This window comes from Acinetobacter sp. ABJ-A23_2 (assembly GCF_044538765.1).
Taxonomy (GTDB): domain Bacteria; phylum Pseudomonadota; class Gammaproteobacteria; order Pseudomonadales; family Moraxellaceae; genus Acinetobacter; species Acinetobacter nosocomialis_A.
Genome location: NZ_JBIUCP010000006.1, coordinates 1 through 113,774 on the forward strand (window position 1 = coordinate 1; position 113,774 = coordinate 113,774).

At 39.0% G+C, this 113,774-nt stretch carries 99 protein-coding genes and 1 riboswitch; of the genes, 45 read left to right on the forward strand and 54 right to left on the reverse strand.

Annotated elements, in window-relative coordinates:
- Positions 1-71: 71 nt before the first annotated feature.
- The 6 genes from ACH63V_RS03455 to pilG form a co-directional block, all read right to left on the reverse strand.
- Positions 72-539 carry a hypothetical protein gene (locus tag ACH63V_RS03455; RefSeq protein ID WP_396462756.1) on the reverse strand — a complete coding sequence of 156 codons (468 nt, stop codon included), beginning with the start codon at positions 537-539 and terminating at the stop codon, positions 72-74.
- On the reverse strand, positions 536-5,059 hold the full coding sequence (locus ACH63V_RS03460) for an Hpt domain-containing protein (protein ID WP_396462757.1): 4,524 nt from the start codon (positions 5,057-5,059) through the stop codon (positions 536-538). The genes ACH63V_RS03455 and ACH63V_RS03460 overlap by 4 nt, the downstream gene beginning before the upstream one ends.
- A gap of 147 nt (positions 5,060-5,206) precedes the next feature.
- Entirely contained in the window at positions 5,207-7,288 is a 2,082-nt protein-coding gene (locus ACH63V_RS03465) for a methyl-accepting chemotaxis protein (protein ID WP_263614515.1), read from the reverse strand.
- Between the two features lie 46 nt (positions 7,289-7,334).
- Complete coding sequence (locus ACH63V_RS03470; protein WP_263614516.1) at positions 7,335-7,871, reverse strand: chemotaxis protein CheW; 537 nt, start codon at positions 7,869-7,871, stop codon at positions 7,335-7,337.
- 58 nt (positions 7,872-7,929) lie between these two features.
- Positions 7,930-8,292 (reverse strand): PleD family two-component system response regulator, encoded by a 363-nt coding sequence (locus tag ACH63V_RS03475; protein ID WP_004705774.1) that lies wholly within the window; start codon positions 8,290-8,292, stop codon positions 7,930-7,932.
- A gap of 23 nt (positions 8,293-8,315) precedes the next feature.
- A complete protein-coding gene (gene pilG / locus ACH63V_RS03480) occupies positions 8,316-8,699 on the reverse strand; it encodes a twitching motility response regulator PilG (RefSeq protein ID WP_263614517.1) in 384 nt (127 codons plus the stop codon).
- Positions 8,700-8,981: 282 nt separating this feature from the next.
- Here pilG and ACH63V_RS03485 point away from each other — a divergent pair, with 282 nt between their 5' ends.
- Genes ACH63V_RS03485 through ACH63V_RS03500 form a run of 4 tightly spaced genes read left to right on the forward strand, consistent with a single transcriptional unit; the run spans position 8,982 to position 15,688 of the window.
- A complete protein-coding gene (locus ACH63V_RS03485; protein ID WP_396462758.1) occupies positions 8,982-9,620 on the forward strand; it encodes a hypothetical protein in 639 nt (212 codons plus the stop codon).
- 59 nt (positions 9,621-9,679) lie between these two features.
- Positions 9,680-10,798, forward strand: a complete 1,119-nt coding sequence (locus ACH63V_RS03490; protein WP_396462759.1) for an efflux RND transporter periplasmic adaptor subunit — start codon at positions 9,680-9,682, stop codon at positions 10,796-10,798.
- Positions 10,799-10,813: 15 nt separating this feature from the next.
- Positions 10,814-13,912 carry an efflux RND transporter permease subunit gene (locus tag ACH63V_RS03495; RefSeq protein ID WP_396462760.1) on the forward strand — a complete coding sequence of 1,033 codons (3,099 nt, stop codon included), beginning with the start codon at positions 10,814-10,816 and terminating at the stop codon, positions 13,910-13,912.
- Positions 13,913-13,972: 60 nt separating this feature from the next.
- Complete coding sequence (locus ACH63V_RS03500) at positions 13,973-15,688, forward strand: proline--tRNA ligase (protein ID WP_396462761.1); 1,716 nt, start codon at positions 13,973-13,975, stop codon at positions 15,686-15,688.
- A gap of 55 nt (positions 15,689-15,743) precedes the next feature.
- On the opposite strand, the gene ACH63V_RS03505 is transcribed toward ACH63V_RS03500, so the two are convergent.
- The 4 genes from ACH63V_RS03505 to ACH63V_RS03520 form a co-directional block, all read right to left on the reverse strand.
- A complete protein-coding gene (locus ACH63V_RS03505) occupies positions 15,744-16,085 on the reverse strand; it encodes a YegP family protein (RefSeq protein WP_019457547.1) in 342 nt (113 codons plus the stop codon).
- Between the two features lie 211 nt (positions 16,086-16,296).
- The gene (locus ACH63V_RS03510; RefSeq protein ID WP_019457546.1) at positions 16,297-16,641 is read right to left on the reverse strand and encodes a zinc ribbon domain-containing protein YjdM; all 345 of its coding nucleotides are present in this window, start codon (positions 16,639-16,641) and stop codon (positions 16,297-16,299) included.
- 90 nt (positions 16,642-16,731) lie between these two features.
- Positions 16,732-17,088, reverse strand: a complete 357-nt coding sequence (locus tag ACH63V_RS03515; protein WP_396462762.1) for a DUF488 domain-containing protein — start codon at positions 17,086-17,088, stop codon at positions 16,732-16,734.
- A 144-nt stretch (positions 17,089-17,232) separates the two neighbouring features.
- Positions 17,233-17,685 carry an SRPBCC family protein gene (locus ACH63V_RS03520; RefSeq protein ID WP_396462807.1) on the reverse strand — a complete coding sequence of 151 codons (453 nt, stop codon included), beginning with the start codon at positions 17,683-17,685 and terminating at the stop codon, positions 17,233-17,235.
- A gap of 212 nt (positions 17,686-17,897) precedes the next feature.
- On the opposite strand from ACH63V_RS03520, the gene ACH63V_RS03525 reads away from it, so the two are divergent.
- The 3 genes from ACH63V_RS03525 to ACH63V_RS03535 all read left to right on the forward strand — a co-directional run bounded on the left by ACH63V_RS03525 (position 17,898) and on the right by ACH63V_RS03535 (position 20,483).
- Positions 17,898-18,620, forward strand: a complete 723-nt coding sequence (locus ACH63V_RS03525; protein WP_304393743.1) for a folate-binding protein YgfZ — start codon at positions 17,898-17,900, stop codon at positions 18,618-18,620.
- 145 nt (positions 18,621-18,765) lie between these two features.
- A complete protein-coding gene (locus tag ACH63V_RS03530; RefSeq protein ID WP_031981656.1) occupies positions 18,766-19,476 on the forward strand; it encodes a DsbC family protein in 711 nt (236 codons plus the stop codon).
- 182 nt (positions 19,477-19,658) lie between these two features.
- Positions 19,659-20,483, forward strand: coding sequence for a tetratricopeptide repeat protein (locus ACH63V_RS03535; protein ID WP_304393745.1), 825 nt, complete (start codon positions 19,659-19,661; stop codon positions 20,481-20,483).
- A gap of 34 nt (positions 20,484-20,517) precedes the next feature.
- Here ACH63V_RS03535 and ACH63V_RS03540 read toward each other — a convergent pair whose 3' ends face one another.
- From ACH63V_RS03540 to ACH63V_RS03555, 4 genes are all read right to left on the reverse strand, one after another.
- Positions 20,518-21,447 carry an AEC family transporter gene (locus tag ACH63V_RS03540; protein ID WP_396462763.1) on the reverse strand — a complete coding sequence of 310 codons (930 nt, stop codon included), beginning with the start codon at positions 21,445-21,447 and terminating at the stop codon, positions 20,518-20,520.
- Positions 21,448-21,511: 64 nt separating this feature from the next.
- Positions 21,512-22,621, reverse strand: a complete 1,110-nt coding sequence (locus ACH63V_RS03545; RefSeq protein WP_396462764.1) for an NADH:flavin oxidoreductase/NADH oxidase — start codon at positions 22,619-22,621, stop codon at positions 21,512-21,514.
- Positions 22,622-22,630: 9 nt separating this feature from the next.
- The gene (locus ACH63V_RS03550; RefSeq protein WP_396462765.1) at positions 22,631-24,763 is read right to left on the reverse strand and encodes a TonB-dependent receptor family protein; all 2,133 of its coding nucleotides are present in this window, start codon (positions 24,761-24,763) and stop codon (positions 22,631-22,633) included.
- 133 nt (positions 24,764-24,896) lie between these two features.
- On the reverse strand, positions 24,897-25,463 hold the full coding sequence (locus tag ACH63V_RS03555; protein WP_396462766.1) for a DNA-3-methyladenine glycosylase: 567 nt from the start codon (positions 25,461-25,463) through the stop codon (positions 24,897-24,899).
- Between the two features lie 75 nt (positions 25,464-25,538).
- Here ACH63V_RS03555 and mutM point away from each other — a divergent pair, with 75 nt between their 5' ends.
- Both mutM and ACH63V_RS03565 read left to right on the forward strand, forming a co-directional pair.
- Positions 25,539-26,363 (forward strand): bifunctional DNA-formamidopyrimidine glycosylase/DNA-(apurinic or apyrimidinic site) lyase, encoded by an 825-nt coding sequence (mutM, locus tag ACH63V_RS03560; protein WP_004705747.1) that lies wholly within the window; start codon positions 25,539-25,541, stop codon positions 26,361-26,363.
- 19 nt (positions 26,364-26,382) lie between these two features.
- Positions 26,383-26,673, forward strand: coding sequence for a peptidylprolyl isomerase (locus ACH63V_RS03565; protein WP_002051379.1), 291 nt, complete (start codon positions 26,383-26,385; stop codon positions 26,671-26,673).
- Between the two features lie 14 nt (positions 26,674-26,687).
- On the opposite strand, the gene ACH63V_RS03570 is transcribed toward ACH63V_RS03565, so the two are convergent.
- The 3 genes from ACH63V_RS03570 to typA form a co-directional block, all read right to left on the reverse strand.
- Positions 26,688-27,038 carry a gamma-glutamylcyclotransferase family protein gene (locus ACH63V_RS03570; RefSeq protein WP_304393751.1) on the reverse strand — a complete coding sequence of 117 codons (351 nt, stop codon included), beginning with the start codon at positions 27,036-27,038 and terminating at the stop codon, positions 26,688-26,690.
- Positions 27,039-27,178: 140 nt separating this feature from the next.
- Positions 27,179-27,610, reverse strand: coding sequence for a large conductance mechanosensitive channel protein MscL (mscL, locus tag ACH63V_RS03575; protein ID WP_032055316.1), 432 nt, complete (start codon positions 27,608-27,610; stop codon positions 27,179-27,181).
- A gap of 255 nt (positions 27,611-27,865) precedes the next feature.
- Positions 27,866-29,701 carry a translational GTPase TypA gene (typA, locus tag ACH63V_RS03580; protein WP_004705742.1) on the reverse strand — a complete coding sequence of 612 codons (1,836 nt, stop codon included), beginning with the start codon at positions 29,699-29,701 and terminating at the stop codon, positions 27,866-27,868.
- A 178-nt stretch (positions 29,702-29,879) separates the two neighbouring features.
- On the opposite strand from typA, the gene ACH63V_RS03585 reads away from it, so the two are divergent.
- The 5 genes from ACH63V_RS03585 (at position 29,880) to ACH63V_RS03605 (ending at position 35,444) form a co-directional block, all read left to right on the forward strand.
- On the forward strand, positions 29,880-31,238 hold the full coding sequence (locus tag ACH63V_RS03585) for a uracil-xanthine permease family protein (protein WP_396462768.1): 1,359 nt from the start codon (positions 29,880-29,882) through the stop codon (positions 31,236-31,238).
- A gap of 65 nt (positions 31,239-31,303) precedes the next feature.
- On the forward strand, positions 31,304-32,317 hold the full coding sequence (locus ACH63V_RS03590; protein ID WP_396462769.1) for a methyltransferase: 1,014 nt from the start codon (positions 31,304-31,306) through the stop codon (positions 32,315-32,317).
- Between the two features lie 21 nt (positions 32,318-32,338).
- Complete coding sequence (locus ACH63V_RS03595) at positions 32,339-33,799, forward strand: amino acid permease (RefSeq protein ID WP_343569672.1); 1,461 nt, start codon at positions 32,339-32,341, stop codon at positions 33,797-33,799.
- A 277-nt stretch (positions 33,800-34,076) separates the two neighbouring features.
- On the forward strand, positions 34,077-35,282 hold the full coding sequence (locus ACH63V_RS03600; RefSeq protein WP_396462770.1) for an RtcB family protein: 1,206 nt from the start codon (positions 34,077-34,079) through the stop codon (positions 35,280-35,282).
- Between the two features lie 18 nt (positions 35,283-35,300).
- Positions 35,301-35,444 (forward strand): hypothetical protein, encoded by a 144-nt coding sequence (locus tag ACH63V_RS03605; protein WP_171070748.1) that lies wholly within the window; start codon positions 35,301-35,303, stop codon positions 35,442-35,444.
- A gap of 128 nt (positions 35,445-35,572) precedes the next feature.
- Here the strand turns inward: ACH63V_RS03605 and omp38 are convergent, their stop codons facing one another.
- A complete protein-coding gene (omp38, locus tag ACH63V_RS03610) occupies positions 35,573-36,601 on the reverse strand; it encodes an outer membrane protein Omp38 (RefSeq protein ID WP_263614536.1) in 1,029 nt (342 codons plus the stop codon).
- A 379-nt stretch (positions 36,602-36,980) separates the two neighbouring features.
- Here omp38 and ACH63V_RS03615 point away from each other — a divergent pair, with 379 nt between their 5' ends.
- From ACH63V_RS03615 to ACH63V_RS03625, 3 genes are all read left to right on the forward strand, one after another.
- Positions 36,981-37,496, forward strand: coding sequence for a GspH/FimT family pseudopilin (locus ACH63V_RS03615; RefSeq protein WP_311086589.1), 516 nt, complete (start codon positions 36,981-36,983; stop codon positions 37,494-37,496).
- A gap of 108 nt (positions 37,497-37,604) precedes the next feature.
- Positions 37,605-38,780, forward strand: a complete 1,176-nt coding sequence (locus ACH63V_RS03620; protein WP_396462771.1) for a thiolase family protein — start codon at positions 37,605-37,607, stop codon at positions 38,778-38,780.
- 134 nt (positions 38,781-38,914) lie between these two features.
- Positions 38,915-39,358: a VOC family protein gene (locus tag ACH63V_RS03625; RefSeq protein ID WP_240288015.1), complete on the forward strand. Its 444-nt coding sequence runs from the start codon at positions 38,915-38,917 to the stop codon at positions 39,356-39,358.
- Positions 39,359-39,409: 51 nt separating this feature from the next.
- Here the strand turns inward: ACH63V_RS03625 and ACH63V_RS03630 are convergent, their stop codons facing one another.
- From ACH63V_RS03630 to ACH63V_RS03655, 6 genes are all read right to left on the reverse strand, one after another.
- Positions 39,410-39,763, reverse strand: coding sequence for a DMT family transporter (locus ACH63V_RS03630; RefSeq protein WP_396462772.1), 354 nt, complete (start codon positions 39,761-39,763; stop codon positions 39,410-39,412).
- Positions 39,764-39,844: 81 nt separating this feature from the next.
- Positions 39,845-40,330, reverse strand: a complete 486-nt coding sequence (locus ACH63V_RS03635) for a DUF934 domain-containing protein (RefSeq protein WP_311069871.1) — start codon at positions 40,328-40,330, stop codon at positions 39,845-39,847.
- A complete protein-coding gene (locus ACH63V_RS03640; protein ID WP_100191803.1) occupies positions 40,323-41,966 on the reverse strand; it encodes a nitrite/sulfite reductase in 1,644 nt (547 codons plus the stop codon). Before ACH63V_RS03640 ends, ACH63V_RS03635 begins: the two co-directional genes overlap by 8 nt.
- Before the next feature lie 164 nt (positions 41,967-42,130).
- Positions 42,131-44,536 carry a glucose/quinate/shikimate family membrane-bound PQQ-dependent dehydrogenase gene (locus tag ACH63V_RS03645; RefSeq protein ID WP_107972450.1) on the reverse strand — a complete coding sequence of 802 codons (2,406 nt, stop codon included), beginning with the start codon at positions 44,534-44,536 and terminating at the stop codon, positions 42,131-42,133.
- A 174-nt stretch (positions 44,537-44,710) separates the two neighbouring features.
- The gene (locus ACH63V_RS03650) at positions 44,711-45,943 is read right to left on the reverse strand and encodes a carbohydrate porin (RefSeq protein WP_396462808.1); all 1,233 of its coding nucleotides are present in this window, start codon (positions 45,941-45,943) and stop codon (positions 44,711-44,713) included.
- A gap of 155 nt (positions 45,944-46,098) precedes the next feature.
- The gene (locus tag ACH63V_RS03655) at positions 46,099-47,217 is read right to left on the reverse strand and encodes a CaiB/BaiF CoA transferase family protein (RefSeq protein ID WP_396462773.1); all 1,119 of its coding nucleotides are present in this window, start codon (positions 47,215-47,217) and stop codon (positions 46,099-46,101) included.
- Between the two features lie 210 nt (positions 47,218-47,427).
- Here ACH63V_RS03655 and ACH63V_RS03660 point away from each other — a divergent pair, with 210 nt between their 5' ends.
- From ACH63V_RS03660 to ACH63V_RS03680, 5 genes are all read left to right on the forward strand, one after another.
- On the forward strand, positions 47,428-48,438 hold the full coding sequence (locus tag ACH63V_RS03660; protein WP_002051267.1) for an AraC family transcriptional regulator: 1,011 nt from the start codon (positions 47,428-47,430) through the stop codon (positions 48,436-48,438).
- Positions 48,439-48,608: 170 nt separating this feature from the next.
- Positions 48,609-49,814 (forward strand): acetyl-CoA C-acetyltransferase, encoded by a 1,206-nt coding sequence (locus ACH63V_RS03665; protein ID WP_396462774.1) that lies wholly within the window; start codon positions 48,609-48,611, stop codon positions 49,812-49,814.
- Positions 49,815-49,833: 19 nt separating this feature from the next.
- A complete protein-coding gene (locus ACH63V_RS03670; RefSeq protein ID WP_396462775.1) occupies positions 49,834-51,969 on the forward strand; it encodes a 3-hydroxyacyl-CoA dehydrogenase NAD-binding domain-containing protein in 2,136 nt (711 codons plus the stop codon).
- A 173-nt stretch (positions 51,970-52,142) separates the two neighbouring features.
- The gene (locus ACH63V_RS03675; protein WP_019457519.1) at positions 52,143-52,397 is read left to right on the forward strand and encodes a hypothetical protein; all 255 of its coding nucleotides are present in this window, start codon (positions 52,143-52,145) and stop codon (positions 52,395-52,397) included.
- Positions 52,398-52,412: 15 nt separating this feature from the next.
- Complete coding sequence (locus ACH63V_RS03680; RefSeq protein WP_396462776.1) at positions 52,413-53,273, forward strand: patatin family protein; 861 nt, start codon at positions 52,413-52,415, stop codon at positions 53,271-53,273.
- A 29-nt stretch (positions 53,274-53,302) separates the two neighbouring features.
- Here the strand turns inward: ACH63V_RS03680 and ACH63V_RS03685 are convergent, their stop codons facing one another.
- The gene (locus ACH63V_RS03685; RefSeq protein WP_396462777.1) at positions 53,303-53,722 is read right to left on the reverse strand and encodes a GNAT family N-acetyltransferase; all 420 of its coding nucleotides are present in this window, start codon (positions 53,720-53,722) and stop codon (positions 53,303-53,305) included.
- A 12-nt stretch (positions 53,723-53,734) separates the two neighbouring features.
- The gene (locus ACH63V_RS03690; protein ID WP_396462778.1) at positions 53,735-54,946 is read right to left on the reverse strand and encodes a class I SAM-dependent methyltransferase; all 1,212 of its coding nucleotides are present in this window, start codon (positions 54,944-54,946) and stop codon (positions 53,735-53,737) included.
- A gap of 126 nt (positions 54,947-55,072) precedes the next feature.
- On the opposite strand from ACH63V_RS03690, the gene ACH63V_RS03695 reads away from it, so the two are divergent.
- Both ACH63V_RS03695 and ACH63V_RS03700 read left to right on the forward strand, forming a co-directional pair.
- Complete coding sequence (locus ACH63V_RS03695; RefSeq protein WP_396462779.1) at positions 55,073-55,714, forward strand: hemolysin III family protein; 642 nt, start codon at positions 55,073-55,075, stop codon at positions 55,712-55,714.
- Between the two features lie 134 nt (positions 55,715-55,848).
- Positions 55,849-57,159 (forward strand): MFS transporter, encoded by a 1,311-nt coding sequence (locus ACH63V_RS03700; protein ID WP_263614549.1) that lies wholly within the window; start codon positions 55,849-55,851, stop codon positions 57,157-57,159.
- Between the two features lie 68 nt (positions 57,160-57,227).
- On the opposite strand, the gene ACH63V_RS03705 is transcribed toward ACH63V_RS03700, so the two are convergent.
- On the reverse strand, positions 57,228-57,671 hold the full coding sequence (locus tag ACH63V_RS03705) for a hypothetical protein (protein WP_039246416.1): 444 nt from the start codon (positions 57,669-57,671) through the stop codon (positions 57,228-57,230).
- Positions 57,672-57,800: 129 nt separating this feature from the next.
- Complete coding sequence (secA, locus tag ACH63V_RS03710) at positions 57,801-60,524, reverse strand: preprotein translocase subunit SecA (RefSeq protein ID WP_396462780.1); 2,724 nt, start codon at positions 60,522-60,524, stop codon at positions 57,801-57,803.
- A gap of 406 nt (positions 60,525-60,930) precedes the next feature.
- Here secA and ACH63V_RS03715 point away from each other — a divergent pair, with 406 nt between their 5' ends.
- The 3 genes from ACH63V_RS03715 to ACH63V_RS03725 all read left to right on the forward strand — a co-directional run bounded on the left by ACH63V_RS03715 (position 60,931) and on the right by ACH63V_RS03725 (position 63,212).
- Entirely contained in the window at positions 60,931-61,581 is a 651-nt protein-coding gene (locus tag ACH63V_RS03715) for a peroxiredoxin (protein ID WP_032047687.1), read from the forward strand.
- A 243-nt stretch (positions 61,582-61,824) separates the two neighbouring features.
- Entirely contained in the window at positions 61,825-62,637 is an 813-nt protein-coding gene (locus ACH63V_RS03720; protein WP_396462809.1) for an MBL fold metallo-hydrolase, read from the forward strand.
- Entirely contained in the window at positions 62,634-63,212 is a 579-nt protein-coding gene (locus ACH63V_RS03725; protein ID WP_396462781.1) for a dual specificity protein phosphatase family protein, read from the forward strand. The genes ACH63V_RS03720 and ACH63V_RS03725 overlap by 4 nt, the downstream gene beginning before the upstream one ends.
- Before the next feature lie 28 nt (positions 63,213-63,240).
- On the opposite strand, the gene ACH63V_RS03730 is transcribed toward ACH63V_RS03725, so the two are convergent.
- The 5 genes from ACH63V_RS03730 to ACH63V_RS03750 form a co-directional block, all read right to left on the reverse strand.
- Positions 63,241-64,299, reverse strand: coding sequence for an SPOR domain-containing protein (locus tag ACH63V_RS03730; RefSeq protein WP_396462782.1), 1,059 nt, complete (start codon positions 64,297-64,299; stop codon positions 63,241-63,243).
- On the reverse strand, positions 64,290-65,576 hold the full coding sequence (gene folC, locus ACH63V_RS03735; RefSeq protein WP_396462783.1) for a bifunctional tetrahydrofolate synthase/dihydrofolate synthase: 1,287 nt from the start codon (positions 65,574-65,576) through the stop codon (positions 64,290-64,292). The genes ACH63V_RS03730 and folC overlap by 10 nt, the downstream gene beginning before the upstream one ends.
- Entirely contained in the window at positions 65,573-66,469 is an 897-nt protein-coding gene (accD, locus tag ACH63V_RS03740) for an acetyl-CoA carboxylase, carboxyltransferase subunit beta (protein ID WP_004705709.1), read from the reverse strand. The genes folC and accD overlap by 4 nt, the downstream gene beginning before the upstream one ends.
- Entirely contained in the window at positions 66,466-67,269 is an 804-nt protein-coding gene (trpA, locus tag ACH63V_RS03745; RefSeq protein WP_016804527.1) for a tryptophan synthase subunit alpha, read from the reverse strand. Before trpA ends, accD begins: the two co-directional genes overlap by 4 nt.
- Positions 67,270-67,514: 245 nt before the next feature.
- Positions 67,515-68,564, reverse strand: coding sequence for an AraC family transcriptional regulator ligand-binding domain-containing protein (locus tag ACH63V_RS03750; RefSeq protein ID WP_396462784.1), 1,050 nt, complete (start codon positions 68,562-68,564; stop codon positions 67,515-67,517).
- 121 nt (positions 68,565-68,685) lie between these two features.
- Here ACH63V_RS03750 and ACH63V_RS03755 point away from each other — a divergent pair, with 121 nt between their 5' ends.
- Positions 68,686-69,561 carry a metal-dependent hydrolase gene (locus ACH63V_RS03755; RefSeq protein WP_396462785.1) on the forward strand — a complete coding sequence of 292 codons (876 nt, stop codon included), beginning with the start codon at positions 68,686-68,688 and terminating at the stop codon, positions 69,559-69,561.
- 8 nt (positions 69,562-69,569) lie between these two features.
- On the opposite strand, the gene ACH63V_RS03760 is transcribed toward ACH63V_RS03755, so the two are convergent.
- The 5 genes from ACH63V_RS03760 to ACH63V_RS03780 all read right to left on the reverse strand — a co-directional run bounded on the left by ACH63V_RS03760 (position 69,570) and on the right by ACH63V_RS03780 (position 73,591).
- Entirely contained in the window at positions 69,570-70,565 is a 996-nt protein-coding gene (locus ACH63V_RS03760) for a DUF2804 domain-containing protein (RefSeq protein ID WP_263614556.1), read from the reverse strand.
- A 268-nt stretch (positions 70,566-70,833) separates the two neighbouring features.
- The gene (locus tag ACH63V_RS03765; RefSeq protein WP_002051387.1) at positions 70,834-71,046 is read right to left on the reverse strand and encodes a hypothetical protein; all 213 of its coding nucleotides are present in this window, start codon (positions 71,044-71,046) and stop codon (positions 70,834-70,836) included.
- 152 nt (positions 71,047-71,198) lie between these two features.
- Positions 71,199-71,708: a DUF1543 domain-containing protein gene (locus tag ACH63V_RS03770; RefSeq protein WP_396462786.1), complete on the reverse strand. Its 510-nt coding sequence runs from the start codon at positions 71,706-71,708 to the stop codon at positions 71,199-71,201.
- Positions 71,709-71,718: 10 nt separating this feature from the next.
- Positions 71,719-72,948 (reverse strand): tryptophan synthase subunit beta, encoded by a 1,230-nt coding sequence (gene trpB, locus ACH63V_RS03775; RefSeq protein WP_049065708.1) that lies wholly within the window; start codon positions 72,946-72,948, stop codon positions 71,719-71,721.
- Entirely contained in the window at positions 72,932-73,591 is a 660-nt protein-coding gene (locus ACH63V_RS03780) for a phosphoribosylanthranilate isomerase (protein WP_396462787.1), read from the reverse strand. The genes trpB and ACH63V_RS03780 overlap by 17 nt, the downstream gene beginning before the upstream one ends.
- Before the next feature lie 126 nt (positions 73,592-73,717).
- Positions 73,718-73,925: riboswitch (cobalamin riboswitch) on the forward strand.
- Between the two features lie 23 nt (positions 73,926-73,948).
- On the opposite strand from ACH63V_RS03780, the gene ACH63V_RS03785 reads away from it, so the two are divergent.
- The 3 genes from ACH63V_RS03785 to ACH63V_RS03795 all read left to right on the forward strand — a co-directional run bounded on the left by ACH63V_RS03785 (position 73,949) and on the right by ACH63V_RS03795 (position 77,261).
- Positions 73,949-75,799, forward strand: coding sequence for a TonB-dependent receptor plug domain-containing protein (locus ACH63V_RS03785; protein ID WP_396462788.1), 1,851 nt, complete (start codon positions 73,949-73,951; stop codon positions 75,797-75,799).
- 96 nt (positions 75,800-75,895) lie between these two features.
- Positions 75,896-76,474: a cob(I)yrinic acid a,c-diamide adenosyltransferase gene (locus ACH63V_RS03790; RefSeq protein ID WP_068564952.1), complete on the forward strand. Its 579-nt coding sequence runs from the start codon at positions 75,896-75,898 to the stop codon at positions 76,472-76,474.
- A gap of 73 nt (positions 76,475-76,547) precedes the next feature.
- Positions 76,548-77,261, forward strand: coding sequence for a glycerophosphodiester phosphodiesterase (locus tag ACH63V_RS03795; protein ID WP_396462789.1), 714 nt, complete (start codon positions 76,548-76,550; stop codon positions 77,259-77,261).
- A 28-nt stretch (positions 77,262-77,289) separates the two neighbouring features.
- Here ACH63V_RS03795 and ACH63V_RS03800 read toward each other — a convergent pair whose 3' ends face one another.
- Complete coding sequence (locus ACH63V_RS03800; protein WP_263614560.1) at positions 77,290-77,820, reverse strand: META domain-containing protein; 531 nt, start codon at positions 77,818-77,820, stop codon at positions 77,290-77,292.
- A gap of 208 nt (positions 77,821-78,028) precedes the next feature.
- On the opposite strand from ACH63V_RS03800, the gene ACH63V_RS03805 reads away from it, so the two are divergent.
- Together ACH63V_RS03805 and ACH63V_RS03810 are read left to right on the forward strand one after the other, a co-directional pair.
- Complete coding sequence (locus tag ACH63V_RS03805) at positions 78,029-79,201, forward strand: acyl-CoA desaturase (RefSeq protein WP_304456688.1); 1,173 nt, start codon at positions 78,029-78,031, stop codon at positions 79,199-79,201.
- Between the two features lie 113 nt (positions 79,202-79,314).
- A complete protein-coding gene (locus ACH63V_RS03810; RefSeq protein WP_284084386.1) occupies positions 79,315-80,757 on the forward strand; it encodes a YdiU family protein in 1,443 nt (480 codons plus the stop codon).
- Positions 80,758-80,898: 141 nt separating this feature from the next.
- Here the strand turns inward: ACH63V_RS03810 and ACH63V_RS03815 are convergent, their stop codons facing one another.
- The 4 genes from ACH63V_RS03815 to baeS form a co-directional block, all read right to left on the reverse strand.
- Positions 80,899-81,207: a hypothetical protein gene (locus ACH63V_RS03815; RefSeq protein ID WP_032062584.1), complete on the reverse strand. Its 309-nt coding sequence runs from the start codon at positions 81,205-81,207 to the stop codon at positions 80,899-80,901.
- A gap of 1,019 nt (positions 81,208-82,226) precedes the next feature.
- Positions 82,227-82,616 (reverse strand): hypothetical protein, encoded by a 390-nt coding sequence (locus tag ACH63V_RS03820; protein WP_284084388.1) that lies wholly within the window; start codon positions 82,614-82,616, stop codon positions 82,227-82,229.
- Between the two features lie 356 nt (positions 82,617-82,972).
- Positions 82,973-83,659 (reverse strand): response regulator, encoded by a 687-nt coding sequence (locus ACH63V_RS03825; RefSeq protein WP_263614564.1) that lies wholly within the window; start codon positions 83,657-83,659, stop codon positions 82,973-82,975.
- 19 nt (positions 83,660-83,678) lie between these two features.
- Entirely contained in the window at positions 83,679-85,340 is a 1,662-nt protein-coding gene (gene baeS, locus ACH63V_RS03830; RefSeq protein ID WP_396462790.1) for a sensor histidine kinase efflux regulator BaeS, read from the reverse strand.
- Between the two features lie 131 nt (positions 85,341-85,471).
- On the opposite strand from baeS, the gene ACH63V_RS03835 reads away from it, so the two are divergent.
- From ACH63V_RS03835 to ACH63V_RS03850, 4 genes are all read left to right on the forward strand, one after another.
- Positions 85,472-85,849: a hypothetical protein gene (locus tag ACH63V_RS03835; RefSeq protein ID WP_263614566.1), complete on the forward strand. Its 378-nt coding sequence runs from the start codon at positions 85,472-85,474 to the stop codon at positions 85,847-85,849.
- A gap of 292 nt (positions 85,850-86,141) precedes the next feature.
- Positions 86,142-87,944: an acyl-CoA dehydrogenase C-terminal domain-containing protein gene (locus ACH63V_RS03840; protein WP_019457492.1), complete on the forward strand. Its 1,803-nt coding sequence runs from the start codon at positions 86,142-86,144 to the stop codon at positions 87,942-87,944.
- Positions 87,945-88,111: 167 nt separating this feature from the next.
- Positions 88,112-89,893 carry an acyl-CoA dehydrogenase C-terminal domain-containing protein gene (locus ACH63V_RS03845; RefSeq protein WP_396462791.1) on the forward strand — a complete coding sequence of 594 codons (1,782 nt, stop codon included), beginning with the start codon at positions 88,112-88,114 and terminating at the stop codon, positions 89,891-89,893.
- A gap of 118 nt (positions 89,894-90,011) precedes the next feature.
- Positions 90,012-90,494 (forward strand): phosphate-starvation-inducible protein PsiE, encoded by a 483-nt coding sequence (locus ACH63V_RS03850; RefSeq protein WP_396462792.1) that lies wholly within the window; start codon positions 90,012-90,014, stop codon positions 90,492-90,494.
- Between the two features lie 51 nt (positions 90,495-90,545).
- Here ACH63V_RS03850 and ACH63V_RS03855 read toward each other — a convergent pair whose 3' ends face one another.
- Positions 90,546-90,920 carry an RcnB family protein gene (locus ACH63V_RS03855; protein ID WP_263614569.1) on the reverse strand — a complete coding sequence of 125 codons (375 nt, stop codon included), beginning with the start codon at positions 90,918-90,920 and terminating at the stop codon, positions 90,546-90,548.
- A gap of 163 nt (positions 90,921-91,083) precedes the next feature.
- On the opposite strand from ACH63V_RS03855, the gene ACH63V_RS03860 reads away from it, so the two are divergent.
- The gene (locus ACH63V_RS03860) at positions 91,084-91,530 is read left to right on the forward strand and encodes a hypothetical protein (protein ID WP_004705683.1); all 447 of its coding nucleotides are present in this window, start codon (positions 91,084-91,086) and stop codon (positions 91,528-91,530) included.
- 272 nt (positions 91,531-91,802) lie between these two features.
- Here ACH63V_RS03860 and ACH63V_RS03865 read toward each other — a convergent pair whose 3' ends face one another.
- Positions 91,803-93,266: a phospholipase D family protein gene (locus ACH63V_RS03865; RefSeq protein ID WP_396462793.1), complete on the reverse strand. Its 1,464-nt coding sequence runs from the start codon at positions 93,264-93,266 to the stop codon at positions 91,803-91,805.
- Between the two features lie 74 nt (positions 93,267-93,340).
- Positions 93,341-95,350, reverse strand: a complete 2,010-nt coding sequence (gene znuD, locus ACH63V_RS03870; protein WP_396462794.1) for a zinc piracy TonB-dependent receptor ZnuD — start codon at positions 95,348-95,350, stop codon at positions 93,341-93,343.
- A gap of 124 nt (positions 95,351-95,474) precedes the next feature.
- Between znuD and ACH63V_RS03875 the strand changes: the two genes are divergently transcribed.
- The 6 genes from ACH63V_RS03875 to ACH63V_RS03900 all read left to right on the forward strand — a co-directional run bounded on the left by ACH63V_RS03875 (position 95,475) and on the right by ACH63V_RS03900 (position 101,908).
- A complete protein-coding gene (locus ACH63V_RS03875; RefSeq protein WP_396462795.1) occupies positions 95,475-96,239 on the forward strand; it encodes a DUF4184 family protein in 765 nt (254 codons plus the stop codon).
- A gap of 169 nt (positions 96,240-96,408) precedes the next feature.
- Complete coding sequence (gene aspS, locus ACH63V_RS03880; protein ID WP_263614574.1) at positions 96,409-98,193, forward strand: aspartate--tRNA ligase; 1,785 nt, start codon at positions 96,409-96,411, stop codon at positions 98,191-98,193.
- Positions 98,194-98,340: 147 nt separating this feature from the next.
- Complete coding sequence (locus ACH63V_RS03885; RefSeq protein WP_063099595.1) at positions 98,341-98,559, forward strand: hypothetical protein; 219 nt, start codon at positions 98,341-98,343, stop codon at positions 98,557-98,559.
- 464 nt (positions 98,560-99,023) lie between these two features.
- Entirely contained in the window at positions 99,024-99,869 is an 846-nt protein-coding gene (locus tag ACH63V_RS03890) for a glycosyltransferase family 25 protein (protein WP_396462796.1), read from the forward strand.
- A gap of 1 nt (position 99,870) precedes the next feature.
- The gene (locus ACH63V_RS03895) at positions 99,871-100,977 is read left to right on the forward strand and encodes a glycosyltransferase (RefSeq protein ID WP_396462797.1); all 1,107 of its coding nucleotides are present in this window, start codon (positions 99,871-99,873) and stop codon (positions 100,975-100,977) included.
- A gap of 37 nt (positions 100,978-101,014) precedes the next feature.
- Entirely contained in the window at positions 101,015-101,908 is an 894-nt protein-coding gene (locus tag ACH63V_RS03900; RefSeq protein WP_396462798.1) for a hypothetical protein, read from the forward strand.
- On the opposite strand, the gene ACH63V_RS03905 is transcribed toward ACH63V_RS03900, so the two are convergent.
- From ACH63V_RS03905 to ACH63V_RS03920, 4 genes are read right to left on the reverse strand one after another with little or no spacing between them, the layout of a single operon-like run.
- The gene (locus tag ACH63V_RS03905) at positions 101,905-102,918 is read right to left on the reverse strand and encodes a glycosyltransferase (RefSeq protein ID WP_396462799.1); all 1,014 of its coding nucleotides are present in this window, start codon (positions 102,916-102,918) and stop codon (positions 101,905-101,907) included. The genes ACH63V_RS03900 and ACH63V_RS03905 overlap by 4 nt on opposite strands.
- A gap of 11 nt (positions 102,919-102,929) precedes the next feature.
- Positions 102,930-103,694 (reverse strand): glycosyltransferase family 2 protein, encoded by a 765-nt coding sequence (locus tag ACH63V_RS03910; protein ID WP_396462800.1) that lies wholly within the window; start codon positions 103,692-103,694, stop codon positions 102,930-102,932.
- On the reverse strand, positions 103,691-104,446 hold the full coding sequence (locus ACH63V_RS03915) for a polysaccharide deacetylase family protein (RefSeq protein WP_396462801.1): 756 nt from the start codon (positions 104,444-104,446) through the stop codon (positions 103,691-103,693). The genes ACH63V_RS03910 and ACH63V_RS03915 overlap by 4 nt, the downstream gene beginning before the upstream one ends.
- Positions 104,443-105,471: a glycosyltransferase gene (locus tag ACH63V_RS03920; RefSeq protein WP_396462802.1), complete on the reverse strand. Its 1,029-nt coding sequence runs from the start codon at positions 105,469-105,471 to the stop codon at positions 104,443-104,445. Before ACH63V_RS03920 ends, ACH63V_RS03915 begins: the two co-directional genes overlap by 4 nt.
- A 125-nt stretch (positions 105,472-105,596) precedes the next feature.
- Between ACH63V_RS03920 and ACH63V_RS03925 the strand changes: the two genes are divergently transcribed.
- Positions 105,597-107,171, forward strand: coding sequence for a phosphoethanolamine transferase (locus ACH63V_RS03925; RefSeq protein ID WP_396462803.1), 1,575 nt, complete (start codon positions 105,597-105,599; stop codon positions 107,169-107,171).
- Here ACH63V_RS03925 and ACH63V_RS03930 read toward each other — a convergent pair.
- The 4 genes from ACH63V_RS03930 to ACH63V_RS03945 form a co-directional block, all read right to left on the reverse strand.
- Entirely contained in the window at positions 107,156-108,040 is an 885-nt protein-coding gene (locus ACH63V_RS03930; RefSeq protein ID WP_396462804.1) for a mitochondrial fission ELM1 family protein, read from the reverse strand. The two genes, ACH63V_RS03925 and ACH63V_RS03930, sit on opposite strands and share 16 nt — an antisense overlap.
- A 67-nt stretch (positions 108,041-108,107) precedes the next feature.
- Entirely contained in the window at positions 108,108-109,034 is a 927-nt protein-coding gene (locus ACH63V_RS03935; RefSeq protein WP_077168766.1) for a branched-chain amino acid transaminase, read from the reverse strand.
- A 24-nt stretch (positions 109,035-109,058) separates the two neighbouring features.
- Positions 109,059-111,809, reverse strand: coding sequence for a bifunctional [glutamate--ammonia ligase]-adenylyl-L-tyrosine phosphorylase/[glutamate--ammonia-ligase] adenylyltransferase (glnE, locus tag ACH63V_RS03940; protein WP_396462805.1), 2,751 nt, complete (start codon positions 111,807-111,809; stop codon positions 109,059-109,061).
- A gap of 68 nt (positions 111,810-111,877) precedes the next feature.
- Positions 111,878-113,146 carry a sensor histidine kinase gene (locus tag ACH63V_RS03945; protein WP_396462806.1) on the reverse strand — a complete coding sequence of 423 codons (1,269 nt, stop codon included), beginning with the start codon at positions 113,144-113,146 and terminating at the stop codon, positions 111,878-111,880.
- Between the last annotated feature and the right edge of the window lie 628 nt (positions 113,147-113,774).

Here is a 113,774-nt window from a genome sequence, read left to right on the forward strand (position 1 = left end):
ATCTTTTAGTATTATTAATATATTATTTAGTCATCATAAAAAAAGGAACTCATTTTGAGTTCCTTTTTTCTTTATAAACCTAGCATTTTTTCAATATATTCTAGGTTCGGTATATGGTAGCGTCGATCTTGCATTCGCACATATTTAAATACTGTTGGGTGCTGTTCAGCTTCCTGACGCTCATCTATTTCATCGACAATTTCAGAAATACGTAGACGAACAGAAAGTGGCATTGTTTTACACATTAATGCAAAACGTTGGCTGATATCTTCCCCTTCAATAACCAGTGCTACAGCATATTGATCAGTTTCGTTATGGACTGAATAGATAGGTAGCTTTACATCATGCCACTCAATATGTTTTACGCCATTTCTTACATCCATGGCCGATAAAACAATATTTTGGGGCAATAGCATAGGTACCTGATCATTACATTCAATGATATAGGCATCAATAAAACCAGTTGAAACCGTAATAAGATGCTGTAGCTCTTGTTGGTCCATATTACCGATCAAAGATGTATTTACACTATCTTTCATGATTTGACCTCGCTTTCAAAAGCTACAAGTAAAGCATCGATATTCTCTAGTAACTCTTCCTCTTGGAAAGGTTTACCCATATATTGACTTACACCTAACGAGAATGCTCGTTCACGATGTTTTTCACCTGTTCTGGATGTAATCATAATAATTGGCATGTATTGATGCATATCATGATGTCGTACAAGATTCAGTACTTCGAAACCATCCATACGTGGCATTTCAATATCAAGTAGCATTAGATCTGGCTTAATATTTTCTAGCTGCTCTATGGCATCCACACCATCTTTGGCCGTAACAACATCGTAACCTTGGCGTTCAAGTAGTCGAGACGTTACTTTACGTACAGTTACCGAGTCATCGACAATCATAACGAGACGGCGCTCGTCTGATTCACGTTGTCTATATACTGCTTCATTAAGCTGCTTATGACGCGGCGTAGACTGAATTTGTCGCGCAATATTTTGTCCGTCTAAAATTAAGCAAACCTGTCCATCACCTAAAATCGTGGCACCTGCAATTGCCCCAATGCTAGCGAACTGTTGACCAATTGGTTTCACTACAATTTGTGCTCGAGAACCAATTAACTGGTCAACAAGCAAAGCCACAGTTTGGCCATTGTTGGCTTTAATCATTAAGACAGGTAATGAATACATCATGCCATTTAGTCGTGGCATTGGTTGATTACCAACAAATTCTGAAAGATAACGTAATGGATAACGTTTATTTTCATACTCGAATAGTTCTTTAGGACTTTCAAAATACTGCTCTAAAGAAGCTGGCGAAACTCGAACAATTCGATCGATTTGAGCAAGTGGAATCGCAAATTGCTGATCTGCTACTTTCACCATTAAGGCATCACTTACAGCTACAGTGGTCGGTACACGAATAGTAAATGTGGTTCCCTTACCGTAAACAGAGTCAACGCTAACATGTCCACCTAAAGCCTTAATATCGCTTTGTACGACATCGAGTCCAACACCACGCCCAGAAATCTGAGTAATCTGTTCTGCAGTACTTAAACCTGGATGGAAGATCAGCTGTAGAATGTCTTGCTGTTCCAAGACTTGTTCGGGCTTGATCAGACCTGCGAGTAGTGCTTTCTGGCGCACTTTTTCAACATCAATACCTTGTCCATCATCACTAAAGACAACGACAACATCTGTACCTTGACGTTGAATATTGAGTTCAATACGCCCTGCTTCAGGTTTATTTGCTTGCTGACGCTGTGCTCGGTCTTCTAAGCCATGGTCAATAGCGTTTCTGAGCATATGCTCAAGCGGCGTCACTAAGCGTTCTAAAATGTTACGGTCTAACTCGCCTTCTGTATTATTTACAAAAAGTTCAGCAGGTCTGTTCAATGCGGTAGATGTCTGACGCACAATTCGCTGCAAACGCGGTAACAAACGCGAAAATGGAACCAGTCGCGTTCGCATCAAGCCTTCTTGAATTTCTGCCTGAATTCGTGACTGTTGTAAAAGCAGACTTTCTGTATCTCTGATCTTGTGAGATAACGTATTTTTAAAGTCGACTAAGTCCGACGCAGATTCAGCAAGAGATTTCGATAACTGATTTAAAGATGAATATTGGTCCATCTCTAAAGGGTCAAAGTCGGTATAACGAGAATGCTCAATACCATGTTTGGCAATAATTTGTGTTTCTAACTCGCCTTCCATTCGACGTAACTGATCGGCAAGTCGTTGAATAGCCAATTCCATTTCAACCAAGGTATGACTAAACTGGCTCAAGTCCATTTCAATTCGTGAACGGTTAATCGAGTTCTCACCAGACAAATCAATCATCTTCTCGATCAAGTCTGCTGAAACGCGGATCATTTCATTGTTCTGATCCAGACGTTCTGTTTGCTCCCACACGCCCATCATTGGCGGTGGTTCTGTACCATCACCTTGTATGAAGGTCATCACAGGTTCTGAGCTAAACAAATCAGTTTTCGTTAACTTAGCCGGAATTTGGATATTCGTTTCAAAGAATTGAATATTTTCTAAACTTTGCTGTAACCCATCGAAATGCTGATAATTGTGCTTGAAAATAGCATCTTTTAGCCATGCAACTGCACTTTCAAGCAAATGGTCATAAATATTCGAGTTGAAGTGATGCAGTGCAAATTGTTCAAAAGTATTTTCAAGTTGATAGGCAATCGCGTAGACGGCTTCTAAACCGACCATTCGTGCACCACCCTTCAAACTGTGCACAGCTCTTTGTAATTGAAGCAAAATACTACGGTTTGTACGCTGCTCAAACCATTGTTTCAATAGCACACCAGCCATTTCTAACAATTCAGCAGCTTCTTCTAGGAATGTCTGCTCAACAACAGCCGTAATATCCTGTTCTTCAACTACCGCTCCATTCTCTTGCAATGATGTAACGGATGTTATTGCTTCAACTGGCGTAGCTAACTCAGCAACAACAGTATCAAATACCTGATCATGATGAGCTTCTAATTCTGCAAGAACAGGCTCAATTTCTGCCGGTATTTCATCTATTAATACTTCAGATATCACCTCCTGTTCAGAGAATATCTCACTTTCAGTATCAAGTGCTTCAACCATTGGTACAGGTTGGAAGTTAGAGTTTTTACCCGCTTGTTTTAACGCGTTAATGGTGTAAGGAGCTGCATAATCTAGCTGTTGTTCACGCATGATTTGCAGACGGTCAGCCAAGTCATCTTGAACCAAACGAATAAAATCAATTAAAGGTGAGGTTGCAACTAAATGCTTTTGAATTAAACGCTCATATATACTTTCTAATTCATGGGTAATCGAACCCAGATAAGTCGCCTGAACCATATTTGCTCCCCCTTTCAAGGTATGCAAATAGCGCATTAGATTATTCAGGGCTGCAAAGTTTTCTTGCTCACCGACCCAAATATTGAGATCGGTATCAATTCCTTCAAGTAGCTCATCAGCTTCTTCAAGAAAGATATCTAAAAGGTCAGCATCAAAGTTTCGATTTACCTGTGTAGAGGAAATATACTGGCGATCTTGCTGTACACTTTGGCTTAATACAGTCCAGTCACCAGAGTCTGGTAGACTCTCTACAGTAACAACAGCTTCTAGCTCTGGTTCAATATTGAATAATGGCTCAACAGAAATCGAATCTTGCTGAGACAGATCATTTTCAATGCTCGGAGTATGTAGCGTATAAAGTTTTAATTCTTCTAAAATACTTTGATGTTGCTTAACAATACCGACTCGCTGACCAGCAGCCAAGGCATCGAACAATTGAATAAGCTGTTGATGCGCTTTTTGATAAATTTCAAAAATATAGTCTGATTGCAATAACACAGGTTTATCAAGCAATACATCATAGCTTTCTTTCAGTTGGCTAGTATATTCATGCAAACCAAGCATGGCTTGAGAGTGTGTATGTTGTAGCAACAGGTCAGCCTGTTCACTTAGACGTTCAAGATAGCTTGGAAATTCATTACGAATTCCCTTCTCAAAATCTAATTCTGCATCTAGTAGCTCAGAAACATCTAACAGCAATAATTGTGATACTAAACCATGAGACGGCGTTAATGGATCTGTTCGATCACCATGTTGCTCAACGTAAGCATCCCATGATTGATTAAACTGCTGTAATCTCGCTTCAAGCTGTTCACTTGAACTACGGTTAGATAGTAGTTCTAAGCTATCTCTAATAAACTCACGATATTGTTGTAATAATAAAATCTCATCTGAGTTAGAAGAAAGCTCTTCTTGCAGTAGTATTTTAAATAAGTGCTCAACTTTGGTACTGGCGTCAAAAATTGTTTCGACCTGCGCCATTGCAGAACTACCACGTAAAGTATGCAGCGCACGTATTAAAGCATTATAGCTCTCATACTGGTGTAGCTCTTGATTTAAGAACTGGTGAATTGTAGCTAAATGCTCCTCCGCCTCTTCCATAAATAAGGTCAAAGTTTCATCTAGATTTATTTCAATTCCAGTATGCGCATCTTGAGTGATTGGCTCAACTAATGAATCTTGCTCGATGTAATCTAGCTCAAGTCCAGTTACTGTTTCAGCAGTAAGCGTATTTGAAAGTTGTAAAAGCTCTTCTAAAGCAGGTTCTAAACTTTGCTGTTGTTGTAGTTGTTGGCCTAATAAAATAAGCGGTCTAAAATCTACTGCATGTGCTCTTTTTTGCTTAAAGTTATCTACTAATTTAAGGAAATAGAACTTAAACACTAACTGAACATAGCTCTGGATAGCTGGAGTCAACTTAAGGCTTTGATTGATTACTCGATTGAGCGTATCTTCAACTGTCCAAGCAAGCTCAGCTGAAGATTTAGCACCGATCATTCTTCCAGAACCTTTTAAGGTATGAAAATGGCGGCGAATTTCAGTGAGCGTAGCAGTATTCTCAGACTGCATCCATTCATTTAGCAATGGTTGCAAATCAACAAAAATTTCTTCAATTTCTTCAACAAAAATGTCAAGAAACTCAGCATCTTGTTCAGAATAGCTATCTTCAGGTAGCGTCATTGCTTCAGTTAAAGTTTTTAATATTTCTTTCATAGCAAAGGCTTCTTTTGCTTACCCCCTGAGTGGGGAAAACTACAGAGTCAACACCAGAAAAATAGCTATTTCCCCAATATTTGTCTGGCGCTGCTCATACTTTTAAAAGAATAGCTATTATGAGAATAGCTATTCTCATCCCCCAATTTAGTCAGGTAATTTAAAGTCCGTTACTGACTCACGTAATGACTCCGACATGTTCGCCAATTCAGATACAGAACGAGCAGTATCGAAGGTTGCCGTTGTTGTTTGTGAAGTAATTTCTTGTACAACTGTCATGGTTGCAGCAATGTGACTCGCAGAAGCTGATTGAAGTTTTGCTGCATCAGAAATGCTCGCAATTAAGTTTGCCAAGTCACCCGATACTTTTTGAATTTCATCGAGCGCAATCCCCGCATCTTTCGCCAAGTTAGCACCACGTACAACTTCCGTTGTCGTTTGCTCCATTGAGATAACGGCTTCGTTGGTATCCGTTTGAATGGTTTTAACGAGCGTTTCAATCTGTTTAGTTGCTGAAGCAGAACGTTCTGCAAGACGCTGGACTTCGTCGGCAACCACGGCGAAACCACGACCCGCTTCACCGGCCATAGATGCTTGAATTGCTGCATTTAATGCAAGGATGTTTGTTTGGTCTGCAATATCGTTAATGAGCGATACGATGTTACCAATTTCTTGTGAAGACTCACCCAAACGTTTAATACGTTTTGAGGTTTCCTGAATCTGTTCACGAATGGTATCCATACCCTCAATAGAACGGTTTACGACTTGTGCACCATTAGATGCAATAGATACCGAACGTTGTGCTACGTGAGCAGACTCAGAAGCGTTTGCAGATACTTGGTCAATAGACAATGCCATTTCGTTCATTGCCGTTGATGCACCTGCAATTTCTTGTGCTTGGTGCTCAGATGCCTCTGCTAACTGGTTGGTAATATTTTGAGTATCTTGCGTATAGCGAGCAACTTCTTGTGATGTTTCATGGATTCGAGATACCAAGTCTCGTAATTGGTCAATCGCAAAGTTAATCGAGTCGGCAATCGCACCAGTAAAGTCTTCCGATACTGTTGCATATGAACGTAAGTCACCATCTGCAAGATCGGCAATTTCGTCAAGTAAACGTAAAATTGCATTCTGGTTACGATCATATTCTTCTTGTAATGTCGCTACACGTTGTTTATCTGCTTTACTACGAAGAGATAAAAGTTTTAAGACAGAACCAATTAAGCCAAGAAGCGATAATGTAAGCAACGCAACTAATGCAAAAGCCTGCCAACCGTACTGTGTTTGCTCTGAAAGATCACCTAATGCAGTTAACATTGCATCAGATTGAGAGAAGATCTCACTAGATGATTGACGTACGTTTACGATCTGGTTCGTATTTTTGAGAACAGATGTCGCGGCAGATTTTAAAACTTTATCATACTCAGTTTTAATACCTTCCAAAGATTCACGCACTTCTGGGGATTCAACTTTAGCTACGCCTAATTCAGCATTTCCGTTTAGCTGCGCATCTAAGTACACACCAAAAGTCTCAATATCGACACTAAAGTCATGCGCTGAGTTTTCAGAGTTCTCTGTACCAACGAAAACGGAGTTAATAGAACGCAAAATACGTTCCGCAATAAATACCTGGTTTTTAGCAATCACGACCTGACTACTTGGTACTTTTTCACGGACCATCTTATCAACCATCAAGTTATATTCAGCTTGAATCTCAGGAATAGAATCACTAATCGAGATATTCATATTATATAACTGGTTAATTACGTTCTGTTGTGATGAAATCAAATCAACGTCATAAGACAAAGATTTCCACAGAGTCGCTACTTTCTTATACTCTTTTGAAGATGTGCCATAAATATTTTCGACATTTTTGATATTTTTGGCGAAAACTTGACGCGATTCAATTAAGTCTTTCATCGCTTGAGGCGAACCAGAAGCTGTTGCTTCCGTAGCCTGTCTAGAAATCGTTTGTGATAATAAACGTAACTCACCCATACTACGGGTTAATTCGTTATGTCGAGGTACACTATAAAATAAATAAGCGAGCGAAGTTGAAGCTAATACTAAACATGCAGACGCTACATAAAGGATAGGCTTGGACTTTTTACTTTCCCCAAATAAACTGGCATATTGGTCAATTTGTGACTGGATTTTCGCAACAAAGTTGACATTCGATTTTTCGTTTACACCACGATTGCCACTTTTCTTTTTAAGTTTAAAGCCCATACAGCTTCTCCCCAGAAAAATACGCTGTTTATTAACAGCATAAAAATTAGTTTATAAATTTTGTCGATGCATTCATATAATGTGGGTTTTGCAATAATCGACTAAATAAAAAGACATGCCAGTGCTGATTGTGCTGGTGAAAATAACCTTGGCAATATTCTTTTAAATTTTCCTCCAAGTTTAAACTTTGAGAAAAAAAGCTTTTTTTATTAAAGTGTTGGATCCCCAAGACCTGATCAACAACCAACCCCACATATTGGTCGTGATGGCTAATACATAACACTTTTTGGGCAGCCGAAAATGAACTTCGTTGCCCTGAAATAAAATGTGCCAAGTCAGAAACTGAAAGTAATCTTCCCCGAATATTTGCCAACCCCTTTACCCAACTTTGGGTATTTGGAACAGGTGTATATTTTGGTGGATAGATTACTTCTGACACTTCCCCAAGTGGTGCGACGAAGTATTGCCCTCTCATTTCAAAAGCAATTCCTGACCATCGCTCTGCTTCATTTTGGACTGAAGCGTAATTCTTGTTACCTCGTTTAGACAAACGAAGTAACTCGATAAATCCGTTCGCGGCCATACTCGATCCTATAAGACGGGTCTAGATCCCGCCATTTATGTTTTTATGAATGGATGAGTTAATTTAGAAATTGTTTAATTACATCGATCAATTGCTTTTCTTCAATCGGCTTAATCAAGTAATCAAGCGCGCCTTGACGTTTGCCCCATACTCGGTCAGTTGCCTGATCTTTAGTACTCACAATAACCACTGGAATATGCTTAGTGTCTTCATCACGAGTAATCTGACGTGTTGCCTGAAAGCCATTTACACCAGGCATTACAACATCCATTAACACTAAGTCAGGCTGTTCTGCTTTTGCCAAAGTTACACCATCTGCACCATTAGATGCTTCAAGTACATCATAGCCATGCTTGGTTAGAATTTCTCTAAAACGATAAGTTTCTGTTGGTGAGTCATCAACAATAAGAATACGTGCCATTTCTTTGCCCTTAAATTACTTAATTATGAACTTACATGATTACGAATCGCATTTAGCAATTCATCTTTGCTAAATGGTTTCGTCAAGTATTCATCTGAACCTACCACACGCCCTTTTGCCTGATCAAATAGACCATCTTTACTAGAGAGCATGATAACGGGAATGTTCTGATAACTTTGAGAGTTCTTAATCAGAGCACAAGTTTGATAACCGTCTAAACGAGGCATCATGATATCTACAAAAACGATATCTGGATTAGCTTCAGCAATTTTAGATAAAGCTTCAAATCCATCGACAGCAGTAATCACTTCACAACCTTCACGTTGCAATAATGTTTCTGCTGTACGGCGAATAGTTTTTGAGTCATCAATAACCATTACTTTCAGATTTTGGAACGCATCTTCCATTTAATCTTCCATCCCCATAACATAAAATATAAATGCAATTTAACTTAAATTTGTTTTTACAGATTTATACGCATTTTTAACATATCTATACTTCTATTTTCAATGAAAGGTTTTTGTCTACTTTCTCATTTATAAACAATAACTTTTAACCTCATCACACTTTCGAAAAAATTATCATTTTTTTTATAATATTAATATTTTTATTCAGTTAAATAATAACTAATATATTTAAGATTAACTATTTAAAAATAAGTGGCTTAGCTTTCTTTTTTGGGGAATTTTATGAATAAGCGGGTGAAATACGCCTTTTATAGGAACTGCTTGTCTGTATTTATAGGCATTGCCTCCTGCGGGGCACTGTTTTTATCTTCCCCAACTTTAGCTGCAAATGATGCTCCTAAAGCTGTCTGGTATCGCTATTATGATCAACATGGCATTGCCAATATCAGCACATCTGTAACCCCAGCTCATATCCGCTATGGATATGAAGCACTCGATCAAAATATGCAGGTCATTAAAAGAAATCATCCCTATAATTCAGAGGCTGATTTAAACCAATCCTCTCAGCGTGCATTATCAGCTCGATACAGAGAAGAAGATAACAAGTTAAAAAAAGCATATAGCAATAGTAAAACTGCGGTGATTAAAAGAGACCAAGCTTTATTGGCCATAAAAAAACAAATGAATTATCAGCAAGAACAACTCAATCAGTTACAACAAGACAAAATTTTATTTAAACGACAGGAAATGGAATATTTTCGTAAAGGTGAAAAAGTTCCTGAAAGGCATAAAACTTTGATTGAAAATAATCTAGTTAACATTTTAAAAGTTAAACAAACACTTGAAATACTTTCAAAAAATTATAACCGCACTAACAAAGAGTATGAAAATATTATCGAACGTTTAAAAAAGCTTGAATAAGCGCACAGCTTTATCAAGAATAGGGGCAAAATAAAATTTGAATTACAGGATGATGCTGTATGCGCACAACGCATCTCACCCCTTCTACTATTTTTAAATTAAGCTTGATCAGCCTGAGTTTGATTTTGGCTGCATGTCATCAGCAAGAAGCACCAAAAACAACAGCATCTGAACCTAAAAAAATTGAACTCATTCCTCAAGATTTAATTTCTGTAAAACAAGGTTCGCTTGCTGCTCAAACTGCTTTTACAGGAACTATTCGCGCAGTACAGCAAAGTTCTATTCAAGCTCAAGTCAGTGCGACAGCAACATCCGTTAATGCAAATGTAGGTCAAAAAGTACAAAAAGGCCAAGTATTAGTCAGGTTAAATAATCAAGACAATGCTGCACGTTTAGCTCAGGCAGAAGCTAATCTTGCTTCTGCTCAGGCACAAGCAGAGCTCGCACGTAATTTAATGAATCGAAAACAAAGATTACTCAATCAAGGCTTTATTGCCCGTGTGGATTTTGAACAGAGTCAAGTAGATTATAAGGGTCAACTTGAAAGTGTTAGAGCGCAACAAGCCAATGTTGATATTGCTAAAAAAGCTGATCGGGACGGTATCATTACGAGTCCTATTTCAGGTGTGATTACTAAACGACAAGTTGAACCGGGACAGACTGTATCTGTTGGGCAAACACTATTTGAAATCGTTAATCCTGATCAATTAGAAATACAGGCAAAGTTTCCTATTGAGCAACAATCTGCACTAAAAGTCGGTAGTTCTATTCAATATCAGATTCAGGGTAATTCAAAACAATTACATGCCATACTGACTCGAGTCTCACCTGTAGCAGACCAAGATAGTCGTCAAATTGAATTCTTTGCGGCTCCTAAAGAAGCGATTGATTCATTAAGTATCGGTGCATTCATTAATGGCATTATTTTGCAAAGTGATCGCAATCAAGGACAAACCATTCCTTTAGATAGTATTCAAAACCTGCAACAAGATCCTTTCGTATGGGTAATACGCAATCAGACTATTCAAAAGGTCAAGATTCGGGTAATTGAGCAACGTTACAATGAAAACATTGCTTTGGTACAAGGTTTACAAAGTACAGATCAAGTAAGTCGTATCCAGTTTGAAGATACTGATATCGATAAAAAAGTGATGCTTACAGCCGAAAAAAATAAATAAGGTAGCAAATAGCTTATGTGGTTTACCCGAATCAGTGTGAAGTACCCCGTTTTTACCATTATGATGATGCTGTGCTTAATGGTACTTGGGTTAGCCTCTTGGAAACGCATGACGGTTGAAGAGTTTCCTAATGTAGATTTCCCATTTGTAGTCGTCACTACGCAATATGCTGGTGCTTCACCTGAAGCGGTTGAGTCTGATATTACCAAAAAACTCGAAGACCAAATTAATACCATTTCGGGCATTAAACAAATTACTTCACGTTCAAGTGAAGGGTCTTCGATGGTCATTGCTGAGTTTAATCTTGATACCTCTTCAGCAATTGCTGCCCAAGATGTCCGCGACAAAATTGCTCCTGTTATCGCTCAATTTCGTGATGAAATTGATACTCCGATTGTGCAACGCTACGATCCTTCATCTAGCCCAATTATGTCGGTGGTATTCGAATCGAATACGATGAGCTTGGCTCAATTAAGTTCATATGTAGATAAAAAAATTGTGCCTCAGCTTAAAACCGTTTCTGGTGTAGGTAATGTCAACTTACTAGGTGACGCTAAACGTCAAATTCGGATTAAAGTTCATCCTGAACAATTGCAAAGCTACGGTATTGGCATTGATCAGGTTATTAACACGCTAAAAAATGAAAACATAGAAGTTCCTGCAGGAACCTTACAGCAAAAGAATTCTGAACTCGTGGTACAGATTCAATCAAAAGTTATTCATCCTTTTGGCTTTGGTGATTTGGTCATTGCCAATAAAAATGGCTCCCCTATTTTTCTAAAACAAGTGGCAACTGTTGAAGATACTCAAGCCGAACTACAATCCAGTGCTTTTTATAATGGAAGAACCGCAGTCTCTATCGATATTTTAAAAAGTTCAGATGCCAATGTAATTCAAGTCGTCGATAAAACTTACCAAACTTTAGAGAAGCTAAAAGCTCAAATGCCTGCGGGTTTAAATTATAAAGTCGTGGCAGACAGCTCCAAAGGTATTCGCGCTTCAATTAAAGACGTTGTTCGTACCATTCTTGAAGGGGCAGGCTTAGCAGTTTTAATTGTTTTACTCTTTTTAGGTTCTTTCCGTTCTACCGTCATTACAGGTTTAACTTTACCCATTACCTTGCTAGGAACATTAACGTTCATTTGGGCTTTTGGTTTTAGTATTAACATGATGACGCTGTTAGCCCTGTCACTGAGTATCGGTCTGTTAATTGATGACGCGATTGTAGTTCGAGAAAACATTGTTAGACATACAGAGCTCGGCAAAGACCATGTCACCGCAGCTTTAGAAGGCACCAAAGAAATTGGATTAGCAGTACTCGCAACCACGCTTACCATTGTTGCGGTATTTTTACCTGTTGCTTTCATGGGTGGTTTAATTGGCCGTTTCTTCTACCAGTTTGGCGTAACTGTAAGTACAGCTGTTCTCATTTCTATGTTTATCAGTTTTACACTCGACCCGATGCTTTCAGCGCATTGGAAAGACTCGGTAAAGAAAAAAGAAAGTCGACTACAACGTTTCTTTAATCATATTTCTAAATTATTAGATGGCCTTACCCATATTTATGAAAAGCTGTTGAAGCTTGCCCTACGCTTTCGTTTCATTACAGTCATTATTGCGATTGCTTCACTCGTCGCTGCCTTAGGTTTATCTAAATTGATTGGAACCGAATTTGTACCAGTCCCAGATAAAGGCGAAATTCGTATTCAGTTCGAAACGCCCGTCGATGCTTCTTTAGAATATACCCAAGCTAAGTTACATCAAGTCGACCAAATTATTAGACAATTCCCCGATGTTGTTTCTACCTACGGGGTTGTAAATAGCACAATAGATGCTGGTAAAAACCATGCTGGTTTAGGGGTGACTTTAAAACCAAAACAAGAACGTAGTTCAGACTTAACAACGCTCAACAATGAGTTCCGTGATCGTTTGCAAACAGTAGCGGGTATTCATGTTACCTCCGTTGCTGCTGCTCAAGATTCAGTTTCTGGTGGTCAAAAGCCAATCATGATTTCAATTAAAGGGACTGACCTGAATGAACTTCAAAAAATTTCAAATCGATTTATGACTGAAATGGGCAAAATTAAAGGTGTGGTCGATTTAGAAAGCTCATTAAAAGAACCAAAACCCACTTTAGGGGTTCATATTAACCGTGTACTGGCAAGTGACTTAGGGCTGTCTGTTTCTCAAGTTGCCAATGCAATTCGTCCATTAATCGCGGGCGACAATGTCACAACTTGGGAAGATCGTGACGGCGAAACTTATGACGTTAATATTCGATTAAATGAAAACAAACGCATGCTTCCTCAGGATGTGCAAAATTTATATCTCAACTCAAACAAAACTGGTGCAAACGGACAACCAATATTAGTTCCATTGAGTGCAGTAGCAACAACCGAGGAAAAACTCGGTGCATCACAAATTAATCGACGTGATCTTGAGCGCGAAGTACTCATCCAAGCCAATACGTCAGGACGCCCAAGTGGGGATATCGGTAAAGACATCGATAAAATGCAAAAAGCATTTAAATTGCCTGCTGGTTATACCTTCAACACCCAAGGTGCCAATGCCGACATGGCCGAGTCCGCAGGTTATGCATTAACTGCTATTACGCTTTCCATTGTATTTATTTATATTGTTTTGGGTTCTCAGTTTAATAGTTTTATTCACCCTGCTGCGATTATGGCATCTTTACCATTGTCATTGATTGGGGTATTTCTTGCCCTCTTCTTGTTTAGAAGTACCCTAAACCTATTTTCAATTATTGGCATCATTATGCTCATGGGGCTGGTAACCAAAAACGCGATTTTACTTATCGACTTTATTAAAAAGTCCATGGAACATGGGGAAAGTCGTTATGAAGCTATTTTACAAGCAGGTAAAACCCGTTTACGCCCAATCTTAATGACCACAAGTGCGATGGTCATGGGTATGGTTCCATTAGCTTTAGGTTTGGGTGAAGGCGGAGAACAAAGTGCGCCAATGGCCCATGCTGTTATTGGTGGCGTAATAACCTCTACCCTGTTGACTCTTGTAGTAGTACCCGTCATTTTCACTTATCTGGATGACTTGAAAAACTTTATGCTGCGTCAAACTCGACGATTCATGTCATAATGCAGCAACTATCGTATAATCTGCGTTTTTATAACGCTTAACTTTTTTAGGACTTTTTCCATGCGCGCAAGCCGCTTTTTATTTGCAACGTTGAGAGAAACCCCAAACGATGCTGAAGTGATTTCACATCAGCTCATGTTACGTGCGGGGATGATTCGTAAATTGGCATCTGGTTTATATACATGGCTGCCGATGGGAACACGTGTGCTTAAAAAAGTTGATGCGATTGTTCGTGAAGAAATGAATCGTTCAGGTGCTATGGAAGTGTTCATGCCCGTGACTCAACCCGCTAGCTTGTGGGAAGAATCAGGTCGTTATGAACAATACGGCCCTGAATTATTACGCTTCAAAGACCGTCACGACAACCCGTTTGTGCTTGGTCCTACACATGAAGAAGTAATCACGGATTTAGCACGTAACGAGCTAAAAAGTTATAAACAGCTTCCTGTAAATTTCTATCAAATTCAAACCAAATTCCGTGATGAAATTCGTCCACGTTTTGGTGTAATGCGTTCACGCGAGTTCATTATGAAAGATGCTTATTCTTTCCATGCAACTCAAGAATCATTACAAGAAACTTATGATGTGATGTACGACACTTATAGCCGTATTTTTACTCGCTTAGGTTTAGACTTCCGCCCAGTTCAAGCAGATACTGGCTCGATTGGTGGTTCAGCTTCACATGAGTTCCATGTATTGGCTTCAAGTGGTGAAGATGACATCGCATTTTCAACTGAATCTGATTATGCAGCAAACGTTGAAATGGCTGAGGCTGTTTTAGTAGGTGAACGCGCAGCGCCTGCACAAGAATTTAAGTTGGTTGAAACACCAAACCAAAAAACAATTGCTGATGTATGCCAGTTCTTAAATGCTGATCCGAAACAATCAGTAAAAGCGTTATTGGTTCAAGGTATTGCAGACGAAAAAGGTAATGTACCTGTCGTTGCCCTATTCTTACGTGGCGATCACGAACTCAATGAAATTAAAGCTGAGAAACATCCTTTAGTTGCGGCTCCTCTTACGTTTGCAACAGAAGAGCAACTTCAAGCATTTGGCTTAACTGCTGGCTTTACAGGTCCACAAGGTTTAGTTGAAAAAGGTATCACTGTAATTGTTGACCGTGCTGCTTCTGTTCTTTCTGACTTCGTTGCTGGTGCAAATGAAGCTGACAAACACGCTGTCGGCGTAAACTGGGAACGTGATGCCCAAATTACTGAAGTCTTTGATTTGCGTAATGTGGTTGAAGGCGACCCATCTCCAGATGGTAAAGGTACACTACAAATTAAACGCGGTATTGAAGTTGGTCATATTTTCCAGCTTGGTACTAAGTATTCTGAAGCTTTAGGCTGTAAAGTTTTGGGTGAAGATGGCAAACCATTTACTGTAACGATGGGTTGTTACGGTATTGGTGTAACCCGTGTAGTTGCAGCTGCAATTGAACAAAACTACGATGACAAAGGTATTATTTGGCCTCAAGCGATTGCACCTTTTGAAATCGCAATTGTTCCAATGAATGCGCACAAATCACCTCGTACGCTTGAAGCCGCTGAAGCACTTTATGCAGAACTTCAAGCTCAAGGTTTTGATGTATTACTTGATGACCGTAACGAACGTCCGGGCGTTAAATTCTCTGACCTTGAGTTAATGGGTATTCCACACCGTATCGTGATTGGTGAAAAAGGCCTTGATGCTGGTACGTTTGAATATAAAGGTCGCCGCGATGCTGAAGCGAGCAATTTAACTAAAGAAGAACTTTTAGCTAAATTAGCACGTTAATAAATACATAAATAAAAAAGCAGCTTTTAGAAGCTGCTTTTTTTACATTTAATTTTTACGCCTCAACCGTTAAGTCTTTAATGGTTGCCGAAGATCCATTGGTTTTTACCGACTCAATTCCTTTATCGCGTGATGCTTCACTGGCATAGAACTGACTCGTACCAATAATTTGATGATTTGCAGCTTTTAAATTGAAGTAAGGTTTCCCATTTTTTGCAGTTAAACGATCATATCGCCCATCGTCACCACTATTTTTTTGAACTGACTCAATACCATTGACTGCTGATGCTTTCGCTTTATATAGCTCACTATTTAAAATAATTTCGCCATTACCAGCCTTGAGTACAAAGCGATATTGTCCATCATTCGCTTGTGAAATCTCGTACCATCCTGCCATAAGAACCTCGTTTTTTTGTTGGTGTGGGTATGACTTTCGTTATTATTCTGGACGAAAGTTATTTGTTATTGATGACAATATAAATGAGCTGTGTAACTTTGGGTAGTCTACTTTTTATACATTATCGTAATAAAATTATAAGGATGTTGAAAGTTAAAAAAGGTAGAGGCTTGATGGGTACCTCTACCGAAATGTAATTAAAATTAACAAATTAAGCTTTTTTTACAAATTCAGATTTTAATTTCATCTGACCAATACCATCAATTTTGCAATCAATATTATGGCCATCACTTGCATCGGGAACTAAACGAATTGTTTTTACTTTTGTTCCCACTTTAACAACCGAAGATGAACCTTTAATTTTTAAGTCTTTAATCACAGTGACACTATCACCATCTGCCAAGACATTACCATTTGCATCTTTAATGACTTCTTGTTCATCAGCAATTGAAGCTTCCCCTTCCTTCCACTCATGTGAGCATTCAGGGCAAATTAATAAGTCGCCGTCTTGATAGGTATATTCTGATTGGCATTTTGGGCAATTTGGTAAAGACATAAAAAAATCTCAAAAAGTATATTATGCGAGATATGACTCATTTTTTAAAGTTTTAAATAAAAGACTTTTACCAAAAAAAAATTTATATATTCATTTCCTCTCTTTCTCTAATAAATAGTCTCTTAAAATAATCGCATGGTTATGCTCCACATCTTTTGCCGAATATAAAAGAGTAACTTTATGCTTGGACACAATGTCTTGTAACTCTTTAACTGCTGGGTTTGATTCTAGTTCTTTTAAATAGCGCTGTTTGAACTCACTCCAATGCTCTAAGGACTCTGCATGAAACCACTTACGCAGTTCAGTCGAGGGGGCTATTTCTTTTAACCATAAATCTAAATGGGCATTTTCTTTACTTATCCCTCGACTCCATAGCCGATCAACTAATATTCGTTTTCCATCATTGGTACTTACATGTTCATAAATTCTTTTAATGTGTATTTCCATCTCTTTTTCTCACTAGACAGCCTCATTGTTTGGGCCTCATCAACTTTAATATTTTGTTCTCTTTTAAGCGTAATTAAAAAAGAAAAAAGTGAGTAGTTCTCTACTCACTTTTTTCTTTAGGATGTTTAAAATTTTAAAAGGCGATTACTGATCTGGGATTTCGGCTTCTACTAACAGTGTTAATAACGACAAAGACTCCTGCCATCCTAAATAACACGCCTCTACAGGAATAACTTCCGGTATTCCTTCTTGGGTAATATGCACCTCTGTACCTACTAATACGGTTTTTAATATAATAGTCACCTGCATAGTGCCAGGTAAATTTGAATCATCAAATTGGTCGTTATAACGAATTAATTCATTTGGAATGAGTTCGACATAAGTTCCCCCAAATGAATGTGTTGATCCTGTCGAAAAGTTGGTAAAACTCATTTTGTATGAGCCACCTACATTTGAATCAAAACTATGAATTTTCGCAGTAAAACCGTGGGGTGCCATCCACTTCACTAAAGCATCTGGGTCGAGAAAAGCACGATAAACCCGTTCAGCGGGTGCTTTAAATACACGATGTAATTTTACTGTACCTGTTGCCATTATATTCTCCTTGTTTTAAGTCCATTTAGGTTATAAAAATTGTGCTTAATAGCTTAAACCGTAGAATTTCTTTTAACGTATATTTTTGGTGTTTTTCCATTTATACCATCAGTTTCTGACAAAACTAAATTACGAAAACTAAGGCTGATTTTTTGATAAAAATGGAGCAAAATAGTCAGCAATCATAAAGAAACATATTGAATTTGAGATTAATCATGAGTCTGCTCGCTTTCTCCTCATATGCATTAAACGGTGTAGATGCACAGAAGTTTTTACAAGGCCAAGTGACTGTCGATACTGAGCGTTTAGCTGAAAATGAAACACGCTATACAGCCATTTGTGATCTTAAAGGTCGTATTCACTTTGGCCTATGGCTAAAAAAGATTAACGCTGAAAGTTTTGAGATTGTTGTTACTCAAGATCAAGCTGAAGAGTTCGCTAAGCATATTAAAAAATATGGTGCATTTTCAAAAATGACCTTAAGTGAACAAGGCACTGTGTTTCCAAAAGTTGTAAATGGACACACTGAGTTTAGTTCTACAGAAACTGATGTTTCCGAATGGCAAAAACAAGCCATCATGACGGGGCAAGCATGGATTGCTCAAGCAACTGAACATGAGTTCCAACCACAAGAATTACGTTTACATCAACGTGAAGGCGTCAATTACGATAAAGGCTGTTATTTAGGTCAGGAAATTGTGGCGCGTCTTTGGTTTAAAGCAAAACCAAAACACTGGTTACATTTAATTCAAGGCACAGGTGAAGCACCGGCTCCAGCAACTCAATTAAATAATGATATTGAAGTGGTAAATAGTACACAAACCACTGACGGATATATTGCATTGGTTGTTGCGAAACCTGCTGCTCTAGCAGAACTTGGTCTTCAAGTTCTCGATTTGCCAGAAGCTTTAAGTGGTGATGTTGCTAGACCACAATAATTATATTTAGCAAATAAAAAGCCCGTGGATACCCCTACGGGCTTTTTTATAGATACAAAATTCTAATAAATTCATTTAATTAGGGCATCAATTTTTTAATTTTTCTATGCCATCATAATCGAGGTTGAAATCTAAGAGAAAAAATATGAAAACTAAACTTGCCACACTCATGTTAAGTTTGGCTTTTTTCGGTTCTGCTCATGCTGATGTAAAAACACTTGAACAAAATCTGAAGACAAATTATCCAGATTTACCTGTAAAGGGTGTTTATCAATCACCTGTGCAAGGTATTTATGAAGTGTATACAAGCGGTCGTATTGTTTATACCAATCAAGATGCTAAATACTTCTTTGTAGGCAATTTAGTTGATATCAAACAACAAAAAAATATGACAGAAGAACGAATTGCCGAATTGGGTAAAATTGATGTTAAAAGCCTACCACTAAATCAGGCGATTAAATATGTAAAAGGTAAAGGGGAACGTACTCTTTATATTTTCAGTGATCCTGATTGCCCTTACTGCCAACGTCTAGAACAAAACATGGTTGGGGTAGATAACGTAACGGTATATGTATTCTTATACCCACTGACCAGTTTGCACCCAAATGCTGAAAAAGTTTCAAACCAAATCTGGTGTTCAAAGAACCCGTCTGAAGCTTGGACCAATTATATGCTTAACCGCAAATTGCCGACTAATAGCAAAAGTTGCTCAAGCCCAATTCAAAAGAATATTGCTTTAGGTCAAAAATTAAATATCGATGGAACACCAACATTGTTCTTGCAAGATGGACAAAGAATCTCAGGTGTACCAAGTGATGCAAAACAAATTGAAGCATTACTTAAGTCAGTAAAATAAGTCTATATGCCACTCTCTTAGCCAGAGTGGCATATCATTTTTCTCCACAGTTTGCTTTATAGACATCGTTTTATATACAAATCGGCTGTTTACTTTCATCCACCACTATTTATGATGAGAAGTTGAGTTGATTCAATACATCGACGGAATGATGTAGCTACGAAGTAAAAGGTTAAAAAGAAATGAAAAAATTACTCATCGCCAGCCTAATCGCCATTTCAAGTTCGTCCATTTTTGCGGCAGACAGTACAGCATCTGCGGCAAAAAATGATGTCTTTAAACAGGCAGAACAACTGTATGCAGCAAAAAATTATCCCGCTGCCTTTCAAGAAATCCAGCGCCTTGCACAGACAGGAAATGCTCAAGCGATCTATAACTTAGGCTATATGACGCAAATGGGACAAGGTACGGCAAAAGATAACGCTAAAGCTCTGAAATATTATGAGGATGCCTCGAATAAGGGCTATGCTCAGGCCAGTTATAGACTTGCGCAAATTTATGAAACTGGTGAATTAGGCGTTGCAAAAGACAGTAATAAATTTAGCCAATATGTACAAAAAGCATCAGCTCAAGGCTCTGATGATGCAACGGTAAAAATTGCGACCATTTTATTTGCACAGAAAAAGCCTCAATCTCATCAAATTGCTTTACAAAAGCTAGCGCCTTTGATTAGAAAAGGAAACTACCCTGCTATTCAGGTCAAAGCACTTTATGATATTAGCCAAGGGGTTGAAAATAAAAACCCGCTAATGAAACGCCAAGGCATTGAAGCATTACAAGCGATCGCCCAAAAAGGTTATGCGCCAGCATCTATGGCTTTAGCGACCATGATGGCAAATGGAAATATCATTCCTCAAAACTTGCCTCAAGCAAAACAGATTTTTACTGAGCTTGCTAACCAAAATGTTCCTAACGCTAGAGAATCTTTAGCTTCAGTCGAAAAGATTATTGCTGAGAAGAATAAACAAGCTGCAGCTGCCCCTACACAGCCAGCATCTAAAAAATAGTAAAGAAACAATAGCCCCGCATGGGGCTTTTCTTTTACCACCACAAAGCGATAAGCCCACTTACTCCAATAAAACCAATAATGGTGCTTATCATCAAAGGTGTTAATGCCCTTTCATTTAAACCGTATGCTTGCCCAAAAATACCAAAAGCAATTGGCATCGGCAGTGCCGCAATTAATGTTCCAGCATATAACATCTCTTGACTGACGTTTGGTAATAAAAGGAACAACCCAAAAATCACAACTGGCATGAGAATGACATTAAACCCAGCCAACAATAAACTTTGTAAATTCACGGCAGTAATACCAATACCAATACCAACCAAGCTGCCGCCAATAGCAAATAGTGCTAATGGCGAGGCTGTCTTTCCTAACAGTTCTAAGGCTTGAGCAAGTTTTGAAGGTAGATGAATACCGAGTAAAATACAGCTCATTCCAACCAGAATTGCAATAATTACAGGGTTTTTAAGTAAGTTAATAAAAGTCTTTTTAAGAAGTGGTAAAAGTTGCTGTTGTTGATGCAAACCGGCTTCAGCCAAAATGAGCATTAAAGCCACAATTAATAAGTTTTCAATAATTAAGGTTAAAGAAATATAGATTGCAGCGTGGCTACCCATGAGCATAGTCAAAATAGCCGTACCCATAAAGCCTGTATTCGACATAGAAGCCCCCATAGAAATGACGGCGCTATGGGTTAGGCTATTCTTAAAAAACTTTCGATAAATGATAAAAGCCAGAGTAAACAAGATTAAAGAGCCACCACCATAAGCAATAAAATAAGCTGGATGCCAAATCTCTTGTAAGTTTTTATTGGCTAAAGACTGAATTAAAAATGCAGGAAGAGCAATTTTAATAACGAATGCACTCAGGGCTTTTATCTGCTCAGGTGTTACCAATTTAATAAGGACACTACAGTACCCTATCAACAACAAAAGTAAGATTGGTAAAATTACCTGAAAAACCACAGAATGTTCCCTCACTCATCTCAAAATAAAAAAACGGGCAAATCTTAATTTGCCCGCTGATAAACTAAAAAGAATCAAAAAGCTGTTTTAAGCCATGTGGCTGACAACGCAAGTACTGAGGGGCAATTTTAACTTTTGCTCCTAGTGTAGCGGCTGCATGCCACGGCCAACGCGGGTCATATAACATAGCACGAGCAAGGCCAATTGCATCCGCTTGCTGATTTTCTAAAATTTGTTCAGCATGTTCTGGCTCGGTAATCAGTCCTACTGCAATCACAGGAATAGACACATGCTTCTTAACCTGTTCTGCAAATGGAACTTGGTAGCCCGCTCCAATGGTAATATTTTGATGTTCATGTAAACCACCGCTAGACACATGAATATAGGCCGCGCCTAGCTGCTCTAAAGCTTTTGATAAACCAACCGTAGATTCAATATCCCACTGTTCGTTACCATCCATCCAGTCAGTTGCAGATAGACGTACTCCTACTGGATAGCCTTCAGGAACCGCGAGTTTAATTGCTTGAAGTACTTCAAGTGTCATACGCATACGGTTTTCTAAAGAACCGCCATATTCATCCGTTCTTTGGTTGGCAATTGGCGATAAAAATTGATGCAACAAGTAACCATGTGCTGCATGTACTTCAATTAGCTCAAAGCCAGCTTCAACTGCACGTTTTGCCGCAGCAGCAAAGTCTTGTTGAACTTGTTTAATTTCATCTATTGTTAATGCATGTGACGCTGCATCGTGAACTGAAAAGGTACTTGTACTTGGAGCAACTGTTTGCCAGCCATGTGGCTGATTTTCTGCAATTTGTCCCTTACCCAACCAAGGCTTTTCAGTCGATGCTTTACGTCCAGCATGCGCTAACTGAATTCCAAATGGCATAGGAGAAAGTGTTTTAACTTTCCCTAATAAAGTTTTGATCTGGTCACGTTGCTGATCATTCCAAAGTCCAAGATCCGCATAACTAATTCGACCTTCCGCTTGTACAGCAGTAGCTTCCACAATACATAGACCAGCCCCAGACAAAGCATAATTTGCCCATTGCTGCTCATGCCAATAAGTAATTTCGCCTTCATCCGTTGCCGAATATTGGCACATTGGGGCAATTACAATTCTATTGACCAGTTGTAGCGAATCAAAATTAACCGTTTCAAATAATTTTGCCATTTTAAATTCCTAGAATTGTTTAATTACACGTAAACCTGCGCTCCAGTTACGCCCATCAGCGGGTTCAAAGTAACGGTCATTACCGTCATTCACAATCACTGAACCTACATAATTTTTATCAAACAAGTTATCTACACGAGCAAAGCTTTTGACTTTCCAGTCGCCAAGATCCCATGCATAACCAATATTTGCTGAAGTTACACTGTAGCTCGGCGCTGCGTCACTGTTGGTATCATTCACGTATACTTTGTCCATATACTGTACATCTACACCACCATATATGCCGTGGCTCGGTTGCCAAGCTAAAGAGACAAAAGCCTGATTTTTAGCAATACCCGGAATCGCATTTCCTGATGGAATTTGAGCAATATTTCCCAAAGCTGAAATATCAGCATCAAAAGTTGCATCTAAATAGGCATAGCTTGCAGTTGCTGTTAAATCTCTCCACAACTTTTTGTTCCATGCGAACTCTACTCCTTCACGCAAAGTTTTATCTGCGTTACGGAAGGTTGAACGTCCGTTTGAGCTTCCTGCTGAAACAATGTCATTTTTGGTTTTAGTTTGAAAAACTGCCAGAGTAAAATCACCTAATTGGTTTTGTGATTTTAAGCCAGCCTCATAGGTATCACTGGTCGATGGTTTTAAGTCAAAATTAAAACCTGGCTTTGTCGTATCAGTTTGATATGCCAATTCAGTAAAGGTTGGTGTTTCAAACCCTTTGGCATAACTTACATATGCCATGAGCTCAGGTAAAATTTGCCAGCTTAAAGCAGCAGAAGGTAAAACTTTATCGTAATCGGTCTTCCCGCTATCGTCGCCATTACTTAAATAGTTATCTTTAGATTTGTAATGCACATTGCTGTAGCGAATACCTGTGTCTAAACGCCATGTTGGTAAGAACTGCCATGAAGCTTGTAAATATGGATCAATATTCCACAAAGTATTATCTTCATCACGACGTAATTTACCTTTAACACCATAAGAAGGTTGGCCGTTTACCAAGTTAAAATTTTCATACCCTTTACGGTCTTCATCCATCGCATCAAGTGCAACACCGAGGCTTACAGTGGTATTTGGAAGTAGTTCTTTACCTGTCCAACGGAAATCAGCACCATAATAATTACGTTCGAAATCAATCACGCCACCGGCATGATTAATACTGGCATCTTGTGTCGATTTAGGTATAGATTGATACTGAGTGACTTGTCGATTACCTAAATATGCCATGGCATAGAGTTCATTTTTATCATTAATTGGCTTAGACCATGTCACCCCTGTTTGGGTTTGCTCAATGTCTTTACGGACATTAAATTGCTTTAAAAAAGGCACTTGTTGCTTTGGGTTCGCATTCCACTGGTCATGCGTTAAGCCTTGCGGATCGTCTGCATTAATTTTGACATAGTTAGTCACCCAGTTGATTTTACTACCATCATCAAGATTCCAACTGAGCTTTGCATTATTTAATACTTTTTCTGCACCACTATGTTCTCGGTAACCGTCGGTATCGAAGTACGATGAACTAATAATATAACTTGGTTCATTCGCACCCTTTGCTCCACCTTGTAGCACAATTCCTGCTCGGCTTTTATCGTGACTCCCACCCGAATAGCTCAGCTCAATTGAGTCTTTCCCTTGTCCTTCTTTAGTAGAAGTTAAAATTGTCCCGCCCGATGAGTTTCCATAAAGTGAAGAAAAAGGTCCTGTTAGAACTTCGACATGGTCGAGACTACTTAAATCAATATTAGACGTTTGGCCTTGTCCATCTGGCATAGTAGCGGGAATACCATCCACATAAAGGCGAATGCCTCGGACACCAAAAGTAGAACGTGCACCAAAACCACGCATGGATAACTGTAAATCTTGCGCATAATTTTCACGATTACGAATCTGTAAGCTCGGTATACCTTTGACAACTTCAGTTAAATTGACTTGTGAAGAGCTATCAGCTTGAGGTGCATCTACTCGAAAAACTGAAGCAGGTGTTTGTAAGTAAGTGGTATCGGTACGCGTTGCTTCCACATGTAAAGTAGGCAATTTGGCAACGTCTGAATTTAGGTCTTCTGCCCATACAATTGGACTAGAAATACAGCCCATACTCATCAAAATACAGTAATGAAGTCGGTCTAAGCGTAATAAGGACATGCTTATTTCCTTTATTTATATTGTAGTTATCATAACAAAAAGTGGTGTCTTGTCTGGATATTGAATTCGGCCCACATAGTTGTAAATCTGGAACACTCGTTTTACGATTTAAAAATTGATTTCTAAATTTGGATTATCGACTTAACGAAGGATGATCTTTCCAGCAATACCGTTCAGGCCAGTCTTTTGCCTCTTCAGCATAGTCAATTCCAATACGTGGTGTTAAAACAACTTCTGGTTGTGTAGTGGCTGCTTCAATCCATAGTCCAGATTCTTCACCTAAAGTCTGACCTTTTAAACTACGGTCAATGCCCAAATAACGTGTCAGTTTGCCCGGTCCAGCTAAAAGCTTATATTCTTTTTTTGTTGAAGCATTACTTAAAAATACAGACCGAATCATTACTCCTTCAGGCACACCTTCTGTTTGAGTAATAATATTAAGCATTTCATACATGCCATAAATTAGATAGACGTAAATCGTACCACCATGGCCATACATTACCTCAGTTCGAGCTGTTCGTTTATCATTGTAACTATGGCAAGCTTTATCTCGAACGCCCAAATAAGCTTCTGTTTCACTAATTGTGCAACGGATGACTTGACCATCAGGCTGCCTCTTACACAATACGCAGCCGATCAAATCATAAGCCACTTGTGAAGTTTCTCGTTGAAACCAGCTTAATGGTAAAATATCTGACATAGTATTCTCTGAAATATTACATACCACACGTTATACTTGATTAATCCAGTATATCTGTTAATTCTGCGAGTTGGCATGCCTGAGTTACCCGAAGTCGAAACCACCAAAACCAGTTTATTTCCCTTATTGAATCAAAAAGTTCAAAGTGTAGAAGTCCGCAACTCTAGCTTACGCTGGCCTATACCAGATGATATTCAAAAACTTGTTGGGCAACGTCTTATTGGGTTAAATCGACGTTCAAAATATATTTTGGCAGAGTTTGAACAAGATCAAATGCTCTGGCATTTAGGCATGTCAGGAAGTTTTCGTCTCACCGAACCAAATGATGAACTAAGAAAACATGACCACCTGATTATTCAATTTGAAGATCAGCAGTTACGTTACCATGACCCACGCCGTTTCGGTTGCATCCTTTGGCTTAATTCGGAAACTCAAGGCAAACTCATAGATACTTTGGGGCCAGAGCCTTTAAGCACTGACTTTCATGCAGAATATTTAGCTTCTAAGCTAAAGAATAAATCTGTCGGCATAAAAATTGCACTCATGGATAATCATGTAGTGGTTGGTGTAGGCAATATCTATGCAACTGAAAGCTTATTTAATGTAGGCATTCACCCAGCTCAGCCTGCTGGCGATTTGACTATGCAACAAATTGAAAAACTCGTTGTCGAGATTAAACGAATTTTGAAATCGGCAATTGATTTAGGTGGCTCAACTTTACGCGATTACAGTAATGCTATGGGTGAAAATGGTTATTTCCAGCAAACACTTCTTGCTTATGGTCGTGCTGGAGAAATGTGTGTTAACTGTGAAACCCCATTAGAAAATTTAAAACTCGGTCAGCGTGCCAGTGTATTTTGCCCACAGTGCCAACCACTTAAAAAGCTGAGAAAGCCTTAATTTTTTGGAGGAAGACAACATGCAAACAGCAATTGTCCGACATATTTTAGTCAAAGATAAAGACTTAGCTGAACAGCTAAAAAAGAAGCTACAAAGTGGTGCAGACTTTGCCAAACTTGCCAAGCAATATTCCACCTGCAATTCAGCTAAACGTGGCGGTGAACTTGGCGAAGTTAAAAAAGGTCAATTAGTACCTGTTATCGACAAAGTTGTCTTTACAGCTGCTGAACGCGTGTTGCAAGGTCCTATTAAAAGCCAGTTTGGCTATCATCTTTTAGAAGTTAAATTCCGAATGGGCAGCTTACGCTGATTCCATTAATTTAATTATGGTTTTTCAGAAGATTGAGCCTGTGCATCCATTTGATATGTCCAGGCTTTAATATATTCACCCGACTCTAGTTTCACATCAGCGATGACACGCTGGTATTGAAAACCTTCAAAATCATCTAGCATCTGCCAGTTTTCAGCAAGTTTTTCTGTACTAAACACATAACCTTCTATCCAATCGGCTTGCGAATCTAACTCAAGTGCTTTTAAACCCTTGTCTGGCCCCCAATCTAAAATATGAATCACGCCTCGTACGCTGGCTTTTGTCCAGTGACCATCGATTTGTTCTAAAATATGAGCATTAGCTTGATTCGGACATAAAGTGCCATATACAAATAGCTGATTCATTAATTCTCACCCCTTTAACAATATGCCCAGTTAAAACGAATTGTAAGTTTATCAATATATAGGGCCATACTTAAAATTAAAAAAAATAATTGATCAATAAAAAACGGCACTCTAGGTACCGTTTTTTATTTGAAATCTACTTAAGCTTGCTTTTTCAACTCATCACGAATTTCACGCAACAATTGCACATCTTCAGGAGTTGCAGCTGGAGCTTCTGGCTCATTCTTATCACGGCGAAGTCTGTTTAATAATTTCACCATTAAGAACACAACCCAAGCCAAAATAAGGAAGTTAATTAAAATGGTTAGGAAGTTACCGTAGGTCAATACGTTGATACCTGCTTTTTGTAAGGCATCCAAAGATTGTAAATTATTAGGGTTTGCACCTAATACGATAAATTTTTGAGAGAAATCAACACCACCACCAGTAATTACAGTGATAAGCGGCATGATGATATCTTTTACTAAAGAGTCTACGATTTTGCCAAAAGCACCACCAATAATTACACCAATGGCTAAATCCATCATATTGCCTTTAATGGCAAATTCTTTAAATTCTTGAATAATACTCATCTAAACATCTCCAGATGTTGGGGGGAGGAACACATCATATTTTTCTTTTTCAATGGCCTCTTATCCATTTAGATAGTACTCGCCATGATATTGATAATTTAATATTTTTTTCAAAAAAAGAAAGCTATTTCACACTTTGATAACATATTTGTTTACAAGAAAAATATGAATTTAAGCTTATTTTCAGCTTTGTTTGCTTTCAATAAAAAACCGCTAAAATTAATTTAGCGGTTTTTCTTTTTCATTTAAGAAAAATTATTTATCACGGTTACGTTTACGTTCGTTTTCAGTCAGGTAACGCTTACGGATACGGATTGATTTTGGAGTAACTTCTACTAACTCGTCATCTTCAATGAATTCAAGCGCTTGTTCAAGCGTATATTCAATTGCAGGTACTAAAGTTAAAGCATCATCTGTACCAGATGCACGAACGTTAGTTAATTGTTTCGCTTTAGTTGGGTTTACAACCATATCATCTGAACGAGAGTTAATACCCACGATCATACCTTCGTAAACTTCTAACTGTGGTTTAGCAAACAAACGACCACGGTCTTGTAAGCTGAACAATGCATAGCCCAAGCAAGTACCTTGAACCATAGAAATCAACACACCGTTTTGACGTTTCGCAACAGTACCTTGTTTAACAGGGCCATAATGCGAGAAGCTTGAAGTCATGATCCCTGTACCAGAAGTCATGGTCAAGAATTCAGAACGGAAACCGATAAGACCACGTGAAGGAACAGTCGCTTCAATACGGATACGGCCTTTACCGTCAACTTCCATATTGGTCATCTCGCCTTTACGATGACCCATTTGTTCCATTACAGCACCTTGATGCTGTTCTTCAACGTCAAATGTTACGTTTTCGTAAGGTTCTTGTCTTTCCCCATCAATTTCTTTGATGATTACTTGTGGACGTGATACGCCCATTTCAAAACCTTCACGACGCATGTTTTCAATTAAAACTGAAAGGTGAAGTTCACCACGGCCAGATACTTTGAAACGGTCTGGACTGTCAGTATCTTCAACACGTAAAGCTACGTTATGAATTAATTCGCGATCAAGACGTTCACGGATGTTACGTGAAGTTACGAATTTACCTTCTTTACCAGCAAACGGAGAGTTGTTTACTTGGAAAGTCATAGATACTGTAGGTTCATCTACAGATAAAGCTGGTAATGCTTCAACATTTTTCGGATCACAAATCGTGTCAGAAATGTTAAGTGCATCAATACCAGTAATACATACGATGTCACCAGCAGATGCTGAATCTACATCAATACGCTCTAAACCATGGTAACCCATGATTTTTAAAATACGACCGTTACGTGTATTGCCATCTTTGTCAATTACAGTAACAGGAGTGTTTAATTTTACTGAACCACGTTGAATACGACCAACACCGATAACACCTACGAAGCTATTATAGTCAAGTGATGAAATCTGCATTTGGAATGGACCATCAACGTCAACTGCTGGTGGCTCAACGATGTCTACAATCGTTTCGAACAACGGAGTCATGTCTTCTGCAAGTTCTTCAGGAGCTGGACCCGCTACACCACGTAAACCTGATGCATAAACGATTGGGAAATCTAATTGCTCATCAGTTGCACCAAGGTTATCAAACAAATCAAATACTTGATCGATTACCCAGTCTGGACGCGCACTTGGTTTATCAACTTTGTTGATAATAACGATTGGTTTTAAACCACGAGCAAAGGCTTTTTGTGTCACAAAACGAGTTTGTGGCATTGGGCCTTCTTGAGAGTCAACAAGAAGCAATACGCAGTCAACCATCGACATAACACGTTCTACTTCACCACCGAAGTCGGCGTGTCCCGGGGTGTCCACGATGTTGATACGGTAAGTTGTATCAGTACGCTTATCCAACCAAGTAATAGAAGTGTTTTTCGCTAAGATGGTAATACCACGTTCACTTTCAAGCGCATTCGAGTCCATGACACGCTCAATCTCGCCTGCTCGGTCACCGAGAGCACCTGATTGCTGAAGTAGTTTATCGACAAGTGTGGTTTTCCCGTGGTCGACGTGCGCAATAATTGCGATATTACGGAGATTTTTGATATCTGACATGAAAATTAGAAACGCCTGAAATTTGAGGGCAAATTATACAGAAAAACACTACTCTTGAGTAGTGACAGTTTATTGACATTGACAAAAAAATTTCCCAATAGTCTGTATTTCGTTTTGTAAAGATAGGTATCTCGATTAGAATAGCGCCAATTTGCGAAATTGCGGCGTACTTACCCCCATGTCCAATCAACCATCACAAGACCATCTTGACCTCGTTTATGGACTAGATGACCGACCAAAACCCTTCGTGGCTTTTTTGGCAGCTTTTCAACATTTGCTTGCAATTATTGTCCCGATTGTTACACCTGGACTTCTCATTTGTTTAGCTTTAGGCGTTTCACGTACTGAAACTAACATGATTTTATCGATGTCTTTGGTCATTTCAGGAATTGCAACTTTCTTACAATGTAAAAAAGTTGGTCCTTTTGGTGCTGGTCTACTGATTGTCCAAGGTACTAGTTTTAACTTTATTGGTCCGATTATTGGTATTGGTAGTGCAATGGTTGCCGCAGGTACGCCAGTAAATCAGGTTATGGCTGCTATTTTTGGTGTGGTGATTGCAGGTTCATTTATTGAAATGGGTGTTTCACAAATCCTGCCATGGGTAAAAAGACTTATTACTCCCCTCGTGACTGGTATTGTTGTACTTCTGATTGGTTTAACACTTATTAAGGAAGGTCTTATTAGCATGGGTGGTGGTTATCAAGCCATGCATGATCATACTTTTGCAAGTGCAGACAACCTTATTATGTCATGTACCGTACTTGCCATTATTATTGTCTTAAACCGTATTCGTATAGTTTGGATTAAAAGCTCGGCTATATTAATTGCTTTAGTCATTGGCTACATTCTTGCTGGTTTCATGGGCTACCTAGATTTTTCTGGTCTAAAAGACGCACCTGTTATTCAAATTCCGACACCAATGCACTTTGGCTTAAGTTTCTCATGGGGCTTATTTATTCCAATGGCATTCATTTATCTGGTGACTTCATTAGAAGCAATTGGTGATGTCACAGCAACAAGTAAACTTTCAAACCAACCTGTCGATGGGCCTCAGTGGATGCAACGCATCAAAGGTGGCGTGTTAGTGAATGGAGCTAACTCTTTACTTGCAGGATTATTTAACACATTCCCTAGTTCTGTTTTTGCTCAAAATAATGGTGTTATTCAACTCACTGGTGTGGCAAGTCGTTACGTGGGGATCTGGATTGCAGCTTTACTCATTATATTAGGTCTATTCCCTGCTGTAGCTGGTGTAATACAAGCTGTACCACAAGCAGTATTAGGCGGAGCAGTTATGGTGATGTTTGGTGCGGTTGCTGCCTCAGGCATTAACATTCTTTCATCTGTTCACTTAGACCGTCGTGCCCTTTTAATTATCGCGATTTCACTTGCACTAGGTTTAGGTGTTGCTCAAGTTCCTCAAATTTTGGAACACTTACCAGAATTATTTAAAAATATTTTTAGTTCTGGTGTAGCAACAGGCGGTATTGCAGCATTAATTTTAAATGTTGTACTTCCTGAAACACATAAATAACCCATTTTTAATTTTTTGATTACTGCCCAGTTTCCACTGGGCATTCTTCTTCATGAGAGATGTACATGGATCCTAGAAGTGAAGTGGTATTAAGACAGCAAGACTATTTAAAAGGTAGAATCTTGTTAATTAATGCTCCCAATGATGCTTTGGTAAGTCAATTACCTGCTGAGATTGATGCATCAGTCTGGACATGGAATTATTCAGATTACCAAGGTTTTATTAATACAGGCACGACAGCACATTTCTCGGTTGAATTTCCATCACAAGAATTTGATCAGGCTATAATTTTTGTTCCAAAATCAAAAGAGCTTTTAAACTATATATTACATGTGGTGATGAGCCATCTAAAAACTGGCCAATCAGTTTTTTTAGTAGGTGAAAAGAAAGGTGGTGTTGAAAGAGCTGCCAAACAACTACAAAGCTTTGGCAAAATACTTAAACTTGATAGCGCTCGACATTGTCAATTATGGCATTTAAAAATTGAGAAAACTGAAAAGATCAAACCTCTTGAAAGTTGGTTAAAAACCTATACAGTTCAAGCAAATGAACAAGAGCTTACCATTTGTGCCCTCCCTGGCGTTTTCAGTCAAAATCATCTAGATGTCGGAACTGCTGTTTTACTCCCTTATCTAAATCAAGTGAAATCAGGTAGAATTGCCGACTTCGGGTGTGGCGCAGGAATTATCAGTTGCTATTTGGCAAAAGTAAATTCAAGTAATATTATCCATGCCCTAGATATTGATGCCTTCGCTTTACGGTCAACGGAAATGACTTTTAGTCGAAATGGAATAGGTTCAGACCAGTTGAGATTGCAGCCCGTTACAGGAATTGCAGACGCCCCAACAGAACTTGATGCCATTGTCAGTAACCCTCCCTTTCATCAAGGTATTCATACCAATTACGATGCAAGTGAAGGACTCTGCCAGAACGCTAAAAAACATTTAAAGGCATCAGGTGAGCTATGGATTGTAGCAAACCGTTTTTTAAACTATCCGATCTTAATTGAGAAGCACTTTGGTCAGTGTGAGATTAAAACTGATCTACAAGGCTTTAAGGTGTTATATGCCTGTGCATAACAAACTATGTAAGGAATCTCCATGAGCGAAACACATGCTCCTGAAAAACTCCAGCGAAAGCTTGGGGCTCGTCATCTGAATATGATCGCCATTGGTGGTTCCATTGGTACAGGTCTCTTCCTTGCTTCTGGGTCGACCATTGCAAATGCAGGTCCAGGTGGGGCGTTACTCGCCTACTCTCTCATTGGTATTATGATTTACTTCTTAATGACCAGCTTGGGCGAACTTGCAACTCATACACCGACATCTGGCGCATTCTTCACCTACGGCAGTCGCTATGTGGAAGATGGCTTTGGTTTCGCACTAGGTTGGAACTACTGGTACAACTGGGCAATTACGGTTGCGTTTGAGCTCGTTGCAGTACAGTTTATTATGAAGTTCTGGTTTCCAGATATCCCTGGATTTTACTGGAGTGCGCTCTTCCTCGTCATTATTTTTATGATTAATGCGATGAGTGTAAAAGGATTTGGCGAAAGCGAATTCTGGTTCTCAATGGTTAAGGTTATCGCTATTGTTGCCTTCATTATCATTGGTATAGCCATGATTATTAAGGTAATGTTGACACCAGGAGTGGCGACATTCGGTAACTGGACCTACAAAGATGCACCGTTTGTAGGTGGTTTACAGGCCATGATTGGGGTTGCCATGATTGCAGGATTCTCATTTCAAGGAACTGAAATGGTGGGTGTTGCTGCGGGTGAATCAAAAGATCCCAAGAAAACAATTCCACTGGCAATTAAACAGATTTTCTGGCGAATTTTATTATTCTATGTGTTGTGTATTTTCATTATCGGCACACTCATTGCCTACGATGATCCAAACCTATTGCAAGCCGCGACAACAGAAAATGTTGCACTTTCTCCTTTTACCTTGCTTTATGAAAAGGTAGGCTTTGCTTTCGCTGCGAGCTTAATGAATGCAGTTATTTTGACTGCTATTTTGTCGGCAGGTAACTCGGGCATGTATTCTTCTACCCGTATGTTATTTGATATGGCTCAGCAAGGTCGTGCACCGAAATGGTTTGCCAAACTCGACACTCGTGGTGTTCCAATGAATGCCTTATATGCGACTACATTTATTGCTGCTTTCTGCTTCTTAACGACTTTTATCGGTGAAAAACAAGTCTTTAACTGGCTACTGAATATGTCAGGGATGTGTGGCTTTATTGTCTGGCTAGGCATTGCAATTTCACATTATCGTTTCCGTAAAGGCTATATTGCTCAAGGCTATAAATTAGAAGATTTAGCTTACCGCGCTAAGTTTTTCCCATTTGCACCTTGGTTTGCTTTTATTCTCTGTTCTATCATTATTCTTGGACAAAACTATCAAGCTGTTTTGGGCGGAAAAATTGACTGGATGGGCTTACTTTCCACCTATATCAGCATACCGTTATTCTTAGTAATTTGGCTCGGATATAAATGGAAAAATAAAACTAAATTAATCCCTTACGACCAAATGGATGTAAAACCAGAGCAAGATTAATAGTAAGTTTAAAGAGTCAATTAAAACTATCTAAACGTCAAAAACTTGATCTTTAGTTAAAAACAGGTAAAATGCCGTTCAGATTTTCAACGGCACTTTTTAAAAAAGGAGGACATCATGCCAACACTACAAGGTAAAACACAGTAACGATTTGGCACGATGTCAGCTCACGGACAAGTGTACAAATTTAATTCACTTGTCCGAATGCTCGAATTTAAGACCTAGCATTCGCTAGGTTTTTTTATGCCTATTCGGACAGAAAAATAAGAGAAAAATTATGGGCATACAAAAAATATTAAACGAAGAGGCACTCTATGGTGTCCCTGTTAAAATTTTCACTCAAGATATAGATAGTGAAAGTATCGAACAGCTCAAGAAAATGGCACAGCTGCAATTTATATACTCACATATTGCTGTTATGCCAGATGTTCATGTAGGAAAAGGTGCGACTGTAGGAAGTGTTATCCCGACTAAAAATGCAATTATTCCAGCTGCAGTCGGTGTAGATATTGGCTGTGGAATGAATGCAATTCGTTTAAGTCTAAAAGCTTCACAACTTCCTGATAATTTAAGTCGATTACGTGATGCAATTGAACGTAAAGTACCTGTCGGTTTTGCTTTGCATAAACAGGTCAAAGCTAAAGCATCGAGTATTATTCCACTCGAAAAGCGGTTGCAACCGATTGTAAAAAAACATCCTGGTTTAATTCGAATGCTTCGGCAGTTTGATGCGACTTGGCAAAAACAATTAGGCACACTAGGAGGTGGTAATCACTTCATAGAGTTATGTATTGATGAAAATCAAGATGTATGGGTAATGCTACATTCAGGTAGCCGAGGACTGGGGAACGTCATTGGTACTTATTTTATTGAGCTCGCCAAGAAAGAAGCACAACATCGCTTTGGACATGTACCCGATAAAGACTTAAGTTATTTTGCTGAAGGTTCAAACAGTTTTAATGATTATGTAGAAGCTGTGGAATGGGCACAAGAATATGCTTTTGAAAATCGCAAAGAAATGATGCGATTAGTCTTAGAAGCAATTCGACCTCTTCTACCCTCTTTTCAAATGACAAAAGAAGCAATTAATTGTCATCATAATTATGTAAGTCGAGAAACTCATTTTGGTGAAAATCTTTTAGTTACCAGAAAAGGAGCGATTAGAGCAGGTTTAGATGAGTTAGGAATTATTCCAGGTTCTATGGGAGCACGTTCTTATATTGTTAGAGGAAAAGCTAATCCTGAATCTTTTTGCTCTTGTTCTCACGGCGCTGGACGTAAAATGAGCCGAAGCAAAGCTAAGATTCTGTTTAACCAACAAGACTTAATTGAGCAAACGCAAGGTATTGAATGTCGCAAAGACAGTGGCGTTGTCGATGAAATTCCAAGTGCTTATAAAGACATAGATGAGGTTATGGCAAATCAGTCAGATCTTATTGAAGTCGTCCATACACTTAAACAAGTTTTATGTATTAAAGGTTAAAACATGAAAATTAAAGAAATGCCAAAAATTAAGGTTCGTAATCACGTAGCCCTGTCACCTTTACTTCAAAAAGGTGGCATGCATGAGACAGAAAAACCTCGTGCACAACATCGTAGAGAACGACAAGACACCAAACAACTGTTAAGAAAAGGTGTTTGGTAAAAACTTATCTATAAATAATTAACTAAATAAAGATTATCGAGGAGATATAGAAATGAAAAAATATTTTAAAAATCGTAATAAAAAAAGCGACTCTAACGAGTCGCTTTTTTACTGTTCAGAAACTCAAATTATTGAGCTTGTTGACCAGGTTGAACTACTACAGTACGGCTACCAGTGATTGTCGCGAATACACGACGGTTCATAGCACGACCTTCTTTAGTTTTGTTGTCAGCAATCGGTTGATCCCAAGCGAAACCTTGAGTAGACAAACGAGAAGCGTCAACGTTGTATTCGTTTACAAGAGCTGATTTAACAGAGTTAGCACGAGCTAAAGATAAACGTTCGTTCAACTTACGTGGACCAGTGTTATCTGTGTGACCTTCGATACGTGCAGTAGCGTTAGGGTATTCAGTTAACTTCTCAGCAACTTTAGCGATTTCTGGTTTGTATTGGTCTTTGATGTTTGACTTGTTAGTATCAAAGAACACACGAAGTTCCATGTTAAGGTCTTCAGTTAACTCTTGTGGTTGTGGAGCAACTGGAGTTGGTTCAACTGGAGCAACTTCTACTACAGGAGCAGCAGGCTTCAAGTGACCACCAAGAACTACGTTTAAACCAGCAAGAGCTGTATAACGCCAGTATTTTTCGTCAAAGTCATAAGTACCACGAGCTTCTGTACGAAGAGATAAAGCATCGTTTAAGCGATAGAACGCACCGATACCAGCGTTACCGATAGTATCTTTTTTGTCTGCGTAAATGCCATCAAATTCAGTTTTAGTTTGACCAGCACCTAATAATACGTACGGCTTAAATTTGCTGTCGTAGTTCTTAGTGATCAAATCTGAAGTTGCATAGAAGTTACCAGCAACAGTTTTTTGTTTATATTCAGCACCAGCTACGCCAGTACCATCAAGATCACCCTTAACTTGGTTATATTCAGCTTCAAAACCTAACCAAGGAGTTAATTCAACACCTAGTGCAGCACCAACGAATAAATCATCTTGTAATTCAGCATGACTTGTTAATTTATCGTTGTTATGCTCGCTGTCTTGCCAAGTGTAACCAACTAATAATGGAGTAACAGTTACGCCAGCATTAGCAGCAGCTAATGGAGCAGCAACCAGCATAGTAGCAAGTGCAATACGACTCAATTTCATGGATATCCTCCAGAGATAACAATTGTTGTTCAAGCTCAGCCTAAATTTATTGGCCCCTGAGATATTTTTACCCCAGTATTATTTTTAAGCTATTCACATTTGAATCATACAAACACTTGATAAACTTTCCAAGTGCTTGATAATTTTAATCAAGTAAATTATTGACAAAATTACTTACAATTTCCGTTGTAATTCGGTAATTTTTTACTCAACTAGCAAATATGAACAACTTCTTTGTTTCGCTTGCGGTGATTTTACCAGTATTCTAGCCAACTGATAACCCTTATTTAATTTTGTGTTTCCTTATTATAAAAAATAATATAAATCATTGTCAGAAAACATAAAATTGCTCTATTTATACATATATTAAGGTTTCTTAATGTTTAGATCTCCTGGTTTTACTATAGTTGAGCTCTCTATAACCCTCGTAATTCTTGTGATTATGTCAGTTATAGCCATTCCTTTATACCATCAATTTATGGCATCTGCAGAATTAAAAAATACGCCGCATGTACTCACAATTCACATACAAAAAGCCAAGTCTGACGCAATTATCAGGCATAAGAACATTGTTATTTGCCCAAGTTCCGATCAATTAGTTTGTCATACAAACTGGAATAACCGCTTAATCAGCTTTGTAGATAACAACCGCAACCTACAACATGATTTAAATGAAGAATTATTAACTTCTATAGATCTTAACCATACTTATGGCTCTATGAAATTACAACGTTTTGGTAAAAAACAAAATAGTATTGTTTTTCAAGGTAGCTCGGGACTACCAATCGAGTCTAATGGTAGTTTTATTTATTGTTCTTATGATCAGCTTAAAAATTTTAAATTAGTTCTTAGCAAAATGGGACATGTACGCTTAGAAGAACTTCAAAATTGTTAGAACTCTACAGTCTAATACAGAATCCAAGCCATCCCCCATTTTGCAATATACTGCTTAAGTTTTAATGTTTTCTTAATTTGAGATAAAGAACAATCGGAGATTACAACAATGACTGACATCGTAATTGTTAATGGTGCTCGTACTGCTATGGGTGGTTTTCAAGGATCACTATCTGGTCTCACTGCTCCAGAATTAGGTGCAGTAACAATTAAAGAAGCAATCGCACGAGCAGGTTTGCAGCCTACTGATGTCGAAGAAGTCATTATGGGCTGTGTACTGCCTGCTGGTCTAAAGCAAGGTCCAGCACGTCAAGCGATGCGTAAAGCTGGCTTACCAGATTCTACAGGTGCAGTAACGATTAACAAGCTTTGTGGTTCTGGCATGAAAGCTGTTATGCAAGCCGCTGATATGATTAAAGCAGGTAGTGCTGAAGTTGTTGTTGCTGGCGGTATGGAGTCTATGACAAATGCACCTTATGTTTTACCAAAAGCACGTGCCGGATACCGTATGGGTCATGGCGAAATTAAAGACCATATGTTCTTTGATGGGCTTGAAGATGCTGAAACCGGTCGTTTAATGGGTTCTTTTGCTCAAGATATGGCAAATACTCGTGGCTATACTCGTGAGCAAATGGATGACTTTGCAATCCGCTCTTTAAAACGTGCTCAAACTGCAATTACTGAAGGTTATTTCAAAGATGAAATCGTTCCAGTTACCGTGTCTACACGTAAAGGTGATGTCATTGTTGACCGAGATGAACAACCTTTAAACGCAAAAATTGATAAGATTCCTTCGCTTAAACCAGCCTTTGCAAAAGATGGAACAATCACAGCAGCAAATGCGAGTTCTATTTCTGACGGTGCTTCTGCACTGGTGTTAACATCAAGTGAAGTTGCAGCGCAGCGTGGCTTACAACCACTTGCTAAAATTGTCGCGACAGCTTCAAACTCTCAGCACCCTTCAGAATTTACCATCGCTCCTGTTGGCGCTATTGAAAAAGTACTTAAAAAAGCTGGATGGAATGCTCAGGACATTGACCTTTGGGAAATTAATGAAGCATTTGCTATGGTTACTATGTGCCCAATTGATGATTTCAAACTTGATGCAGAGAAAGTCAATATTCACGGTGGTGCATGTGCACTTGGCCATCCAGTAGGTTCTACAGGTTCACGTATTATTCTTACACTTATTCATGCACTGAAACGTACTGGCGGTAAAAAAGGTATTGCTGCACTTTGTATTGGTGGCGGTGAAGCAACAGCTGTTGCCATTGAACTTATTTAATTTAATTTAATTTCCCTATTTAAAAATCCCACTTCGGTGGGATTTTTTATGGAAAATTTACAAAAAAAGACCCACAAAATCACTTTTAAGTTTTAACTTATTCCTTTAAACGAAAACAACAATGGACAATAAAAATGCAACTCAATCACTATCTCAATTTCCAAGGTCAGGCAGAGCAAGCCTTTAATTTTTATAAATCGGTCTTTGGTGGTGAATTTGCTATGCTGAGCCGTTATAGCGATATGCCACCTAACGAGGGTGTCACATTATCGGAAGCCGAAAAAAATTTAGTGCTGCATGTTTCTTTACCGATTAATGAATACACAGTACTCATGGCATCAGACACTATCGATCAATTCTGCACGCCAAATAGTGTATTTACTAAAGGCAATAATCATTACATCGCAATCAACCTTGAAAAAGACGAGCAAGAAAAAGCGAAACAGCTGTTTGATGCTCTATCTGTAAATGGTCAAATCGAAATGCCGTTAGAAAAAACTTTCTGGGGCGCATTGTACGGTGCATTTACCGATCAATTTGGCATAAAGTGGATGGTTAACTGCCAGCTTGATACATAATATTTTTAATATCTAGCCCTTATAGAGATACTTATTATTTCTATAAGGGTTTTAAACATTAATATTAGAATATTTCGCAATAATCATTAAACCAACTGTAATAAAACTTATCCCTATCCATCCAGCCACATCAATATTCTGCCCAAGAAAAACCTTTGCTAGAAAGGCAGTCGCCAATACCCCCACTCCGGACCACAATACATATAAAATTCCCGCCTGCATATATTTCAAAGCAATAGCAGCACATGCAAAAGACACAATATATAAAATCAGTGCAATCGCCTGAGCAGTTTTATTAACTAATCCATTGCCTTTAGCCGAATAAAATGTTGAGAGCACATCTGTCGCAATAGCAAAAAGTAGCCACCAAGCACCAGGATTTATTTTTGAAATTAAACCTAACATTGTTGTTCTTCAGTTGAGTCATTTAAAAATTATTCATAAAAAAAGCTGAACCTGAGTTCAGCCTTTATATTTAAAAACTATTTAAGCGCCAGTTTGATAACTTGCTTGTGGTACAGCGGTTGAAGCCTGATACGGGTTGGTAAAATCTTGCAAACCTGCCGCAGCTTCTTGCACGTCTTTGCCTTCTTTTACGACAAAGCTATCAAAACCAGAACGCTTTAAGTAGTTTAGGACATCTTTAAATACATCACCTGTTGCACGTAATTCACCTTGGAAACCTTGGCGACGTAATAGCGCAGCAAACGAATAACCACGACCATCACCAAAACCTGCAAACTCAATGAAGATTGCATCAAGTTCATTTAATGGAAATGTATGGTCTTCAGGTGAATCATTTACAGTTACATACAAAGCTTTTTTGCCTTGAACGTTAGCTAATTGGTCTAGTTGAGCTGTTGTTACCACAACGTCACCCTGAGGAACTACACCATCTTCAGCAATGATTTGATAAGTATTGTCTGTAATCGTGCCGTCTTTATAAAGCACAGGTAGAGCTGTATTAAGCATATGCACGCTCCTTAAATGGTTGAATTCCTACACGGCGATATGTGTCAACAAAACGCTCACCTTCTGTACGCAAATCAAGATAAGTATTTAATACTTCTTCAATAACGTCTGGCACAGCATCTGCTGCAAATGATGGCCCTAAGATGTCACCGATCGATGCATCATGGTCTGAATTACCACCTAATGTAATTTGGTAGAACTCAGCGCCTTTTTTATCTACACCTAAAATACCGATGTTACCTACATGGTGGTGACCACAAGCATTCATACAACCAGAAATATTTAGATCTAAATGGCCAAGATCATAAACTTTGTCTAAGTCATCAAAACGACGTGTAATCGCTTCAGCAATAGGAATTGATTTCGCATTTGCAAGTGAACAGAAATCACCACCTGGGCAACTAATAATATCGGTAATAAAGCCAATATGTGCACGTGCCATATTTTGTTGTTCAAGCGCTTGCCATACATCGAACAAATCTTTTTGAGGTACATCTGCCAAAGCAATGTTTTGTTCGTGAGTGGTACGAAGTTCACCGAATGTATATTTATCTGCAAGATCTGCAATAAAGTTCATTTCTTCAGTGGTCATATCGCCCGGTGCGATACCTGCACGTTTTAGAGAAATCGTAACTATACGATAGCCCTTCACTTTATGTGCATGCGTGTTGATATTGAACCATTGCTTGAATTTTGGATGCTCAGCAAACAAAGCGGTAAAGTCTTCATCTGCTAAATCTTGATAATCAAACGGAGTGAACTCTTCATCCAGTTTTTTCAAGATTTCTGGCTGAATTTTCAATGCTTCACGTGTATGTTCAAATTCAGCTTCAACTTTCTGAGCAAATACTTCAGGTGTTAATGCTTTAACTAGAATTTTAATACGCGCTTTGTATTTATTGTCACGACGGCCATGCAAGTTATAAACACGTAAAACCGCTTCTAAGTAAGCAATTAAATCTTCACGTGGTAAAAACTCACGAATAACGCTACCAATAATTGGAGTACGGCCTAAACCACCACCAGCCATAATTTTATAGCCGATTTCACCCGCTTCATTACGCACGATATAAACACCAATATCGTGGAATGCAGTTGCTGCACGGTCTTTTTCTTCAAGTGCAGAAACTGCGATTTTGAACTTACGTGGTAAGAATGCAAATTCAGGGTGGAACGTACTCCACTGACGAATCAATTCACATGTTGGACGTGGGTCTGCAATTTCACCAGCAACCACACCTGCATATTGGTCAGTTGTTGTGTTACGAATACAGTTACCACTGGTTTGAATGGCATGCATTTGTACAGTTGCAAGTTCTGCCAAAATATCTGGCACATCTTCAAGTGCAGGCCAGTTCAACTGGATATTTTGACGTGTAGATACGTGGGCATAGCCACGGTCATACTTTGTTGAAACTTCAGCAACTTTACGTAATTGTTTAGAATTCATTAAGCCATACGGCACGGCAATACGCAGCATAGGCGCATAACGTTGCACATATAAACCATTTTGCAAACGTAATGGACGATATTCATCTTCAGAAAGTTTGCCAGCTAAATAGCGTTCAGTCTGATCGCGGAACTGAGCAACTCGTTCATTAACCAGCTGCTGGTCGAAATCGGTATATAAATACATGGCGTATGGCTAGTAGATTCATTATTAAGGCGGATAGCATAGCGAGCTTTTATTCATCAATAAAATGCTTTTTTTGCATATTTAATAACGATTTTATTGATAAGCTTATATAAATCGACATAAAAAAAGCCCAGATCAATCTGGGCTTTTTTTATAGCAAAAGTTTATTTGTTATCTGGCAATGCATAAGCCACTAAATAGTCGCCCATTTTTGTACCAAATGAACCATGACCACCGGCCATGATTACAACATATTGCTTACCATTGATTTCATAAGTCATTGGTGTTGCTTGTCCACCTGCTGGTAAACGCGCTTCCCAAAGTTTCTTACCATTCGTAACGTTAAAAGCACGGATGTAGTTATCTTGAGTTGCACCAACAAACATGACATTACCTGCGGTAGAAATTGAACCACCTAAACCAGGAACACCAATTTTCACAGCTGGTAATTGGAACAGTTTTGGCAAGCTATCACGGATAGTACCAATACGTTTTTTCCATACAACCTGATGCGTTTTCAAATCTACGCCAGCAACATAACCCCAAGCTGGTTGTTTACAAGGTAAACCAAGCGGAGATAAGAATGCGCTGATTTCGACACCATAAGGTACACCATACATTGGTTGTACACCCTGCTCAGTTCCCGCACCTTTTGCAGTTTCTGCACGGTTTGGATCAGCAGGAATTAAACGGCTTACGAATGGCAGACCAATCGGGTTCATTACAGCAACTTGACGGTCAGGGTTAACCGACATGCCGCCCCATTCAAACACACCTAAGTTACCAGGGAAAACTAAAGTACCGTTTTCAGATGGTGGTGTATAAATACCATCGTAATTTAGACGTTTGAAAGATACACGACACATGAGCTGATCAAGCATTGTGGCACCCCACATGTCTTTATCAGTCAATTTGTCTTGTGGCGCTAAGTTCAAGTCAGAGAATGGCTGAGTTTTTGAATAATGCTCGCCTTTAGTTTGTGGTCCGCGCTTAACTGTTTGTGGAACTGGTTTTTCAGTTACAGGAACAATTGGCTGACCATTACGACGGTCAAGAACAAAGGCATTACCTGTTTTAGTCAATACATAGATTGCCGGAACAGTTTTACCTGTTTTGTCTTTAATATCTGCCAAAGATGGTTGAGATGGTACGTCCATATCCCATAAATCGTGATGGGTTGTCTGGAAGTTCCATATCAATTTACCAGTTGAAGCATTAATCGCTAACATTGAGTTCGCATAACGTTCTTTCAACTCAGTACGGTCACCACCCCAGATATCTGGAGTACCTACACCTGTTGGAACATAAACGATATCAAGTTTGGCATCATATGCTAAAGGTGCCCAAGCATTTGGCGAGTTATGAACAAAGGTAGTACCTTCGCCTGGCATTGCATTTGGATCTGCTGCACCCGTGTCGAATGCCCAAAGAAGCTTACCAGTGTTAACATCGTAGCCACGAATTACACCTGATGGCTCTTTACTTGAATAGTTGTCTGTTACAGAACCTGCAATTACGACAGTCGAACCTGTCACAACACCAGGAGATGTTGGGTTATACCCACCTGGATAAGCATATGGCATGAATTTTTGTAAATTCACTTCACCATTTTCACCAAAGTCAGTACATGCTTTACCAGTGTCAGCATTCACAGCAACTAAACGTCCATCGTTGACTGGTACAAATACCTTACGTGGACATTGTGTAGAGCTAGATTTCTTGCTTTGAAGACTCGTTGCAAACTCAGTTGTATTGTTTGCATCGTAGTACATTACACCACGACAAGTTAAATGCTGGAACGATTTATCCGTCTTAAGCTTCGGATCAAAACGCCATTTTTCTTTACCAGTCGCTGGATCAATCGCAATTAACTGCTGATGAGCCGTACAGATAAACATGTTATTACCAATTTTAATTGGCGTAACCTGATTGGTTGTTTCACCCGAATCATTATCTGTTTTGAAATCACCAGTACGTAATGTCCAAGCCACTTTCAAATCTTTGACATTTTGGTCATTAATCTGTTTGAGTGGAGAATAACGCTCACCAGCTTGAGTACGACCATAAGCAGGCCAATCACTCTCTGCTACACCAGGAACGGCTTGAGCAGTTTCTGGTTGAGGTGTTTTGATCTCACCATTAATTTCTTGCGGATCGTTGAAGATAGAATAAACCATCAACACGATTGCAATCGCTAAAGTTGAAGATAAGGCAACTTTACTTGATCCAAGGTTGTTGATTCCACGAGTCACAGCCGGAACCAATAACCATAAACCAAGAATACCTAAAATATCTAAACGTGGTGCAAGCGCCCAAAAGTCTGTTCCAACTTCCCAGACACTCCAGATAATGGTACCTAGCATTAATGCGGCATACACCCACAAAGCAGTTGAAGCGCGCTTGTAGAGTTGCCATGTAACAATGAGAAGCAAGACTCCAGCTACAATGTAGTAAATTGAACCGCCTAGTGTAGCGAGCCAAATACCTCCAATTAGCAGGAATAACGCCAATAACCCAATAATGATTACGGTAAAAGTCGTTAAACCTGATCTTGAAGAAGGTTGATTCATAAACCACCTCTTATCAATCATCATTTTTATCGGAAAGATGTGCCAAAAACCTTATAGAGAAATGGCATCACCAATACATCTAAAACAAAATTCAGGCATAAAGAAAAAAACGGAAGGTCTGGATACTTCAATCAATGATTTAGCCCTCGACAATCCGTTTTTCGGAATAATTACTTAGAATACGGTTGAGAATTTAATACCGCCTACCCAAGTGTTATCACCATTTTTTAATGCACCAACATGACGAACATATTGCACATTTGGACGAATAGTTAGCCAGTTAGTGGCATGAATACCGTAGTAAAGCTCGGTATTGTATTCAGTGTCATATTCTTTGGCTTGAATATCGCTCCAGTCATCATTGATATGAATACGAGCAACGCCAAGTGCCAACTCATCTTGAGGACGTTGATTGAGCAAACCTTTATAGACCAAGCCTACATTTTGCATGTTGTCGACTTTGTTGGTATCTGAGTCATGGAAAGTCAGGTTCACAAAACCTGTTAAACCACGATCAGTTTGATCAGCTGGCTGGAATAATTTTTGTTTTGCAGTTACCCAAACACCTTGCTTATGAGATGTTTTGGTTGGATTAGTAATTTCCTCTGCATCAGCAGTGCTATAGTAATAACCTAGACGGTATTCACCAGCCATGCTTTGCGCACCTAATTTAGGTGACCAAACTACTTCTGCTGGAATAATTGCACCGTGAGAACCATCTGTGCTTAGGTTAAAACCTTTGCCTCGTTCCAAGTTCTCTGGGTTATATTCATATACACCAATTTGTGTATATAAATCAGGCTGCACATTATATTTAACACGCATTGCCCATTGGCTAACTGGCCAGTTATACCATTGGTCACCAACCCAGTTACCCACTTGTGAACCACAAAGCGCCAAGTTCTGGAAATCACAGTCAAAACTATTAAAGTCTTCACCTTCACCAAAACGACCGACTTTAACGTCTAACTTCTGATCAAGGAATTTTTTCTTAATCCACAAGTCTGTTAAACGCCAAGTTTGCTCACGCCCCCACACTTCTTGTGCGGAACTAATGTGTCCAGCTAAAGCTGGAGAATGTTCAGAAAGCGATTGCCCATCACGATAAGTTAATGTGATTTGAGCTTCTGTATCTTGCCACCCTAAAATTTTACCCAGGTCCAAATGCGAACCTAAAGCGAGTTGCCCTGTATAAGCACTACCATGCGAAGATGTATTCTTTGAATCTAAAATACCGGCATATTCACCGGTATATCCAAAAGAAAAATCATAACCTTGTGCTTGCAACGCTGTGCGTTGCCCGTTCCAATCACCCAACATCCAAGAACTATTTGGGTCAAATGCAGCAGCAGCTTGTGCATGCTGAACAAAAAGAGTAATTGATAAAACGGATAAACAGGAAACCATCAAAGATTTATGCGTTTTCATGTTTACGTACCTTTTATGTCTTTGTTTATAAAGGTTACGCTAATTTTATGTAAAGAAATTATTCAAAATGTTAATCAATTGATTAATCAGATAATAATCTTAATACACACTGTATAAGAAATAGCCCCAAGACATTACCACTGTCCCTCGCCAAGCTTTTGACCTACAAAGGAATATCGCATTTGTGAACGTGAAAACTTTATTGGACATGCAATCTGCGGTTCTGTATCAGCCGTATTATTTTGCAAAGGAACATCCACAATCCATCCACGTTGTTGTGCTAACGGTGAATTTAAAGCCTCACTTAAACTCAATACGGGTTCTACACAAACATCGAGATTTGCAAAAATTTCATGCCATTCTTTAAATGTTTTGGCTTTAATTTTTTCTTGAATAGCTTGCTTCACTTCTTGTCGATCTTGAATATCTAATGACGCGCCTTTCTGTAACAGCACGGGTAAATCTAATGCAGCAGACAACCCAACCATAAATTGTGGCTCAAGACTACCAATAGAAAGATAACGACCATCTTGAGTCATATAATAATCATAAAAAATACCGCCATTGAGCATACCCTTCTCTGGTGCCTGTTCAACTTGTGCTGCAAGCGTAGCTGATGCTGCCATGCTATTTAAACTCGCCACACAGTCGGTCATGGAAATATCAATATATTGTCCCATACCACTACGACTGCGTTCGACGACCGCAGCCAAAATAGCAATAACTGCATGTAATGATCCGCCTGCAATATCGGCGACCTGAATGCCAAGCGGTGGTGGACCACTATCTTGTCGGCCACTATATCCAGCAATACCCGCTAAAGCTAAATAGTTAATGTCGTGTCCTGCTCGATCTTTATAGTTTCCAGTTTGTCCATAACCAGTAATTGAACAATAAATTAAACGCGGATTAATTTCTGCAAGCGTTGCATAGTCCAATCCTAAACGGCGCATAACATCTGGCCGAAACTGTTCTATGACAATATCAAACTCGGAAATCTTGGCTTTTATCAGATCTATACTCGCAGCATCTTTTAAGTCGAGAACAATCGACTGTTTATTTCGATTTAGATAACTATGTGCAGTTGCTTGTCCATTGGCATAGGGCGGCATAATCCGGATGAGATCTGGACGTGATGGAGATTCGATATGGATGACTTCTGCTCCCATATCGGCTAAGTACATTGTGGCAAAAGGTCCAGGTAAGAGCGTCGAGAAATCGAGAACTTTAAGTCCGTTTAATGCTGTCGTCATCGTATTTTTAACCACTATTATTCGAATTTTCTTTTATATTAGTTAAGCAAATATTCTAAAACAATGTCATGTTCAGCCATTTACCTTGATCATTTCGGCAATTTAACATGTAAAAAGTGCTTTTACACTGTTGTAAATCGCCAATTTATTTTTTTAGACGGTCATTTAGGTCAATTTAAAGTGAACATCAAAGAGACTGAAGGATTCAATATGAGTCGCGATACGATTAGCATCCACTTCGTGAATGCGGCTTTGACAGGCGTAAAACGCCTTGGCATGGATGTCGAGACGTTACTTTCACATGTGGGTATCGAAGCGGAACTATTACGTCAACCTAAAGCTCGAATCTCACCAGAACAATATACCCGTTTTATAAAAATGCTATGGATGGTCACCCAAGACGAACACGTCGGATTTGATGTACAGCCGCGTCGTTTGGGCACTTTTGCCATTATGTGTCAGTTGATTATTCATGCAAAAACTTTGGGACAAGCCCTCGAACTTTCATCTCAATTTTATAAGTTATTTGGTGATGAATGGTCGGTAACACTAGAGCGTGACAAACACGAAGCGCGTTTGGTTCCTCTTATTCCAAAAACATTAGATCCAGATCATTTCATTACTGAAAGTATGCTCATGATTTGGCACGGTTTGGCTTCGTGGCTTATTGAACGTCGTTTACCGTTAGAACGTGTTCATTTTAGCTATCCGCGTCCTGCTCATGCAGATGAATATGATGCATTATTCTTTGCACCAGTCATGCAGTTTGATGCACCTCGCACCGAAATAACTTTTGCAGCTGATTATCTTGACTTACCAATCCGCCAAGATGAAAAAACGCTTGAAGAGTTCCTAAAAGCAGCGCCTGCTCAGCTTTTAGTAAAATTCAAAAACACCAACTCATTGACTTCTCGTATTCGTGACGTACTTAAGAGTCAAATTGGTGAAGAAATGCCAACGCTTAACGACGTTGCATCAATGCTGTATTTATCTCCACAAACCTTACGTCGCCGCTTAGCTGCTGAAGGTAAAAGCTACCAAGGCGTAAAAGACGCTTTACGTCGAGATGCTGCAATTCACTTGTTGCTCAACCCTGAATTAACACTTGAAGATGTTGCTCAACAAGTAGGCTTTAGCGAAACTAGTACCTTCCACCGTGCATTTAAAAAGTGGACTGGTGTAACTCCAGGTTTATATCGTCAGCTACACGGTTACCACTAATTCTTAAATCTCTTTAGTTTCACATTTAGCCCAAGTTCAACTTGGGCTTTTTTGTATCTCTATTGGCAAAAATCATCACCTGACTGGTGCGCTTATCGTCATTGCACTCGCTATTAAAACCAGTACACTCAAAACACAAATAAATTTTAAGCAATAAAAAAGGAACTATTATGAGCGAGGCTTATATTATTGATGCCATTCGCACACCACGCGGAAAAGGAAAAAAAGACGGCTCTCTTTACGAAGTAAAACCAATCACATTACTCACCACCCTATTAAATGAATTACAACAACGCCATCAGCTTGATACATCTAAAGTAGATGATATTGTTCTGGGCTGCGTAACACCAATTGGCGATCAAGGTGGGGACATTGCCAAAACAGCAGCAATTGCCGCAGGTTGGAATGATGATGTCGCTGGAGTTCAAATCAACCGTTTTTGTGCTTCAGGTTTAGAAGCAGTCAACATGGCAGCAATGAAAGTTCGTTCGGGTTGGGAAGATTTGGTCGTTGCTGGTGGCGTTGAATCAATGTCACGCATTCCAATGGGTTCTGATGGCGGACCGTGGGCTTTAGACCCAGAAACAAATCTTAAGTCATCATTTGTTCCACAAGGTATCGGGGCCGACCTGATTGCAACCTTAGATGGCTATAGCCGTGAAGATGTCGATAACTTTGCAGTGAAGTCACAACAAAAAGCAGCGGCAGCTCAAGCAAATGGTTATTTCGACCAATCAGTTGTGCCGGTCAAAGATCACGCAGGTGTGGTGATCTTAGAGAAAGATGAATTTATTAAAGGCAATACCACACTAGAAGGTCTCGCAAAGCTCAATCCAAGTTTTGAAATGATGGGGCAAATGGGCTTTGATGCTGTTGCTTTACAAAAATATCCGGAAGCACAAAAAATCAATCATGTTCATCACGCAGGTAACTCATCAGGCATTGTCGATGGAGCTGCTGTCGTTTTATTGGCCTCAGAAAAAGCAGTCAAAGAACAAAATTTAAAACCACGCGCTAAAGTTTTGGCGACTGCATTAGTCGGTACTGACCCAACCATTATGCTGACTGGCCCTGCGCCTGCTGCACGTAAAGCTTTAGAAAAAGCTGGCCTTACGATTGATGATATTGACCTATTTGAAGTCAATGAAGCATTCGCGGCAGTTGTTATGCGTTTTATTAATGAGCTCAACGTTCCTGCTGAAAAAGTCAATGTAAATGGCGGTGCGATTGCTTTAGGCCATCCGTTAGGAGCAACAGGTGCCATGATTTTAGGCACACTACTTGATGAGCTTGAACGACAAGATAAAAAGCGCGGTTTAGCGACGCTCTGTGTTGGTGGTGGGATGGGTATTGCCACCATTATTGAACGCGTATAAAAATTTAGGGATATAAAAAATGAGTGCAATTCAATACGAAAAAAATGCCGACAATATTGTCATTTTAACGCTTGATTCAACTGGACAATCTGCAAACACCATGAATGCCGAGTTCCGTGACTCACTCGATGAAGTCACACAAAAACTCAAAGCAGAAACAGAACTTTCAGGTGTTATTTTCCGCTCAGCTAAAAAAACTTTCTTTGCAGGCGGTGATCTAGATGAACTAATTCAAGTTCAGCCTGAACATGCAACTGAGTTTTTCAATATGGTTGAAAAGCTAAAAGGTCATTTACGCACAATTGAAACACTAGGAATTCCAGTCGTTGCAGCATTAAATGGCACAGCACTGGGCGGTGGATGGGAAATTGCATTAAGTTGCCATCACCGTATTGCAATCAATGACCCGAAAAGCAAATTTGGCCTACCAGAAGTTACTTTAGGTTTATTACCGGGCGGCGGTGGAATTGTACGTATGGTACGTCTGCTTGGCCTTCAAAATGCGTTCCCATTTTTAATGGAAGGCAAACAGTTCGGTGTCGATAAAGCCAAATCTTTAGGTTTAATTCATGACACAGCTGAAAATGAACAAGAGCTTTTAGATAAAGCAATTGTTTGGGTAAAGGCAAATCCGAAATCTCAGCAACCTTTTGATGTGAAAGGTTATAAAATTCCGGGTGGTGATCCAAAAACTCCAGCAGTTGCACAAGTTCTTGCAATTGCACCAGCCATGTTAAAAGACAAAACCAAAGGCTGCTACCCTGCTCCTGAAGCAATTATGGCTGCCGCAGTTGAAGGTGCTCAAGTTGATGTCGATACTGCACTGCGTATTGAGTCTCGCTACTTTACTCAACTTACAACAGGCCAAATTTCTAAAAATATGATCGGCACTTTCTGGCATGGCCTAAATGCAATTAAGTCTGGTGCAAGCCGCCCTGCTGACGTTGCAAAATGGCAAGCCACTAAAGTTGGTGTATTGGGTGCTGGCATGATGGGTGCTGGTATTGCATATTCAACAGCCATTAAAGGCATTCCAGTTGTACTTAAAGATGTATCTGTTGAAAATGCTGAGAAAGGCAAAGCATATTCTCAGAAATTGCTAGACAAGCGTGTTTCACAAGGCCGCATGACGGCAGAAAAACGTGATCAAGTTTTGTCGCTCATTACAGCTACAGCTTCAGCTGAAGACCTTCAAGGCTGTGATTTAATTATTGAAGCGGTATTTGAAAATCAAGAACTCAAAGCGAAAGTCACTCAAGAAGCCGAGCAATATTTAGCATCTAATGGCGTAATGGCATCGAATACATCGACCCTGCCAATTACAGGCTTAGCTCAAGCAAGTAAAGATGATAAAGCGTTTATTGGTCTGCATTTCTTTAGCCCTGTCGACAAAATGCAGTTGGTTGAAATTATCAAAGGTAAAAATACCTCCGCAGAGACACTTGCTAAAGCCTACGATTTCGTACAGCAAATTGGAAAAACACCGATAGTTGTTAATGATAGCCGTGGCTTCTTTACCAGTCGTGTATTTGGTACATTCATTCAAGAAGGTATGCGCTTGCTTGCCGAAGGCGTCCACCCAGCACGTATTGAAATGGCAGCACTGAAAGCTGGCATGCCTGTGGGACCACTTGCGATTCAAGATGAAGTGTCTTTAACTTTAACCGAGCATGTTGCTAGCGAAGCACGTAAAGCTTTACAAGCCGAAGGCAAAGAGCTACCGAAAACACCAGTAGATGAAGTGATTCATACCATGATTCATGAATTAAACCGTAAAGGTAAAGCTGCTGGCGCAGGTTTCTATGACTATCCTGAAAATGGTAAAAAACACCTATGGGAAGGCTTAAACCGCTGGGAGAAAGATCACGATATTTCCGAGCAAGATATAATTGATCGTATTTTGTTTGTACAAGCCTTAGATACCTTACGTTGTTACGAAGAAGGTGTATTGGAATCGGTTATTGATGCCAATGTCGGTTCTATTTTTGGAATTGGTTATGCCCCTTGGACTGGTGGAGCGATTCAATTCCTCAATCAATATGGTATTGAGAAAGCAGAAAAACGCGCCGAAGAGTTAGCTACCAAATATGGTGAGAGATTCACACCACCAGCATTACTAAAAACCAAAGCTGAGCAGAAGCAAAATATTCAATAACTTAGACGTAATGAATATTTAAAAACTGCATAAACCTTACCCATATAAATATATTTTATTTATATGGGTTTTTCTTTATGTTCTTTATGCCCTTTAAGATTTCTGCCTACAGCCTAAATATGCTATAAATAGACTTCATTTTTGTGCTTCTACAGCACATTCGAGAAATCCTTATGTCCGATAAAAATTCTTCCGAATCAGCAGTTTTAGGCTGGAAATTTGTTCTGATCGTTGGTGTTTTAAGTGCGATTTTCCTTGGCTTTTTCTATTTAGCAATGAGTAATGAACCTGACTATATGCCAGGTGCTCAGCGCAAAGCTCAACAGCACGAAATGCAACAAAAAGCTGAAAAATCGACAGATCAACAAAGTCAGCATGACAACATGCCTGGAATGGACATGCAAGAACATCAGCATTCACATCAGTAATCAGATATTTTTCAAATGACAGATTTTTCCCGCAATGCACTGGTTGTAGAAGGTGGAGGCATGCGTGGTGCCTTTACCAGTGGTGTACTTGATGCTTTTCTACAACAGCAGTTCAATCCTTTTGACTTATACGTTGGTGTATCTTCTGGTTCAACCAATGTGGCTAATTACTTGGCAGGTCAGCAAGGCCGAACTTTAACATTTTATATTGATCATTCCCTCCGTCCTGAATTTATCGATTATAAGCGCTTCTTTAAAGGTGGCGATTTACTTGATTTAAAATGGATGTGGGAAATTGGTGAAAAAGAACATCCTCTTGATCAACAGAGCCTTTTTGCCAAAAATCCAGATTTTTATATGGTGTTGACGCATGCTAAAACAGGCCATGCTGAGTATCTTCGTGCTGGTAAAGATAATCTGTTAAATGCACTGCGTGCTTCTAGCTCAATTCCGGTTTTAACACGTCATCCCGTCGATATTATGGGTGAACCATACTTTGATGGCGGCGTTGCAGATGCCCTACCCGTTCGCTGGACGGCTCAGCAAAGTGGCGTTAAAAAACTATTAGTTTTACGTACTCGCCCGAAAAATTACTTTAAAGCCAGTAGCCGAGGTGATCAATTCCTCGCAAAATATGCGTTTAAACACCACTATGGTTTTGCAAGTAGTTTGCGTAATCGCTGTGCCCGCTATAACGCTTCGGTAGATTTTGTTCGTAGCAGTAACCCAGACCAGCAAATTTTAGAAGTGTGTCCACCGCCTCTTAAAAATATGGCTGGCCGCTTAACCACAAATCCGAAAAAGCTTCGTTATAGTTATGAAGTTGGTTTAGAGACTGGTTTACAAGCTATCGAAAACTGGAATGCGATGAAGTAATTCAAAGTTGAGATTTCTAAAAAGGAATCTCAACTTAATGCTAAAGTCATATCGATATGGGGAATACCACAATCTTCGTAAACCTCACCCTGCACTTTAAAACCTAAAGCTTCGTAAAAAGCCGTCACATAAGTTTGTGCAGAAAGCTTTAAATAAGGCAGTTTTTGGTTACGCGCATAGTCAATAATATGCTGCATTAAAATTTTACCTATACCCTGCTTTCGATAAGGCATTAAAACAGCAACACGCCCTACACTATGCTGCGGTAACAAACGTGCTGTAGCAATAGGCTGCTCTTTGTCATACACCATAAAGTGCACAGCAGTGGCATCAAAATCATCCCATTCATCTTCGGATGCAATGCCTTGCTCTTGAATAAAGACTTGCTCACGGATGTATTTCGCGTCTTTCTCAAACTGTTCCCAACCACCCACTATAACTTCATACATCCACTCACCTTCCTAGCATTTGCAGCCAATATTTTCGATTGGCAACTGATCTTGTAACAACAATTCTAAGGTCTGTTTTTTAATCCCGTACATTTCTTTCAATGCTTGGATTTGAGCCATAATCTTCGCATCAGCTTGAGAAACGTCTTTGCGTTTTGTTGCCAAAATCATTTTATTTTTGCTGGTATGTTCAAGCGATACAAACTCAAAAACTTTGGTTTCATAACCATATGCTTTTAAAAGTAACGCACGCAAAGTATCGGTCAACATCTCAGCTTGTTGCCCAGCATGAATACCAAACTGTAGCATTGGTTGTAGAACTTCAGGACTATGTAATTGCGGGCGTAATTCTTTGTGACAGCATGGCGCGCACATAATCATTGAAGCGTTCAAACGAATTCCGGTATGAATGGCAAAATCAGTCGCAATATCACACGCATGCAAAGCAATCATAACGTCCAGCTTTTCTGGCTGATAACTACGTACATCACCTTCAAAAAAGTCCAAATGATTAAAATGCACTTTGTCTGCCACATTCTGGCAGAACTCCACTAAGTTACGGCGCAGCTCTACACCCGTAATTAAAGGAATCTTTTGTTGTTCCTGTAAATAATCATACAAAGCAAAAGTTAAATAGCCTTTTCCTGAACCAAAATCGACAATGCGTAACTCTTTTTGCTCTGCATCAATTTGTTCATACGCACTCGCAAAAATTTCGATAAATTTATTAATCTGCTTCCATTTACGAGCCATACTTGGAATGATTTGAGCTTTCTCATCGGTAATGCCAAGCTCTTTTAAAAATGCACTACTCTGCTGTACATAACGCTGTTTCTCACGATCATGCGCTTGTACAGTTGGAGCTGTATTCATACTTTGCTTTTTACCCATATTAAGCATGGCTTTTTTCTTATTTTTTTTAAGCTGAATTTCTTGAAGAGTTGAAAATAAATTTGCTTGTTTACATTGAACAATCAACGTTGCAATCTGTTCCAAACCCTCTTCAAAGGTATAGTTTTTGGTCACATCTTGAGTAGCATAATGATATAAAGCTGAAAGCTGCTTTTTCCCATTTAACTCTACAATGCGGAAAGTGATTTTTTCTAGCTGTGCCAACTCTCCTTTATATTGGCTCAAAATCAAACGCTCAAAACTCTGCTCATCAAGCATTTGTTTGATTTCATGAAAGAATTGCTGTTCTTGCTCAAAGGAGAAAACCGACACAGATATACCTAAAGAATGGTGACTCATATAAACTGAAAGTTTAAAGGGTATAGGATTAAAAATAAAATAACTTTACGACTGTTTTGTATTTCTATACATTTGTATTTTTAATCAAAAAATAAACTTATGAGCAAATCGGTGTTAGAAACTTACGATCCTAAAGAAGAACTTTTTAATGCCTACAGCCATGGTGCTGGCGTTGTTATGGCCGTGGTTGCCGCTATCCTTTTAATTATGAAAGGATCTTATCTTTCCACCGGGCAGTGGATCGGTTTATGGGTATACTCATTTAGTCTGATTCTCGTTTTTACCAGCTCGACTCTGTATCATTTTGCGCAGACCCAAAACTTACGTTACTGGTATAAAAAACTCGACCACACCGCTATTTATTATTTAATTGCCGGTACATATACCCCATTCTTAAGCATTGCGATACCCACACAAAAAGCACATGTTTTACTTATTGCACTCTGGAGCATTGCTGCAATTGGTACACTTTTCAAGTTAGTTTTTATTCACCGTTTTCAGAAAATTTCATTACTTGCTTATGTTCTTATGGGGTGGCTTGCCGTTTTTGTAATGGATGATATGCGTACCTATTTAAGTAAAGACGCTTTGATGTTATTGATTACTGGAGGTTTAGCTTACACTGTTGGAGCATTGTTTTACGCGTTAAAAAAGGTAAGATATACCCATGCGATATGGCATATTTTTGTACTTTTAGGTGCAGGTGCACACTTTCTTGCAATCTATTGGTACGTTGTTTAATCCATTTTTCACTCATATTCAGTGATCCTGAAAGAGTCATGGATGATGTTCTTTCACACTATTCTTTTGAGAAAAATATGCCTTTAAAGAGAATAGTAAACTAAAAATAAATTTTAACTTATATAAGGACTTATATGGAGTCAACCTCTGCGACAGCTGCTCCTGTAGTAGCCACCAATTCGAAAACACGAGTTTTATTTGCAAGCTTAGTCGGTACAACCATTGAGTTCTTCGACTTTTACATCTATGCAACTGCTGCCGTGATTATTTTTCCTCACCTATTTTTCCCTGCCAGCAGTGGCAGTGCTGCCGTTTTACAATCACTCGCAACATTCGCAATTGCCTTTATTGCCCGTCCTATTGGTGCAGCACTATTTGGTCACTTAGGCGATCGAATTGGCCGTAAAGCAACACTAGTAGCAGCTTTGCTGACTATGGGTATATCAACGGTATGTATTGGCTTACTTCCGACTTATGCTCAAATCGGGATTGTGGCTCCATTATTATTAGCAGCCTGCCGTCTAGGACAAGGCTTAGGTCTAGGGGGTGAATGGAGTGGCGCTGTATTACTTGCAACCGAAAATGCACCAGAAGGTAAGCGTGCATGGTATGGCATGTTCCCACAGCTTGGCGCGCCTATTGGTTTTATTTTAGCAACGGGATCATTCTTACTTTTAAGTGCGGCTATTCCTGAACAAGCATTCATGCAATGGGGCTGGCGTATTCCATTTATTGCGAGTGCAATTTTGGTCATTGTGGGTTTATATATCCGTTTAAAACTCCATGAAACTCCAGCTTTCCAAAAAGTTCTAGATAAACAAAAAGAAGTTAATATTCCATTTAAAGAAGTCGTTACCAAACACACAGGTAAACTTATTCTTGGCACGATTGCCGCAATCTGTACCTTCGTTGTGTTTTATCTGACTACAGTGTTTGCACTTAACTGGGGAACGACGAAACTGGGTTATGCGCGTGGTGAGTTTTTAGAACTTCAACTTTTTGCGACACTTTGTTTTGCAGCTTTCATTCCTTTATCTGCTATTTTTGCAGAAAAATTTGGACGTAAAGCAACATCAGTTGGCGTATGTATCGCTGCTGCGATCTTCGGATTATTCTTCTCTAGCATGTTAGAGTCTGGAAATACGCTCATCGTCTTTCTTTTCTTATGTACTGGCCTATCAATTATGGGTTTGACCTATGGCCCGATTGGTACAGTTCTTTCAGAGATTTTCCCAACTTCAGTTCGTTATACAGGTTCAGCATTAACCTTTAACTTGGCTGGTATTTTTGGTGCATCGTTTGCCCCACTGATTGCCACAAAACTTGCTGAAACTTATGGTTTATATGCAGTTGGTTATTATCTGACAGCGGCATCACTTTTATCATTAGTCGCATTTTTATTAATACGTGAAACAAAGAACGTAGATGTGAATAATCAGATTTAACTATTTTCAAACATCCTCATATAAAAAAAGCCGGTTCAAAATTGACCGGCTTTTTTTATATATGAAAATTAATTCATTGAAGCAGGGTTTGCTGGCGCAACACTGTTTGTTGGTGCTGGAGCCGTTACATTACTTGCTGCTACAGCTGCTGCACCCGCAACTGCTGCTTCACCAATTAAAGCAATTTTTGCTTTTTCTTGGCTTTTTGCAGATAAAGCTGGGTTAGTTGCCACAATACGATTAATGTTTGCAGAGTTTGCTGGAGCAATCGCAGCAGTTTGTAAAATGATTGGGCGATTACCTGTATTACCCAATGTATAACGAATACCTGTACGAGGGCTAATTACCGTCGTATTCTCTTGTTTCACTACAGCCTGAGCCGAAGTTGGGCCTTTTGCGGCAAGAACCTTATCAACCGTTGTGGTTTGAGGGGCTGAAGCTGTTTCTGCTGCGAAAACAAAACTTGGTACAGCAAGAACAGTTAAAAATAAAGGTTGTAATACTTTTTTCATTGTCTTTCCAACATACACTCTGGATGAGAAGTAAATAGCATTTAATACTTAAAACTGCAAACATTATTCACAGGCTTACTACAAACATAAAAAAAGCAGAACAATTGTTCTGCTTTTTTATCAAGCAAATTAAATTTTGCCGTGACACTGCTTATATTTTAAACCAGAACCACATGGACATGGTGCATTACGGCTTTCTGGTACTGGGAACATTTGTTGTTCATCAGCCGACTCATTGAGTGTTTCTTGAGACGCAGTCACTGCACCTGTTAAGCCATCCACATCATCATGTTCAAAAGAAAGCTTCATCGACTCAGCTTGCTGCTGCTGTTGAGCTTCCATTTCTGCAAGTTCTTCTGGTGTTGGAATATGTACACGAGACAAATCAGTCACAACATCAGTTTTAATGACGCCTAACATATTCACAAACAAGTTAAATGCTTCTTTTTTGTATTCCTGTTCTGGGTTCTTTTGCGCATAGCCACGTAAGTGGATACCTTGACGCAAATAATCCATTGCAGCCAAATGATCTTTCCAGTGGCGATCAAGAGAGTTTAGAACGAAATGACGTTCAAGCATTGCTGCTGACTCATCACCCATTTGCGCACGGCGTTGACGATAACGTTCAAGCACTTCGTCACTAATACGCTCAACCAGACCTTCTTCATCAAGACGACGATCTTGTTCTAACCATTCTTGAACTGGAAGCTCAATACCTAAATCAATACGTAAAGCATTTTCCAAACCTTCAATATCCCATTGGTCATGAATTGACTCAGGTGGAATAAAGTTGGCAATCATGGCTTGCATGACTTCACGATGCATTTCTTCGACGTAATCTTGTAAAGTATTTTCAGCTAACACTTCATCACGTTGTGAATAAATGATCTTACGTTGTTCATTATTCACGTCATCGTATTTCAATAAGTTCTTACGAATATCGAAGTTACGTGCTTCAACTTTACGCTGAGCATTTTCGATAGAACGACTTACCATTTTGTGTTCAATCGCTTCATTTTCTTGTAAGCCCATTGCACGCATCATGGCAACAACACGGTCACCTGCGAAAATACGCATGAGGTCATCTTCAAGAGATAAATAGAAACGAGAAACACCAGGGTCACCTTGACGACCCGCACGACCACGTAACTGGTTGTCAATACGGCGTGATTCATGGCGTTCAGAACCAATAATGTGCAAACCACCTGCTTGCAATACATCTTCGTGGTCCTGTTCCCACTGTGCTTTCAGACGTGCTTCATCTTCTGCTGTCGGGTTTTCAAGCTTGGCAAGTTTCGCTTTCCAGTTACCACCCAAGATAATATCTGTACCACGACCAGCCATGTTGGTTGCAATTGTTACTGCATTCGGGCTACCCGCCTGAGCAATAATGTCTGCTTCACGCTCGTGCTGTTTAGCGTTCAACACTTCATGGTGAATACCAGCTTGCATCAACTTAGAAGATAGAATTTCACTGGCTTCAATGGTTGCAGTACCAATTAGAATCGGTGCAACACCTTGTTCGCGAATATTCATAATTTCTTGAATAATCGCATTATATTTGCCATTACGGTTTAAATAGATTAAATCGTTTTGGTCATTACGAATCATTGGACGGTGAGTCGGAATAATGACAACATCAAGACCGTAAATTTCTTTCATTTCCGCAGCTTCAGTATCAGCAGTACCTGTCATACCTGAAAGCTTTTTATAAAGACGGAAATAGTTCTGGAATGTAGTCGTTGCTAAAGTCTGGTTTTCAGGCTGAATTTCCAAACCTTCTTTTGCTTCAACTGCTTGGTGCAAGCCTTCTGACCAACGACGACCCGGCATTGTACGACCAGTGTGCTCATCAACAATGATGACTTCACCATCATGAATAATATAATGAACGTCACGTTGGAATAAGAAATGTGCACGAATAGCGGCAGATACATGGTGAACAAGGTTTAGGTTTGTTGCTGAATATAAGCTTTCACCTTCAGCCAATAAGCCCATTTGAATGAGTTCTTGTTCTACAGTTTCATAACCGATTTCAGTCATTTCAACTGAACGCTGCTTTTCATCAATCCAGAAATGGCCACCATCAGCAACTTTTTCTTCTTTTTGCGGACGTAATTTTGGTGGAATCGTATTGATTGCAGTATAGAGGTGTGAAGAGTCTTCACTTTGACCAGAAATAATTAATGGCGTACGTGCCTCATCAATCAAGATTGAGTCAACTTCATCGATAATGGCATAGTGCAAACCACGTTGTTTCTTTTCTGCTAAAGAAAACACCATGTTGTCACGTAAATAGTCAAAACCAAATTCGTTGTTGGTACCATAGGTAATGTCAGCAAGGTAAGCCGCTGCTTTTTCTGACGGTTCTTGCATTGAATAAATTGTACCAATGCTTAAACCTAAGAACTCAAATAATGGACGGTTTAACTCAGCGTCACGCTGTGCCAAATAATCGTTCACAGTAATCACATGAACGCCTTCGCCACTTAATGCGTTTAAGTAACACGCCAAAGTACCCATAAGGGTTTTACCTTCACCGGTACGCATTTCGGCAATTTTGCCTTCGTGAAGAGTAATACCACCAATCAATTGCACATCATAATGACGCATGCCCATTACACGTTTTGCTGCCTCACGACAAACCGCAAACGCTTCTGGGAGTAACTTATCTAAACTTTCGCCATTGTTATAACGTTGTTTGAATTCTGGAGTTTTTGCAGATAAGTCTGCATCGCTTAAAGCTGATATCGTCGGCTCGAGCGCATTGATTTGCTCAACAATTTTGCGCATGCGTTTGAGTTCACGCTCATTTTTTGTACCGAAGATACCTCCGATCAGACTTGCCAACATGGATAAACTCTCTAAATCTTGCTTGGTCAAATGAATAAATTTTTTCTCAGTCGTTTATTATGGTGTCAGAAATTTGAAGTACAAGGGGTTTGCACAAAACCCATAAAAAAAATCTGATAGTTAGATAAACAGTTTTACCGTTTCTCTAAGCCCCTTTAATGCATCTGACACCCAAAACTCAACATTAACGCTTATCTATTGAACACAACTTCCGAGAAATCTAATTTAGCAAATTTATCTTAAAGTTACATTGATTCAGTCCATAAATTAACGTGTTTTAGTCATATATATTTACACTTATATAAAAAGTTCATAATAAAATACAAAAACAATAATTTTAATAATAAATAAATTGCGGCATAGTCATTTCAACATATAACAAATTTTAAGCAACTGAGGACATATCATGACATTACGATTAGGAGACACTGCCCCTGATTTTCAACAAGAATCGAGTGAAGGCACAATTAGTTTTTATGATTTTCTAGGTGATAGTTGGGGCATTTTATTTTCTCATCCCGCTGACTATACCCCTGTATGTACAACAGAGTTAGGCTATACAGCAAAATTAAAAGACGAATTTGAAAAACGTAATGTTAAAGCGATTGCCTTATCGGTAGATGATGTAGAGTCGCATAAAGGCTGGATTAACGACATTAATGAAACTCAAAATACTACGGTTAATTTTCCAATTATTGCTGACAAAGACCGTAAAGTATCTGAGCTCTATGGCTTTATTCATCCAAATGCCAGTGAAACACTTACCGTTCGTTCTTTGGTCATTATTGATCCGAACAAAAAAGTTCGTTTAATTATTACCTACCCCGCTTCAACTGGTCGTAACTTCAACGAAGTGTTACGTGTCGTGGATTCATTACAATTAACCGATAAGCATAAAGTGGCTACTCCAGCGAACTGGCAGCAAGGTGAAGATGTTGTGATTGTTCCTTCTTTAAAAGATGAAGAAGAAATTAAACAACGTTTCCCTAAAGGTTATACCGCAGTAAAACCTTACTTGCGCCTCACGCCACAGCCTGAAAGCAATAAAACCGACTAAAGGTTTTATTGCTTGCAAGACAAGCAAAGCGCATAGAGCGCGTAGGCAGGTATCTGAAAGATTCCCTGTAAGACACAATGATTAGAAAAAACGCAAAGAAAAATAACTAAAGCACATACACGAATGTTTCCATCTCCAAGCCATCTCACCCGATGGCTTTTTTTTTGCATTATTGAATACACATGGTTTTTAATGTCGAGATCAGTTATAACTCCCCAGGAGTTTGTGCAAAAAACAACAATCATGATCCATAAAATTCATCATTTAAAATGCGGCAGTATGTGCCCTGTCTGCGCACCTTTATTTGGGCAGAAAGGCTGGAAAGCAGAAGTTGTATGTCATTGTCTTTTAGTAGAGACGGACCGCGGGCTTGTACTGATTGATACAGGATTTGGTCTGCAAGACTATTTACACATGCAACAGCGCCTTGGCTCTTTAGTCAAACGTTTGGGGAAAATTGAGGCGAATCTTGAATTCAGTGCAATCCAGCAAATACAAAAATTGGGATTCCATCCTAAAGATGTACAACACATCTTTGTAACTCACCTCGACTTTGACCATGCAGGAGGCATTTCAGACTTTCCTCATGCCACAGTTCATGTCTTAGCCACTGAATATAATGCTGCGCAATTACCTAATTTTAAAGGTAAGCTTCGCTATAGAACCAATCAATATAATCAGCATCGATACTGGAATTTCGTTGAATATCAGCAAGGTGAAAAATGGTTTAATCTTGAAAAAGTAAAAGGTTTCCCGTTATTCCAAGATGAAATTTTAATGGTGCCATTATTAGGCCATTCCGCTGGACATTGTGGTATTGCCATCAAACAACAAAATCAGTGGTTATTGTTTTGCGGAGATGCTTACTACTCACACCTAGAGCTAAATCCTGCAAATAAATTAAGATCACTTACCCTTCTGGAAAAAACATTTGCAGAAGATAATGAAAAGCGTCTTATTAACCTTAAAAAATTACAGCATTTGGCTCAACATGAGCCAACGATTGAAATTATTTGCGCCCATGACCCTCATGAGCTTCGACGGTATCAAACATGAAAAAATTCTCACTCATTGCCCTAGTTCTGTGTTTAAACCTACAGGGATGTATGCAACATGAAAGCATTGCACATGAGCACAGACCCAAAGATTGGGGAACTTTAGTTTCTCAAACACATAATTTCTATCAAGTGAGTAATGATGTTTTTCGTAGCGAACAACCAAATGCTGCAATGATTCCCGAATTAAAACGCTATCAAATCGGAACTATTATTAATTTAAGAGCTAAAGATTCAGATGAATTAGTATTTAAAAATGAGAATTTTAATCTTGTTCACATTCCTATCGACACATGGGCAATTAACCGACAAGACCTGTTAGAAGTCATGCAGCAAATTAAAATTGCCAAGCAAAATAGTCAACGTGTTTTATTACATTGTTACCATGGTTCAGACCGTACCGGTGCTAGCGTTGCGATGTATCGAATTATTTTTGAACACTGGGCAATTGATGATGCAGTTAAAGAAATGAAGGAAGGCGGATATGGTTATCATATTATTTGGAAAAATATTGACCGTTTATTCACCCCTGAAAATGTAAAATGGATTCAACAACAATTGTCGAATCCATCTTAACTAGATCTTGAATAAACCTTAGATCAGATTAGCGTTGATCTAATGGCACCCAATCAATGACCCAAGCTGACTTCATATTTAAACTAGAGTCAGACGTAATTTTCTTACGAGCTGCATCTGCAGTATCACGGTCTTTCGCTGGTCCAACCATAATACGAATACCTTTACTGGTTGGGCTTGTCGTGACCTTATAACCTTTAGCGCGTAGTTTAGAAACAACAGCATCTGCATTTGCCTGATTAGCAGCCAATGCAACCTGTACCATCCACTTTTTATCGCCATTTTCAAGCAGCTCACGCGCTTTCTCAGCTTCAGCTTTTTTCTCAGCCTCGGCTTTATGCTTAGCTTCAGCTTTCTTTTCTGCTTCAGCATGTTTCTTAGCTTCAGCTTTCTTGTCGGCTTCAGCCTGATGTTTAGCTTCTTCAGCCTTTTTCTCAGCTTCAGCCTTATGCTTTTTAGCTTCAGCAGCTTTCTTTTCAGCCTCGGCTTGTTTCTTAGCCTCGGCTGCTTTTTTATCAGCTTCAGCCTGACGTTTTGCCTCAGTCGCTTTTTTGTCGGCTTCAGCTTGTTTCTTTGCTTCAGCAGCTTTTTTATCGGCATCTGCTTTAGCTGTATCTACTGGCTTTTTTGTATCAGTCTGCTGTCCTTTTGCCTTACCTTCCGCACCTGCAACCTCAGGAGGGATGTTATCCGAACTTTCTTGTGCAGCAGCACGACGAGCATTAATCGCAGCATATTCTGCAGCAGCTTTACGCGCTGCGTCTGCCTCTGCCTGTTGTTGCATTGCCAAGAATTCGGCAGCACGAGCTTCTTGTTCCGCTACAGCTTTTTCACGGGAACGACGCTGCTCTTCAAGAAGACGTTTTTCTGTTTCCACATCCACTGCAAGCGGCTGTAGTTGTACCATTTGCCCTTCTTGTGCTGATTGCTTTGGTTTAGCTTGTGGCTTCGGTGATGTAGAGGTTTGTGGTTCAGCGCCCACATGTTTTATTTCTTCATTTCCTTTTAGAAGTAATGCTGCCAATAAAACACCACCACCTAATAAAACAACGCCACCCATCCAGCGTTGTTTGTTATTCATTGACATTCTTCCAAATACTCCCAAATCGCTTCTAAAGTATGAAACGAACCACAGGCTAAAATCAGCTGATTGTTATTTGTTTGCTCAAGCGCTGATTTAAAAGCCTCTTTGATATTGCCAAATTGTTGTATTGTCTGGCCTTGTAAGGCGTCATTCAATTGCTGAATCGGTGCAGCACGCGGCACATTCAACTCAGCAATTTTCCAATGTAAAACAGTAGGTTTCAATAAATCGACTACTGATTTTATATCTTTATCTGCCAGCATTGAAAATACTGCGACAACTTCTGTGTACTGTTTATTGTATTCTAAGAAATTTCGCAATTGCTTTAACAAAAATTCAACACCATGTGGATTGTGTCCGGCATCAAAAATTATGGTTTTTCCATTGAATTGACGCACTTCAAAGCGTCCTGCCAAGCGTGCATTTTCAGTACCCTGCTCTAGTGCCGATTGTGAGATTTCAAGGCCACTATTTAATACGGCAGCAACCGCTCCTGCAATATTTTCAATCGCAAGTGACCCTAGTGGCAGTTTTAAAGTAGTTCCTTCACTTGCAAAATACCAATGTTTTCCATCACTGGCGAGTTTATAAAAATAGTCTCTATTAATTGCGTATAGCGTCGCTTGTGAACTATTGGCTTTATCTTGAATGGCTTGAGGTAAAACTTGCTCGCCTGCAAAAATTACAGGAATATCAGGGCGAATAATGCCTGCTTTTTCAAAAGCAATTTTCTCGATGGTATCGCCTAACCAGTCAGTGTGATCAAGACCGATATTAGTGATTACAGCAATATTAGGGTCGATGACGTTGACAACATCAAGACGTCCGCCTAAACCGACTTCAAGCACCCATACGTTGCATTGTTGCTGCTTAAAAATGACAAAAGCAGCCAAAGTGGTTGCTTCAAAAAAAGATAGGCTTAAATCGCAATCGCGACGAGCCTGATCAACTTGCACAAAAGCGTCAATCAGGCTTTGATCACTAACCTCGACTCCACCTAACTTGACTCGCTCGTTAAAACGATAGATATGCGGTGATTGATACAACCCAACTTTATAGCCTTGCGCTTTTAATATAGACGCAAGTGTAGTGGTGGTTGAACCTTTCCCGTTCGTTCCGGCAACAGTAAAAACTTTAGCAGCGGGTTTAGTCACGCCTAATTTTTCTGCTACGGGAATAACACGTTCCAGACCAAGATCGATCCCTGTAACGTGAACATGGCTCCAATAATTGAGCCATGTATCTAACGAGTCTGTTGAAAGTGGAGCTTGTTGTTTCAAGGTAAGTTCATCAATTTCGATACAAGTCGAGATACAGTATCACGTAAAGCATGACGATGAACAATCTGATCGATTACACCATGATCAAGCAAATATTCAGCACGTTGGAACGGTTCTTCCAATGTTTCACGTACAGTTTGCTCAATTACACGTTTACCAGCAAAGCCGATCATTGCTTTAGGTTCTGCAATATGGATATCACCCAACATTGCTAAAGAAGCTGTTACACCACCATATACTGGATGTGTTAACACCACGATATAAGGTAAACCCGCATCTTTTAATTTTTGAATTGCAGCAGAAGTACGCGCCATTTGCATAAGCGACAACATACCTTCTTGCATGCGTGCACCACCAGAAGCTGCAAAGCAGATTAATGGTTGGCGTTTTTCAATTGCAAGCTCAGCCGCCTGAACAAAACGGTCACCTACTACAGTACCCATTGAGCCGCCCATAAAGTCGAACTCAAAAGCACATGCAATCATGTCTACGCCATTTAAGTTACCTTGCATGGCAATTAATGCTTCCGTTTCACCAGTTTTAGTTTGCGCTTCACGCATACGTTCTGGATACGGTTTGCTATCAACAAACTTTAATGGATCTTTCGCACTAAACTCTTGACCTAATTCAGTCACAACATTGTCGAAGAACCAGTTTAAGCGATCGCGAGCTTTCATTTTTAAGTGTTCATCACACTGTGGACATACATACGCGTTGAAAGATATAGCGGTACGTGTCACTAAAGCATGACATTCAGGGCACTCAATAGTCGGCTCAGTAAATGTTGCTTTAAGAGTCTGTTGCTCATCTGCAACTTCAATACCTGGAACTGGACGCTGTGTCCATGGCGTCGAAGGGCTAAGAACTTTCCCTGATTTCACTTCTTGATTCATACTAACTCATCGAGCGCTGCTCGAAGCTCCTTGACTTTATTCACCGTCTGTTCAACAGCTTCATCAGCTGTTAACGTTGCAAAAGATTTAACGAAAGCACTACCTACAATCACGGCATCTGCAACGCTACCCATCGCTTTCGCTGAAGCAGCATCACTAATTCCGAAACCAACGCCAACTGGAACGTTAGTTACACTTTTGATTTTTTCAATACGCGCAGCCGCTTCAGAGGTATCTAAAGTCGCTGCACCTGTTACACCCTTAAGTGAAACATAGTAGATAAAACCGCTTGCCTGATTTGCTACGTGTTGAATACGTTGATCGGTTGAAGTTGGTGCAAGTAAGAAGATTTGGTCCATATCATGCTGTTTTAAAATCGCACCAAACTCTTTTGACTCTTCTGGTGGTAAGTCCACAAGTAATAAGCCATCTACCCCACATTGTTTCGCATAAGAAACAAACTTCTCATAACCAATCACTTCAACAGGATTGAGATAACCCATCAAAACTACAGGTGTTTCCTGATCCTGTTCACGAAACTCTTTTACCATGTTCAATGCATCTAAGGTGTTAGTCCCTGCCGCAAGTGCGCGTTCCGCAGCAAGCGCAATAACCGGACCATCAGCCATTGGATCTGAAAATGGTAAACCAAGCTCAAGAACGTCTACTCCTGCCGCAACCATTTTATGAAGTAACGGAACAGTTACTTGTGGCTGTGGATCACCCGCCATAACATAAGATACAAGCGCTTTACGTTGTTGGGACTTAAGCTTTTCAAAACGGGTGGCAAGACGTGACATAGGGTTGTGCTTTCCTTGAATTATTTAAAATTGAGGAGTTGTTTGTAGAAATACAAGAACACCGCATTTTAACGCTATTTTTTGCTCATTGAACAGGTCTAACGTTATGGCGATATTCGATTGTATGATTCATACAACCCATGGCGTACATTTATCAATATTTTGAAACTTTTCTCAATGATCAAAGCTTCCTATTTTTGGACCATTATTCGTTTGCAATTTGAATAAAAAAAACATCAAAAACTCTATTTCTCTGTATTTTTATGGGTGAGTTGCAATTGCTTTTTACGGGTTAATAACGTTTGCCCTGTTAAATTTTTATGTGCCCTTGCAAGTGCAGACTGATCGGAATAACCCAACTGGTCAGCAATTGCAGTAAGACTTTCATTTTGACTTAACAATATCTCGCAGCGCTTCATGCGCTCAGTATCTAAAATTAATTTAAATGAAGTGTTTAAGGCCTGTAGTTGACGCTGCAAGCTTCGTACTGAAACATTAAGTTCGATGGCAATATCTTCTATTTTTGGAGCCTGCTGCTTGTGCTTCAAATATTCTTGTACGATCCAATGTATTTGCTGAACTAAATCAGTATGTATTTTTCGTTGAACCAAAGCTTCTTCAGCTTGTTTCACTAAAAGCTGCACTAAAGTTGGGTCTGCATGCTGGGGACGAACATTTAAACTTTCACTTGCAAAAGTTAATGCATAGTACGGTCGGTCAAATGACAATTTGCACTGAAAGAAGCGTTGATAATGAACCAATGGTCCCCGAGGTCGGTGTACAAACTCGACATGCTGTAAAAGAAAATCATGCAAGGGAGCAATCTCTTTAGCAAGCTGTACCATTGAGGCTAAGGTTAACTCACTAAGTACAATATTACTGTCATCAACCAAAGGCCAATACAAGCGAATTTTGTAAGCATCTTGCTCGATTTGTATGGGGACAACTTGCTCCCCATCAATGACTAGACGGTGGAATTTGGCAATATACTTAACCACTTGACCTAAGGTATCACTTCTAGATGCCATGTAACCCAGCACGCCAAAGTTGGCAGGTGTAATACAAGCTGCCATTTCTAAAGCTAAATTGGTCACTTGTAATTGAGATTCAGTCAGTTCTAAAAGCTCAATAAAAAGATGCAAAGAGGACTGAGCATCAATAGAGGCAGATAAAATATTTTGTATTTGCCGAGTTTGAGTATCATTTAAATTGAGTGACTGCCAAGTGATTCCCTTTTCTTTTAAATACGTATTCCAAAGATAAAAGTATCCATTTGAGATCGTAAACTCTTGCATGGCGTTTCCTTTTTTTACTGCCATCTTGTCGCAAACTGTATAAAAATTGGCGATAACTGTCAAAACAAAGCCGACCATTCACGACATACTAATGAAAAGCTTAGTTGCGAGAAATACAAAGATGAACGCACATGTTTCTTATCAGGTCGAGCCCGTGGTTCGCAAAGATCTAGATTTCCATTTAAACGAAGCGCCACGCTTTTGGTTTAATAACGATCCTTTTTTGACTCGCATGTTTGATGCACTCAGCTTAACCTTTCCAGACGGAGAGCGTTATTTCATTGAATGTGTGCGGATGTTCCGTGACAAAATTGATGACCCGGAACTACAAAAGCGAGTTGCAGACTTTATTAAACAAGAAGCTCAACATGGCATTGCCCATGACAAAATGAATCAGCTCATGAAAGAACAAGGTATGCCTGTGGATGAGTTCACAAGCACACTTAAAAGGATTTTCCGTTTTGAGCTCACCAAACGTTCACCACAATACAATATTGCCATGACAGCCGCAGCTGAACATTTAACAGCATTAATGGCAGAAACCTTTTATAGCAATAAAAAAACCTTGGAAAATGCTCATCCTTATGTACGCGCGCTGTTTGCGTGGCATGCCATTGAAGAAATGGAGCATCGCGATGTAGCATTTGATGTCATGAGACAAGTAGGTGAAGTTCCAGAGTCAACACGTCGCTTTGTACTTGTTTTAACAACTGTACTCATGTTTGGTTTTACACTTTATAGAACCAACATTATGTTGAAATGTGATGGCTTTAGCCCTAAAGAAAGGTTATCGATGACACTCAAAGGTTTACCTTGGTTCTTTGGAAGAAATGGCACATTAACGGCTATGAAAAAACAATATTTGGACTGGTTTAAAAAAGATTTTCACCCAAGCCAACATCCTGTTATTCGTCAGTATCCTGTTTGGATTGAAACTTTAGAAAAAACAAATAACCCAATCGCAGCGGGAGAAGCATTTTGGCAAGCAGGTTTATAACCTGCTTGTTACCACTTTGCATAATGTTGTTCTAATAGCCCGTATTGCTCATTGCAAGTGATTGTATCGATTGCCTCATGCTCAATAGTGCCGCTAATTTTGGCTTGCCACTGATTGAACTGGCTTCCGATCATCCTTAAATTAATATTTTCGTATCGACACCAACCAATATGGACGTGCAGATTAAGCTTTTGATCTAAAGAGCTAATTTTCCATGTCTCATCATTTATTTTTTCAAATAAAACATCTGTAAGTGGAAATAAAACGCCATTCACCCATAAACAGTTTTCATTACCAAAACTTTCATTAACCCCAGAAGCCAAATTTAGCCCAATACGTCGCCCCTGCTCATCCCAAAAATTACATGAAAGCCAAAACCAAGCGGTCTCAGGGCGTAAAAAACCACAAGTATCATCAAGCGATGCAAATGTCTTTTCATCGAATTGTATAAGTTGATTCTGTTTATTAATGAACATTCCCTCTACAGCCAAAGTGGTCTGCTTTTGGGTATACGTCCAACCATTAATACCTGTTGGGGTACACAAACTTAAAATATCTGTTCCAGCACAAAAAATACGGGCACTTAGGCAAATTTCACCATATTTAGTCACCCGAATGTATCGCACACCATTGGCATGCTGAATATCGATCTGATAAGGCGATTTAGAAAAATAGCTTTGATTAAACAATGGCTGCTCATCAAGATGAGTTTTATGGCCTAAAGGTTGAATGGCATTCCACTCAATGACTTGCCCCGTTTCATGATCATAAATATAGAAAAAGCCATGCCCAACCCAACCAATATCTGCAATTGCGAGACCAATACTGTAATGCTTATGCTGAATGCCACAGAATTTAAATTTTTTATACTTTAATTGCTTACGCCAGCCCTTTAAGACCTTGCCATAAGGCGTTTTATAGATATAACGTTGTACATGAATGGTCGACGGTACAGATTCAAAACGCCCATAACGAGGCTGTCCATTTTCTTGAATTAAATCCATTATTTATTATCCGTTGATTTCCTGCTCATCTATTGACTAATAATAGACTGATCACTGACCAATTGGCTACTCATCTGTTTTGATCTTCAAATGACTTTTATTGAGTCATAAAAAAAGAGCATATTGATATGCTCTTTTTTTATGTTATTCACTTAAATCTATATACGATAACTTAAACTCTTTGAGGGTCTATTTCAGTAGCTATGACCCAATCCATCAACAAAATCAAATTCAACTCATGATTTAAGTGTAATTCAATTTTTAAAAGTTAAGCGTCATCATCACTTGCTTGTTCAGGCTCTGATTCTTGCTCGTTACTGTCCTGATTTTCCAATTTTTTCTCAGCGATTTTTGCTGCTTCATAGCCAGCAAAAGCACCTGCTGCTTTTTCTAGAAAACCTGCATCTGGATCTAATTTATCGACGCCTTGTTCCGCGATAATTGCACCAGCAATTTTACCTACTTCATCTAGAAGACCCATTTTGATTACTCCAAAGAGCTTATGTTGAGCTTCTAGTCTAGGCAGATGGATTGTAAATAGTGCTACAAAAAAGTTGCGATTTGAGAGAGCTATAGATGAGATCAGCAACTTTTTATATTTTATTTTTGCCTTTAAGCTTTTTTTAAGAACAGTTAAAGAAGTAAATAAGTATTTTCCCAACGCGTTGGATTGAACTCACCTTGTACTAATTGGATATAACGGCCTGCAATATGGTCAATCGGAACACAATCATCAATATCTACTACACGGTCGGTATGTGGTTTATGCCATTCCTGATCAATAAACTGTTTACCTAATTGTTTGGCACTTACCGCATCTGATGCCACGACCAAATGGTAACTATGTAACTCACCAAAGGCATTAGGTGTATATCCACCCAGATTAATCAAATACAACTTCAGATCTGAAGCTGACGGCGCTGCATCAGAAAAATGAATTTGATAATTCTGTCCTTGAGAGTTAACACCAGAGAGCTTGGCCCAAGCATCGATATGCAACCCTTGAGCCTCACCAAACCAAGCCTGTTTAAGTTGAGGATAGACTTCTTCCAAAGTATTCCCTACAGCCATAACAATATCATGGACTTCTGTATTGGCACGTGCATGACGTCCACCCAACATCACCATAAACAAACTTGGCATTTTTTTCCTCTTACATCTCGACCATTTCTACACCATCAATGCGTGCAACTGTCATTAAATCTTTATCACCACGACCTGAAACAGTCGCAATAATAATCTGATCTTTAGACATGGTTGGTGCAAGCTTAGAAACGTATGCCATAGCGTGTGAGCTTTCAAGCGCAGGAATAATCCCTTCGATTTTAGTTAAGTCACGGAAACCTTGTAAAGCTTCTGTATCATTAATTGGCACGTACTGTACGCGCTTCATATCTTTCAAGAAGCTATGTTCAGGACCAACGCCCGGATAATCAAGACCCGCCGAGATACTATGTGTCTCGATAATTTGGCCTTGTTCATCACTCATTAGGTAAGTACGGTTACCATGTAATACACCCACATGGCCTGCATTTAACGGCGCAGAGTGTTTACCGGTTTCGATACCGAAGCCAGCAGCTTCAACACCATACATTTTCACATTGGCATCATTTAAGAATGGATAGAACAAGCCCATTGCATTTGAACCACCACCCACACATGCAACTAATGCATCTGGTAAGCGACCCGCTTGCTCCAAAATCTGTTTACGAGCTTCACGACCAATAATCGACTGGAAGTCACGAACAAGTTGAGGGTAAGGATGCGGACCTGCAACTGTACCAATGACATAGTAAGTCGTATCAACGTTGGTTACCCAGTCACGCATTGCTTCATTCATGGCATCTTTCAGCGTTTTAGAACCACTTTGTACAGGTACAACAGTCGCTCCCAATAAACGCATACGATAAACGTTCATGGCTTGACGTTTAACGTCTTCAGCACCCATGTACACAACACATTCAAGACCTAAACGTGCTGCAATTGTTGCTGTTGCAACGCCATGCTGACCTGCGCCAGTTTCAGCAATAATACGTTTTTTGCCAGAAAGCTTTGCCAATAACGCCTGACCAATCGTGTTGTTTACCTTGTGTGAGCCTGTATGGTTCAAGTCTTCACGTTTAAGGTAAATTTGCGCACCACCTAACTCTTTTGACCATCGCTCAGCATAATAAAGTGGACTAGGACGACCTACATAGTAGGCGAGGTCACGGTCGAATTCTGCCAAAAACTGTTCATCATTTTTCATGCGGGAATAGAGATTTTCTAAATCTTCTAATGCCGCCATGAGTGTTTCTGACACAAAACGTCCGCCATGGATACCGAAATGCCCATTTGCATCTGGGAATTGGGTATAGTCAATCACATTATTTTGCTGATCCACGTTGGACTCCTTGCATAAATCGTTCAATGAGTTGTTGGTCTTTTATACCTTTTGCGGACTCTACGCCTCCGCTCACATCTACTGCAAAAGCACCGGTAGTATGAATAGCGTCAATGACATTGTCAGGGGTTAAACCACCTGCCAAAATTAATGGAATATCAAGTTTCGGGAATTTAGACCAGTCAAACTGATGTCCTGTGCCCCCTTTGAGCTCAGGATGCCACGCATCGAGCAATACAGCACTGGCACCAGCCGCCTGATATTTTTGAATTTCAGCAATTACATCTAAATCAGGTTTAACCTGAATCGCTTTATACCAGCGACGCTTACAATGGCGAGCAATATCTTGGCATTGTTCTGGAGTTTCATCGCCATGTAGTTGTAATACATCTAGGGGAACACAATCAAGTACATCCTGAATTTCAGCGGCACTCGCATTTACAAACAAACCTACCATTTGTACATAGGGCGGAACGTGTTTTGCTAATTCTTGTGCTTGTTCAACTGTTACATTTCTTGGACTTGGCGGGAAAAAAACAAAACCTATTGCATCTGCTCCAGCTGTGACTACTGCTTGAACATCCTGCTTACGCGTAATTCCACAGATTTTTGCTCGTGTACGTTTTTGGTTTGATGGGCTCATGATCTGCCTAAACTACAACCATTTTTTAAAATAAACGCCATTGTAATGCAATTTTTGCCCCTTGCGTAAAAGTTCTCTGGGAATTGCTCGAAATGACATTGTAGGAAGTAATTCGGCACTTTATACTGCGTTCAAATGGAAGCAAGTGTAAGCAATTGATGCTTTAGGGAAGCTGGTGAAAGTCCGGCACTGCCCCCGCAACGGTAACAATGTAAAGCATATTTTTTAAGTCGAGATCGACTTACACCACTGCAGTAATGTGGGAAGGTGAATATGTCCATAAATTAAATATGGCGCTGAAGTCCGGAGACCTACTTGTTTCATCTATCTACCCGATCATTCACGTGGGGTGAATGTATGGAGCATGTTATGTCTAAGTCTTTTCAACCTACTCGTCTGGTAGGGGCTATCGCTATTGCGATGGGGTTTTCACCTGTTATTTTTGCTGAAGATACAACGAATGTAACTCAGCTTGATCCAATTGTAGTGACTGCTTCAAAAAGCGCTGAAAAAGCAAGCGAAGTTCCGGCTCGTATTTCAGTGATTGATGAAAAAACCATTGAGCAGAATCCATTATTAAACGTTTCAGATATTATTCAACGAGACCCATCCATCTACGTAAAACAAAGCGGTGGTCTAGGTCAGATTTCTGAAATTTCTCTTCGTGGTACTAAATCAGTTCATACATTGGTTCTTAAAGATGGCGCTCGTTTAAATAGTCAAAATGAACTTGGTCCTTTATATCCAGCATTTTTAGATACAACAGATGTTCAACAAATTGAAATCTTAAAAGGCCCAGCATCAGTTCAATATGGAAGCGATGCTATTGGCGGTGTAGTTCAGTTAATTTCTAAAAAACCTGAGAAAACAAGTGCTGAGCTAACAGGTATTTATGGTGAAAATAATACCTATAAAACTATTGTTAATGCCAATCTTGTAAGTGATCAAGGTTTCTATGCTCAAATAGGTGGACAACGCTTAGAAAGTGATGGAACACGTATTTTTGAAAGCCAACCAGAAAATGAAAAGGCTGGATATGATCAAAAAGGTTATCACGCTAAAGTAGGTTTCTTTCAAGAAAACTTAATAGATGCTTCTGCTTCAATTAGTGAAAATAAAGGCACTAATGTTTTCAGTAATGATTACATAACTAACACAGCACAGCGCCTATTTGAAAATCGAGTTATCAACACGAAAGTTGCTTATAATATTTTGCCTGATCTCATCATCAATGCACACTATGCAAATGTTCAGGATAAACAAAATGTTCCTGCTTACGACTCATATTACAATACTGAAAACAATGAAAGCGATCTAAACCTGAAATGGAAATTTACTCCAAATCAGAACATTTTGGTTGGTGCAACATATAACGATGCAAATTATAAAAGTAATACCATTCTTAACTCAGATAAAAGTGTAAATAGCACGGGATATTATTTACAGCATCAACTCAAGAATGATCTTTTTGACACCCAAGTTGGCGTTCGTTTAGAAGACAACCAACGCTTTGGTACTCATACTGTTGGACAAGGTGCTATCCGCTATCATTTCTTACCTAATGCTAGTGTATATGCAAATATCGGCAGTGCTTTCAGAGCCCCAACCTTGAATGAACTATATTCACAATGGGGAGGTAATGAAAACTTAGCGCCAGAAAAAAGCACTTCTTATGAAATGGGTGTGAACTATGATCTTACCTCTAATGTGAGTACTAATTTTTCTGTTTATCATACAAAAATTAAAGATCTTATTGCCTACAATGCAGGCACTAATACAAATATAGCTAAGGCGAATTTTACTGGTGGCGAAGCTGGAGTAAAGTGGCATCAAGATGATCTATTCTTATCTACTGAATATGCTTACGTAAAAACAGAAAATGAAAAAGACAATACAGAAATTGCTTATCGCCCTCGCCAGACTCTCACTGTAAGTACAGGTTTAGAGAATGCAGTGTATGGAATTAGTGCCTCGTTAATCGCTAGAGCTAAATCTTATGCAGATTCTGCAAACTCTATGCGAGTACCAGGTTACGCAACAGTAGACTTAAATGCTTATTGGAACGTTATTCCTAACGTAAAATTATTTACCAATATTCAAAACGTAGGTGATGTTCAATATCGTGAAGTATTAAATACATATCCTTCAAATGACTGGTATGTTAATTCAGGTCGCCAAGCTTCTGTTGGCGTAACTTTCCGTTATTAATTTCTCAATCTGATTATAAAAATATTTTCTTAACTCCAGTTTCGGGGTAATGTTTTGACCGACATTATCCCCTTTTTTATGTTCAGGATATCCATCATGGGACACCGTTTAAGCAAAATCTATACACGCACAGGCGACTCAGGTACCACAGGTTTAGGTGATGGCTCTCGTGTTGCCAAAGATGATTTACGAATTGCGGCACTTGGTGATGTTGATGAACTGAACGCAATTATTGGTGTACTCCGTGCACAAATCACAGCCAGCCAAGTGACTAATAAAGCAGATTGGGACAAAAGCCTGAGCTTGATTCAACATTGGCTTTTCGACTTAGGTGGCGAAGTCTGTATTCCAAATTACAATTTACTTCAGCCCGTTTGTATTGAGTTTCTGGAAAAAGAAATTGACCGTATGAATGAAGATTTGCCTATGCTGAAAGAGTTTATTCTGCCATCTGGCTCTTTATCTTGCAGTTATGCTCATCAAGCGCGTGCTGTTTGCCGTCGTGCAGAACGGTCACTCATGTCGGTACAAACGCGTGATCAAAATATTCAAGCCACGGCGCTTCAACTTTTGAACCGTCTATCAGACTGGTTATTTGTGGCATCTCGTGCTTTGCAACGTGCCGAAGGTGGACAAGAAGTCCTTTGGCAAAAAAATATTAATGAGATTATTTAAAAATAGACTAATTTAAGTATGGTCTCTACTTTTGAAGAGACCATAACCAACAATAACTGAATAGAAGAAAATTATGCGCATTATTGGTCATCGTGGTGCACGCCGAGAAGCTCCTGAAAATACATTAGGCGGTTTTCAGCACATAAAAAATTTAGGTATTCGTGGTGTCGAATTTGATATTCGCCAGCTTCAGGACCAAGAGTTGGTCGTTATTCATGACGATAATTTTTTACGTACAGCTGGAGTCGACCAAATTGTTGAGCAATCTACTTTGGCTCAAGCTTTAACATTTGATCATCGCCAAAACTGGCCCAACTGGCCAAATTCAGAGCCAACACCCACTCTTACAGGTGTTTTAAACCTGCTTGATAACTTCGATCATATTGAAGTTGAGGTTAAAGCTGTCAGAGATATGGCTTTTGCAGAAAAGTTAGTTCAAAAGCTTGAGTCTGAATTACAGGGTTATGAAAAAGTCGTAACTATCACAAGTTTCGATCTTCAAATTTTAACTGCCTTACGTGATATCAACTCACAATTTAAGCGCGGTTTGTTAGTTGAAATTCCAGTTGGAGCCACAGCAATTGAACTCGCTCATCAATTTGGTTGCTGTCATATTGGTTGGTATGACCAACTTGCTACAGATGAAATGATTCAACTATCTCATCAAGCAGGTTTAAACATTAGTGTCTGGACAGTTAATGATGTAGAAAGAGCAAAAAAGCTCCGTGATTTAGATATTCAGGGGTTAATTACAGATATTCCCACAACAATGCTCGAAGCACTTTAAATATAAAAAAGGTGGTATTAACCACCTTTTATTTTTTCTCTGCCTGAATCAGGCGTTGTCCACTCTGATCAAGTAAATACAAGGTATTACCTACCAACTGGAAGCGTTGAATACGTTGTAAAGAGTCAACTAGTTCTGCTTCTTGAGCCAAAGCGCCATCACAACTTGAATGACCCGCATTCACTTCCATATCAAGTTTCTTTTGGTTGAAATCGAAAGTATAGCGTCCAAAAACACGATTACATCCCGTATGACCAGACACCGTTTTGACTGCTGAGTTCAATGAAAGAGTCGGCCATTGGTTAAAGAATTTGGCTTTATGACCGTTGATTTGAGTAATTTGCCAGTCAATATCTTGAACACCTTCTGGGCTCACTTTCTTTTTGACTACTGGTGTTTGTACATGGTGTGTGGGTTTTACATGGCCTTTTTGAATATTTTGTTGCGGCGTGCTTTGACATGCTGCCAATACAAGGCTGATTGCGATGAAAAGACATTTCAATGGCAATTTCCCTGCAATATCAATGCTATTCTTTTTTCTCAATCGCTGTATTTTCATTACACAACTTCTCCTATCTGAAATGTTGCCAAGCATGGTTTAATTCTGTTACGGTTCTTTCAATACATCTGTACAATAATGTTAGTGATTCTCACTATGCACGTGCTAATATGATGTGCAAAATAGCAATAAATCTTGATGATTGGTTTTGCTATGTCGTTTTGTCTTTTTACCTTGTATGACAAGGTTTCTAGGAGCGCTGCCGGATATGACTTCCGCCCCACTCAAGGCCCCAATTAACTGGACCGCTAGCATTACCTTAATTGGTTTACCAATTCTTGCTGCAATCATAATCCCGATTTATGCGTATTATTATGATTTTAGTGTAAGCGCATGGGTAAGCTTATTTTTTCTTTTAGCTTTAAGTAGCATGGGGATTACTGCTGGTTACCATCGTCTTTGGGCACACCGTGCTTATGAAGCGTCATTACCACTTAAAATTCTTTTAATGATTGGCGGCACATTTGCTGTACAAAACAGTATTCTGTTTTGGGCATCTGGTCACCGTACTCACCACCGCCATGTTGACCATGTGGATGAAGATCCGTATTCAATTGAACGTGGTTTCTGGTATGCCCATATGGGTTGGATGATCCGCGATCATTCTCCATCTAAACCTGACTTTAAAAATGCACCTGATTTGCTCAATGACAAACTGGTGATGTTCCAACATAAATACTACGCCTTGATGGTCGTAGCAGTTCACGTTGGTATTTTAGGTTTGGTTGGCTGGGCAACTGGCGATTTATGGGGTGTTGTACTTCTTGGTGGTCTATTACGTTTAATTATTAGCCATCAAGTTACATTCTTCATTAACTCACTTTGCCACATGTTCGGTAAACGTCCTTATACCGATGAAAACTCAGCACGCGATAACTTCTGGTTAGCAATTGCAACTTGGGGCGAGGGTTATCATAACTATCACCATATTTTCCAGTACGACTATCGTAATGGTGTGAAATGGTGGCAATATGACCCAACTAAATGGTTAATTTGGACATGTTCTAAAGTTGGTTTAGCAAAGAACTTACGTCGTATTCCAAGCTTTAATATTAAAAAAGCAGAATTGGCAATGAAGTTTAAATATGCTGAACAAGATCTTGCTATTTATGGTCATGACGTAAATGCCGATATGAGTCAAATGAAGCAACGTATTGCTCAAGAATATGAAGCATTTACCCACACTTTAAATGACTGGGCGAAACTCAAAGAACAAGAGTTACAAGCTAAGAAAGCAGCTATGGCTGAAAAGATTCATAAAATGGATCATAAGTTAAAAGTTGATTTCCAATTGCTTGAACATCGTTTGAGTCATCACCGTGAGTGTTTAGAAACTTTAATGCGCAACATTAAAAAGAACACAAACGTCGTACCAGACTAATACGACTCTAGTTCGAAATAGCGCCTGTAAAGCCATGCTTTGCAGGCGCTATTTTTTTGGCTCGTTTTTAACTATGGTATAGTGAAGTTCGCCTCAAATATTTAGTCCAGCCTATGCAATTCAATCCGCTTTATTCATCACTCAATCCTAAGCTTTTTCATATACAGCAGCCCACTCCTCTTCGTGGTGCGAAAGCTGGGCATTTCAATTTGGCTTTAGCCGAAGAGCTTCAATGGACGGATGAAGAAAAAGAAGCATGGGTAGAAATTTGCAGTGGTCAGCGGACTTTCCCAGAGTTTTCACCTTTGGCAATGGTTTATGCAGGCCATCAGTTTGGACAATGGGCAGGTCAGCTAGGCGACGGACGTGGTTTACTTATTGGCCAAATTCTTAATAAAAAAGGCCAAACCATCGATTTGCATTTGAAGGGCGCAGGTCCTACTCCCTATTCGCGTATGGGAGATGGTCGAGCAGTTCTACGTTCAGTTGTTCGTGAATATTTAGCAGGTCATGCCTTAAATGCGCTAGGAGTCGCATCGAGTCATGCAGTAGGTTTTACAAGCTCTGCTCAAGGTGTACAGCGTGAAAAACTAGAGCCAGGCGCAATGCTGCTTAGAACATCTGAATGTCATATTCGTCTAGGTCATTTTGAATGGATCAATCAATATGCACCAGAGTTATTAGCTGAGTTCACTCAAAAATGTATTGAATGGCACTATCCAGAATGCCAAAAAGAAGAACAACCTGTTTTAGCTTTTGCTAAAGCTGTGATTAGAAATACAGCCATCATGATTGCCAAATGGCAGCTGGTCGGTTTTGCTCACGGCGTGATGAATACCGATAACTTAAATATTACAGGTTCTACACTCGATTTTGGTCCATATGGTTTTATGGAACGCTTTCGCCCCAATTGGATTAACAACCATTCTGACTACCAAGGGCGTTACACCTACCAAAACCAGCCAAGTATTGCACACTGGAACCTATGGACTTGGTTAAATAATCTAGTTCCACTTGCTGAACCTGAGCAAAAAGAGCAATTCAAAGAGGAATTAGCTGCTTGCTTAGAAGAGTTTGAGCCCACCTTTATTGAGCACTACACCACTGGATTGTGCAAAAAAATGGGGCTCCCTCATTTCCACAAAGATAGTACTGAATGCGGCTTAAGCTTTTTGCGTATTTTGCAAACGGAGCAGCTTGATTACACTCAAAGCTTTATTCGACTACAAAATAAAGAATACAAAGCACTACGAGATGATTGTCTTGATATACGACAATTTGATGCTTTCCTTACTCAATATCAAAGCATTCGTGAACATCAAGATACAGATGAACTTGATGCAAACATGCAAGAAGCAAATCCGATTTATATTTTACGTAATCACATGGCACAGCGAGCGATTGAAGCAGCGGAGCGTGATGATTTTAGTGAGGTAGACCGTTTGTTTAAGCTACTCAATCATCCTTATACACGACAGCCAGACTTGGAAAAACCAGAAGATTTAGGCCCATTACCAAGCGATGTGCCTGATGTAGCGGTGAGCTGTTCGTCTTAATATTAAAAAACTAAAACTCTCTTAAGTGACTTAAGAGAGTTTATTAAACATCAAAGAATAATATATGAAATTAGATTCATGATTAATTGAGTAATAAAAAAGGCATCTCGAAAGATACCTTCTTTTTAAGGCTAAGTTTATCTATGACTTGCGATGCTGATCTAAGTATTTTTCAATTCTTGGATCATTAGCTTTGAGTTTCATAATAGTCGCAGCATCCATATAATACTCTTTAACGTATACATCATGCCCCGTACTTGATTTACTAGGAATGCTTTTTCTTTCGATATATTCATTCCAATTATCATCAAGTCTAAGTTGACTCATTGCTGTTGCTGGGTTCGCACTATCTAAATCATTTTTAGCTTTAGAATTACGAACGACATTTCCATTTAACAATTGAATTAACAACTGCGCCTTGTGTGTACCGATTTTCGGTAATTTGTACATAATTTTCTCCTATGCACAAGTTTAAGGGCGGTGGAAATAGTCGCTTCAAAAATAGGAACCTATTGCATATCTATAGCTCACTTACAATTTTTAAGTTGTAGAGTTGTACAAGAAACTGTACAATTGGTTCCTAGATTTAAGAAGTCGATAACAAAATTGCCGTTTTGTTATCAATATTGACTACTTTGATCCACCTAATACTATTTGCTTGGTCTATCTAAGCTTTACAAAAAAGCTGCAGCAGTTTTGTTGCGGCTTTTCTGTGTCTACAAAAAGATATACTTTGCACTATAAATAATAACATAGAAAAGTAATCTGTCAAGTGAAGTATGTGCTTATTTGTGATTTTAAGCTTCATATAGCGATTTGCTATAGAAAACATGAAAACACCCCACCCTACCCTCAAATCCTCCAAATAATTGCGTATAGCGCAAATTAGATGCCATTTTGCGGTATATGGTCAATTACTATTAATCTTAGAGTGAGAAATTCATCACATTATTTTTACTAGACACTATATATAGTGTTTTTTTAAGTATCAACGCACAAGCGACAACCTCCGTCGCAGTTGTTTCATAAATCAAACTCTATTTTCATTTCTAAGTACTGGTTTGAAGGTCTCCAATCATCTTGAAAGCTATAAGCTGGATATAAGTTGTTTTGACCTATTTTGATAGGCTCCGTACTAATTGCACCAGCTAAACTCTCTAAATAATGGTCTTCATTTTGATTAGTAGAAGGATCAAATAGGCGCATCTACTTAACTTAGGGCGACTCTTGCCCCCCTTTAGTCGTCAATACAGATTGATGGGTATATAGATAGCCGCTCATTAAAGGTACTTCTATAGCTGCTAAGATTCTTTTGTTCTTAGGAGTAGAAACATGCTTCTCAGTTACCCCACAATGAATGTCAAGTACTTTAAGAGCTGATAAAAAACTGAAGGAAATATAGCACTTGAAAATTCATTGCTACCTATTTTATTTAATATATAAAAGTTATTTTTGCTATAAAAAAATAATTAGTCTTTTGCCCAACCATTTTTATCTTCAATATAAAGAAGGACAGCTAAGCCTCTAGCAAAAATGGCCTCTTTTCTTGGACTAGATAAATCGTAGTAGACTTCCCCACCTTCTATAAGCTCAATTGTTCGATCTTGGCGGTAATAATAACCTTTGTTTAATCCATAGCCATCACCATCAGCCGCTTGCTTTCTAATATCGAATCCATGATAGCGATAGTTTTTGGGAATACTTTGCCAATGCTTAGCTAAGGCAGTAAAAGCCTTACAATTATCATCAGTGACAGCACAATAGTCAGTATTGGATGCTAATGATGGATTATTATAAATCTTCATCATTTCAGGTAAGCCAGCAAAACTTGACGTAGTAATCGTGAAAGCAAAAGCCATGAATAGTTTCTTCATATTTGAATTTTTATAAAGCATAAAGAAAATAGTATATAACTTATTATTATTCTTAGCCTCTTATTTAAGGTAAACAAATAATTTAGAAGCTTAAGAGGTAAACTTAAATTGTGAGCTATTTTAAGCCACTATTCCCTGAGATACGTGAGTAAACATAAAAAAGAAATATTTAAAAGAAGGATAAAGCTTAGTAAGGCTGGACTGTATTGCAGATATAGATGAGATTTGGCAATTCGTACCAAATCAAACGAAGATTACTATTTATCCATAAAATCTTTAAAACTATCCACATTTTCTGTGGATAACATTGTGGTTATCCACAGAATAACTTTTCTAAGTAATTATTCTTCAGGATATTCGAAGCGATACCCTACACCGTAAACAGCTTGAATCCACTCATGACGGTTACCAGTTTCGGCCACTTCCGTGATTTTTCGACGCAAGTTTTTAATATGGCTATCAATAACTCGGTCAGCAACATCAAAGCTATCTGGATTGATATGGTCTAATAATTGTGCACGTGAATAAACTTGCCCTACATGTTCTAAAAATAGCTCAAGTAGGCGAAATTCTGTCGGCGTTAAACTTAAAGATTTTTGTTGATACCAAATTCTTTGTTGAGCTTTATCGATGCGGAATGAATCATTTTGCTCTGGCTCTGCTTTACGTTCTAAACGACGTAAAACTGCTTGTACACGAGCAACTAACTCTTTTGGACTAAAAGGTTTGCACACATAATCATCTGCACCCATATTTAGACCTAAAACACGGTCAATTTCTTCAGTACGCGCGGTCACCATAATAATGGGTAAATCTGACTGTTCACGTACCTTACGGCAAATGGTTAAACCATCCATTCTTGGAACCATTAAGTCCAGAATCATTAAATTAGGTTTGCGTTGTTGAAAGCTCGTATAAGCATCTTGACCATCATGAAACATGCTAACTTCGAAACCAGCAGCCTCAAGATAATCACGCACCAGCTGCGCTAACTCGACTTCATCCTCAACCAACATTACATGTTTCATGGGCCATTTTTCCTTTTATTTAACTCTGCTTTTCAAAGGTCAGTACACAACGTAGACCACCTAATGGTGAGTGTTCAAAACTTAGTGTACCACCAAGCGCTTGCGCAATTTTACAAGATAAAGCTAAGCCTAGTCCTGTTCCACCTGTACTACGCGTGCGCGAATCATCGACACGATAAAAACGTTCACCTAAACGTGATAATTGTTCATCATTTAAACCAAATGGGCTGTCATCGACGTATAAAGTCCAATCTTGGGCGGTTTGACGTGTATGAATATGAATCTTTCCACCTGTTTCGGTATAACGAATACTATTACTAATCAAATTCACGATAATTTGTTTAAACCGGTCACGATCTAATAATAATGGAACGCCCTCACCTTCAACCTCAATTTCTAAGCCTGCCTGTTCGAGTTTAGGTCTAAAATTTTCGACTTCTTGTAATACAACGTCCCATGGATTGACCGAACTAACATAACATTTAAGCTGCTGAGCATCGGCCTGAGCCAAGTCTGCAAGGTCTTGAGTGAGTTTCTTTAAACTCGAAACTTGTCGCATCATGGCATCAAGGTGTTCAGGGGTCGCCTTTCGAATACCATCTTGCATTGCTTCAATTTGCGCCTGCAAAACAGCTAATGGTGTTTTCAATTCATGAGATGTATCTGCAACCCATTGACGGCGTGATTCTTCATGTTGATGTAGAATCTCGGCCAAATGGTTCAATTGAGTCGATAAATCACCAAGTTCATCATTACGTTTAATGACCACTTGATGTTGATAATTACCTTTAGTTAACTCCTTTGTTGCATTTAATAAACGTTGAATTGGCTTTTTAAAATAAGTTGCCATTAAAAGTGCTGCAACTAAACTCGATAGTAAAGTTAAGGCATAAATTAAAAGTAAATAACGCTTTTGATTACTAAAGAAATTAATACTTAAAGCATCTTCTTTATCTAGAACTGGTTTTAGACCTAAATAACCGACAACCTGATTGTTGACGATAATGGGACGATAAGACATCTGATCTGAAGACGGAGGTTCGCCGACTACAAATTGGTGTTTGGCATCATATAAAGATAAACGAGAACTTAAGCCTAAACGGTCTGGCAAAGCAATAAAGCGCTTCTTTCCATTTTGAGTCTCAATGTCTTTGAGACTTTCTCTTTTTGACTTGTTTTTACTGTCATCACGCGGACGGAACTGGTTGGCACTTAATGGGAATTTCAAACCTTCAAATGGTTGATACTCAGAAGGCAAATTCTTTTCCAGTGTGCGTAGCTCTTCATCACTAAAAATAGAGTTTTTATTTGCAGTCGCACCATCTGGAGAAACATTAATGAGAGTGTGTTCATCGAACGAATGCTGCTGAATGGCAATATCATATTGGCGTCTTAACCACCACTGCGAAAGACGATCATAATCATCTGGAGCTGCCGTTCCTTCAATTTGTAAGATTTGCGCCTGAATCGCATTTCCCCAATCATGATAAACGGTATAGACATTCCCAAGATTCGTCATGAGCCGATCTAGCTTTTGCATTTCAACATCGGCCACATATTTGGCAAAGTTCTTTTGCATCGTCCAGTGCAGAACACTCAAACTTGCAGTTGCAATTAACAGCGTAGTAAGCAAGACCGTTAAAAATAGCCGCAATGCAATGGGAACACGTAGAACGTTCAAAAGCACTCTCTCATTTTTACCTTATATTTAGAATTGTAACTAACAACGAAAAGAAAAACTCTCCATTGTTTCTTCATCTTTATTATCTAATCTTTAAGCCATCTGAAAACAAACATTAAAGGGCTTTAAACATGAAAATGACGGCAAAAATCGCATTATTCAGTGCAGCAATTGTAACTATGGGCAGTTTGGCTGCGTGTCAATCAAACCCGCAAACGCCTAATTCAGAACATCACATGATGCAAGATGGTCCACGTGATGGTCATCACCGTATGAAACACCGTGAATTTACGCCTGAGCAAAAAGCAGCGTGGGAACAGCATCGTGCAGAACGTCAAGCTCGTTTTGAACAGATTCAAAAAGCATGTGAAGGCAAAGCAAATGGTCAGGCTGTAAATGTTCAAGTTGGAGATAGAACACTTGAAGGTACATGTAACCTTCGTTTTGAGCCAAAGCGCCCTCAACCTCCAATAAATGCCCCAGCTCCAGTAGCACCTCAAGCAAAATAATTCTAAAAATACTCAAATAAAAGGCGCCTATAGGTGCCTTTTTTTGTGTACATAACTACTTACGATTTTGACTATTTGTCTCATCTAAACTTCACCAAAAGTGTTTACACTCAAAGCACTTACATAGTTCAAGTATTTTTTTCTTGACTTTGCAGTCACAAAGTAAAGGCCCTGAGGTGCTTGTACAGTTATGCAAGTTGTTGCACGATGTAATGGTTCAAGGTGCCTCTTATGGCACATTATCGTAGATTAGGATTATAACTCTGGTTTCACCAGTATTGAGGAACCCGATATGCCACAATACAAAGCGCCCTTACGTGATATGCAATTCGTTTTGCATGAATTATTAAATGCTGAAGAACACTATGCAAAATTACCTGATTTCCAAGGTAACGTAAGCCGTGAATTGGTTGATCAATATTTAGAAGCTGCGGCAGACTTCTGTGAAAATGAACTTTCTCCTTTAAACCAAGTTGGCGACCGCGAAGGTTGTACTTGGAATGATGGTGTTGTAACTACACCAACAGGCTTTAAAGAAGCTTATCAAAAATATATTGAACTTGGCTTCCCGTCTTTATCAGCAGAAGAACAATACGGCGGTCAAGGCTTACCTAACTCTTTAGGTATCGCAATTTCTGAAATGGTGGGTAGCTCTAACTGGGCATGGGGTATGTACCCTGGCTTGTCTCACGGAGCAGTACGTACATTAGAACATCATGGTTCTGATGAGCAAAAAAATACGTACTTACCAAACCTTGTTTCAGGTGTTTGGACAGGTACGATGTGCTTAACTGAATCTCATGCAGGTTCAGACTTAGGTATTATCCGTACTAAAGCAGAACCAAATGCAGATGGTAGCTATGCAATCTCTGGCGAGAAAATCTTTATCTCTGCTGGTGAACATGACATGGCTGAAAACATCATCCATATCGTTCTTGCTCGCCTTCCGGGTGCACCTAAAGGTACTAAAGGTATTTCATTATTCATCGTTCCTAAATTCCATGTAAATGCAGATGGAACTGTGGGCGAGCGTAATGCGGTACGTTGTGGTTCTATCGAACACAAAATGGGTATCCATGGTAACGCGACTTGTGTCATCAACTTTGACCAAGCTAAAGGTTATTTAATTGGACCTGAAAACCGTGGTTTGAACTGTATGTTCACCTTCATGAACACAGCACGTATTGGTACTGCTGTTCAAGGTTTAGCAGCATCTGAGTCATCTTTCCAAGGTGCCTTAACTTACGCGAAAGAGCGTTTAGCAATGCGTTCACTTTCTGGTCCTAAAGCTCCAGAAAAAGAAGCAGATCCTATTATTGTTCACCCTGCTGTTCGTAACATGCTTTTAACTCAAAAAGCGTTTGCTGAAGGGGGTCGTGCACTTGTTTACTTACTAGCTCAATATGCAGATATCGTTGAAAAAGGTGAATCTGAAGAAGAGCGCAAGTTTGCTGACAATATCTTGTCTTTATTGACTCCTATTGCAAAAGCATTCTTAACTGAAACAGGTTCTGAGTCTGCTAAGCACGGTGTTCAAGTGTTCGGTGGTCATGGTTTTATTTCTGAGCATGGCATGGAGCAAATCGTACGTGATACACGTATTGCTTGCTTGTATGAAGGTACAACTGAAATTCAAGCACTAGACTTGTTAGGCCGTAAAGTTTTGCAAACTCAAGGTGCAATGCTTCGTGATTTCACCAAGATTGTTCACAAGTTTGTAGAAGCAAATAAAGACAATGCTGCCATGAAAGAATTTGTTGAGCCACTTGCTGCGCTAAACAAAGAATGGGGCGACCTCACTATGCAAATCGGTATGCGTGCAATGCAAAATCCGGATGAAGTGGGTGCTGCAGCTGTAGATTACCTCTACTTCGCGGGTTACGTGACTTTAGCGTATCTATGGGCTCGTATGGCGCTTGTAGCACAAGAGAAATTGGCAGAAGGTACAACTGACGTTGACTTCTATAACGCGAAAGTTACCACTGCTCGCTTCTACTTCAAGAAAATCTTGCCACGCGTACGTTCTCATGTAGACGTGATTGCTGGTGGTCTAGATCCATTGATGTCATTAGATGCTGAACATTTCGCTTTCTAACCATAGTTAGTTGCGATATGCAATGTTAAAAACCAAAAAAGGACTGCTCAGTTTTGACGGTCCTTTTTTTATAAAATCAGTGATAAATTTACACTTTAAATTCAATATCCATTTCGTTTTACAGGATATCTAGCACAGGTCGATGTGCATAAAAAAGGTGAACGATTATGCCAATTTACAATGCTCCTTTAGCTGATATGAAATTCATCTTAAATGATGTATTTAAAGCAGAACAATTTTGGCAGTCTAATGAGAAACTCGCTCATGTAGATGCTGCAACTGCTGAAGCAATTTTAGAAGAAATGGCTAAATTTGCTCAGAACGTGACTCATCCATTAAACCGTACTGGTGATGAAGAAGGTGCTCGTTACGAAAATGGCGAAGTCTTTACTCCTGCTGGCTTTAAAGATGCATTTCGTCAATATGCAGAAGGTGGTTGGATTGGCTTAGGCGCAGATGAAGAATGGGGCGGTCAAGGCATGCCAAAAATGCTTACCGTTCTTGCCGATGAAATGTTATTTGCGACAAACCCATCCTTCATGCTCTACCCGCTTCTTTCAGTAGGTGCTGGTATGGCTTTAAGCAGCTATGCATCTCAAGAGCAAAAAGAAACTTATTTACCTAAAATCTATTCAGGTGAATGGTCAGGTACCATGTGCTTGACTGAACCACACGCAGGTACTGATTTAGGTATTATCAAAACTAAAGCAGAGCGTAATGAAGACGGTACATATAACATTACCGGTACTAAAATTTTCATTACTGGTGGTGACAACGATTTAGCAGAAAACATCATTCACTTAGTGCTTGCTAAAACTCCTGATGCACCTGCAGGTTCACGTGGTATCTCGCTATTTATTGTTCCAAAATACCTTGTAAATGAAGATGGTTCTGTAGGCGACCGCAACCATGTTGGTCCAGGTTCTATTGAACATAAGATGGGGATCAAAGCATCTGCAACTTGTGTGATGAACTTTGACGGAGCAAAAGGTTACCTCGTTGGTAAAGAAAACGAAGGTCTTGCTGCAATGTTCGTTATGATGAACTACGAACGTTTATCAATGGGTATTCAAGGCTTAGGTGCTTCTGAATTTGCTTATCAAAATGCTGCTCAATACGCGACAGACCGTTTACAAGGTCGTAGTGCTGCGGGCGTTCAATCACCAAGCAAACCTGCTGACAGTATTTTAGTTCATGGTGATGTACGTCGTATGTTACTTAACGTACGTGCAAACAATGAAGCATCACGTGCATTTGCAGTTTATGTAGGTCAGCAGCTCGATATCACTAAGTTCTCGACTGATGCAGAAGCTGTGAAAAAAGCCAATAATCGCGTTGCGCTTTTAACACCGATTGCAAAAGCTTACCTTACAGATACAGCATTCCAAGCAACTTTAGATGCCCAAATGGTATTTGGTGGTCACGGTTATATTCGTGAATGGGGTATGGAACAATGTATCCGTGATCTTCGTATTGCTCAAATCTACGAAGGTACCAACGGCGTTCAATCTCAAGATTTAATTGGTCGTAAAACTATTAAATGTGGCGGCGCATTCATTGCTGAATACATTACTGAGATTCGTGACTTTGCAAATGACCTAGACACAGATTTGAACTTCATTAAAGATGCAACATTAGATGCTGCAACTGAAATTGAAGCGATTACTCAGTTTATTATTGAGCAAGCTGCTGAAAACGTAGACTTCCCAAATGCTGCTGCTGTTGATTATTTACATGCAGTGGGCTTACTCAGCTTCGCTTATATGTTTGCAAAAATTTCTGCCGCAGCTAAAGACAAATCTGGTGACTTCTACCAAAACAAACTTGCTTTAGCTCAATACTTTGTTGAACGTATTTTGCCAGATATTGATGCACGTATTGCTAAAATTAAAGCGGGTGCTGACTTAATTATGGGCTTTAGTGAAGACTACTTTACGAACCAAGCATAATTAAGTGTTTCATAAAAACGCCTGAGTAATCAGGCGTTTTTTATTTTGTATTTACTATTTCTATTGGCATAAAATTTGTTTATTTTCTAGGCATACTCATATCAAAAAAGATCTTACTATGCCTGATCCTAAAAAGTTTGAAAGAACGCTCGACCGGTTTGGACACTATGCCGTTGAAGCTTTTCATTATTTAGCTTTATTCATTATCGGCTGTATGGTGGCTTGGTCAGCTGCACATACCGTTTTTGAAATTTTAACTGTCAAAAAGTATGCTTCAATTGATGATATTTTATTATTATTTATCTACTTAGAACTTGGTGCAATGGTCGGTATTTATTTTAAAACCAATCATATGCCAGTTCGATTTCTTATTTATGTGGCAATTACGGCCCTAACTCGTTTGCTGATTTCAGATATCCAACATGACCATAAAGCAGATATCGATCAAGTCATTATTACCGGTTCAATTTTAATTTTAGCGATTTCAATTTTAGTGGTTCGTTTTGCTTCATGGAATTATCCATCGGTAATGAAAGAAAAGCACTCAAAGACTCTAGCATCTCTAAAAACTCCTCAACCACAAGATGATGAATTAGCATAAAAAAGGCCTCAAATTGAGGCTTTTTTATGATCTATATTCTATATTTCAGACTTAACGAACACGATAAACTTGATGGTGTGAATCAACTAATAAATATTGATTCGGTGTTTTCACCCAGTGATATCCACGTGGTGGCTCATATAAACGGTGTGCACGCCAGTCTGAAACGAAGTAGCGGTTATCACGATATTCTACAGGTATACGCTCCCCTCGCTTGATTACGACATATTCATGGCCACGGTTCGCATTTGACCAAACCGGTGGTCTATGGTCATCGCGTCGATCATAACGATGGTCATAGTGGTGTTCATAATGTCGATTATCTCTACCGTGATAATCATCCCAGCGATTATTTGAATCCGCCATCGCAGTAGCAGATATACCCAACATTAAAGTTGAAAGTACAAGAACGATTGGCTTTTTCATGGTGCATCCCTTTTGTCTTGATATAGAGCTAGATTAAAAGAGAGTCAAGGAGAAACCATGAATAAAACAGGCTTGATTGATATTGTTTGTAATGACTATAAAGAAAATATGAAGAATCTGTATCTGTGCTACCATTAGCATTTTCCAAGCTAGGTCAATTGCTGTGTCTGAAATCAGTTTTGAACGTCTTCATCAATTTTTCTGCAAAGTTCCAAGTGTACAAGAAGCCCGTATTATGGCTCATGGAGCAGATGGCGAACACGCTTGGTGGTTTAAGTTCAGTATTGATGTAGAACACCCACTTGCATGGCAAACCGTACAAGAACTCGGTCACGTTTTAAATTATCTCTCGACGAATGAGCGTCTACCAACACTATTTTTTCCGGTGTCACCACCACCTTATATGAATGGTGAAGCAAAAGACTTTCTATCATGGATCATTCAGTGTAATCACCCTGAGTTTAATCCAGATGTCGTTTGTGATTGGCTTGAGGCACGTTTACCCAATCCGGTAGATGATGAGTCTCAGTGGAAAATTAAGACTGATTTGAGTGAAATAGAAAAGTTAGATGATAAGGCTTTGGATCAATTGATTCCGCCAGCGCCTTAAATCGGACTTATGGCACAGCCTTTACTTACAGTGATGTTCTAATGTCTTTTGTATAGGCTACTGCCTCACTTTTGAGAGGTCAAAAGTGACAAAAACCTTTGTTTCACTGATGTTGCTTCCCTGCAACACAGTGAAACGGCAACATCCATGTCGCCAATCACCTTGCTAATTTTGTACAAAATCACGGTAACGAATAAGTTCCAAGTTTAGAACCAAACTAAGCAAGACTCCGTAGTGAACATATCACCTCAACTTTTATATAAAAAATAGAATTAGAAAGTCGATAACCCTGACCATTCCATAAAACGATAAATCCAATACTTCACTTTAGACTCGTCGGCATACTTCGCGTAATCCACACTCATCTGTTTGTCTTGCAAGTTTGACCATGAAGTATTGAAGTAATCCTGAGCATCTTTAAAGACTTGATCTTGAACTTTGCCTATAACCAACATATCCGTTTCAAGGTTGTAATTTTTTAAATTACGAGCAGTGAAATTGGCAGAACCTACAATCAACTCAGCTTGCTGGTCGTTATATTTCAAAATCATTTTGCTATGGTTCTGCTCACCGTGCGTATCACACCAACGGATTGGAATACCTACAGCATGTAGTTCTGAAGCAACCTGACGGTTTGGAATACCATTCTTTTGTCTTCCAAATGCATCTTTATTTGGATCAAGTAAAACACGAACAATCACACCTCGTGCTTGAGCATTTTTTAGAGCTTCAATAATCTTGCGTTCAGATAAATAGAACATACTTAAATCGAGGTGTTCTTTAGGTTTAGCCGAGTTAATTAGTTTCAGCACAGATTCATAGATCGCACCTTCAGTTAACACTTGAACTTGAGGCTTGGTTATATCTTTTTCAAAGTCACCTAAAATGAGTGATGGAGAGCTACTTCCAGACATTTGAGCAACAGCAGCTTCTGTTTGGAGAATATCAGTAGCTGTGGCTCCTGTTACAACCAACGCCACATTAGAGTGTCTCGAACTACCATCGTGTGGATTTGCTGAAGTGACCAATGATTTCCAGCCAGCATCGGTATCAACGACCAATGTCTTACGGTGATTCGCTTTGAAATTAAATAAGTTCAGATAACTGCGTAATGTAATTTTTTCATTACCAAATGGGTTTGGAAGCCAGCCTTTGTCTGGATTATTTCCAACATTCTGACAACAGATATACCAAAAACCAGACCAAAGTGGATTAGAAGCCCGTAAAGGTGCCAGATTTGTTTCAATAACATCGACACCAGCTTGACGTAATTGACGATAATGTTCAGGCCTTAAACCACCATAAACTGAGTTAATCGGGTCAGTAATCAATACAATCTGAATTTGATGGTTTTGTCTTTTTTTATTGATTAATGCATCAGTCAGCTCTTGCATCAATGGCCTTTGCTTTATTTTTGAATCACCGACTTCTGAATTAAACAAAAACATATCGACCACTATCGTAGTCTTTGCCTCATCAATCATTTTTAAGATTTCATCAAAAATATGCTGATCAAGCTTCTGCTGACCATTGGCATCCAGATAAGTTTTATCTGCTAAAAATTTGACATCGGCATGTCTAAGCTTGCCACTAAAGTTAATGCCCTGTGGTAATGGTTTTACTGTGTGGTAAATTGCCGATGCAACATATGCAATAGCAACAACGCAAAGTAATACCGCCATATAACGACGCCCTGACCAATTTATTTTTTGATGAATTCGCTGAAAAATACGCATAAAAAAGACCTAACTTGATCATTTCAAATTAGGTCTTTTAGCTTGATTTTTCAAGTTTAGTTTCGTGTTAGGCCTTAGAAACTAAAGTTTACACCTACAGTAAAATTACGTCCGACTTGTGGAACATTTGCGAGGAAAGACTCATGCTGATAAATTTTGCTATCTAACAAGTTATTGGCATTCAAGAACACTCGGTAATCACCAATGTTGCTATATTTCCCGTTATAACCAACGCCTAAATTCAGCATGTTATAGCTCTGACCTTTGGTTTCATAATTAGCAATATCATCTTGTTTAAACACATGATAATACTCAGCAGAACCATCCCAGCCATCACCAAAATCTGCTTTGACTTTAGTACCTAAACGTCCACCAGGAATACGTGGTGCATTTTCATTATCAATTTTGCCGCGAACATAATCGCCAAATAACCCTAAATTATATACAGGTGAAATTTGGTAGCTTAGGTCAGCATCGACGCCATAGAACTTCGCTGCATCTTGACTATATTGAATAAGACGGAAGCCTTGGAACTCATCCAAAGTATTGGCATAAATGAAATTATCAAAACGGTTATGGAACACACTTACATTGTATTTCAAGAGGTCATTATTAAAGTGCAAACCTAACTCAACATTATTTGAGCGTTCTTTTTTCAGGTTATCATTACCCAACTCATAGGTATTGGTCGCCATATGAATACCGTCCGAATACAACTCTTGAGCAAATGGCAAACGCTCTTGGTGTGATGTTGTGAGGGACAATTTGTATTGCGGAATAAATTCCCAGCTTGCTGTACCAGCAACTGAATATCCAGTACCCGTGTAATTCTTTTGATCTGACTCAATGTCGATAGTTTGATGGTCAACACGAGAAGAAACCGCAAGATTGACATTATTGATTTGTTTTTGTTGCAAACCAAATACGCTATAACGTTGGGTTTTGCTTGGGTCCATAATCGACTCATCACCAACAATATTCAGTTTTTGTTGGGTATATTGCGCACCAATTTGTCCTGTCCAACCAGCCCAAGCATTATTTTCTAATGTAACTCGGCTATCAATCCCTTTGCTTTTAAAGGTTGTTCCGACATCAGTATTATGCATTTCTTCATGTTGATAATCGGTATAGCTTGCTTGTGCTGCAACTTTAGCAAAACCTGCAAACGGGTCTTTTAACTCACCTTTTAAGTCATAACGCTTTTCTTTGAGATTAATCCATGAAGCATCGTGTTCGTGATCATGCTCATGATCGGTTGAATCACCTGCTCCACACACGAGATGCAAACCATCACGTTCACATGAACCAAAAAGCTCGTTATCAGCAGGAATACCATATTGATCGTGGCGCTGGCTAAATGATGCACCGATAAACCCACGGTCACCAATCCAAGACAGTCCAGCATTATAGTTTTTAGATTCGGCAAAAGTGCTGTCCTGACGACGCTCATCTGTTTGTAAATCTTTAGGCAAGATATAGTCATTGGCATCGCGCTTTAAACCACCAACACGTAGCGCAACATGATCACCTAAACCGACTGTCGCTTGCCCTGAATAAAGTAGCTCATCACTACCTGAGTTGTAGCGAACACCGGCTTTTCCTTGATAGCCCTTATCTGGCATGCTGGTTGGAATTTTTTCATCAACAACATTCACCAGTCCGCCGACTGAACCTGCACCATATAGTAATGCTTCAGCACCATTTAATATCTGAATATCTTGGGCAGAGTTTGGATCAACCGTAACGGCATGGTCTGGCGATACAGATGAAACATCCATTACATCGCCACCATTTTGTACAATCTTGACACGTGTACCATCTTGACCGCGAATCACAGGACGACTCGCCCCTCCGGTATATTGAGCTGAATAAACTCCTGCCTGACCATTTAAGGCATTACCAATACTAGTTGCCCCTTCTGCCAAAGACGTATTGTTAGGTGGTACGGTAGGTTCTGCTTTAACCGTAATTGTTGCCAATTCGGCAGGTTTCTCTTCCTTAGTATTTGTCTCATCTGCTGCCATCACTTGCTGAATAGAAAATGATAATAATGAGAGAACAAAAAGCTGTGTTTTGAGCTGCATAGTCAATGACCCATATTTTTTTGTTATATTATAACATTCCAAACGTTTTGCAATAAAAAACATTAGTCGTAGGTATGTTTCGTTAGACTCATTGTTTTGATGATGTGAGAAGCTTCCTTTTCCAATGCCTTTTACAATCTCTCATGCTGTTATCGCCCCACCGATTGCTAAACTAAGTCGAAACACACTGCCTATTGCTGCACTCGCTATTGGTAGTATGACACCTGACCTTTACCGCTTATTTACAGTTCAGTCCAGTATGCTGACGCATCAATGGAAAGGTTTGCTCTACCCAAACCTTGCATTAGGTTTATTGTTTTGCGTCATTTGGTATTTACTTTATCGGCCTGTGATTTACCGTTTTTTTGGTATTCAGCATGATTTGAAATTAGGCTCTTTTAAACGTTTTATCCAGTTTTTTATTGGAATTATATTTGCGCTTATTATCGGGATAGCCACTCATCTCATTTGGGATGGTCTTACCCATTCTGACTTTAGAACATTCATCTTCCAAGATCTTTTATCCCAAACGGTTCATTTCTTTGGTCGCCCATATCCTTTGCACCGTCTACTTCAACTCGGCTCTTCTGCTCTAGCATTACCTTTTTTAGGTTGGATGAGTATTCATTACTATCAAAAACATAAACAGCACTGGAAAATAAGCCGTAAAATTAAAATTTTTGCTTGGTTCCTGTTTACTTTATCTACACTTTTAGGCTTATTTTCTCTTTGGGATTATGCCCGTTACATTCCACACGAAGTTTGGCACACAGACACCTATTATTTCACGGGTCGATCTATTAATGAGTTCATGCAAGGCTGGTTAAGCACTTTCAGTTTAGGATGCTTATTATTCCTGTTTTTAGATCGACAACAAAGAATGGGCTAATCAGTAAACTTGCTGCCAAATTGCTCATTTTTAGCTAAATTATAGCTGTTTTTTGATCTAGTTCTTGTCGCATGCCATTCAACAGGGCATAATCGAAAACTTACTTTTTTGACGGTGCGCGGTTTACGCATCCGTCTTTTCAGCCAATATAGTTTGGATAATCTTCATCATGATGCGAACTCATTACTGCGGCTCTTTAACTGAAGCCCAAATCGACCAAACCGTTACACTATGCGGTTGGGTACATCGTCGCCGTGACCATGGCGGTGTTATTTTCCTTGATATGCGTGACCGTGATGGTCTCGTTCAAGTGGTTATTGACCCAGATACTCCAGAAGCATTTGCAACTGCAGATAAAGCACGTTCTGAATATGTATTAAAAATTACAGGTCGTGTTCGTCGCCGTTATGAAGGTACTGAAAACCCAAATATGGTGAGTGGTCAAATCGAAGTTTTAGGCAAAGAAATCGAAGTTCTTGCTGCTTCTGAAACTCCGCCATTCCCATTAAATGATGACACGATTAACGTGTCAGAAGAACACCGTTTAAAATATCGTTTCTTAGACATCCGTCGTCCAGAAATGCTAGATCGTTTACGTTTCCGTTCTAAAGTAACTAACTTGATCCGTAACTATTTAGACGATCACGGTTTCTTAGACGTTGAAACTCCGATTTTAACTCGTGCAACTCCTGAAGGTGCACGTGACTATTTAGTACCAAGTCGTGTACAAAATGGTAGCTTCTACGCACTTCCACAATCACCTCAATTGTTTAAACAACTATTGATGGTGGGTGGTATCGATCGTTACTACCAAATCGCGAAATGTTTCCGTGATGAAGACTTACGTGCTGACCGTCAGCCAGAATTCACTCAAATCGACATTGAAACATCGTTCTTAAATGACGATGAAATCATGGATTTGATGGAAGGCATGACTGTTAAACTATTTAACGACTTGCTTGGCGTAAAATTTGAAAAATTCCGCCGTATGCCATATAGCGAAGCTATGCGTGACTATGCATCTGACAAACCAGATTTGCGTATTCCGTTAAAACTCGTTGATGTTGCAGACTTAATGCAAGAAGTTGAGTTCAAAGTATTTGCTGGTCCTGCAAAAGACCCTAAAGGCCGTATTGTTGCCTTACGTGTTCCAGGTGCAGCATCATTGCCACGTAGTGCAATTGATGAATACACCAAATTCGTTGGCATCTATGGTGCAAAAGGTTTGGCTTACATCAAAGTTAATGAACTCGCTAAAGGAATTGAAGGTCTTCAATCTCCAATCGTGAAATTCATTGAACCGATCGTACTTGAATTGTTGGAACGTGTTGGTGCACAAGATGGTGATATCGTATTCTTCGGTGCTGATAAAGCTAAAGTTGTAAATGATGCAATGGGTGCGCTTCGTGTCAAGATTGGTCACGACTTGAACCTTTCAACTTGTGAGTGGGCTCCACTTTGGGTTGTTGACTTCCCAATGTTTGAAGAAACTGACGATGGTAAATGGACTTCTGTTCACCACCCATTCACATTACCTAAATCTAGCGTAGAAGACGTGAAGAGCAATCCAGGTGAAGCACTTTCTGTTGCTTACGACATGGTATTGAACGGTACTGAAGTTGGTGGTGGTTCACTTCGTATTTACACATTAGAAATGCAAAAAGCGATTTTTGAAGCGCTTGGTATTTCTGATGAAGAAGCAGAAGAGAAATTCAGCTTCTTATTAAATGCACTTCGTTACGGTGCCCCTCCTCACGGTGGTTTGGCATTTGGTTTAGACCGTTTAGTAATGTTAATGACTGGCGCGACTTCAATTCGTGACGTTATTGCATTCCCTAAAACGAAAACTGCTGAATGTCCACTTACTCAAGCACCTGCTCCTGTTGAAGCGAACCAACTTCGCGACTTGGGCATCCGCTTACGTGAAAAGCCAAAAGCTGAAGAATCTAAATAATTTTTAGATTTTCAAATTAAAAAACCCTGCTTATGCAGGGTTTTTTAATTGAGAAAATCAAACAAACATTCAGTTTTCATAAGCTATGCTTTGCGAAAAAGTACGTCAGTGGCATAATAGGCTGCTTTCAATTAAGAGGTCAGCTATATGGCTATGCGCCCTGATGTACGTCGACATGCTTTAGTCGTGATTGTATTCTCCCTCGCACAATGGTTTTTCATGCGCTATATTCTTGCAAATGAATTATTTAACATGACTACAAATCAACGTATTTTATTTTTCTGTGTAAGTAGCTTGGTTGGTGCATTGCTCATTTTTGTTGCATTAATTTATATGGTACTTAAAGGAAATGCCGACCAACCTTAACGACATCGCTCGCCACTGGTTTTAACTGATATTATGATTTTACTGGTGGCTTAATTTTCTACTTTCTTTTTGCAGCTCATGGTACAGCAGTTTATAAAAGATAGTCCCCCACTTAAGTTACAGCATTTGAATACCCCAAAGTATGTCGAATCATCAATGAAGCTTTACCACAACCAAGTAAATACTTCATATGTTCTTTACTCGCCCTAACATTTATAAAATTAAATTTAATTAATCCTAAGGTCTGTATTCTATGAAGTTTTATTTGTTGTTTCTATCCAATTGTCAAAGTATCTCAATGACAAAAATCAATCCAAAATTAGCGATGTAGAAAAATATTATTCCCAATAACCGCCCTTAAATAAAGAAAATCAAAATTTTTCTTGCTGGCTCTGTCCTTTAATTTCAAGTGCAAAACTTATAGAATAAACAGCAGTTGCTATCAGTTTGTTGTGAATATCTATATGAAGAATATCTTAATCTTATGCGTGTCTTTAAAAGATAGCAAAACAAGACAAGACAACATATCTCATCAAATACAAATCCTCAAACAAGCTGTATCTGATATTCAAATTGATTTTCAATTTTTTGAAGCAGTGTATGGGAAAAAACTTCTACCTGAATACCTTTCATTTATTAATCTGCGTCGTCAATTTTCAGGCTTGTGTGATCATGCCTTAGGTCCGAGTGAAATCGGTTGCTTCTTGAGCCACATGATTCTATGGCAACGTCATGTACAAGGAGACTATACGCAATATGACCGCATCATTATTATTGAAGATGATGTTATTTTTAATTTTAATCAAATTCATGAAAAACTGATTTCACTCATTGAAACCAATCCCTCTTTTGCATTTTTAGGTGGTCATTCCCAACCTTCTAGACGCCGCATTCGAGGTTATACTAGTCAAGATCAATTATATTTTAATACAAGTGGTCCTAAAGATTTATATACCGCTACTTTTGCGTACTCACTCACCAGAGAACAAGCTCGTATATTTATTGAGAAACAAATCAAACGTTTAACCTATATCGATGACTGGAAATATTTATTACAAAAACACTATACTGTGCCATTTTATTTCTGTTTTGAGCATGATGATGAAATTCCTAGTTCAATTGCATCTGATCGCCAGAATTTTATGAAAAAACCAAATCGGTTTAAGAAAAATTATCGAAAGATTCGTAATGACCTAGTCTCTCGTATTATTTCTTTATTTTTATTTAAAAAAATTATTCGCCTGTCTACTTTTATCGCAGCACATAATAATCGCTTAAATATATCAGTCGATAATAAGAGCAAAGATTAAGATGAAAAAATACCTTTTTATTCAAGATCATTTATATGGTGGCGGTGCAGAGCAAATATGTATTGATACTGCTGTCGCGCTTAAAGAAAAAGGTCATGATGTGACAGTTTTGTTATTAGATTCAAACAATATTCGCACAACCTATCCTGAAGACTTGAACCTAATCAAATTCGATATAACGCCAGCTTTCATGCAAGGTAGTATCAAAAAAAATAAGTTAAAAAGTGTTCCTTTAGAGCAACAAGCTGAACTAATACAAATCATTAATGACTTAGCACCAGATACTATTATTGCTGGTCATTCACATGCTTTTTGGTTATCACCGATTCTGACAGGGAATGTTTGGTTTTGGGTACATGGTGATATATTAGGTTTAGTACGAAAACAAAATTTAGGCTTCTTTAAGTATTTAGAAGCACTGAAGAAGTTTACGCAATGTAAAAAATCCTGTAATTACTTGTTTAAAGGGAAACAACTTATTGTTGTTAATCAAGATATTAAAAATCTTATTCAACAGCATATTCAAGAGACTACGGTAAAAGTCATTCATAATGGTATTGATGTGAAACGCCTCAAGAGTAACTTACCAGATGATAAAAATAGCATTAAAAAAAAATGGAATACAATTTTTGTCGGACGTTTATCTGAAGAAAAACAACCTGATGTCGCAATAAAAGCTTTTGCTGAAAGTGGTCTAACTGGACGTATGGCAATAGTCGGTGATGGACCTTTATTAGATGAATTAATTCACCTTACTGAAACTTTAGGATTGACTAAACGTATTGATTTTTTAGGTTGGCAAACTCAGCCTAATCAGTTTATTCAGCAAAGTAATAGTCTAATTTTGACTTCACGCTTAGAAGGTTTCGGACTCACGATTGCTGAAGCATTAATTTTAAATATACCTGTTGTTGCTTACAATTGTAGTGAAGGGGTAGAGTACCAACTCTCATCTGGAGAACTTACTCAAGGTCTAGTGGCTTTAAATGATATACAAGCTTTGTCTCAACGACTTTATCAAGTAGTCACCCATCCCTATGTGATTCGAGTACAAGATGTACAACGCTTAAGTATTTCAGAAATGGTGAAAGCCTTTGAAGAACTGTAAGCACCAAAATTTAACTTTATATTTTCAGTAACTTATAATGCATATCTCTCGTATAATTCTCAAAAAATGGTACAAATACCAACAAGCAAAAAAAGCAAAATCTTATGATTCTCATTGGTATATGCGTTTTGGCTGGTTAGAACAACCCTTTACAGCACTTGAACAATTAAATTCTCTATTTGAGATTCACTCTCCTAAAAAGTTTACATTTGCAGATAGCTTTTATGCTTATGAAAATGGCCGTCATTTCATTTTTTTTGAAGAAGTTAACGATGAACATCCTGTAGGCTTTCTTTCTGTTTTAGAAGTCTTTAAAGATGGTACATACACATCGCCTGAAGCTATTTTAAAGCTCGACTATCACCTATCCTATCCTTGTGTATTTAAAATAGATAACACTTGGTACATGGTGCCAGAAACTTTTAGCAACAAAACCATCGAACTGTGGAAATGTACTGAATTTCCGCTGAAATGGGAAAAGCATTCGAACCTTATTGAAAATATTGAAGCAGTCGATAGCACACCTTTTTATCATGAAGGCTTATGGTATCTTTTTACTTCAACTCGTCGTGATTGTAAGAAATTTGGTGATCGTTTAGATCTATTCTTTACCGAAGATATTTTAAATCCTAACTGGCAAGAGCACCCAATGAATCCAGTGTGTAAAGGAAAAATTCAATATAGGATGGCTGGAAAACCTTTTTTCTATCAGAATAAACTGGTTCGCCCAAGTCAAGATTCTCTAAAGCGTTATGGTGGACATATTGAGCTTAAAGAAATCATAAAATTAAGTCCGAAGGAATATGAGGAAAGACTGTACGAAACAATCTATCCTGAATGGAACAAAGAGGATGATGGATGTCACACTATTGATGTACATTCAAACTTCGTTGTTGTTGATGCAATCCGTTTGTCAAAAAAAGATAATTAGCGTTGTTGTCTCAACGCTAATTTATAAATATCTAATGTTTTATTAACCATTGCATTTAAAGATAATTCAGCTTCAGCTTTATCAAATGCAGGCTTAAACTCATACTGAATATGCCCAAAATTTTCACTAGCAACTTTAATTAACTTTTTAAGTTCCAATACAGTATTATCTTTTGCAATATATTTTTCTGGAATAAATTCTCTTACCATACCCACATCAGTGGCAATTACAGGTTTATGTACCAATAATGCTTCCGCAACAATTAATGGACCTCCTTCTCTCAAGGAAGATACCACCACTAGATCACTTGCTGCTAAATACGGATAAATGTCTTGCTGATAACCAATTAATTTAATTTTATCCTGTAAATGCAGATCTTTAATTAACTGACTTAAATGTTCATGCTCTGGTCCTTCACCTAATATTTCTAGCTGAACCTCCAAACCTTGCCATGCTTCTATAAGTCGATCAAAGCCTTTTACTGGATCTAATCGGCCAATTGCAATAGCTTTTTTTAGAGTTGTTCTAGGTATATCGGCAGTCAATCTTTTTTCCTGAGCAACACCATTATAAACAACATGAACTGATCGATATTCACTAACTTTATCTGCAACAGCCTGACTTACAGTAATTACCTCTTTAAAATGACGATAACTACGCATGTTATTTTTCATACCATGAATGGTTGCCACACTTGGTACTTTTAAAAAAGGCAGAAGAAAACTCAACATTTTTGATGCTTTTCCGCCTTGAGCATGGACAATATCAGGAGCAATTTTTTTAATTTCTTTAAAAAGTGAATAAAGAAGACTGATATTCATTCTTCCTTTAGAAAAATCAAAATAATGACAATGAAGATGTTCTAATTGAGGTATTGCATTTCCATAGTTTAAGTCTAAAAACAAATGGACTTCTTGCTTTTGTGATAATTCTGCACAAAGCTGGAAAGTATGCTTTTCTAACCCACCAATCTTTCCACCATCCGTTGCCATAATCTGAACAATTTTCATAGCTTGCCTACTTATTTTTTATCTTTATTCATCGTCTGTTCAAATAGTTTGGCTTCTTTTAGAAAAGCATAAAAGGCATTAATCATACTATTTACGAAACCACGCCAACCATTTAAGAAACTACGGCGAATAAAATAAGACTTCATAAAAGTCACTGGCATCACCAAAACCAATTTAGCAACACTTGGAGACTTTCCTTTTTGGTATTTCTCTAGTGCTTTTAAGTTGGAATATTGGTTATTTTTTTCGACTTTAACGAAAATGCTCGACTCGCCATAATGATAAATATCGTGTTGAGCACGCTGAGATTCACCATCTACTATCACATTTTCATGGACTTTATTGGCAAGATCATAGTGCCCTGTAGACTTGCGGAAAAAACGCACCTTCGCATGTTTTTTAGTATGTTTACTATTAGGAACACCTAAAAATACGTCATTAATCGGTGTGATTAATGCATCAAGTTTATTTTGCTGAATGGTCTCAACAATTTCTTGTTTTAACTCGTTAGATAAGACTTCATCACCATCTAAATTGAGTACCCAATCATTTCGGCACTTTGCTAAAGCCAAACTTTTTTGTCCAGCATAACCTTGCCAGTCTTGATGGGATATTTGCGTATTTTCAAAGCATTGAGCAATTTCATAAGTATTATCAGTACTGCCCGAGTCTAAAATAATGACTTCATCAAACTCACTGACACTTTGTAATGTTCGCTCTAACCAAGCACCACAATTTAAAGTAACAATATAGACACTACATGGAATTTTATTCATAACTTATAACGTCCTTTAGCAAGGGCGATACGCATCTGTAAAGCATTCATGGCACCATGCGTGCTGACACGTGGAATATTAAATTGATTAACTGCTTCGTAAGCTTCGATTTTTTTACGAGTCGATACAGCGTTTTTAAAGCCAATCTCTTGAGCCATTTTCTGATGTTTTTCATTAAAACGACCAAATGGATAAGCAAAGCTCGGGCACTTTCCAACTAATGCTTCAACATCACGCTTAGACTGAAGCATCTCATCATAAGCAGTTTGATCATCAAGCTTAAGTAAGTTCACATGATGTTGGGTATGTGCCCCAAACTCAATCAAACCAGAGTTCGCCATTTCATGAATTTGATCATGAGTTAGCTTTTCGATGCCTTCAATTTGCGTCGCCAAATAAATGGTTGCCTTTGCATTATATTTTTTAAGTAATGGATAAGCATAAAGATAATTATCCATAAAGCCATCATCAAAACTTAAAGCAACGACATTCTTTTGATTACGGTATTGTTCAAGCTCTGAAACAAAACAGAAGATAGCCCCTTTACGTGTCAACAACTGTAAGAGTTGTTCAAATTTTTCAGGGGGCATGTTCATACCAGAGGCTGCATCTTTAGGGCTAACCTGATGCATCATCACAATCCGTGGTAGTTTGTTCGAACGAAACGGAAGCCAGAATGTATAATTACCCAGCACATATAACAGTGCAGCAAGTACTAATAGGCCCACCGCAACGTACAAAAACCACATCATGCATAAACCTCATGTGACCATTCATAATCTTCTGAAAGTGGCTGCTTAAATGTCACTTCAACCATAAACTGGGTGATGCGTTTAGCATTGAAAGATTTACGTGTTTTCTCCCAGCCCTCTTTCGCTATTTTTTCAGCCTGCTCTGGATTTTGATCAAAGAATTGGATCTTCTTGGCCAAGTCAAACTGATCATCAAAGTAAACTACTTCCTGCTCAGTATAGAGTTTCTCAAAACCTGGAATTCTTGGGCTAAAAGTCAATAAACCATTACCAGTCAGCTGTACAATACGGTCAGAACTATACAAGGTTACATCATTACGGCGTGAGTAATTAAGACCCATTTTTGTTTCAGATAGAACTTTATAATAAGCTTTACCATAAACACCAGGTTGTTCAAAACAACCATAATATTGATAGTTTACATGACCTTGTTGCAGAGCATCTGCTAAATCTTTTAAGAACTTTTCACGCTCAGGTTCTTTATAGACTACACCGCAGAAGATAAAAGTTTTATCCGTTTTAGAGTTGGAAAACTGTTGTAGAGTTTCTACATTACGATGACCCACATTAGGCAGATAGGCTACGCTTAAATGAGGCTGCTTTAATTTCTGTAGATACTCACCACCAGTTGTACAGAAAATAGCATCTAAATACGGAGAGAATGCTTTTACAAAGCCAAGTTTGCTCTCTAAATAAAGCGGGTCAACATACCAAAATGCAATTTTAGTATTTGGATAAGCTTCTTTAATTTGTCTGAGGACATCTGGACTCATCAAGTCACTATGACCAATAAGCACCAAATCAGGCTCAATGTTATTGACGACTTTTAATACTTCTTTGTTGGCCCAATTAGCACCCAATTTTTTTGTTTTAAAAATGGTGCCCATTCGAGCCATATCACGAAAACTAAAATCATAAACGAAATGGCCATTTTCAATTAATCCGGCAGAAATTTTACGGTCTGTGCAGTAAAAATGTGCGCCTTGTTTATTAAAGCCAAAATTTGCGATATGCAATATTTTCATTCTTAACTCTATAATTCCATCAATTCTGGAGATGAACTAAAATATTATATCATGCCTGAAATTATGTAGACCCTGTTATCAAAATATAGGATGATATCGCGCTTTTACACTTGGAACAGCTTGGCGTGATTTTTCGACTCAAAACAGGAAAGTTATGGTTCTTTATTTATTGCTTTATGCTGCTTGTTCCATCATGCATTATTTCCAGTGATGGTTTTTTCAAAGCCTTATATCCGCTTATTTTTTTCGTTTTTTTAATTTATCATTACCGCCGTTTTTTTTGGCTTAGCTTACCTATTTATCTTTTAAGTCCTTTTGCACTGTACTACGAAATTACCTATAACGCCCCAACTGAAATTTCAGTATGGCTCACAATTCTAGGAAGCTCTACAACTGAAGGTAAAGTTTATTTATCAACATTAGATCTTCCTTTAGCAATTGGGTTGATTATCGCGTATATCATTCCTCTAGTTTTCTTTTATTATTTTATTCCAAATCAAAGACTAAACACTCCAATATGGCTACGTATTTTAGCCTTATTTCTTATTTTTTCACCCATTCAACGCTATCTTAAAGCACCTGATCATCAGCAAGGATTTCTAAATGTATATCGCCATTTTAAACAGTCTTATCCTTTAAATTTAGTTCTTGGTTTACCAGCAGCAAGTCTTGAAGTAAATCGTGTAAAAGACTTCATAGCCACACAGAACGAAATTGAATGCACACAAGTTAAGGAAACTCGCCCTACCATTACGGTATTGGTTATTGGGGAAAGTGCTCGACGCGACCGTTTAAGTTTATTTGGCTATACTAAAAATAATACGACGCCTTATCTAGAAAAATATAAGAAAGATTTATGGTTATTTAATAATACGATTTCAGGCTCTTATATGACCAGTAAGTCTGTACCCACCTTATTAACAGGAAAGCTAAACGGAACTGATAACTTAAGCCCATCGATTGTGAATGCTTTCAACGCAGCAGGCTATAAAACTTACTGGTTTAGCGCACAAGCGCAATATGGAGAATATGATTCCCTTGTTTCAGCCTATGCATCTTCTGCTCAAGAAACCCAATTTTTGACGCAACATTCATATTCAGCATCACTAGAAACGCATTACGATGAAGAGCTACTCAAATCATTTGATCGAGCATTAGCAGAAAAAACGCACCATAAATTCATTGTGTTACACCTTTATGGTTCACATGCAGATTTTGCAAAACGCTATCCACCACAATTTAATAAATTTAAAGATACCTATGACAATACGGTACTTTATACAGACTACCTGCTCAATGAAGTTATTCAAAAATTAAAAGCAACCAATGTGGACGCCAACTTAATTTACACATCTGACCATGGACTGAACCTTGGAGAATGTAAAGAAAATAGCTCACTGCATTTAGATATGAAAAATAACTTCGATGTTCCGTTAATTATGTGGAGCTCAAACTCATGGAAGCAACATCATCCAGAGATGGCGAGTACCCTTTCTAAAGAACAAAGTAGTGCTATTAGTTCAATTAATATATTACCTACACTCTTAGATATGAGAGGTATTCACTGTAAAAACATTTCTCAAGAGAGATCGTTATTTAATTCGAAATACAAAACATATCCAAGAGAAATTTTAGCAACATCAGAAACAGTCAACTATGATAAAGGCCATGATGACAGCCAATGTCATTTAGTGATTTGATGCACAACCCGATCCGCTTCCTGTAGGACCTGTCCTTCAGGAAGCAAATTTATATCAAATACATTTGCTATTAACTTTTCCTCTAGCAGCCTATCAACCGAATTAGTAATACGATCTTGTTTGAGTCTGTCCATTGCAATCACACCGACTCGGCAACCTGCTGTAAGTGCCTCATAAATCATAGAAACACTATCTTCTGTTACCCACACCGCTTCTGCCTTTTGCATTTCCTCAAAAATCCAACCTTGAGGGGTTTGCTCAACCGGACATATCTGCAAATGCCTAGCAAAACTTTGTTGTTTTAAAATATCAATAAAACCGGCTGGAGTTCGACGTGAGGTGGTCAGAATAATTTCAGAGTCTGGATTATGCTCAACAATTTGTTGAACAGACAATAATACTTTTTCTTGGTTCCATTGGTGACGTTTTGATGAACCACCCAATGCAATTAAAATTCTGGCTGCTTGATGGCGGTTTTCATTACGAATGGGATTGAGTGCACCACGTGTAACAATAACGTGGCTATTTGCTGGAATACCGTCGTGTTCTGGAATCACAGCATAGTCGAACCAAGCAATAGGTAAATTTGGCTTCATTAAGATAACAGTCTTCGCCTTTTTAAAAATTTTACCCAGTAACCAGACACGAAAGTGCGTATGGCTCCCGACTCCAAATATAAAATCGGGTGCTTGTTCAAATAGAGTATTTTTTGAAGAGAAAAGCGCTTTGATTAGAGAAAAAATAGGCAAGTCATTAATAGAGACTTCTTCAAAAGTTGCATTTGCCTGCTGTCTTTGCATCGCCTGAAATAAACCTAAAGCCTGTGAACGATGCCCTGCTTTACCATCAGAGACATAGACAATATGCATAAAAACTCCCTAACCAAAAAATAAAAAGGCGAAACCAATGTTCGCCTTTTCATGTTAACGGATTAACTTATTTTACGTAAGTTAACCAGTGTTCATATTTCGGATTTCTACCTTGAACTGCATCAAAGTAAGTTTTTTGGATTTCAGTGGTAATTGGGCCACGGCTACCCGAACCGATTGGACGGTCATCGTATTCACGAATTGGTGTTACTTCAGCAGCAGTACCTGTAAAGAATGCTTCGTCTGCAATGTAGAACTCGTCACGTGTAATACGGCGCTCAACAACTTGGTAACCAAGATCTCTAGCAATCGTCATCACAGTTTGACGTGTAATACCGTCAAGTGCACCGCCAGCGATATCTGGAGTATGTAAAACACCATCTTTAATCAAGAATACGTTTTCACCTGAACCTTGGCATACATAACCTTGTGGGTCCATGAGCATTGCTTCATCGTAACCTGAGTGTGCAACTTCTTGGTGAGCAAGAATTGACAACGTATAGTTACCAGATGCTTTTGCTTTACACATGGTCACGTTTGGATGATGGTGAGTAAATGATGAAGTTTTAACGCGGATACCTTTCGCCATTGCTTCATCACCAAGGTATGCACCCCACGCCCATGCTGCAACAGCGGCATGAATGGTGTTATTTGTTGCAGCAATACCTAGTTTTTCTGAACCGATCCAAATAAGCGGACGTAAATAGCAAGAAGCTAATTTATTTTCACGTACAACATCGATTTGTGCTTGTTCAAGCGTTGCTTGATCATACGGCACTTTCATTTGATAAATTTTTGCTGAATTTAACAAACGTTTTGTGTGGTCTTGGAGACGGAAAATTGCAGTACCTTTAGGCGTTTCATAAGCACGAACACCCTCAAATACGCCCATACTGTAGTGTAATGTATGGGTTAAAACGTGAATCTTTGCATCACGCCAATCAATTAATTTTCCATCTTGCCAAATAAAACCATCACGATCAGCCAAATTCATGGAACACTCCAAATTGTTATAAAATCATTCACTATCCAACTCAACCGAGGCGGTTGGGTCTATTAATCTTTGCCATAAATTGCAAACGACCGCACGGGTACTACGCCAGTCCGCTGCGCTTACTTGCATGGATTGATTCGCAAGGGCTAAGCGGTGGCTTTCGGCACGTTCACTAAGATAGGCTCGAATTAATGCTGTGGCATCTTCACTGGATAAGCAGTCTGCTTTAGCAGCATCTTCTAATATTCTTACATTATCAGAATAATGGGCGAGATCTGGTTTCGTCCCGCTCCATGCAAGTACAGCATACTGTGCCATAAATTCGATATCTACGATACCACCTGCGTCCTGTTTTAAATGAAAAATACCATGTTTTTTTTGTTCAGAAGACGAACCTAAGTGGTCTTTCATTTTCTGACGCATTTTCAACACTTCTTCACGAACATAAGCTTCATCTCTAGATTGAGTCAATATCTCGCGGCGAAATATTTCAAATTTTTGGCAAAGCATTTCATCACCAGCGATAGAGCGTGCTCGAACGAGTGCCTGATGCTCCCAAAGCCATGCACTTTTCAACTGATAATGTTCATAGGCTTTCAGACTGGTCACTAATAAACCAGCTTCACCTGAGGGTCTTAAGCGTGTATCAATTTCATAGACGCGGCCATCAAGCGTTTGAGTGGTCATGAGTGACATAAACTTTTGAGCAACACGCATAGCAAACTCAAAGCCAGTAATCGCCTTGGTTCCATCAGTGTCGGCTTGTTCATCTAGATAGTGAATAAAAACAAGATCCAAGTCAGAACCATAGCCCAGTTCAATGCCACCCACTTTGCCATAACCAATAACAGCAAAGGCTTTATAGTCAAGAGAGCAACGTTTTCCCTCAACATCCTTTGGGTAACCATGACGTTTTGCTACGGTCTGATAAGCTAAATGGAGAGTTGCATTAACACTCACTTCAGCAATATCTGTTAATGCATCGGACACCTTCATGAGAGGACTTTCAGCTAATACATCACTTGCAGCGACCGTGAGCACATTACTCTTTTTAAACAAGCGAAGTACCCGCATTTGGTCTTCAACTTGATCAATTTCGATGCGAAGCAATTGCTGGCGTAATGAGTCTTCCAAGTCCTTACGTTTTGGTAACTCAAAGTCCATCGATAAGAACTCATCCAACAGTACTGGATATTGCGTTAGCTCTTCACAAATCCACGGGCTCACCGTCGCCATTTTCACTAAGCGTTGCAATGCCCCTTTACTTTCAATCAACATCACCAAATACACAGTTCGACGCATGACTGATTCAATCAGCGGCATTAAACGTAATAATGCAGTTTGTGGTTGTTCGGACTGCAAGATCGCTTCAATCAAATGAGGCCAGAAAGTTTTTAAACGCTGCACAGCATTTGAAGGAAGTTTTTTAAGTGCATGCCCATGCCAAAATTCATGAATCAAATTTTTCGCATTATCATCCAGCACTTCATCTAGCTGTTGTTCTAACTGCCCAAAGTTCTCGGTTGCTGCATTAGAGCTAGTATCTTCAATCAGTTGTTTAAACTGAACTTTTACCTTTTGACGTTTCTCATTAAGAACATCAAGAAACTCATTCCAGCTTGCGAAACCCAAGGTATCAATAATGCGTTGTCTTAAGTCCAATTCTTCGGGCAATAACTGGGTTTGCTGATCATTGAGCGCTTGAATCGCGTGTTCAACACGGCGTAAAAACAGGTAAGCATCTTCAAGCTCTAATACGGCCTGCTTTTCTAACAAACCTGCCTCACCAATGTGCTCAAGACTGACTAAGCACTGACGGTCTTGTAACTCACGTTTAGAACCACCGTAAATCAGCTGAAAAACCTGAACAATAAACTCAATTTCGCGAATACCGCCTGCTCCGAGTTTAATGTCATCCTCAATATGGCGGCGCAATACTTCGCGTTCAATCATCGCTTTCATATCACGCATGGCAGCAAAAGCGGTGTAATCGACATAGCGGCGGAATACAAAAGGACGTGTCATTTCTAACAGATCTTGCCCTTCTTTACCGCCTGTCACAACACGCGCTTTAATCCAGGCATAACGTTCCCATTCACGGCCATGCTGACTTAAATACTTTTCTAAAGCTGCATGACTAATCGCTAATGCCGAACCATCTCCCCATGGGCGTAAGCGCATATCTACTCGAAATACAAAACCATCTGCGGTGATGTGTTCAAGTAAATAAATAAGTTTTTGTCCCCACAAAATACAGAACTGCTGTACATCAATACATTTGCGACCATTGGTTTCGCCTTGCTCATCAAAGGCAAAAATCAGGTCGATATCACTCGATAAGTTAAGCTCTTGTGCACCAAGCTTGCCCATGGCAACCACAATCAAATCTTGAACTCTGCCTGAATAACTTAATGGTTCGCCGTGTTTCGCCACAAGTGCAACACGAGCAAAAGCTTTTGCTGCACAAATACTGGCATCAGCAAAATCAGAAAGTTCGCGTGTGAGTGTGACAACATCGGTCAGTTGATTGGCATCCTGCCAAATCCAACGAAACATTAAACGACTGCGCAGTATACGAAGCGCACGCATCCAAGTTGTTTCATCACCAATGCCATCGATTGTGGTATCTACAAATTGATAAATCTGTTCTGTTGAGAGCGGCGCAGCAAATTGATCTAGTTGATAATCTTGTTCTAAAACAGCCTGATGTAACCCCAAAACTTGTTCCGCGTACTGACTAGCACGCAATGTTTTTTGTAACTGCTCCGCATTCATATAAAAAAGCTCTTTTCCTCAGACTCTCTTTTTAGTTATAGCAGTTCACGTAGTAATAGGAAAAGGGATTAAACTAATTTTGCTTCTGATGTGTTTTGTTCCTCTACATGAAGTTCGGGAACTTCTTGGGCAGAAGGTAATAAAACTTTAAATGTCGTTCCAATACCCTTTTGCGAATTTACACTAATCTTACCCTGATTAATCTCGACAAATCGCTTACATAAACTTAAACCTAATCCCGCGCCCTTTTCACCTGCTGTTCCCTTAAAGCTCGCTGTAATACGGGGATGGAATAAATTTGCCATTTGTTGTTCGCTCATACCAAGACCAGTATCACGTACAGTGATTTCGACATTTGTGCCCACCTGCTTCGCTTCAATGAACACTTTGCCAGAGCCATCAACATCGGTAAATTTCAATGCATTTGACACCAAGTTTTGGATCACGGAAGTCATCATATTAATATCGGCATAGATTTTTAAATCTTCGGAAACCGCATTTACCAATTCAATATTTTTCTTTAAAGCCAACGTATGCAGCACATCGCAAACAATATTGCTGACTTGTCTAAGCTTGAAATTAATAGGGTGATAAACAAAACGCCCACCCTCTGCCATCGCCCATGTTAATAAGCTTTCAAGTAAGTTATAGGTCGATTGAGAAGTGTCGTATAAATAGTCAGCAATATTTTGAATACTCGATTCATCCAGTGTTTCACGTTCTTTCGCCAAAACTTCGGAGAAACCTAACAAGCCATGAAATGGTGCCCGCAAGTCATGCGAAATAATAGAAAAGAACTTTGTTTTACTCGAATTAAGGGCTACTTGTTGCTCATAGAGTTCATTTAATTCTTCATAATTAAATTTCAACTCGACTTGTTGCATAAAACTAGAACAATAATCGAGCAACAACTGAATTTGATCATTTTCGAAAGTGGTTTCATCATCATCAAAGAAAACGGCAAACCCCATAGAAGTCTGGTCGGGTTGCACCAAATGGACAGCTAAGGCACGACCACAGTCAATATTAAGCTCTTTTAAATAGTTGATTAAATTTTGATAAGAAGGATGATCGTGATGAATCACCTGTTGTTTAGCAAAACATTGTTTTAAGTGCCTTGAAGGTTTAAATGAAATAGCAGTCATGCCTTCAGGACAATGATGCCAAAAGTAAGGTTCCTGATTAAAAGTAAGCAAAGCTTTTTGACACTTCAACAGGCGAACACTAAACCGGAAAAATTGCTCAATGTAATTCTGCTCGGCATTTAATCCAAGTAATAGTGATATTCTACAAGCACTTAATTGCTCGACCTGATGTAGTTCTAATCGCTGTGTCATGCCCGCCTCACAGATTTTGTCGTTGTTAGTCGGAACCGCTCTTTGAGAAATGTACTTATAATCATTATGATCTAATACAAACTTTAACACAGTACATTAAAAGAGCAACTTTCTTTTCGAAATAGAAATGTGAAGTTTCAATTAAAGGTTTTCAGATACATAAAGTGGGTATGGTTTAGAAAAATACAACAATTTTTTTGGAAGAAAGAGTTGTATGATGTTAGAAACTCGAGTTTAGAATACTCGTAAACGACGGTCAAAAGATACATTCATAGAGCCTAAAAATATTTCCTAAAATACTAAAATTAGAAAAATTTCTACGTAAAATTTTAAAACAGTTTGATGCTAAACCAATCCTCTCGATTGAGTAACAACTGTGAGATGAACAAGGCAGAGTGAGTTATTTTAAATACTCGCTGGATTACACCAAGCGACACATCATTAGTAATGAGAACTTTCTAGCAAGCAAAGAGTTACTTACCTCATCTATAGGTGAGAAAACCGTACCGCACTGAAAAGTCATGGATATCATTAGTTTTAAAATGGTTTCTGATAAAAATTTTATAAAATATTGATCAATAAGAATATAAATATACAATAGGATTTGCATCTTTAGAAATATTTAAAT

What these genes read in the sequence shown, in the direction of transcription:
- secA (WP_396462780.1), bottom strand. Translation starts at nt 60,524, where the DNA reads ATGTTGGCAAGTCTGATCGGAGGTATCTTCGGTACAAAAAATGAGCGT.
- ACH63V_RS03930 (WP_396462804.1), bottom strand. Translation starts at nt 108,040, where the DNA reads ATGCATATTGTCTATGTCTCTGATGGTAAAGCAGGGCATCGTTCACAG.
- ACH63V_RS03810 (WP_284084386.1), top strand. Translation starts at nt 79,315, where the DNA reads ATGCAATTCAATCCGCTTTATTCATCACTCAATCCTAAGCTTTTTCAT.
- ACH63V_RS03545 (WP_396462764.1), bottom strand. Translation starts at nt 22,621, where the DNA reads ATGGCAAAATTATTTGAAACGGTTAATTTTGATTCGCTACAACTGGTC.
- ACH63V_RS03620 (WP_396462771.1), top strand. Translation starts at nt 37,605, where the DNA reads ATGACTGACATCGTAATTGTTAATGGTGCTCGTACTGCTATGGGTGGT.
- ACH63V_RS03640 (WP_100191803.1), bottom strand. Translation starts at nt 41,966, where the DNA reads ATGTATTTATATACCGATTTCGACCAGCAGCTGGTTAATGAACGAGTT.
- ACH63V_RS03630 (WP_396462772.1), bottom strand. Translation starts at nt 39,763, where the DNA reads ATGTTAGGTTTAATTTCAAAAATAAATCCTGGTGCTTGGTGGCTACTT.
- omp38 (WP_263614536.1), bottom strand. Translation starts at nt 36,601, where the DNA reads ATGAAATTGAGTCGTATTGCACTTGCTACTATGCTGGTTGCTGCTCCA.
- ACH63V_RS03485 (WP_396462758.1), top strand. Translation starts at nt 8,982, where the DNA reads ATGAATAAGCGGGTGAAATACGCCTTTTATAGGAACTGCTTGTCTGTA.
- ACH63V_RS03565 (WP_002051379.1), top strand. Translation starts at nt 26,383, where the DNA reads ATGCAAACAGCAATTGTCCGACATATTTTAGTCAAAGATAAAGACTTA.
- ACH63V_RS03835 (WP_263614566.1), top strand. Translation starts at nt 85,472, where the DNA reads ATGAAAATGACGGCAAAAATCGCATTATTCAGTGCAGCAATTGTAACT.
- ACH63V_RS03595 (WP_343569672.1), top strand. Translation starts at nt 32,339, where the DNA reads ATGAGCGAAACACATGCTCCTGAAAAACTCCAGCGAAAGCTTGGGGCT.
- ACH63V_RS03655 (WP_396462773.1), bottom strand. Translation starts at nt 47,217, where the DNA reads ATGACGACAGCATTAAACGGACTTAAAGTTCTCGATTTCTCGACGCTC.
- ACH63V_RS03850 (WP_396462792.1), top strand. Translation starts at nt 90,012, where the DNA reads ATGCCTGATCCTAAAAAGTTTGAAAGAACGCTCGACCGGTTTGGACAC.
- ACH63V_RS03695 (WP_396462779.1), top strand. Translation starts at nt 55,073, where the DNA reads ATGAGCAAATCGGTGTTAGAAACTTACGATCCTAAAGAAGAACTTTTT.
- ACH63V_RS03920 (WP_396462802.1), bottom strand. Translation starts at nt 105,471, where the DNA reads ATGAAAATATTGCATATCGCAAATTTTGGCTTTAATAAACAAGGCGCA.
- ACH63V_RS03825 (WP_263614564.1), bottom strand. Translation starts at nt 83,659, where the DNA reads ATGAAACATGTAATGTTGGTTGAGGATGAAGTCGAGTTAGCGCAGCTG.
- ACH63V_RS03680 (WP_396462776.1), top strand. Translation starts at nt 52,413, where the DNA reads ATGACAGATTTTTCCCGCAATGCACTGGTTGTAGAAGGTGGAGGCATG.
- ACH63V_RS03840 (WP_019457492.1), top strand. Translation starts at nt 86,142, where the DNA reads ATGCCACAATACAAAGCGCCCTTACGTGATATGCAATTCGTTTTGCAT.
- ACH63V_RS03600 (WP_396462770.1), top strand. Translation starts at nt 34,077, where the DNA reads ATGGGCATACAAAAAATATTAAACGAAGAGGCACTCTATGGTGTCCCT.
- mutM (WP_004705747.1), top strand. Translation starts at nt 25,539, where the DNA reads ATGCCTGAGTTACCCGAAGTCGAAACCACCAAAACCAGTTTATTTCCC.
- ACH63V_RS03665 (WP_396462774.1), top strand. Translation starts at nt 48,609, where the DNA reads ATGAGCGAGGCTTATATTATTGATGCCATTCGCACACCACGCGGAAAA.
- ACH63V_RS03845 (WP_396462791.1), top strand. Translation starts at nt 88,112, where the DNA reads ATGCCAATTTACAATGCTCCTTTAGCTGATATGAAATTCATCTTAAAT.
- ACH63V_RS03895 (WP_396462797.1), top strand. Translation starts at nt 99,871, where the DNA reads ATGAAAAAATACCTTTTTATTCAAGATCATTTATATGGTGGCGGTGCA.
- accD (WP_004705709.1), bottom strand. Translation starts at nt 66,469, where the DNA reads ATGAATCAAGAAGTGAAATCAGGGAAAGTTCTTAGCCCTTCGACGCCA.
- ACH63V_RS03535 (WP_304393745.1), top strand. Translation starts at nt 19,659, where the DNA reads ATGAAAAAATTACTCATCGCCAGCCTAATCGCCATTTCAAGTTCGTCC.
- ACH63V_RS03660 (WP_002051267.1), top strand. Translation starts at nt 47,428, where the DNA reads ATGAGTCGCGATACGATTAGCATCCACTTCGTGAATGCGGCTTTGACA.
- ACH63V_RS03890 (WP_396462796.1), top strand. Translation starts at nt 99,024, where the DNA reads ATGAAGAATATCTTAATCTTATGCGTGTCTTTAAAAGATAGCAAAACA.
- glnE (WP_396462805.1), bottom strand. Translation starts at nt 111,809, where the DNA reads ATGAATGCGGAGCAGTTACAAAAAACATTGCGTGCTAGTCAGTACGCG.
- ACH63V_RS03715 (WP_032047687.1), top strand. Translation starts at nt 60,931, where the DNA reads ATGACATTACGATTAGGAGACACTGCCCCTGATTTTCAACAAGAATCG.
- ACH63V_RS03935 (WP_077168766.1), bottom strand. Translation starts at nt 109,034, where the DNA reads ATGAATTTGGCTGATCGTGATGGTTTTATTTGGCAAGATGGAAAATTA.
- ACH63V_RS03945 (WP_396462806.1), bottom strand. Translation starts at nt 113,146, where the DNA reads ATGACACAGCGATTAGAACTACATCAGGTCGAGCAATTAAGTGCTTGT.
- ACH63V_RS03770 (WP_396462786.1), bottom strand. Translation starts at nt 71,708, where the DNA reads ATGCCAAGTTTGTTTATGGTGATGTTGGGTGGACGTCATGCACGTGCC.
- ACH63V_RS03465 (WP_263614515.1), bottom strand. Translation starts at nt 7,288, where the DNA reads ATGGGCTTTAAACTTAAAAAGAAAAGTGGCAATCGTGGTGTAAACGAA.
- ACH63V_RS03705 (WP_039246416.1), bottom strand. Translation starts at nt 57,671, where the DNA reads ATGAAAAAAGTATTACAACCTTTATTTTTAACTGTTCTTGCTGTACCA.
- ACH63V_RS03470 (WP_263614516.1), bottom strand. Translation starts at nt 7,871, where the DNA reads ATGGCCGCGAACGGATTTATCGAGTTACTTCGTTTGTCTAAACGAGGT.
- ACH63V_RS03455 (WP_396462756.1), bottom strand. Translation starts at nt 539, where the DNA reads ATGAAAGATAGTGTAAATACATCTTTGATCGGTAATATGGACCAACAA.
- ACH63V_RS03505 (WP_019457547.1), bottom strand. Translation starts at nt 16,085, where the DNA reads ATGGCAGGATGGTACGAGATTTCACAAGCGAATGATGGACAATATCGC.
- ACH63V_RS03615 (WP_311086589.1), top strand. Translation starts at nt 36,981, where the DNA reads ATGTTTAGATCTCCTGGTTTTACTATAGTTGAGCTCTCTATAACCCTC.
- ACH63V_RS03915 (WP_396462801.1), bottom strand. Translation starts at nt 104,446, where the DNA reads ATGATGTGGTTTTTGTACGTTGCGGTGGGCCTATTAGTACTTGCTGCA.
- ACH63V_RS03650 (WP_396462808.1), bottom strand. Translation starts at nt 45,943, where the DNA reads ATGGTTTCCTGTTTATCCGTTTTATCAATTACTCTTTTTGTTCAGCAT.
- ACH63V_RS03755 (WP_396462785.1), top strand. Translation starts at nt 68,686, where the DNA reads ATGAACGCACATGTTTCTTATCAGGTCGAGCCCGTGGTTCGCAAAGAT.
- ACH63V_RS03625 (WP_240288015.1), top strand. Translation starts at nt 38,915, where the DNA reads ATGCAACTCAATCACTATCTCAATTTCCAAGGTCAGGCAGAGCAAGCC.
- ACH63V_RS03490 (WP_396462759.1), top strand. Translation starts at nt 9,680, where the DNA reads ATGCGCACAACGCATCTCACCCCTTCTACTATTTTTAAATTAAGCTTG.
- ACH63V_RS03550 (WP_396462765.1), bottom strand. Translation starts at nt 24,763, where the DNA reads ATGTCCTTATTACGCTTAGACCGACTTCATTACTGTATTTTGATGAGT.
- ACH63V_RS03700 (WP_263614549.1), top strand. Translation starts at nt 55,849, where the DNA reads ATGGAGTCAACCTCTGCGACAGCTGCTCCTGTAGTAGCCACCAATTCG.
- ACH63V_RS03805 (WP_304456688.1), top strand. Translation starts at nt 78,029, where the DNA reads ATGACTTCCGCCCCACTCAAGGCCCCAATTAACTGGACCGCTAGCATT.
- ACH63V_RS03815 (WP_032062584.1), bottom strand. Translation starts at nt 81,207, where the DNA reads ATGTACAAATTACCGAAAATCGGTACACACAAGGCGCAGTTGTTAATT.
- ACH63V_RS03790 (WP_068564952.1), top strand. Translation starts at nt 75,896, where the DNA reads ATGGGACACCGTTTAAGCAAAATCTATACACGCACAGGCGACTCAGGT.
- ACH63V_RS03685 (WP_396462777.1), bottom strand. Translation starts at nt 53,722, where the DNA reads ATGTATGAAGTTATAGTGGGTGGTTGGGAACAGTTTGAGAAAGACGCG.
- trpA (WP_016804527.1), bottom strand. Translation starts at nt 67,269, where the DNA reads ATGTCACGTCTTGCCACCCGTTTTGAAAAGCTTAAGTCCCAACAACGT.
- ACH63V_RS03525 (WP_304393743.1), top strand. Translation starts at nt 17,898, where the DNA reads ATGAGTCTGCTCGCTTTCTCCTCATATGCATTAAACGGTGTAGATGCA.
- ACH63V_RS03585 (WP_396462768.1), top strand. Translation starts at nt 29,880, where the DNA reads ATGTCCAATCAACCATCACAAGACCATCTTGACCTCGTTTATGGACTA.
- ACH63V_RS03495 (WP_396462760.1), top strand. Translation starts at nt 10,814, where the DNA reads ATGTGGTTTACCCGAATCAGTGTGAAGTACCCCGTTTTTACCATTATG.
- ACH63V_RS03900 (WP_396462798.1), top strand. Translation starts at nt 101,015, where the DNA reads ATGCATATCTCTCGTATAATTCTCAAAAAATGGTACAAATACCAACAA.
- pilG (WP_263614517.1), bottom strand. Translation starts at nt 8,699, where the DNA reads ATGGAAGATGCGTTCCAAAATCTGAAAGTAATGGTTATTGATGACTCA.
- ACH63V_RS03730 (WP_396462782.1), bottom strand. Translation starts at nt 64,299, where the DNA reads ATGTCAATGAATAACAAACAACGCTGGATGGGTGGCGTTGTTTTATTA.
- ACH63V_RS03670 (WP_396462775.1), top strand. Translation starts at nt 49,834, where the DNA reads ATGAGTGCAATTCAATACGAAAAAAATGCCGACAATATTGTCATTTTA.
- ACH63V_RS03515 (WP_396462762.1), bottom strand. Translation starts at nt 17,088, where the DNA reads ATGGAAATACACATTAAAAGAATTTATGAACATGTAAGTACCAATGAT.
- ACH63V_RS03590 (WP_396462769.1), top strand. Translation starts at nt 31,304, where the DNA reads ATGGATCCTAGAAGTGAAGTGGTATTAAGACAGCAAGACTATTTAAAA.
- ACH63V_RS03820 (WP_284084388.1), bottom strand. Translation starts at nt 82,616, where the DNA reads ATGGCTTTTGCTTTCACGATTACTACGTCAAGTTTTGCTGGCTTACCT.
- ACH63V_RS03795 (WP_396462789.1), top strand. Translation starts at nt 76,548, where the DNA reads ATGCGCATTATTGGTCATCGTGGTGCACGCCGAGAAGCTCCTGAAAAT.
- ACH63V_RS03855 (WP_263614569.1), bottom strand. Translation starts at nt 90,920, where the DNA reads ATGAAAAAGCCAATCGTTCTTGTACTTTCAACTTTAATGTTGGGTATA.
- ACH63V_RS03875 (WP_396462795.1), top strand. Translation starts at nt 95,475, where the DNA reads ATGCCTTTTACAATCTCTCATGCTGTTATCGCCCCACCGATTGCTAAA.
- ACH63V_RS03785 (WP_396462788.1), top strand. Translation starts at nt 73,949, where the DNA reads ATGGAGCATGTTATGTCTAAGTCTTTTCAACCTACTCGTCTGGTAGGG.
- ACH63V_RS03910 (WP_396462800.1), bottom strand. Translation starts at nt 103,694, where the DNA reads ATGAATAAAATTCCATGTAGTGTCTATATTGTTACTTTAAATTGTGGT.
- ACH63V_RS03570 (WP_304393751.1), bottom strand. Translation starts at nt 27,038, where the DNA reads ATGAATCAGCTATTTGTATATGGCACTTTATGTCCGAATCAAGCTAAT.
- ACH63V_RS03800 (WP_263614560.1), bottom strand. Translation starts at nt 77,820, where the DNA reads ATGAAAATACAGCGATTGAGAAAAAAGAATAGCATTGATATTGCAGGG.
- ACH63V_RS03605 (WP_171070748.1), top strand. Translation starts at nt 35,301, where the DNA reads ATGCCAAAAATTAAGGTTCGTAATCACGTAGCCCTGTCACCTTTACTT.
- ACH63V_RS03765 (WP_002051387.1), bottom strand. Translation starts at nt 71,046, where the DNA reads ATGGGTCTTCTAGATGAAGTAGGTAAAATTGCTGGTGCAATTATCGCG.
- ACH63V_RS03905 (WP_396462799.1), bottom strand. Translation starts at nt 102,918, where the DNA reads ATGAAAATTGTTCAGATTATGGCAACGGATGGTGGAAAGATTGGTGGG.
- ACH63V_RS03720 (WP_396462809.1), top strand. Translation starts at nt 61,825, where the DNA reads ATGATCCATAAAATTCATCATTTAAAATGCGGCAGTATGTGCCCTGTC.
- ACH63V_RS03635 (WP_311069871.1), bottom strand. Translation starts at nt 40,330, where the DNA reads ATGCTTAATACAGCTCTACCTGTGCTTTATAAAGACGGCACGATTACA.
- ACH63V_RS03510 (WP_019457546.1), bottom strand. Translation starts at nt 16,641, where the DNA reads ATGTCTTTACCAAATTGCCCAAAATGCCAATCAGAATATACCTATCAA.
- ACH63V_RS03530 (WP_031981656.1), top strand. Translation starts at nt 18,766, where the DNA reads ATGAAAACTAAACTTGCCACACTCATGTTAAGTTTGGCTTTTTTCGGT.
- ACH63V_RS03865 (WP_396462793.1), bottom strand. Translation starts at nt 93,266, where the DNA reads ATGCGTATTTTTCAGCGAATTCATCAAAAAATAAATTGGTCAGGGCGT.
- mscL (WP_032055316.1), bottom strand. Translation starts at nt 27,610, where the DNA reads ATGAGTATTATTCAAGAATTTAAAGAATTTGCCATTAAAGGCAATATG.
- ACH63V_RS03760 (WP_263614556.1), bottom strand. Translation starts at nt 70,565, where the DNA reads ATGGATTTAATTCAAGAAAATGGACAGCCTCGTTATGGGCGTTTTGAA.
- ACH63V_RS03475 (WP_004705774.1), bottom strand. Translation starts at nt 8,292, where the DNA reads ATGGCACGTATTCTTATTGTTGATGACTCACCAACAGAAACTTATCGT.
- typA (WP_004705742.1), bottom strand. Translation starts at nt 29,701, where the DNA reads ATGTCAGATATCAAAAATCTCCGTAATATCGCAATTATTGCGCACGTC.
- znuD (WP_396462794.1), bottom strand. Translation starts at nt 95,350, where the DNA reads ATGCAGCTCAAAACACAGCTTTTTGTTCTCTCATTATTATCATTTTCT.
- ACH63V_RS03555 (WP_396462766.1), bottom strand. Translation starts at nt 25,463, where the DNA reads ATGTCAGATATTTTACCATTAAGCTGGTTTCAACGAGAAACTTCACAA.
- ACH63V_RS03460 (WP_396462757.1), bottom strand. Translation starts at nt 5,059, where the DNA reads ATGAAAGAAATATTAAAAACTTTAACTGAAGCAATGACGCTACCTGAA.
- ACH63V_RS03725 (WP_396462781.1), top strand. Translation starts at nt 62,634, where the DNA reads ATGAAAAAATTCTCACTCATTGCCCTAGTTCTGTGTTTAAACCTACAG.
- ACH63V_RS03780 (WP_396462787.1), bottom strand. Translation starts at nt 73,591, where the DNA reads ATGAGCCCATCAAACCAAAAACGTACACGAGCAAAAATCTGTGGAATT.
- ACH63V_RS03885 (WP_063099595.1), top strand. Translation starts at nt 98,341, where the DNA reads ATGGCTATGCGCCCTGATGTACGTCGACATGCTTTAGTCGTGATTGTA.
- ACH63V_RS03675 (WP_019457519.1), top strand. Translation starts at nt 52,143, where the DNA reads ATGTCCGATAAAAATTCTTCCGAATCAGCAGTTTTAGGCTGGAAATTT.
- ACH63V_RS03500 (WP_396462761.1), top strand. Translation starts at nt 13,973, where the DNA reads ATGCGCGCAAGCCGCTTTTTATTTGCAACGTTGAGAGAAACCCCAAAC.
- ACH63V_RS03750 (WP_396462784.1), bottom strand. Translation starts at nt 68,564, where the DNA reads ATGCAAGAGTTTACGATCTCAAATGGATACTTTTATCTTTGGAATACG.
- ACH63V_RS03645 (WP_107972450.1), bottom strand. Translation starts at nt 44,536, where the DNA reads ATGAATCAACCTTCTTCAAGATCAGGTTTAACGACTTTTACCGTAATC.
- aspS (WP_263614574.1), top strand. Translation starts at nt 96,409, where the DNA reads ATGATGCGAACTCATTACTGCGGCTCTTTAACTGAAGCCCAAATCGAC.